The following is a 115,343-nucleotide window of genomic DNA, read 5'->3' on the forward strand; positions in this document are numbered from 1 at the left end:
TTGGGCGCGAGGGCGAGGCGGCCCGGCGGGCGCGGCCTCCTCGACGGCGGCGGGCTCGGCGGCGCTCTCGGCGGAGGCGGCCGGGGCCACGGTCTCGACGACTTCGACGGCCTCGGCGTCCTTGGGCGCACCGGCGGGCGCGGAGGCACGGCGGGTCGCGCGACGGCGCGTACGCCCGGCGGGCGCGGCCTCCTCGGCTGCGGGCGCCTCGACGGCGGCGGTCTCGGCCTCCGTCTCCTCGGCCTCGGTGCCCTGTGCGTCCTCACCGGTCACGTCGTCCTCGACGGTCTCGGTGGTCTCGTCCGTCTCGGTCGGCTCGATGGCCGCGAGGTCCTCGGACTCGGCGGCCGGCACGGCCGGCGCGGTGGTCTCCGCGGCCGCCTCGGAGGCGGCGGACGGCGGTCCCGCGGGGCGGGACGCGGCACGGCGGCGACGGCGCGGCGGCAGGGTGTCGCTCGGCGTGTTGTGGTCGGAGCCCTGGGCGGGCTCGGCGGGTTCGATCGATTCGGGCATGCGGGCGTTTCTCCCGTCAGGCTCCCGGGCGCCGCACCCGGTCCGGCGTGGCCGGTGACGTCCGCGGCTCGCGTCGTACGCGACTGCCGCCGTCCGGGGCGCGGGCGCCGCACGGGAGCTCTCTGTGTCCTGTCTCGCCGGTTCCGTACGCCATGTTGCGTACGGCCTGGCGAAAGTCTTGTGGTCGGTGCGCTGCCCGACCCAGGTGGCACCCGGATCAGAGGGCGGCGCTACGACGTCCGTCCCTACGCGGGGCCTACCGGCGCCGACGCCTTCGCGGCGGCAGCGGGTTCGGCCGTTGAGAGGGCCGGCGCTGCCTCGCGGTCGGGCGCGAGCGGGTCGGTCACCGTGCCGGTCTCTTCATCGAAAGGCCCCTGCGCCAGCCTGGTCACCGCTGCGGGGACCGGCGGCGCCAGGTCGGCCACGGCGCGGAGACCGGACAGGACGTCGTCGGGTCGTACGGCAGGCGTCACGTGCCGAACAACCAGCCGCAGTATCGCACAGGGCTGGTCCGTCGGCCCAGCAAGGGGCGCGGCGCCAGCCGCTCCAGTGGAGCCGACGCTTGCGGCGGGCTGTGGACCGGGCGTCTCAGAACCGTCGTGTCCGTCGCGGCTGTCGAGGTCGACGACGGCGGCACGGGCGTCGAAGGTCCGGATGCCGTTCTTGGTCCTGCGCTGGACCTCGACGAGGTCCGACGCCTTGAAGACCTCGACCGCGCGCGCGGCTTCCTCGGGGTCCACGCCGTCCAGGCGCAGTTCCCATTCGGAGGCCGTGAGCCGGTCGGCGAGCCCGGAGGTCCGGGCCTCGACGGCGTCGACGATGTCGAGGCCCGTGGGCAGCGACTCGTCGAGCAGGATCCTGAGCTTCTCCGGATCACGCGCCGCGGTGAGCGCGATCTCCAGATACTCCGCTTCACTGCCCGTGCCGGTGGGTGCGGCATTGGCGTACGACACCTTCGGATGCGGCGTGAACCCCGCCGAGTACGCCATCGGCACCTCGGCACGGCGCAGCGCACGCTCGAAGGCGCGCTGGAAGTCACGGTGGCTGGTGAACCGGAGGCGGCCGCGCTTGGTGTAACGCAGTCGGATGCGCTGCACCGCGGGTGCGGGCGGCGGGCCTTCGGGCTGTCGCTTGCCCAGTGTCGTTCAGTCCTTCGTGAGAGCGGTCGTACTGCTACCAAGAGTACGTGCCTCGGCGCCCGTCGGTTCCCGCCTGTGGACGGGCTTCGGTTCGGTGGGCCGTCCGAAGAGCGCCGCGCGCACACCGGCGCGGGCTTGGCGGACGGTCTCGCGGGCGGTGGACAGGGCCTGCCGGGTGGCACGGCCCACGGCGCGGCCGGCCGCCGCGAGCGGCTTCCCCACCACGTCGCGGACGAGGTGACCGGCGGGGGTGAGGACGGTCCGGTACACCCACCGCGTCGGCTCGACCAGGAGCAGGCGGAACAGGTTCGCCAGGAACCGTCCGACGGCGAGCGAGATCCGCCCGGCCACCCGCCACGCGTGCCCGAGGGCCGCCCCGATCTCCCGGCCGACGACGGCGAGCAACCGTCCGACGGGCGCGAGCACCCAGCGCCACAGGGCGAGCGCGGGCAGCACCAACAGCAGGCGCAGCGTCCAGTAAAGGCCGAGCCAGAGCCCGGTGAAAATCATCCGTACCAGCCACACCACCCCCAGGGCCACCCACCGGATCGCGTGCCCCACCGGCGTGAGCACGTACCGGTACAGCCACACCGCCGGGACGACCAGGAGGTGACGGACCAGCCAGGCGACGCTCCGCCCGACCGGCACCGCCGTCCACCGGTACAGCCACAGCAGCACGACCAGGAGACCCCGGGCGACCCAGCCGCACCCGGCCAGGACACCGGCGGCCGCCCACGCGATCGCGTGCCCCACGGGCGTCAGCACATACCGGTACGTCCATACCGCCGGGACGACCAGCAGCCGGTGCCCGAGCCACCCGAGCAGTTGGGCGAGCGGCACGACGACGTACCGCCACAGCGCCACGCACGGCCAGACCAGGACGGCCCGGCCGACCCACAGCAGCGCGCGGCCCGCCGGGCGCAACACGGTGTCCATGAGCACGCGTCCACCCACCACCAGCGCGTCCCACACCATGCGCACGGGCACGACCAGCACGAGCACCACGATCCGCACGGGTATCCGGATCGCGACGACAAGACACCCCTCGGGCGCCTGCTGCGCCTCGGCGGGCGTCCGGCGCGCCTCGGTCTCCTGCTGCCGGGCGGGCCTTTTCTCCAGGTCCATGACGTCGTAGACGCCTCAACGTGCCCGTTCGGATCCAGCGTGGCGGCGGCGATTTCGCACCGCGTCGGACCCGGTCCGCCCCGCCCGGCCACTCCCATTCCCGCTCCCGTCCCTCCCCCAGTCTCCGCGCGTACCTACCGCTTGCGTCCGGAGGACCTCGTGGACCTGGCCGCCTTGCCGGCCCGGGCGGCCTTGGGGCGGCGCACCACGGCGGACAGGTCCGTACGGTCGGCATGCGGCGCGGAGAACTCCCGGTTGATCTCGACCTGGCGGCGGATCCGCTCGGGCAGGTCCCGCATGGCCAGCAGCCGGTCGCAGGCCCGGAGCGCGGCGATGTGGTCACCGACCCAGTGGGCGGTGATGGAGAACTCGAACAGCAGGCCCCACCGGTAGACCCACGGCTTGGTGAAGAGCAGGTCGTCCGGCGCGGGCCGGTCGAGGACGTCGACGAGGAGGGCGTGCGCGGTGTGGTGGCGCCGCCGGAGCCGCAGCCGGGAGGCCAACTCGTAGCAGGCCTCGAGCCTGGTGGGACGCGCCTCCCAGGCACGGGAGAAGGCGTCCATGGCTCCCGGCCAGTCCTCTTCCTCCTCCGCTCGGAGGATGCCCGCCTCCAACAGCGAGCAGTAGACCTCCTCGCCCCAGCCGCCCATCGCCGCCCGTCGCTCGTAGAGGTCGATCGCCTCGCGCGCGTGGCCGAGGTCGCGTTCGGTGTTGGCCAGGTAGAAGACGGTGCGGGGGTTGGCGGGGTCGCGCTCCAGCTCACGTCTGAGCAGCTGGGCGTCGCGTTCGAACTTGTCGCCGCGGCAGCCGCCGTCCGCGTGGTCCTCGATCACGAGGGCGTCCAGGTTCTCCTGGACATCGGGCCCGTCGGTGCACGGGTACTCGTGCGTGACCCCTTCGTAGCGCCAGAGCAGGTCCCCCCGCATCAGGTGCTTGAAGCGGTGCTGGGTGCCGGGCGTGTCGTAGCGCAGCATGTACGAGGTCGCCGTGAGCCGGAGTAGTGGCGCGTCCTGGCGCAGTACGTGGTCGGCGTCGACGGTGAGCAGGAAGTCGGCTTTTCCCCGGGCCTGTTGGATGTTCCGCGTCCGGTTGTGGCCGAAGTCGACCCAGGGCTCCTCGCGCAGCTCGCCCGGGATGCCGGCCAGCGCCTCGCGGATCAGGTCCGGCGTGCCGTCCGTCGAGCCGGTGTCGGTGATGACCCAGGTGTCGATCAGCGGGCGGACGGAGGCGAGGCAGCGCTCGATCACCCGCGCCTCGTTCTTGACGATCATGCAGAGGCAGATGGTCTGCGGCTTCACGGTCTCACCGGTCCCGGGACGTTGAACGCTGCCCGAGCGGCCGCGTGACATACCCCCTCATATCGCACAAATACCTGTCTACGGCGTCGAATTAGCCCACCCGTGAGGACGGCTTAGGCCGATTTGATGATCTCCATCCCCGTCCGGTCCAGCTCGCTGGTCGAGCCGGTGGACAGGAGCGAGGCTCACGATCGAGTGCGGGGAAAAGCCCCAAACCGGTTGAAAAAAGGAGCAATAGATGAGTCCTGAGCGCAGGACGATCTCGCTGATAGGCCCGCTGGCACGCCACAGGATCACCAAGGTCAGTACGTATGCCTCGCTCGCACTGGCGGTGACCGCCGGACTGGCCGGCCCCGCCGCGGCGGCAGCGCGCAGCGTGTCCGAGCACTCCACCGTGGCGAGAGCCGGCAACGACGAGTGCCCGCCCGCCGAGGATCACGGTGCTCAGCACCAGACCGACAACGGACAACAGCACGACGAGTACGACGGATCGGCGCCCGACTGGTACGACGAGGACCAGAACCGCACGGCGGCACTCGGTGGCAACGACGACCACTGCGAGGAGGGCCCCAGCGGCCCGCCCGGGCCTCAGGGCCCCACCGGCCCGAGGGGTGACACCGGTCCCCAGGGCGACACGGGCCCCCAGGGCGACACCGGCCCCCAGGGTGAGGTCGGCCCGCAGGGCGACACCGGTGAGCAGGGCCCCGCCGGGCCTACCGGAGCCACGGGCGCCACGGGAGCCACTGGCGCCACCGGAGCGGACGGCCTGGTCGGACCCACGGGAGCCACGGGAGCCACGGGAGCCACCGGAGCGGACGGCCCCGCAGGACTCACCGGTGCCACGGGTGCCACCGGACCCGCAGGGCTCACCGGCGCCACCGGTGCCACAGGAGCGGACGGGCAGACGGGGGTCACGGGCGCCACCGGTGCCACGGGAGCCACCGGACCCGCCGGCCCCTGCTCCGACATCGACGCGGTGCAGGACTCCAAGAAGCGCGAGTTCCGGGTCGTCCTGACCGACGGGCGGGTCTTCGCGGGCATCCGCGACCTCCAGGGCGCGGCCGCCCACCCGTTCCTGTGGACCGACCTCAGCACCCACCCCAACTTCCCCAACGGCGGCCGTGATTCGCAGGACCGCTACGTCGGCGTCGCCTGCGGTGTCTCCGTCAACGCGCACGCCCACGGCGAGGGCTACGCACACGGACAGAAGGAAACCGGCAAGGAGCACGGCCAGAGCACCGGCCAGAGCCAGGGCCACAGCCAGCAGACCGGTCAGAGCCAAGGCCACAGCCAGCAGTCGGGCCAGAGCCAGGGCCACGCCCAGCAGACCGGCCAGAGCCAGGGCCACAGCCAGAGCACGGGGCAGAGCCAGAGCGAGGGCACGGGCACCGGTCACGCCCAGCAGACGGGTCAGACCCAGGGCCACAGCCAGGGCACGAGCAGCGGACACGCCCAGGACCACGGCGGGAGCGCCGGCACCGACCACGGCGAGGACAAGGGCCAGCCCCAGGGCGACCACGCGAGCGCCTCGAAGGGCCTCGTGAAGTTCAACGTCGTCACCACCGTCGGCCAGGTCTGGGAGACGACCTGCGTACCGGTGGACACCCAGCCCCACGCCACCTTGAACTGCGACGACGCCCAGGGCAACCCGCGCCCCTGGTACCGGGTCGAACTCCAGCCGTCGGACAACATCGTCAACGGCGGCTCGACCGTCACGCCACGCGTGAGCGGCCGGGAGTAGCCGGCAACAGCCGGTAGTACACGAGAAGGGGTGCCCGGAGCACGGCCGAACGGCCCTCCGGACACCCCTCGCCGACCTGTCGGCCGCGGCCGGGTCAGTGACTGTGCCCCGCACTCCCCACCGGCTGCTTCACCGACAACGGCAGCAGCTTCTTGCCCGTCGGACCGACCTGGATGTGGGTGTCCATCTGCGGGCACACGCCGCAGTCGAAGCACGGCGTCCAGCGGCAGTCCTCGACCTCGGTCTCGTCGAGGGCGTCCTGCCAGTCCTCCCAGAGCCAGTCCTTGTCGAGGCCGGAGTCCAGGTGGTCCCAGGGCAGGACCTCCTCGTAGGTGCGCTCGCGGGTGGTGTACCAGTCGACGTCGAGTCCGAAGTCGGCCAGGGCCTTGTCCGCGCAGCTCATCCAGCGGTCGTAGGAGAAGTGCTCGCGCCAGCCGTCGAAGCGGCCGCCGTCCTCGTAGACCGCGCGGATGACGGCGCCGATGCGGCGGTCGCCGCGCGACAGCAGGCCCTCGACGATGCCCGGCTTGCCGTCGTGGTAGCGGAAGCCGATGGAGCGGCCGTACTTCTTGTCGCCGCGGATCTTGTCGCGGAGCTTCTCGAGCCGGGCGTCCGTCTCCTCGGCGGAGAGCTGCGGCGCCCACTGGAACGGCGTGTGGGGCTTGGGGACGAATCCACCGATCGACACGGTGCAGCGGATGTCGTTCTGGCCGGAGACCTTGCGGCCCTCGGCGATCACCTTCATCGCCATGTCGGCGATCTGGAGGACGTCCTCGTCGGTCTCCGTCGGCAGGCCGCACATGAAGTACAGCTTCACCTGGCGCCAGCCGTTGCCGTACGCCGTGGAGACCGTCCGGATCAGGTCCTCCTCCGAGACCATCTTGTTGATGACCTTGCGCATGCGCTCGGAGCCGCCCTCGGGCGCGAAGGTCAGACCCGAGCGCCGGCCGTTGCGGGTCAGTTCGTTCGCGAGGTCGACGTTGAAGGCGTCCACCCGGGTCGAGGGGAGGGACAGGCCGATCTTGTCCTCCTCGTACCGGTCCGCCAGGCCCTTGGCGATGTCGCCGATCTCGCTGTGGTCGGCGGAGGAGAGGGAGAGGAGGCCGACCTCCTCGAAGCCCGTCGCCTTCAGACCCTTCTCGACCATCTCGCCGATGCCCGTGATGGAACGCTCGCGGACCGGGCGGGTGATCATGCCCGCCTGGCAGAAGCGGCAGCCGCGCGTGCAGCCGCGGAAGATCTCCACCGACATGCGCTCGTGGACCGTCTCGGCGAGCGGGACCAGGGGCTGCTTCGGGTAGGGCCACTCGTCCAGGTCCATGACGGTGTGCTTGGACACCCGCCACGGGACACCGGACCGGTTCGGCACGACACGGCCGATACGGCCGTCGGGCAGGTACTCCACGTCGTAGAAGGCCGGGATGTAGACCGAGCCCGTCCTCGCGAGGCGGAAGAGGACCTCCTCGCGGCCGCCCGGCCGGCCCTCGGCCTTCCAGGCGCGGATGATCTCGGTCATGTCCAGCACGGCCTGCTCGCCGTCGCCGATGATCGCCGCGTCGATGAAGTCGGCGATCGGCTCCGGGTTGAACGCCGCGTGGCCGCCGGCCAGCACGATCGGGTCGTCGAGCGTGCGGTCCTTGGACTCCAGGGGGATCCCGGCCAGGTCCAGGGCGGTCAGCATGTTGGTGTAGCCCAGCTCCGTGGAGAAGGACAGACCGAACACGTCGAAGGCCTTCACCGGGCGGTGGCTGTCCACGGTGAACTGCGGGACGCCGTGCTCCCGCATCAGCGCCTCCAGGTCCGGCCACACGCTGTACGTGCGCTCGGCGAGGACGCCCTCGCGCTCGTTCAGCACCTCGTAGAGGATCATGACGCCCTGGTTGGGCAGACCGACCTCGTACGCGTCGGGGTACATGAGCGCCCAGCGGACGTCCGCGGACTCCCAGGGCTTGACAGTGGAGTTGAGCTCACCGCCCACGTACTGGATCGGCTTCTGCACATGCGGGAGCAGGGCCTCTAGCTGTGGGAAGACCGACTCGACAGACATCGCGGGAGTTACCTTCGTGAGCTGGCTGGTGGCACCCCCGGCCGGAGGCTGGGGGGAGGGTGACCATCTAGCGTAACGCCCCGGGAGGCACCCCTCGCACGCCCGTTTACCGGTGGGCCGGTCAGAAGGGCATGTCCTTGCTGATCCTCGCCCATTCTCCCGGCAGGGCCTCCTCCGCCAGCTCGGCCCGCCGTTCCTCCCTGCCGTACAGCAGTCCGTACGTGAAGGCGCTCTCCCCCGGTGCCGCGTGGGCCTGGTGGGCGAGGTCACGCAGGGCCTCGCGGGCCATCACGCTGTCCTGGTGGTCGCCGAGGAGGCTCTGCAGGGACTTCATGTCCTTGACCAGGGCCTTGGCCGGCTTGCCCAGCAAGGGGTGTGCAGCCTCGGCCGCGTACCGGGTGCGCTTGGTCTTCTTGCGTGCCTCGTGCATGGCGAGGTCGCGGTCGGCGCCGGACGGCTGTGACAGGGCCTCCTCGACCAGGGCCGCCACCTTGGCGAAGTCCTTCCGGACCGCCTTGGTGATCACCTTCTCGGGGTCGCCGTGGGCGCCCTTCAACAGCGGCGGGTCCGCGATCACGGCGTCGAGGGACTCCAGCAGCTCCAGATACCGCGGTCCGTCCAGCGCCTCGATCAGTTCGCTCCGGGGGCCGGTACCGCCGTCCTTGCCCGACCAGGCGCGCAGCCGCGCGTGGACCGGGCCCGTCACCAGGCTCTCGGGGAGGCCGTCCAGTGCCTCGGTGAGCCGTTCCGTCAGAACCTCCTGGTCACGGTCGACACCCAGCTCCCCCGCGAGCCACTTCAGCTCCTCGCCGATCGGGTCCGTGACGGTCCGGTCCAGCACCTTGCCGAACGACTTGAAGGTGCTGCGCAGCCGGCGCGTGGCGACCCGCATGCTGTGGACGGAGTCGAAGACGTCCCGACGGACGGCGGGGTCCAGCTCGACGATCGCGTCCCGCTGGGCGCGGACATAGGCGAGAACATGATCACCGGGGGTCACGGGCTCACCCGGCACCCCAGCCCCGGCCTTCCGGTCCGTCTTGCGGTCCTTCTTCCCGCCTTTGTCGCCGCCCCTTTTGCCGCCCTTCTTCGGGGCCGTCTCCTGGAGGGCCCGGGCGAGCTTCGACGGTGACTCCGAGGGCCGTACGCCCGCCTTGCGCAGCTTCTTCTCGACCTTGTCGAGGAACGCGGGGTCACCCTCGTCGGCGAGTTCGACCTCGATCTCGGACCACTGCGCGGTCCGGCCGTCCTCGGTGAGCCGCTCGGCGACCACGGCGTCCACGCTGACCTCGGCCAGCAGCGCGCCGTCCGCGTCGAGCAGCTCCCTGACGTCGCGGGTGGAGAGAAGACGGACCAGCGGCACCAGCTCGGCCGACCGGACCCGGGAGCGCACCAGCCCGGCGAGTTCGTCGGGCAGCGTCTCGGACAGCGGGGCCCGGATCTCGTCCCGCACCCCCGAGGAGACGGGGAACTTCAGATGCCAGCCCGCGTCACTGCCGCCAGTGCGGCGGCGCAGGGTGAGGGAGGCGGCGGCGAGCCGTTCGTCGGCGGTGTCGTAGTAGACGGCGTCCAGCTCGGCCACGCCCTTGTCGATGACGGTCGCGACCCCGGCCACACCGGTGAGGTCCGGCAGGCCGCTCTCGTCGGACTCGTACTTCCGCTCGATCTCGCGCTTGATGTCCGCCATGAATTGAATCTAGTCGCATATTCGGCAAAGGGGCAGACCATCGCGCTCCCGGCGGGGAGCGGAGTCCTGCCCCGAGGGGGCGCGGAGCCCTACGCCGACATGGGGCGCTGCACTCTGATGGACTGGAGCAACCCCACCGCCACCCACACCGCGAACATCGACGAGCCGCCGTACGACACGAACGGCAGCGGCAGTCCCGCCACCGGCATGATGCCGAGGGTCATCCCGATGTTCTCGAAGGACTGGAAGGCGAACCAGGCGATGATGCCGCCGGCGACGATCGTGCCGTACAGCTCGGTGGTCTCGCGGGCGATCCGGCAGGCGCGCCACAGGACGACGCCGAGGAGCAGGATGATCAGCCCGGCGCCCACGAACCCGAGCTCCTCCCCCGCCACCGTGAAGACGAAGTCGGTCTGCTGCTCGGGCACGAACTGTCCCGTGGTCTGCGAGCCCTTGAAGAGCCCGGTGCCCAGCAGTCCGCCGGAGCCGATGGCGATCCGGGCCTGGTTGGTGTTGTAGCCCACGCCAGCGGGGTCGAGCTCGGGGTTGGCGAAGGCGGCGAAGCGGTTGATCTGGTACTCGTCGAGCACCCCGAGCTGCCAGACGGCGATCGCGCCCATGGCGCCGGTGCCGATGAGGCCGAGGACCCACCGGTTGGACGCGCCGGAGGTGAGCAGGACCCCGAGCACGATGACCACCATGACCATGACCGAGCCGAGGTCGGGCATGAGCAGCACGATCAGTATCGGGACGGCGGCCAGACCGAGGGCCTGGAGGACGGTGCGATGGTCGGGGTGGGGTTTGTCGCCCGCGTCCACCCGGGCCGCCAGCAGCATCGCCATGCCCAGGATGATCGTGACCTTCACGAACTCGGAGGGCTGGAGCGAGAAGCCGCCGCCGACGACGATCCAGGCGTGCGCGCCGTTGATGGTCGCGCCCAGCGGGGTGAGCACCATCAGGATCAGCAGCACCGAGATGCCGTAGAGGATGGGTACGGCCGTGCGCAGGGTGCGGTGGCCCAGCCAGACCGTGCCGATCATCAGGGCGAAGCCGATGCCGGTGTTGAGCAGGTGCCGGAGCAGGAAGTAGTACGGGTCGCCCTGGTTGAGCTCGGTGCGGTTGCGGGTCGCCGAGTAGACGAGGGCCGCGCCGATCAGGGAGAGCGCGATGGCCGAGAACAGTATCGGCCAGTCGAGCCGACGGGCGAGCGAGTCACGGGCGAACAGCCGGGTCCAGCCGGTGCGTTCGGGTCCGTACCCGGAGACGGAGAAGCTGTTGCCGGTCATCCGGACCTCCTCCGTCCCCTGCGGTTGCCGATGCTCGTGACCCTGCCCCTGTCGCAGCCACCGGCACCACCGCTGCCGCTGCCGCTGCCACCGCGGCGGCCTCCGCCGCCGCTGTTACGCCGTCGACCGCGGTCGTCGCGGCGGCGTGCGGCGCGGTTGGTGCCGCCGCCGCGGGTGCCGAGGATCGCCGCCAGGATGTCGAAGGAGACCGGTTGGGCGCCCGGCCCCGCGGCGATCGCCTGGGTGCCGTCCTCGGTGGCCTCGTTCTTCGGCTTCTTCGGCGGGTAGGACTCCACCTTCGGGGAGTCGATCGAGCCGTCGGACTCGATCTTCGGCAGGCCCTTCTGCGGGGTGGGCAGCAGCGCCTTCTTCTTGTCGATCTTCCCGTCCTCGGAGACGCCGTAGAGCGCGTTGTAGAGCTTGCGCACGGCGGGTGCCGAGGCGCCGGAGCCCGTACCACCCTGGGAGATCGTCATCACGATCGCGTAGTCCTTGGTGTACGTGGTGAACCATGAGGTCGTCTGCTTGCCGTAGACCTCGGCGGTACCGGTCTTGGCGTGCATCGGGATCTTGTCCTGCGGCCAGCCCTGGAAGCGCCAGGCCGCCGTGCCTCGGGTGGCGACTCCCTCGAGAGCTTCGTCTATCTCGTCGCGGGTCTGCTTCGTCATCGGCAGCTTGCCGTGCGACTTGGGCTCGATCTCCCGAACGTTCTTGCCGTCGGGGCTGATGACGGCCTTGCCGACCGTGGGGTCGTAGAGGGTGCCGCCGTTGGAGATGGCCGCGTAGATGGTGGCCATCTGAATGGGGGTGACGAGGGTGTCGCCCTGGCCGATGGAGTAGTTGACGGAGTCACCGGCGCGCAGGCGGTTGCCTTCGAGGCAGTTCTCGTAGGCGATCTGCTCGGCGTACGAGCCGCCCTTCTTGCCGTACTTGCACCAGGCGTCCTTGTTGGCCTTCCAGTAGTCCTGCTTCCACTTGCGGTCGGGGATGCGGCCGGTGACCTCGTTGGGCAGGTCGATGCCGGTCTCGGCGCCGAGACCGAACTGGTGGGCGGTCTTGTAGAACCAGTCCTTGGCGTTCTTCTTCGGCTTGGTGCCGCCGTCGCGCTTCCACTCCTCGTGGGAGAGGCGGTAGAAGACGGTGTCGCAGGAGACCTCGAGGGCGCGGCCGAGGCTGATCGCGCCGTGGCTCTGGGACTCGAAGTTCTTGAAGACCTGGCCACCGATCGAGTACGAACTGGAGCATGGGTAGGGGCCGTTGAAGGAGTAGCCCGCGTTCACCGCGGCGGCCGTCGGGATCACCTTGAAGACCGAGCCGGGGGCCGACTGGCCCTGGATCGCGCGATTCAGCAGCGGGTAGTTGGACTTCTTGCCGGTGAGCTTGGCGTAGTCCTTGGCGGAGATGCCGCCGACCCAGGCGTTCGGGTCGTAGTCCGGATTGGAGGCCATGGCGACGACGCGGCCGGTCTTGGCCTCCATCACGACGACGGCGCCGGAGTCGGCCTTGTAGTTGGTGCCCGTGTTGCGGTCGTTCTGCTTGCGGGCTTCCTTCATCGCCTCGTTGAGCTCGTACTCGGCGATGCGCTGCACGCGGGCGTCGATGCTGGTGACGAGGTTGGCGCCGGGCTGGGCGGGGTCGGCCTCGGCCTCGCCGATGACCCGACCGAGGTTGTCGACCTCGTACCGGGTGACGCCGGCCTTGCCGCGCAGCTCCTTGTCGTACTGGCGCTCCAGGCCGGAGCGGCCGACCTGGTCGGAGCGCAGATACGGCGAGTCGGTGTCCTGGGCCTTGGTGATCTCCTCGTCGGTGACCGGGGAGAGGTAGCCGAGGACCTGCGAGGTCTGGGAGCCGCCGGGGCCGGCGTACCGGCGGACGGCCTGGGGTTCGGCGGTGATGCCGGGGAAGTCCTCGGAGCGTTCGCGGATCTGCAGGGCCTGCTTGGCGGTTGCCTCGTCGGTGATGGGGATCGGCTGGTAGGGCGAGCCGTTCCAGCAGGGCTGGGGGGTCTCGGAGTCGCAGAGCCGGACCTTGTCCATGACGTCCTGCGGCTTCATGTCCAGGACGCCGGCGAGTTTGGTGAGGACGGCCTTGCCGTCGTCGTCCATCTTCAGCAGGTCGGTGCGGGAGGCGGAGACGACCAGACGGGTCTCGTTGTCCGCGATCGGCACTCCGCGGGCGTCCAGGATCGAGCCGCGCACGGCGGGCTGGACGACCTGCTGGACGTGGTTGCCGGAGGCCTCCTTGGCGTAGGCGTCGCCCTCGCGGATCTGGAGGTACCAGAGGCGGCCGCCGAGGGTGCCGAGGAGGGAGAAGACGAGGATCTGGATGATGACGAGCCGGATCTGGACCCTTGGGGTCCGCCCGGTCTCCGGGATGTTGGTCACTGCCTGTCTCCCCCTCTCAGAGTGTGTACGAGTGGTGCGTGTGGTGCTGGTACATGGGGTACACCGCCCGGCGGTGATCGGTTCCCACTTCCGGTCCCGCGTCCGCCCCGCGTGTCAGGTGCCGTGCCGTCACAGCCGCTTGACCCCCTTGATGCGGCCCGCCCTGGCCATCCGTGAGCGCGCGGCCTTGATGCGCAGGCCGCCGCGCTGGTTGCCGATGCGCAGGCCGGTGCCGGAGGAGAGCCAGCCGGAGGCGACGTCGGACGCCTTGGCGGCGCTGCCCGTCTCGGCGAGCGGGTCGTTGTCGGCGCGCCGGGCCAGCGCGATGACGCCGGGCACGACGAAGGGCGCGAGCAGCAGGTCGTACAGCGCGGCCGTGAACAGCAGGCTGGGCAGGCCGACATGGCGGGCCGCGTCGTCGCCGACGAGGGCGCCGACACCGGCGTACAGCAGGGTCGAGCCGAGCGCGGCGACGACGACCACGGCCATCGGTCCGGTCGCCGACTTCAGCCGGCCCGTCTCGGGCTTGGCCAGTCCCGCGAGGTAGCCGATGACGCAGAGGACCAGGGCGTACCGTCCGGCCGCGTGGTCGGCGGGTGGCGCGAGGTCGGAGAGCAGCCCGGCGCCGAAACCGATCAGGGCGCCGCCGACATGGCCGTAGACCAGGGCGAGGCCGAGCACGGTGAGGAGCACCAGGTCCGGGACGGCGCCCGGCAGATGGAGTCTGGCGAGGACGCTCACCTGGATCACCAGGGCGACGATCACCAGGGTGGTGGAGAGCAGCATCCGGTTGAAGCGCATCAGGGGGTCAGCTCCTACTGTCCTACGTCTACTGCTCTTGCGGCTGTCCGTCGGCGCCTTCGCCGGGTTCGTCCGCGCCGGGGGTGACGGTGACCGTCACGGTGGGCGTGGGGGTGGGCTTCGGCTTGGCCGGCAGGACGGTGTCGCGCGGGTCCTTGCGGGGCGGCTGGACGACGACGCCGACGATGTCCAACTGAGTGAAGGCCACGAACGGCTTGACGTAGATCGTGCGGGTGAGGTCGCCGCCGGAGGGGTCGACGCGGGCGACGACGCCGACCGGGACGCCCGGGACGAACGGCTTGTCGGCCTGGGAGCCGAAGGTGACGAGTCGGTCGCCCTCCTTCACCTTGGCCTTGCCGTTGAGCAGTTCGACGCGCAGCGGCCGGTCGCCCTGGCCGGAGGCGAAGCCGAGTTCGTCGGTGGCCTCCATACGGGTGCCGACGGTGAAGTCGGGGTCGTTGGCGAGGAGGACGGTCGCGGTGTTCGGTCCGACGGTGGTGACGCGGCCGACCAGGCCGTTGCCGTTGAGGACGGTCATGTCGCGGGTGATGCCGTCGTTCGTGCCGATGTCGATGGTGACGGTCCAGGAGAAGCCCTGGGCCGCTCCTATGGCGATGACCTCGGCGCCCTTGATGCCGTACCGGCCGTTCGCGGCGGTCTTCAGCATCTTGTCGAGCTGTTCGACCCGGCTGCCGTTGCGGTCGTCGCTGCCGAGGGCCGCCTTCAGTTCGGCGTTCTCCTTCTCCAGCGCGGCGAGGCGGTCATGGCGGGAGCCGGAGTCACGGACGGCGCTTATGGCGTTGCCGATGGGGTCGACGGCGGTCGACACGCCGTCCTCGATCGGGCCGAAGACGGTGGCGGCTCCACGTCGGGCACCGTCGACCGGTGAGTCCTCTCCGCCGCGGATGTCCACCGTGATCAGCGCGAACGCGACGGCGATCAGCAGCACCAGGAGCAGCCGGCTCTCTCGTGTGTCCCTCACGTGCGGCGGCCGTGCCTTCCTCATAGGAATTCGACAGGAATTGGGGAATTCGGGTAGCCCCTGGGAATCCCGATACGGGAACGACAGGGGCGCTTTGTGGGAGCTTATGTCTCTATACCAACGATCCGCCGCACGAGAGGAGAACGTCCCGTACGGCGGAATCGAAGGGTTACGTCATCTGCGGGGCTGGGCGTCGAGCACCTGCTGCAACGCCTCGAACTCCTCGACGCACTTGCCGGAGCCGAGCGCCACGCTGTCCAGCGGGTCCTCGGCGATATGGATCGGCATTCCGGTCTCCCGGCGCAGCCGTTCGTCGAGACCGCGCAGCAGGGCGCCACCGCCGGTGAGGACGATGCCCCGGTCCATGATGTCGCCGGAGAGTTCCGGGGGGCACTTGTCGAGGGTCGTCTTGACGGCATCGACGATGGCGTTGACGGGTTCCTCGATCGCCTTCCGCACTTCCCCCGCGGAGATGACGACGGTCTTGGGCAGGCCGGACACCAGGTCCCGGCCACGGATTTCGGTGTGCTCGTCAGCGTCGAGGTCGTACGCCGAACCGATCGTGATCTTGATCTGTTCGGCCGTCCGCTCACCCAGGAGGAGCGAGTACTCCTTCTTGATGTGCTGGATGATCGCATTGTCCAACTCGTCGCCCGCGACGCGGATGGACTGGGCGGTGACGATGCCGCCGAGGGAGATGACCGCGACCTCCGTGGTGCCGCCGCCGATGTCCACCACCATGTTGCCCGTGGCCTCGTGGACCGGCAGGCCGGAGCCGATGGCCGCGGCCATGGGCTCCTCGATGATGTGCACCTGACGCGCGCCTGCCTGGGAGGACGCCTCGATGACGGCGCGACGCTCGACACCGGTGATGCCGGACGGCACGCAGACGACGACCCGAGGACGGGCGAGATACCGCCGCTTGTGGATCTTCAGGATGAAGTAGCGGAGCATGCGCTCGGTGATCTCGAAGTCGGCGATGACACCGTCCTTCAGCGGACGTACGGCAACGATGTTGCCGGGGGTCCGCCCGATCATCTTCTTCGCTTCCGCGCCGACCGCGAGAATGCCACCGGTGTTGGTGTTGATCGCGACGACGGACGGCTCGTTCAGTACGATCCCGCGACCCCTGACGTACACCAGCGTGTTGGCGGTCCCGAGGTCGACAGCCATGTCACGGCCGATGAACGACATTGAGTTCCCCATCAGGATTCGTGTGGCCTTCCCAAGCGGAGCACTGACGGCTTTTGAGGGCTTTTCAGGGCTTTTTCGGGTCGGCGAAGTGGGTGCTGTGACGTGAAGGCTTACATCGTAGTCTCGCCCGCACGAACACTGCGCGAGGGTCTTCGCCATTGTGGGCATGCGATGCGCCGCCCCGCCTGTGGAGACGGTCCATCGGGGGTGCGCGTTCCCCCGATCGCCGCGCATATGCCGTTGTACGGCGGTATTTTCGGCGGGTTTGGCTGGTCAGCCGGGGTGTGGGCCGTGTGGGTGAGGGCCGGGTGTTCCGGAAGTGCCCCGGATGTCGCGGAGGTTGTTCCGGGTGTTCCACGCGTGTTCAGGCGGCGGGGGCGGGCGGACGCGCCGGCCCCCGCCGTCGCGAACGCTACTACGCGCGCCCGGGGAAGAAGATCTTGACCTCGCGCTCGGCCGACTCCTCGGAGTCCGACGCGTGGATCAGGTTCTCGCGCACGATCACGCCGTAGTCGCCCCGGATGGAGCCGGGCGCGGCGGCGATCGGGTCGGTCGGACCGGCCAGCGCCCGCACGCCCTCGATGACGCGCTCGCCCTCGACGATCAGCGCGACGACCGGACCGGAGGCCATGAACGCGACGAGCGGCTCGTAGAACGGCTTGCCCTTGTGCTCGCCGTAGTGCTGCTCCAGCGTGTCCTGGTCCAGCGTGCGCAGCTCCAGCGCGGTGATCTGCCAGCCGGCCTTCCGCTCGATACGGCTGATGATCTCGCCGGTCAGGCCCCGCCGGACGGCGTCGGGCTTGAGCAGGACGAGGGTGCGCTGGCTCACTGTGGTGACTCCTTTTTCACACGGGTGCGGAGCTCAGAGGCTACAGGGCCGGTCCGGCCGGGTGTTACGCAGCGTCAGGACGCACCGGCTCCGGTGGAGGCCTGCGCGGCGAACCGGGCCTTGGCCTCGTCGATCTTCCGCCCGAAGTGGACCGAGGCCCACCACAGGGCGGCGAAGACCGCGCCCATGAAGAACATCGTGGGGACGAAGAAACCGGAGAGGATCAGCGCGATCTGGAGCGCCCAGCCGAGCTGGATCCCGCCGGGCCGGGTGACCAGACCGCACAGCAGGACACAGAGGAACATGGCGATGCCGCTGACCGTCCAGACCGTGGTCATGGTCAGATCCGGGTCCTTCATGGCGACCAGCCCGGCGAAGCCGATCACGAAGAACTCGCCGATCAGCGTCGAAGCACAGAGAGTACGCATGTCGTGGAAATCAGCCCTTCCCCAGCAGCAGCCGGGCCTCGCCGACGGTGATGACGGAACCCGTGACGAGGACGCCACCGCCCGCGAACTCGCCCTCCTCCTCGGCGAGCGTGATCGCCGCCTCCAGGGCGTCGGGCAGCCGGGGCTCGACCTGCACCCGCTCCTCGCCGAACACCTCCACCGCGATACCGGCCAGCTCGTCGGCGTCCATCGCCCGGTGGCTGGTGTTCTGGGTGATCACGACTTCGGCGAAGATCGGCTCGAAGGCCTCCAGCAGCCCCCGTACGTTCTTGTCGCCGCTGGCCCCGACCACACCGATCAGCCGGCTGAAGTCGAACGCCTCACCGACGGCCTCGGCCGTGGCCCGGGCGCCCGCCGGATTGTGCGCGGCGTCCAGCACGACGGTCGGGGACCGCCGTACGACCTCCAGCCGGCCCGGCGAGGAGACGGCCGCGAACGCCTTGCGGACCGTGTCGATGTCGAGCGGCTCGGGCCGCTGCGAACCGACGCCGAAGAACGCCTCCACGGCGGCGAGCGCGACGGCCGCGTTGTGCGCCTGGTACGGGCCGTGCAGCGGGAGGTAGACCTCGGGGTACTCGCCGCCCAGGCCGCGCAGGGTGAGCATCTGTCCGCCGACGGCGACCTGCCGCGCGACGACACCGAACTCCAGGCCCTCGCGGGCCACGGTCGCGTCGACCTCCACGGCCTTCTTCAGCAGTACCTGCGCCGCGTCCACCGGCTGCTGCGCCAGGATCACGGTCGCGTCCTGCTTGACGATCCCGCCCTTCTCGACGGCGATCTCGGCGGGCGTCTCCCCGAGCCGGTCGGTGTGGTCGAGGTCGATGGGCGTGACGACGGCGACGTCCCCGTCGATGACGTTGGTGGCGTCCCAGGTGCCGCCCATGCCGACCTCGACGACCGCCACGTCCACGGGCGCGTCGGCGAAGGCGGCGTACGCCATCCCGGTGAGCACCTCGAAGAAGGAGAGCCGGTACTCCTGGGCCGCGTCCACCATCTCGATGTACGGCTTGATGTCCTCGTACGTCTCGATGAACCGCTCGGCGGAGACGGGGGCGCCGTCGAGGCTGATGCGCTCGGTGAGCGACTGGACGTGCGGAGAGGTGTACCGGCCGGTGCGCAGCTCGAAGGCGCCGAGGAGGGCCTCGATCATGCGGGCGGTGGAGGTCTTGCCGTTGGTGCCGGTGATGTGGATGGAGGGGTACGAGCGCTGCGGCTCGCCGAGGACGTCCATCAGCGCGGCGATCCTGGTGACCGAGGGCTCCAGCTTGGTCTCGCCCCAGCGGGTCGCGAGGTCGGTCTCGACCTCCCGCAGGGCCTTGTCGACGGCCGGGTCGGTGGGCCTGGCCGGTACGTCGGCCTGCGATGCGCCGCCCTGGGCGCGCAGGGTACGGCTGCCGGCCTCGATCACCGCGAGGTCCGGATCCCGGTCGGTCTCCGCGGCGATGATCTCCTCGAACGGGTCGCTCGGGTCGGGCTGCGTGTCACTGCGTTCGCTCACGGGGTCAGTCTACGAGTTTGGCTCTGCCGGGCTGAGGGCGCCTCATCGGGTGGGGGTACGGGTTGGGTGGCGGCTGCGGGTGGTGTGTGGCTGGTCGCGCAGTTCCCCGCGCCCCTGAAAGGGCTGCGCCCTTTCCCCGCCCGGCAGAGGGCCCCGGCGCCATGGAAGCACCGGGGCCTGCGCCTACCTACGAACGGCTACGCCTGCGGCAGCCGGTCCAGTTGCGCGGCGATGCGGGCGATGTCCTCGTCCGCCTTGGCGAGGCGGCCCCGGATCTTGTCGACGACCTGGTCCGGCGCCTTCGCGAGGAACGCCTCGTTGCCCAGCTTGGCCGTGGCCTGGGCCTTCTCCTTCTCCGCCGCCGCGAGGTCCTTCGCGAGGCGCTTGCGCTCGGCGGCGACGTCGATGACACCGGAGAGGTCGAGCGCGACCTCGGCGCCCGCGACCGGCAGGGTCGCCGTGGCCGCGAAGCCCTCGCCCTCCGGCTGGAGGCGCAGCAGCTGGCGGATCGCGGCCTCGTGCGGGGCCAGCGCCGTACCGTCGAGGGTCAGCCGGGCCGGGACGCGCTGGCCGGGCTGGAGGCCCTGGTCGGCGCGGAACCGGCGGACCTCGGTGACGACCTGCTGGACCAGCTCGATCTCGCGCTCGGCGGCGTCGTCACGGAACCCACTGTCCTTCGGCCAGTCGGCGATGACGAGGGACTCGCCGCCGGTCAGCGTCGTCCACAGGGTGTCCGTGACGAACGGGATGACCGGGTGGAGGAGGCGCAGGGTGACGTCCAGGACCTCGCCGAGAACGCGCTTGCTGACCTCGGCCGGCTCGCCGCCCGCCATGAACGTGGTCTTGGACAGCTCGACGTACCAGTCGAAGACCTCGTCCCACGCGAAGTGGTACAGCGCCTCGCTGAGCTTCGCGAACTGGAAGTCCTCGTAGTAGGTGTCGACCTGCTCGACCGTCTCGTTGAGGCGGGCGAGGATCCAGCGATCGGTCGCCGAGAGCTTCGAGGCCTCCGGCAGGGGGCCCTCGACCGTCGCGCCGTTCATCAGCGCGAAGCGGGTGGCGTTCCAGATCTTGTTGGCGAAGTTGCGGGAGGCCTGGACCCAGTCCTCGCCGATCGGGACGTCGGTGCCCGGGTTGGCGCCGCGCGCGAGGGTGAAGCGGAGCGCGTCGGAGCCGTACTTGTCCATCCAGTCGAGCGGGTCGACGACGTTGCCGAAGGACTTCGACATCTTCTTGCCGCGCTCGTCGCGGACCAGGCCGGTCAGCGCGATGGTCTTGAAGGGGACCTCGCCGTCCATGGCGTAGAGGCCGAACATCATCATCCGGGCGACCCAGAAGAAGATGATGTCGTGGCCGGTGAGCAGGACGTCGGTGGAGTAGAACTTCCGCAGGTCCTCGGTCTGTTCGGGCCAGCCGAGCGTGGAGAACGGCCACAGGCCGGAGGAGAACCAGGTGTCCAGGACATCGGTGTCCTGGGTCCAGCCCTCGGCCTCGGTGCCGGGCGGCTGCTCGTCGGGGCCGACGCAGACGGTCTCGCCGTTCGGGCCGTACCAGACGGGGATGCGATGGCCCCACCAGAGCTGGCGCGAGATGCACCAGTCGTACATGTTGTCGACCCAGTCGAAGTAGCGCTTCGACATGTCCTCGGGGTGGATCTTGACCCGGCCGTCGCGGACGGCGTCACCGGCCGCCTTGGCCAGGGGGCCGACCTTGACCCACCACTGCATGGACAGGCGCGGCTCGACGGTGGTCTTGCAGCGTGAGCAGTGGCCGACGGAGTGGACGTATGGACGCTTCTCGGCGACGATCCGGCCCTGCGAGCGCAGCGCGCCGACGACAGCGGAACGGGCCTCGAAGCGGTCCTGGCCGAGGAAGGGGCCGTGGACGGTGATGACGCCGTGCTCGTCCATGATCGTCATGGAGGGCAGGTCGTGGCGCTGGCCGATCGCGAAGTCGTTCGGGTCGTGGGCCGGCGTGACCTTGACCGCGCCGGTGCCGAACTCCGGGTCGACGTGGGTGTCGGCGACGACCGGGATGGAGCGGTCGGTGAGCGGGAGCTTGATGAGCTTGCCGATGAGGTGCCGGTAGCGCTCGTCGTCCGGGTGGACGGCGACGGCGGTGTCACCGAGCATCGTCTCGGCACGCGTGGTGGCGACGACGAGGCTGTCCTCCCCTTCGCCGTAACGGATGGAGACCAGCTCGCCGGCGTCCTCCTGGTGCTCGACCTCGATGTCGGAGATGGCCGTCAGACAGCGCGGGCACCAGTTGATGATGCGCTCGGCGCGATAGATCAACTCGTCGTCGTAGAGCCGCTTGAAGATGGTCTGGACGGCCTTGGACAGACCTTCGTCCATGGTGAACCGCTCACGGTCCCAGTCGACGCCGTCGCCCAGCCGTCGCATCTGGCCGAGGATCTTGCCGCCGTACTCCTCCTTCCACTGCCAGACGCGCTCGACGAACTCCTCGCGCCCCAAGTCGTGGCGGGACTTGCCCTCTTCGGCGAGCTGCTGCTCGACCTTGTTCTGGGTGGCGATGCCGGCGTGGTCCATGCCGGGGAGCCAGAGGGACTCGTACCCCTGCATGCGCTTGCGCCTGGTCAGGGCGTCCATGAGGGTGTGCTGGAAGGCGTGCCCGAGGTGCAGGCTGCCGGTGACGTTCGGCGGGGGGATGACGATGGTGTACGCGGGGTTGTCGCTCTTGGCGTCGGCCGCGAAGTAACCACGCTCTACCCAGCGCTCGTACAGCGTCCCCTCTACATCGGCCGGCGTGTACTGGGTCGGCAGATCGGTGGCGGGCGCTGAAGGCTGCTGCTGAGCGTTCTCGGTCACCCGCTCAGTTTAGGGGTGTCACGGGGTGGTCCCGAAACCGGATTCTTCCGTAACGGTGTGACCCCCGGTGCGTGGTGCCCATCGACTTTGCGCCAGGATGTCAGGAACACATAAGCATCTGGAGGGGAACCCAGAACATGAGTCACAACCAGCCGGGCCCGTACGGCGGGCAGCCCCAGCAGCCCGGACCGTACGGTCAGCCGGGCCCCTACGGCCAGCAGCCGCCGCAGGCCGCCCCCCAGCCCGGCTACGGCTACCCGCAGCAGGCGCCGCCGCAGCAGCCCGGTTACGGGTACCCCCAGCAGGCCCCCCAGGGTGTTCCGCCCCAGACCCCGCCGTACGGCCAGCAGCAGGCCCCGTACGGCCAGCAGCCCTACCCGACCGTGCCCCAGCCGCCGGTTCCCTCCGGGGGCGGCGGCAAGAAGGTCGGCATCATCCTGGGCGCGGTCGCGGTGGTGGCGGCGGTCGCGGTGGGCGCGTACTTCGTCCTCGGCAGCGGTGGCGGCGCGGACATCGCGGACGACGGTCCGCACAAGCTGACGACGCCGGCGACCGTCCTCGGCGAGTACAAGAAGAGCAGCGACAGCGGTGACGAGATGACCGACGAGGAGCTGAAGAAGGCCGAAGGCTTCGGCATCAAGAACCCGAAGGATGTCAGCGCCAACTACCAGTCTGGGGACGAAAACAATCCTCTGGCCGGAAAGATGATCACCTACGGCGGTGTCTACGGGGAGATCGAGGACCCGGAGAAGGCGGTCGACGGCTTCCTCGCCCTGCAGAAGGAAGAGGCCGAGAAGAACGACATCACCTTCATCGGCGAGGCCGAGGAGTACACACCGGACTCGCTGGACGGCGCCGTCCTGAAGTGCCAGAAGGCGAAGGGCAAGCTGGACGAGAGCGACACCCCGAGCGGCGGACCGACCGAGATGAACCTGGTCTACTGCGTCTGGGGTGACTACAGCACGCTCGGCTTCGTGATGCCCATGGAGTACTCGGACCTCGCGGCAGGCAAGTCGACGGACCCGAACGAGGCGGCCGAGACCGCCGCCAAGCTCCGCAAGGAAGTTCGCGTCGCGGCCTGATCGACAGCGCATCGGGGCACCCTGCCGGAACAGGCAGGGTGCCCCATTCTGTTGCGTCGTCAGTCACCCAATGCCCTGTTGCACGCGGCAGAGACATGCCCTGCGTTGCTGATCAACAAGGAGAGCTGGCCTATGCACTGCCAGTTGTTGGCGACCCGGTTGTAACTGCACGCTTTGGTCACCTTCGGTCCGGCCACATAACCCTTGGACTTGAGGTACTCCACGCAGTCGAACGGGTCGGCATGCGCCGTGCCGGCCGTGGCCACCGGTATCACCCCTGCCGCCGCAACCACGCTCAACGCTGCCAAGAAGCGCCTTACCTTCAACGCCAAGATCCTTCCGTCTCGAACCATCAGGGTGGTCTGCCCTGATGGGGACAGGAGATCATTGAGGCGGCCATGACATCGCTGTTTCTCGATCAACTGGCTTGAATCAGATGGAGATCGAGCGAGGAGAGGGCACCCGACGCATTCGTCGGGTGCCCTCTCCTCGTGAGTGTCTCTGCGGCTACGCCGTCTTCTGCTCCCCCGCCCCCCGGCCGCGGGCGTCCCGCGGGATCAGGGTCGGGTTCACGTTCGAGCGGACCACGTCGGCGTTGATGACGACTCGGGCCACGTCCTTGCGGGACGGGACCTCGTACATCACGGACATCAGGACTTCCTCCATGATGGCGCGCAGGCCGCGGGCGCCGGTCTGGCGGAGGATGGCCTGGTCGGCGATGGCCTCCAGGGCCTCGCGCTCGAAGTCCAGCTCCACACCGTCGAGTTCGAAGAGGCGCTGGTACTGCTTCACCAGCGCGTTGCGCGGCTCGACGAGGATCTGCAGGAGCGCCTCGCGGTCCAGGTTGTGGACCGAGGTGATGACCGGGAGACGGCCGATGAACTCCGGGATCATGCCGAACTTGACCAGGTCCTCCGGCATGACGTCCTCGAACTGGTCCTTCGACTCGAGTTCGCGCTTCGAGCGGATCGTGGCGCCGAAGCCGATGCCCTTGGCGCCGGCCCGGGACTCGATGATCTTCTCCAGGCCCGAGAAGGCACCGCCCACGATGAACAGGACGTTCGTCGTGTCGATCTGGATGAACTCCTGGTGCGGGTGCTTGCGGCCGCCCTGCGGCGGCACCGAGGCCGTCGTGCCTTCGAGGATCTTGAGGAGGGCCTGCTGCACGCCCTCACCCGACACGTCACGTGTGATCGACGGGTTTTCGCTCTTTCGGGCCACCTTGTCGATCTCGTCGATGTAGATGATCCCGGTCTCGGCCTTCTTGACGTCGTAGTCGGCCGCCTGGATGAGCTTCAGCAGAATGTTCTCGACGTCCTCGCCGACGTACCCCGCCTCCGTCAGCGCGGTCGCGTCCGCGATCGCGAACGGGACGTTCAGCATGCGCGCGAGGGTCTGCGCGAGGAGCGTCTTGCCGGAGCCCGTGGGGCCCAGCAGCAGGATGTTGGACTTCGCCAACTCGATGGCGTCCTCGCGGCTTTGACCGCCGCCGTTCTCGCCGGCCTGGACGCGCTTGTAGTGGTTGTAGACGGCTACGGAGAGCGCCTTCTTGGCCGCCTCCTGGCCGACTACGTACCCCTCCAGGAACTCGTAGATCTCGCGGGGCTTCGGGAGTTCCTCCCAGCGGACCTCGCTGGTCTCCGCGAGCTCTTCCTCGATGATCTCGTTGCAGAGGTCGATGCACTCGTCGCAGATGTACACACCGGGCCCTGCGATGAGCTTCTTGACCTGCTTCTGGCTCTTGCCGCAGAACGAGCACTTGAGCAGATCGCCGCCGTCACCGATGCGTGCCACGGTGTGCTTCCCCTTCGCCTGGGAGACGACTGGACGATTGGAATCCAGCGGCTCCTGGTGCTGCCTTATGTCGACGGTACCTTGCCGGGCCCCCCGTTCGGGCCCCCCTTGGCACGGTTCGCTTTGACGTGCACCTTGTCGTGCACTGGGTCAAACGGTGCCAACCATGCCAAGGGGCGGCAGACATTACAGCCTTTCCGCGGTCAGCGGACGCTGTTGTTGTTCATCTTCCGCGTGGAGATGATCTGGTCGATCAGGCCGTACGACAGCGCGTCCTCGGCCGTGAGGATCTTGTCGCGCTCGATGTCCTCGCGGATCTTCTCGATCGGCGTGGTCGAGTGCTTGGCCAGCATGTCCTCCAGCTGCGCGCGCATGCGGAGGATCTCGTTGGCGGCGATCTCCAGGTCGGAGACCTGACCGCGGCCCGTCTCGCTGTACGGCTGGTGGATCAGCACGCGGGCGTTCGGCAGCGCCATGCGCTTGCCCGGCGTACCGGCGGCCAGCAGGATCGCGGCGGCGGAGGCCGCCTGGCCCATGCAGACCGTCTGGATGTCGGGCTTCACGAACTGCATCGTGTCGTAGATCGCGGTGAGCGCCGTGAAGGAGCCGCCGGGGCTGTTGATGTAGACCGAGATGTCCCGGTCGGGGTCCATCGACTCCAGGCACAGCAGCTGCGCCATGACGTCGTTGGCGGAGGCGTCGTCGATCTGCACGCCGAGGAAGATCACCCGCTCCTCGAAGAGCTTCGCGTACGGGTCGTACTCGCGGATGCCCTGCGAGGTGCGCTCGACGAAGCGCGGGATGACGTAACGGGACTCGGCGGTCGGGCCCGCGTACTGGGAGCGTGCGCTTTCGTGGAGGCCGCTGCCGGGGAAGTCGTTCACTTGTGTCTCCTGGGAGCCTGAGAGGGGCTGAGGCGGTCGGCTGGGGGCTTTACGGGGGTCTGCGTGCCGGCGGGTGCCGTCACGCCTGCCCGGCCCCGGTGCCGCCGCCGCCCGGCATACCCGCCGCGGTGGCGATGACGTCGTCGATGAGGCCGTAGTCCTTGGCCTCGAAGGCGTCGAACCAGCGGTCGCGGTCCGAGTCGCGGGTGACCTGGTCGACGGTCTGACCCGTGTGCTGGGAGGTGAGCTCCGCCATGCGCTTCTTGGTGTGCAGCAGCCGCTCGGCGTGGATCTTGATGTCCGAGGCGGAGCCCGCCAGGCCCGCGGAGGGCTGGTGGATCAGGATCTCGGCGTTCGGCAGCGCGAAGCGCTTGCCCGGGGTGCCCGCGCTGAGCAGGAACTGCCCCATCGAGGCCGCGAGACCCATGGCGATGGTCACCACGTCGTTCTTGATGTACTGCATGGTGTCGTAGATCGCCATGCCGGCGGTGATCGAGCCGCCCGGGCTGTTGATGTAGAGGTAGATGTCCTTGTCCGGGTCGGCGGCAAGGAGCAGCAGCTGTGCGGTGATCTTGTTCGCGATGTCGTCGTCGACCGGCTGGCCGAGGAAGATGATCCGCTCGTTGAGCAGCCGGTTGTAGACATGGTCGCCGAGGCCACCGCCGATGGAAGGCTCGCCGGCGGCGGAGGGCATCAGATTCGTCACGTATCCACCTGCTCGTCTTACGACGGCGCCGGGCCGTCTTCACGTTTCCCTTCCGGGGGCCGAGCCGTTTTCCCGACGGCTCCGCCCTCGTATTCATGGACCCTAACGCGGTGGCTCCGCCGGTGAATCCCGCAGAGGGAACTGTTCGCTGTCAGCGCATGCGCTCCGCTGGCTGAGCGGGTGCGTTGTGGCCCCCGGCCCGGACAGGGGCGCGGGGAACTGCGCGGCCCGCCACGAACAAGCCGCACTCGCCGATGCACCTGGCGTGGCAGACGCGTCCGCGGCTCGTACGTGGCTGGTCGCGCAGTTCCCCGCGCCCCTCGGGTAGGCCGACGGGCCCCTGGGTCACAAGTGATCCAGGGGCCCGTCGTCAGGCGATCAGCGGAGCGATCAGGCCTCGGGGGCCTTCTCCTCGGCCTCGGCGGAGCCCTCGGTCTCCTCGGGGGCCTCGGCGGAGCCCTCGGTCTCCTCCTCGTCGTCGTCCAGGTCGACGATCTCGCCGTTGGTGTCCTTGACCGTGGAGGACTCGACGACCAGGGCCAGGGCCTTGCCGCGGGCGACCTCGCCGACCAGGAGCTGGACCTGGTTGTTCTGGACGACGGCCTGGGCGAACTGGTCCGGGGACATGCCGGAGGAGGCCGCGCGGCGCATGAGGTGCTCGGTGAGCTCCTCCTGGTTGACGTTCAGCTTCTCCTTGGAGACCAGCTCGTCGAGGACGAACTGGGTCTTGATGCCCTTGACGGCCGCTTCCTTGGTCTCGGCGTCGAACTCCTCGACCGTCTTGCCCTGGATCTCGAGGTACTTCTCGAGGTCGAGGCCCATCTGGCCGAGCTGGTGGTGCTCCAGGTTGTGCTTGCGGGTGTTGATCTCGTCCTCGAGGAGCTTCTCGGGGACGGGCACCTCGACGAGCTCCAGCAGCTTCTCCAGGACGCGCTCCTGGGCCTGCGTGGCCTGGTCGTACTGCTTCATGTTCTCCAGGCGCTTGCGGCTGTCTGCGCGCAGCTCCTCGAGGGTGTCGAACTCCGAGGCGAGCTGGGCGAACTCGTCGTCCAGGGCCGGGAGTTCACGGGCGGCGACCTGGGACACCTTGACGGTGACCTCGGCCTCCTTGCCGGCCGCCGAGCCGCCCTTGAGCTCGGAGGTGAAGGTGGTCTCGCCACCGGCCTCCAGGCCCTTCACGGCGTCGTCGATGCCGTCCAGGAGCTCGCCGGAGCCGATGGTGTACGAGACACCCTCGGCGACGCCGTCCTCCAGGATCTCGCCGTCGACCTTGGCCTCCAGGTCGAGCGTCACGACGTCGCCGTCCTCGGCGGCACGCTCGACCGGGGAGGTGGAGGCGAAGCGCTCGCGGAGCTGCTCGACCGCCTTCTCGACGTCCTCCTCGGTGACCTCGACGGCGTCGACCTCGACCTCGATGCCGGAGTAGTCCGGGATCTCGATGGTCGGACGGACGTCGACCTCGGCGGTGAAGTTCAGCGTCTCGCCGTCCTTCAGCTCCGTGATGTCGACCTCGGGCTGGCCCAGGACGTTGAGCTCGGCCTCGTTGACCGCATCGGTGTAGAACTTCGGGAGCGCGTCGTTGACCGCCTCCTCCAGGACCGCACCGCGGCCGAACCGCTGGTCGATGACGCGGGCCGGGATCTTGCCCTTGCGGAAGCCCTTCACCGTGACCTGCTGGTTGATCTTCTTGTACGCCGCGTCGAGGCTGTCCTTGAGCTCCTCGAAGGGCACCTCGATGCTGAGCCGAACCCGGGTCGGGTTCAGGGTCTCCACGGCGCTCTTCACGGTTCGGTCTCCTTGGGGGCTGACTTCTTGGGGTTCTGCCGGATGTCCCCCGCCGGTGCGGCGGGGCTTCAGCGGATTAGCGGCCCTTGAGAGACGTGAGAGTGCAGACACACGGGCGCGCAGCTTGCATAGTAACCGCAGGCGGTACACGCCCCAAAAGGTGACCTTGCCGGTGGCGGGCGCGCCCTACCGGCGCGGTGGTCGGGGTGGCGGGATTTGAACCCACGGCCTTCCGCTCCCAAAGCGGACGCGCTACCAAGCTGCGCCACACCCCGTCTGGTGCGACACGTAGGGTACATGCCCGCAGGCCATACGGTTGCCGGATTTACCGAGTGCGCGGGCGCGCGCGACGGCGGGCGCGGGAGCCGCAGGGGGGCGCGACCGGAAGGGGTGTGCGGCCGGGGCGCCCGACCCGCTACGATGCCTTCAGTGCCGCGGTCCTCCGACCTGCGGCGCGTGCTGTGCGGGCGTAGCTCAATGGTAGAGCCCTAGTCTTCCAAACTAGCTACGCGGGTTCGATTCCCGTCGCCCGCTCCAATGGCCTCCGGCCCGGTTTCGAGGGAGATCCTCGGATCGGGCCGGAGGTTTTTTGTCGCTTCTGGGTGGTGTCGCCCCCGGTTCGTGGCGGCGACCCTCACCCGATCACCGTGCGTGATCGGGCGGTCGCTAGAACTGGATCGAGTTGATCGTGTCCGCTATCGAGTTCAGGAAGCGTTGGATGTCGTCGGCCATGCCCGTCGAGGCGAGGAAGAAGCCGAAGAGGATGGCGACGACGGCCGGGCCGGCCTTGATCGTCCCTCCTCGCATCAGAACCACCAGGATGATCCCCAGCAAGAGGACCACTGACAGCGAAATGGCCACACAGATCACACCCTCGGTCGGTCCGCACTCCCGGCCCGGGGCGCCGACCCCACGCGCACCCCGCCAGAACCATCGTGCCACCAACCAGGCCGTCATATGCAGGGGCTGAGGCAACGTCGGCCACGGCACCGCACCCGCGTCACCCCCGCCCCCGGCCAACGGGTCGGCCTCGGAAGTGAATTCGGGGTGATCGTTTCCGTGCACACACAACCTGAGCGCAGGGAATTCGAATTGTTGCCACAGACACATCAACGGGCCTGCCCAGTACAGTAATTAACCGGACATTTCACCTGAATCGCCTGCGCTCGTTATGCACCATTTAGTCGGGATGAATGCGGACAGATCGTCGCATGCCATGTGCCTTGAGGTGTACGGACGGTGATGTTCTGCCTGAGGCACACTTCACCGAATCCTGGGTATCCGTGAGTGACACGTACCCCTCAATACAGGATTCACGTCGGTGGTTTTACGAAATCGCACAGACAACGCTAGGGTGCCTCAGATGTTCACCGCTGCCTCGTCCCCCGCTTGCGCAGCGAGTGCTCGGGCCGTCCCCCGGAGTCCCCGGCGGGAGGGTCTGTGACGAACTCGCTGCGACCGCACGACCGGTCCAGGGCGCCGCTCCCGCCGGCACAGTCACCACAGTCGCCGGCCGACGGAGTGCCGAGTCCGCGCTCGCTGAAGTCCTCGTCCCCGAACCCGACGCCGGGTGGTGCCTCCCCCGAGGCCAGACCGGCCAAACAACGTGACGCGTTCTTCGACAACGCCAAGTACCTCGCCATCGTGCTCGTCGCGATGGGGCACGCGTGGGAGCCGCTGACCGACCACAGCCGCGCCGCCGAGGCGCTGTACATGTTCGTGTACACGTTCCACATGCCGGCGTTCATCATCATCTCCGGCTACTTCTCGCGCAGTTTCGACATGCGCGCCGACCGGCTCCGCCGGCTGATCACCGGTATCGCCGTGCCGTACGTGCTCTTCGAGATCGCGTACTCCTTCTTCAAGCGATACGGCAACGACGATCCCTCGCACCCGATCAGCCTGCTCGACCCGTGGTACCTCACCTGGTTCCTGATCGCGCTGTTCGTGTGGCGGCTGACGACCCCGCTGTGGAAGGTGGTGCGCTGGCCGATCCCGGTGGCGCTCGGCATCGCGGCGCTCGCCTCCGTCTCGCCCGACATCGGCGACGACCTGGACCTGCAACGCGTCCTGCAGTTCCTGCCGTTCTTCGTCGTCGGCCTCTTCATGAAGCCCGCCCACTTCCAGTTCATGCGGCGTCGTGAGGTGCGGATGCTGTCCGTGCCGGTGGCGGCCACGGCGCTGGCGCTGGCCTACTGGGTCGGGCCGCACATGAACTCGGCGTGGTTCTACCACCGCGACAGCGCGCAGGAGCTGGGTGCGCCGTGGTGGGCCGGGGTCGTCATGACCTTCGCGCTGTTCGGCTGCTCCATGGTGCTGACCACCTGCTTCTTCGCCTGGGTGCCCCGGCGGAAGATGTGGTTCACCGTGCTGGGCGCGGGCACGCTGTACGGCTACCTGCTGCACGGGTTCCTCGCGAAGGGCTCGCGCTTCTGGGACTGGTACGACACCAACGCGTGGGTGTACCAGCCGCTCGGCGAACTGTTCGCCACCTTCTTCGCGGCGGCCGTCATCACCGTGCTGTGCACCCCTCCGGTGCAGCGGATGTTCCGGTTCGCCATGGAGCCCAAGATGGAGTGGGCGTTCAAGCGGGACGCCGCCGAACTGGCCCGGGAGCGCGGGAAGGTCGGCGCCAAGGGCTAGCCCCCCGGGGCAGCGTCACCCCACCTCCTCGGTCGCCGGTTCGTCCGGCAGGCCGAGGAGGTTTCGCATGTGGGCGTACTTCGCGGTCAGGCGGGTGCGGGTGGGGGCGTCGAGGGCGGCCAGGCGGGTGGGGTTCGCGTTGTGCGCGAGGTCGGACTGTTTGACCAGGAGGGCGCCGGGGGTCGCGAGGATGCGGGCGGCGTAGGCCTCCGGGGGTTCGCCGGGGTGTTTGGTGAGGGCCAGGACGATGGACTTCGTGCGGGGGCTGAGGGGGGCGTGCGTCAGCCATTCCTCGGTGAGGGCGTCGTCCTCGACGGCGTCGTGCAGCCAGGCTGCGGCGATCTGGTCCTCGTCGCCGCCTCTTGCTCTGACGCCGTTCGCCACGGCCTGGAGGTGTTCGGTGTAGGGGTGGCCGGCCTTGTCGGTCTGGGCGGCGTGGGCGGTTCTTGCGAGGGTCTCCACTTCGGGGAGGGAGAGGAGGGTTGGGGGCATGGGGGTGGCTCCTGTGCGTGGGTGGTTGAGCGCCTTGCGGGAGGGGAGGGATGGGTTCGTGGGCGAGTGCGGGTCGGTTGTGGATGCTCGCGCAGTTCCCCGCGCCCCTTCAGGGCGCGCAGGTCCCAGTAGCTTTCAGGGGAGGGAGTCACCTTGTTGTCGTGGGGGCTTCCCGGCAGATCAGCAGGAGGGCCCTGTCGTCGTTCACGTCCTTGGCGACCGCTTCGATGAGGTGCCAGGCGGCGCCGTGGAAGCCGCCGGCGACATAGCGGTCGGCCTCGCCCGTGAGGCGGTCGATGCCTTCGACGATGTCGCGGTCGGAGGTCTCGACGAGGCCGTCGGTGAAGAGCATCAGGACGTCGCCGGGGCGCAGGGAGCCCTTCACGGGGTCGAACTGGGCGCCGTCGTAGACACCGAGGAGAGGGCCCTCGGCGGCCTTCTCCTCCCAGCGGCCCGTGCCCGCGCTGAGCTGGAGGCCCGGGGGGTGGCCGGCGGAGAAGAGTTCGTAGTCGCCGGAGTCGAGGTCGAGGACGAGGTGGATGGAGGTCGCGAAGCCCTCGTCCCAGTCCTGGCGCAGGAGGTAGCCGTTGGCCGCCGGGAGGAACGCGTGCGGGGGGAGCGATCCGAGCAGGCCGCCGAACGCGCCGGAGAGGAGCAGGGCCCGGGAGCCCGCGTCCATGCCCTTGCCGGAGACGTCGGTGAGGACGACTTCGAGGGTGCGGCCGCCGTTCGTCCGGGCGGCCACGACGAAGTCGCCCGAGAACGACTGGCCGCCCGCCGGGCGCAGGGCCATCTCGCGGTGCCAGCCGGCCGGCAGCTGCGGCAGCTTGCTCTGCACCCGGATGCGTTCACGCAGGTCGAAGAGCATGGTGCCGCCACGTCGCCAGGGAACGCCGACGCGGCTGCGGAACTGGGCGATGAGAAGGCCGAAGAAGCCGCAGGCGGCGACCACCAGCACTATGCCGGGCGTCACCCGGGCCGGGCCCTCGGTGTAGGGGCCGAGCCGTACGGACTCCACGATCAGGGCCGTCGCGGCGGCGGCGTAGAGGCCGAGGAGGCTGGCGGGGCGCAGCAGCAGGCCGCCCGCGACGATGGGCAGGACGAGGACGGCCGGTGAGAACCAGACCTCGTTGATCATCGTGAAGCAGGCGATCAGCGGGATCATCAGCAGCAGACCGGCCAGGGCGATCCAGTCGGAGCCGTCACCGCGGAAGTAGTCGACGGCGGATTTGCGCACGCCGGTGCGGGCCCGGTGAACCAGCTTCTTCATCCGGGCCGTGAGCGTATCGGCCGCCGCGCGCCGCTCTCGTCCTGCTGCCATTGTTCGGGACCTTATCCATCGGACCAGCCCCTGTGCACAGGAGGTCCTACTTGTCCCCCTTCCGAGGGCCGGTTCACGACGAATCTCACACAGATCTCACACCGGAACGCGTGCTACGGCCCCCGTGCGCCCTCCGTGCGGCACCTGGGAAGGATCCCACGTCGAACGCCGACGCGCGGGGGAAATTCGTTCGCTCGTACCGGATTGCCCTGCTAGGCATGGCGTATGACGACTGAGCTGCGGGCGCTGCGCAAGGAAGACTGGAACGTCTGGTACGACAACCTCCTCCGCGCCTTCGGCGGTGACACCGAACCCGCCGAGGAACGGGAGTTGTGGCAGGCGCTGACTGCGTACGACCGCTCGATCGGTGTGTGGGACGGCGACCAATGCGTGGGTACGGCCGGGGCGTTCGACTTCCGGCTCACGGTGCCCGGGGGCGCCGTCGTCCCGGCGGCGGGCGTCACGATGGTCGGCGTCGCGGCCACGCACCGGCGGCGCGGGGTGCTGACGTCCATGATGCGGCGGCAGTTGGACGACATCCGCTCCTGGGGCGAGCCGCTGGCCGTGCTGACCGCGTCCGAGCCGGTGATCTACGGCCGGTTCGGTTACGGCCTGGCCACGCAGCGTGTCTCGGCCGACATCGACACCACCCGCGTCCGGCTGTCCGTGCCGCCCGGCACGGACGACGTACGGCTGCGGTACGCGGATCCCGCCGAGGTGCTCGACGTGTGCGAGGCGGTGTACGCGCGTCTCGTGCCCGAGCGGCCGGGGATGCTGGAGCGGCGGCCCGGCTGGGAGCGGGTGGAACTGCTCGACACGGACCACCACCGGAGCGGGGCCTCGCCACTTCAGTGCGTGGTGGCGGAACGGGCCGGGGACGGGGGCGGCTTCGAGGTCGTGGGGTACGCCCGCTTCCGGATCAAGTCCGACTGGGGGCAGGCCGGGCCGGAGGGGGTCGTCCGGTTGAGCTCGCTGGAGGCCGTGGATCCCGCGGCGCGGGCCGCGCTGTGGCGGTTCCTCTTCGACATCGATCTGACGGGGTGCGTGGCCGCCTCGCGGCTGGCGACGGACGAGCCGGTGCTGCACCTGGTGTCGGACGTCCGCCGGTGCGGGCTGCGGGTCAGGGACGATCTCCACCTGCGGCTGGTCGAGGTGGGTGCCGCGCTCCGGGTGCGGACCTATCAGGCGCCGCTGGACGTCGTGTTCGAGGTCGAGGACGCCTTCTGCCCCTGGAACGAGGGGCGTTGGCGGCTCACGGGCGACGCCAAGGGTGCGACCTGCGAGCGGACCGCCGACGCCGCCGATCTCTCCCTCTCCGTAAGGGAGTTGGGGTCGGCCTATCTGGGCGGGGTGAGTCTCGCGTCCCTGGCCGCGGCCGGGCGGGTGCGGGAACTGCGGGAGGGGGCACTGGCGGAGGCGTCCACGGCGTTCCTGTCGGCGGGGCTCGCGCCCTGGCTGCCGCACGGGTTCTGACGGGGGCCGGACCGGCTCACCGTTCTTGGCAGGACGGGCACCAGAAGAGGTTGCGGGCGGCGAGATCGGCGGTGCGGATCTCGCCGCCACAGATGTGACAGGGCAGGGTGGCCCTGCGGTACACGTACACCTCGCCGCCGTGGTCGTCGACGCGGGGCGGGCGGCCCATCGCCTCCGGGAGGTGTTCGGGGCGGACCGTGTCGATGCGGTTGTGGCGGACGCCCTCGCGCATCAGGGCGACGAGGTCGGCCCAGATCGCGTCCCACTCCGCCGGGGTGATGTCCCGGCCCGCGCGGTACGGGTCGATGCCGTGCCGGAAGAGGACCTCCGCGCGGTAGACGTTGCCGACGCCCGCGATCACCTTCTGGTCCAGGAGGAGCGCGGCGATCGTCGTACGGCTGCGGGAGATCCGGGCGTAGGCGCGTGCCGGGTCGGCGTCGGGGCGGAGCGGGTCGGGGCCGAGGCGGGCGTGCACGGCCTGCTTCTCGGCGTCCGTGATCAGGGCGCAGGTCGTGGGGCCCCTCAGGTCCATGTACGAGGTGTCGTTGCGCAGCCGGAGGCGGACGGTGTCCGTGGGCGGGGGCGCGGGGGCAGGGCCGAAGGTCACCTTGCCGAAGAGGCCGAGGTGGATGTGGACGCGTTCCTCGGCGGCCGGGTCGCCGAAGTGCAGGAAGAGGTGCTTGCCGTGGGCCTCGGCGGTGTGGAGGGGGGTGCCGGTGAGGAGGGCGGCCGCGTCGGCGAACTTGCCCTGGGGGCTGGTCACGTGGGTGGGCCGGTCACCGCCGCCGAAGTGGGTCAGGCAGTCCTCGGCGAGGCGGTGGATGGTGTGCCCCTCCGGCACGGGGTCCCTCCGGGGGTCGGCAGGGTGGGTGGGGGGTCGTGGGGGCGCGTTGTCGGGTGCGGGCGGGTGGGGCGGGTGGGGGTTCTCGCGCAGTTCCCCGCGCCCCTGAAAAGCCGGGGCTGCGCCCCGCGCTTTTCACCCCGCCCGACCGTCGCCCATCAAGCCGCACCCCCGAGTCACTGGGCGCCCGCGTCAGTCCTGCGGGTGGTGCGGCGGGATCGGGGGCAGGTCGCCCGTCGTCTCGTAGGACGCCAGCATGTCGATGCGGCGGATGTGGCGCTCGTCACCGGAGAACGGGGTGTTGAGGAAGGTCTCGACGAACTTCGTCGCGTCCTCCTGGGAGTGCATCCGGGCGCCGACGGCGACCACGTTCGCGTTGTTGTGCTCGCGTCCCAGCGCGGCGGTCTCGGCGCTCCACGCGAGGGCCGCGCGGACGCCGGCCACCTTGTTCGCGGCGATCTGCTCCCCGTTGCCGGAGCCGCCGATGACGATGCCGAGGGAGCCGGGGTCCGCGGCCGTACGCTCCGCCGCGCGGAGGCAGAACGGCGGGTAGTCGTCCTGGGCGTCGTAGATGTGGGGCCCGCAGTCGACGGGCTCGTGGCCGGCGGCCTTCAGCCACTCGACGAGGTGGTTCTTGAGTTCGTATCCGGCGTGATCCGAGCCGAGGTAGACGCGCATGGTCCGAGTGTGACACGCGCGTTTCGGCGCGGCACGACGGGGTGTGGAGCCGGGAAACAGTGAGCTGAACCACGGAACCTCAAGTAAACCTCAAGTAACGATCTGGATTCAAAGGTTCAGGATTCCTTTCACCTCCGATTCACTGGACCGATCTTTACCGCAGCCCCTCCGGACCCCGGCTGTGCGCTCTCGTCTCCCGCTCTGACGAGAGTCGATCGGGGAGTCCCTGGGCAGACGCACGGAAGTCCCCACAACGGCGCAAAGGAAACCTCCCCCCATGACCTCCCAGCCGACTCTGCCGAATCAGGCAGACACACAAGGCTCCTCCTCTCCCCCCTCCCCCGGTCTGCACGCAGGCCTCAAGAACCGTCATCTGTCGATGATCGCCATCGGTGGTGTGATCGGCGCCGGTCTCTTCGTCGGGTCCAGCTCCGGCATCGCCACGGCCGGCCCCGGCATCCTGCTGTCGTACGCGCTCGTCGGCACGATGGTGGTGCTGGTGATGCGGATGCTCGGTGAGATGTCCGCCGCCAACCCGACCTCGGGTTCGTTCTCCGCCCATGCCGACCGCGCGCTCGGCCGCTGGGCCGGCTTCTCCATCGGCTGGCTGTACTGGTTCTTCTGGGTCGTCGTGCTCGCGGTCGAGGCGACCGCGGGCGCGGTGATCCTGGAGGGCTGGATCCCCGCCGTGCCGCAGTGGGGCTGGGCCCTGATCGTGATGGTCGTGCTGACCGCCACGAACCTGGTGTCGGTCGGCTCCTACGGCGAGTTCGAGTTCTGGTTCGCCGGGATCAAGGTCGTCGCGATCGCCGCGTTCATCGTGGTGGGCGGGCTCGCGGTGTTCGGTGTGCTGCCCGGGGCCGAGACCGAGAAGGCCGGACTCGCCAACCTGACCGACCACGGCGGGTTCCTGCCCCACGGGGCCGGCGCGATCCTCATCGGCGTCCTGCTGGTCGTCTTCTCCTTCATGGGCAGCGAGATCGCCACGCTGGCCGCCGGCGAGACGGAGAACCCGCAGAAGGCCGTCACGAAGTCCACCAACAGCATCATCTGGCGGATCGGTGTCTTCTACCTCGGTTCGATCTTCGTCGTGGTGACGCTGCTGCCGTGGAACGACCCGTCGATCAAGGAGAAGGGCTCCTACGTGGCCGCCCTGGACTCCCTCGGGATCGCGCACGCCGGGCAGATCATGAACTTCATCGTGCTGACCTCGGTGCTGTCCTGTCTCAACTCCGGTCTCTACACCGCGTCGCGGATGGCGTTCTCGCTGGGTACGCGTGGGGACGCGCCGCGCGCCTTCGGTCGTACGAACGCACGGGGTGTGCCGATGGCGGCCATCCTGTCCTCGGTGGTCTTCGGGTTCGTCGCGGTCGTCTTCAACTACTTCTTCCCCGAGGGTGTCTTCCTCTTCCTGGTCAACTCCTCCGGCGCGGTCGCCCTGTTCGTGTGGCTCGTCATCTGCTTCTCCCAGCTGCGCATGCGGCGGATCATCGAGCGGGAGACACCGGAGAAGCTCGTCGTGAAGATGTGGCTGTACCCGTATCTGACGTGGGCCACCATCGGCTTGATCCTCTTCGTCCTCGGCTACATGCTCACCGACACCGAGCACGGCAACCGCGAGATCCTGCTGCTGTCGCTGCTGGTCGCGGCGGTCGTCGTCGGCATCGCGCTGGTGAAGGAGAAGGTCGGTGGCGGGAAGTCCGCCGCCGAGTCCGCCGAGTCCGCCGACACGGTGCACTGACCGACGCGCAGGTCCGGAAGAGGGGTCCGGTGGCGGTTCTTCCGCCGCCGGGCCCCCTTTGCATGCCCTGGAGGTCCACAGCGGGGTTGCCCGCTGTTCGCCGAGGAGCGTGCACGAGGGCGTTGTAGCTCGATCGTGTGATGGTCGGCTTGGGGGCTTGTGGCGTCATGGGCCGTTCGGGCCACGGTGAGCGTGCGATCTGGGACGCCGGGTGTGGTGTCGGCGTGCGGGGCCCCTGCTCCACCGGAGTGATGGTTCAGGGCCTCCCCGTCGCCTCTGGCCGCACTCGTACGGCCAGGTCGCGCAGGAAACTGGCCTCCCGGGACCGGACCACGTACAGGATGCGTGTCGCTGGCCCGGGGTCGAGTACGCCGGGGACCAGCTCGCCCAAGACCGTTCGGGGCGCGCGGCCGAGTGGGCTCATCCCTGCTCAGTCCACAGGAACGGTGAAGCTCTCCTCGACCTTCTCGTAGACCGGGAGGGCACGGTCCTCGATGTCGGGGTGGTACCAGGTGGTGAGCTGGTAGGACTTGCCGCCGGTGTTGAAGCCCAACGAGCGGACGTGCCAGGGCAGTTCCTGGGCCATGACGGTGTACTCCCACACCACTGCCGGCTCACCGCGGAACTCGGTCTCCTCCAGGCGGATCCGCTGGTATCCCGGCCCCTCGCTGGTGCTCTTCTCCTTCTTCCGCCACTGCTCCAGCAGGTCGCCGCGGGCGAGGGAGGCCTTGCCGACGATCTCCTGCCGGGCGTCCGGCGAGGTGTAGTGCACCTCCGCGCCCGCGTGCACCTCCCGAGAGAAGCCGTCTGGCGGAACCCAGGCGAAGACACCGGCCTCCGTACGCGCACCCGGCGGGAGCTTCGGCGGACGGGAGGTGCCGGCGACGGTGGGCGTGGGGGACGGGCCGGCGGGCGAGGACGGCGACGACGCCTTGTCGTCCTTGTGCTTGTCCTTGTCGCCGGGCGAGCCGTTCATCGCCGGTACGACGACCGCGGCCACGACGGCGGTCACGGCCACGGCGGCGGCCGCGACGAGGCCGATACGGCGGTTGCGGCGCCGGGGGGGCACGGGGCTCGTGGGGTCGTCGGGCTTCGTGCGCCCGGACGGCACGGGCGAGCCCGGGAGTTCGCCGGGCGGCACGGGGGTGGGGGTGGGTTCAGGGGTGGGGTCGGGGCTCGGGGGTGGTTCCGGAGTGGGGTGGGGCGGGGTGCGGCGGAGGACGGGGGTGGTGGCTCGGTCGGGTGGTGGGGTCGATCGGGCGGTGGGGGTGGGGGCTCGTACGGGCGAGGGGGGCCGTGCCTCGGGGTGGGGGGTGATGGCGGTCGGCGGATGCGCGGTCGTGGCCGGTGGCGTCGGCCGCTCGGCGGTGGGCCGCCCTTCCCCGGTGTCCGGCGGGGCCGGGGGTGCGGTGACGGCGCGCAGTGCCTCGGTGAGGCGGGGCAGGGTGGGGCGGGCCTCGGGGTCCTTGTCGAGCAGGGCGGCCAGCAGGTGCTGGAGGGGGCCCGCGGCCGCGGGGAGTTCGGGCGCCTCGTAGAGGACGGCGTGGAGGGTGGCGAGGGTGGTGGAGCGGGCGAAGGGCGAGCGGCCGCCGAGGGCCGCGCAGAGCGTGGCGCCCAGGGACCAGAGGTCGGAGGGCGGGCCCTGGGGGCGGCCGGTGACCCGCTCGGGGGCCATGTAGTCGGGGGAGCCGACGAGCATGCCGGCCATGGTGAGGGCCTCGGCGTTCTGGATGGCGGCGATGCCGAAGTCGGTGAGGACGGCCCGGTGGGTCCCCTTGCGCCTGATGAGGACGTTGGCGGGTTTGATGTCGCGGTGCAGGACGCCCTGGGCGTGCACCTGGCCCAGGGCGTCGACGAGTTCGAGGCCGATCCGCGCCGTGTCGTGCGCGTCGAGGGGGCCGTCCTCCGCCAACAGCCGTTCCAGGGAACGGCCGTCGACCAGTTCCATGACGATCCAGAGCCGTTCGCCCGCGTCGACGACGTCGTGGACGCGCACGACGCCGGGGTGGTCGATCCGGGCCGTGGCCCTGGCCTCGCGCAGGGTTCGCTCGCGTCGGGTGCGGCTGTCCTCCGGGTCGTGACCGTCGATACGCATTTCCTTGACGGCGATCTGCCGGTCGAGCATTTCGTCGGTGGCCCGCCAGACCCGCCCCATTCCGCCCTGGCCGATGCTTTCGACCAGCCGATAACGGTCGGCCACGACAAGACCCGGAACACCGCCCCGTGTTATTTCCGGCACCCCCATGCCCCCCTTCGGTAACCCTTCGACAGCCCTTCCACAACTGACCGCACGCGCCACACAAGAACCACATCGTCGCGCATTGGTCACACTTCGTGCCGCACCAGCATAGTGCGGAGAAATCTTGTGGTACCTCTTCATAGGCCGTGAATTCAGGCACGGTCAGGGGGACTTCGAGGGGGAGGGAACATGAGTTCTCATCGTAGGGCTGCCATCGCCGGATCGCTGCTCACCGCGTCGTTCACGTCGGTGATGATCCTCGGCTTCACGGCCTCGGCGGACGACGAGGGGGGATTGAGCAATCATGGCGGAAAGGCCGTGGACGCGGCACCGGCGGACGTAAAGCTCTCGACGCTGCTGTCCAAGGAGATCAAAGTCGACAACAAGTCCGGGGAAACGGATATCACCGGTGTCGTGAAGAACGAGGGAAGCAAGGCGAGTGGGGAAATCCGATTGCTCGTGGTCGGTTTCGACGGCCTGACGGTCAAGAACGTCGAGGGCTGTTCGGCGATTCCGAAGGGAGATCTTCCCGACGGCTCGAACAGCGGTTTCGCGTGTGCGATCGACGACCTGGCGGCCGGAAAGTCGAAGACCTTCGCGATCGACGCCACGTACGACCTGGGCGAGCAGGGCAAGATCTGTCTGCCGGTGCAGAACGCCGACGGTTCGAAGACGTACTGGCAGCAGGGTCCCGTCCCGTTCGGCACGACCAACCAGGCACCGAACGAGCCCGCGACCCCGCTGCTCCTCGGCACCGACAACAGCCCGGTCACCCCCGGCGGCGGTGACGGCGACGGCGGCGGCAGTGGTGGGGGCGGTAAGGACGGGAAGCCGGACGAGCTGCCGCAGACCGGTCCGGCCGACCGTGTCCTGCCGCTCGGGATGGCGGGCGCCGCGCTGATCTCCGCCGGCGCCGCGGGCCTGTGGTGGAACGAGCGGCGGGCCCGCCGGGAGTCCTGACCGGGACGGCCGAAGCCCGGCAGCCTGAACGCCTGAACGCCTGAACGCCTGAACGCCGAAGAGGCTCGCCCTGGTGCGGTCGGTGTACGACCCGGCGAACCTCTTCTGTGGCGTCGCGGTGCCATCGGCGGGCGGGGCCCGCTCAGCGGCGCCGCGTCGACGGCGTCACTTCTTCAGCAGCCTCCACGCCGTCGGCAGCAGCCCCATGGCCAGCACGACCTTGATGGCGTCGCCGATCAGGAAGGGGGTGAGGCCGAGCGCGACGGCGGAGGTGAGGCTGATGTCGGCGGTGGCCGCGAGGTACGGGACACCGACGGCGTAGATGATCGCCTCGCCGACGAGCATCGTGCCGGCCGTCCGCAGTGTGGAGCGGTCGCCGCCCCGACGGGCCAGGGCGCCCACGGCGGCGACCGCCAGGATCATGCCGAGGATGTAACCGAAGGAGACGCCGACGCCGGACGTGCCGTTGGCGAACCACGGCAGGCCGACCAGGCCGGCCAGCGCGTAGAGGGCGAGGGAGGCGACACCGCGGCCCGCGCCGAGGGTGGTGCCGACGAGCAGGGCCGCGAAGGTCTGGCCGGTGACCGGGACCGGCGAGCCCGGCACAGGCACCGCGATCTGGGCGGCGATTCCGGTGAGCACGGCACCGCCCACCACGAGCGCGATGTCGCGGGCGCGGACGCCGGAGAAGGGCAGACGGTCGGCGAGGACCTCGCCGGGACGGACTGACGTGGCGGCGGCGGTGCTCATGTTCGGGCTCACTCCGGCGGGTGACGGGGGCGGGGACACGGTGACGCTATCCCAGGCGACTTGTGCCGGACATCATCAGCGCTCGACAAACGGCGGAAGGACGGCATGGTGGGCTTCACACAAAGGATGCTGGTTACACCCGGTACGACGTGACTCCAGTCACTGAGGTGGAGCGGCTTGGGCCCTGACGGGGCGTCGCCTCGCTTCTGTAGGGTTTCACCAATCGGGTCGACGGGGTGGACAGGCGCCGTCTCGCCCGTCGGTCGCCGTCTGGGCAGCGGTGGGCCGTTTTGCTAGCTTCGAACGCATGGTTGCTCAGGCCCGGTACTTCTCGTCGCGTCGCTACGTCGACCTGCGACGCGTGGGCGCGGCCACCTGTCGCCGACCCGGGTGAGGCGGCTCCGGCCTGCCCCGCCCTCCGTGAGGCGCAGTGTCGGACCCGTTCCCGAGGATGAAACGCCATGCCGCGTGCCGCGACAGCACCCACCACCCTTCACGCTCCCCATCGCCCCGCTCCCCCGGCTTCCCCCGCTCTCCCGCATCCCCCGACTCCCGCTTCTCCGGCCGTCTTCCGGGCTGCTCCCCGGCCGGTCTCCGCTGCCACCGCTTCCACCGCCGGGTCTCCCGTTCCGCGTGCCGCCGACAGCGACCGGAGGCGGACCAGTGCCAGCGTGGTCCTGCGGTCCGTGCTGGAGCACGGGCCCGTGGCGCGCAGCGTCATCGCCCGTGTGACCGGGCTGTCGCCGGCCTCGGTGACCGACTACTGCGCCCGGTTCACCGGGCTCGGTCTCGTCCGTGAGGCCGAGCCTCCCCGGCGCTCCAAGGGCGCGGGTCGCCCTCATGTGCCCCTCGACCTGGACGACTCGCGTTTCGTGGTGGGCGGGGTGCACGTCGCCGTCCCCTACACGACGGTCGCCCTGCTCGACCTGCGCGGACGGGTGCTGGTGGAGCGCCGGTCGAAGCACACGTCCACCGAGCCCGGCCCGGTCCTGGCGCGGGCCGCCGACGAACTCCGGGCCCTGCTGGACGCGATGCCGGACCGCCGGGCCCTGTCCGTCGGCTTCGCGGCCGGCGGCTGGGTGGACCGGGAGACGGGGACCGTCGTCGAGCATCCGCTGCTGGGCTGGCGGGAGGTGCCGGTACGGGAGACGCTCGGCGCCCTGACCGGGCTGCCGGTCCAGGTGGACGGGCACGCACGGGCGCTGGTGGGTGCCGAGCAGTTGTTCGGGCGGGCGCGGGGCAGCCGGAGCGTGCTGCATCTGTTCGTCGGCAACATGGTCGACGCGGCGTTCGCGACCAACGACGAGGTGCACCACGGGCCGCGCTCGCAGGCTGGGTCCATCGCCCATCTGCCGTTGCCCGGCGGCACCGAGCCCTGCGACTGCGGGCGGGTCGGTTGCCTCCAGGTCGAGTTGAGCGAGCGGACCCTGTGCCGGCGGGCCCGGGACGCCGGGGTCGTCGAGGGGGCGAACCCGATGCGGGTGCTGGCCGCCGCGGCGGACGGCGACGCGATCGCCGTACGGCTGCTGGTGGAGCGGGCCCGGATGGTGGGGCGGGCGGCGGAGTTGCTGCTCGACGTGCTGAACCCGGAGACCGTGGTCGTCACCGAGATCGGGGTGATCGGCCGGGCGGACTGTCTCGCCGCGCTGCACGAGGCGGTCGGGGCGGGCCGGGCGGCGGCCGTCGGGCCGACGAGTTTCCCGGATTCCGTGCTCGCCACGGCGGGCGGGGCGGTGGCTCTGGACGTGCTGTTCCGGGATCCGCTGGGGGCACTGGAACGTCTGGAGCTCGCCTCGGCCGAAGCCGGTTAATTCAGAAACTCCGAATGTTGACAGGCCTTGCCGAAGACCGGGAACATCGTATCCATGCTGCTCACGAGTTGTCGCACCCTCTGTTGCTGACCCGTTGACGTCCCGGAGTGCCCACCGCACTCCGGCTACGCGGCACTTTCCTCTGCGTGAAATCCGCTTCCGCGGTTCCCTGCTGTCCCCGTCCGTTTCTTCCGCGGTTTCTCCGTGCGCCTCCGTGCGCGCAGTCACACCTTTCTCCTCTGGGGGTCCTCCCATGCCTTCTTCCGCCGCGCCCGGTTTCGACCGGCGACTCCTCCTCACCTCTCTGCTCGGCGTCACGGCCGCGGCGGCCGGGCTCAGCGGCTGCGCCGACAGCAGCGCGGCGACCGCCCGCACGGCGGCGGACGCGCCGCTGCCCACCAAGGTCCCCCGGGGTACGAGCCTGAAGATCTCCTCGTTCCAGAATCAGCAGGAGCTGCAACTCAAGCTCGCGAAACTCGACGATCTGCCTTTCCGGGTGAGCAGTTGGGCGAACATCGGCGCCGGCCCGGATGTCATCAACGCTTTCCGGTCGGGTTCGCTGGACGTCGCCAACAACGCGGGAATCCCGCCGATCCAGGCGCATTTCCAGGGATACGACGCGAAGATCGTCGCGATCAACATCACCCGGAAGCCGAACTATCTCTTCGCCACCAAGCCCGGCAGCGACATTCGCACGGTCAAGGATTTCCGGGGCAGGAAGCTCGCCTTCTCCCAGGGGCAGGCGCAGGGCGTCGTCCTCCTGCGGGCGCTGAAAGAGGCGGGGCTCGCCTACGACGACGCCGAGTTGGTCCCGCTGACCAGCAACCAGTTCCTGACCGCCCTCCAGTCGGGCCAGGTGGATGTGGCTCCGCTCGCCAACCAGCAGGCGCCCGCCTATCTCCAGCAGTACGCCTCCAAGGGCGCCCGCACGATCCCGACCGACGTGGTGGACCTGCTCAACCTGCTGTGGGCGCCGGCCTCCGTGCTGGGCGACTCCGCGAAGGCCGCCGCCGTCGCCGCGTACGTCCCGTACTGGGCCAAGGGCGCGGTCTGGCAGTACGAGAACCCGGACATCTGGAACGAGGAGTTCTACGTGAAGACCCAGAACCTGACGACCGCCCAGGCCGAGTCGATCAGTGACCTCGCCAACAAGCCACTGTTCCCGCCGAGTTGGGACGAGGCCATCAAGTGGGAGCAGGAGACCGCCGATCTGCTGGCGGAGGGCGGCTACGTGAAGAAGTTCGACGTCGGCACGCTCTTCGACCGACGGTTCGAGGAGATCGCCGCGAAGGCCGTGACCGCGGAGTACCGGAAGTGAGCGCCGTGACCACGGGCGCCGCCCCCGCGGGCGCGTCGACCGACACGACCGCGGCGAGCGGCGTGACCGATACGGCTGTCACCCGTGCGAACGGGACCGGTACGGCCGTCACCGAGACGCCCGGGACCGAGACGGCCGGCACCGAGACGGCCAGGGCCGAGACGACCCTCACCGATACGACCGGGACCGATGCTGCCGCTTCGGGCGCGTCCGGGTCCGGCGCCCCCGAGTCCGGTACCGGCGCGGTCGGTTCTCTCGCCGCCCTGGAGGAGAGCGGTCAGGTCCGCAGGCGTCGTCGGCTGTCCCCCGGCAAGCGGCTGCCCGCCTCCCGGCTGGTCGGGCCGGTGCTGTTCCTCGCCCTCTGGGCGGTCGCCTCCGCTGCCGGTCAGCTCGATCCGGCGGCGATCCCGGCGCCCTGGACCGTGCTGGAGACCGGGGTCCGGCTGTGGACCGACGGGACGTTGACGACGGACATCGTGACCTCGCTCCAGCGGGCCGGGTCCGGGTTCGCGATCGGGCTGACCGCCGGTGTCGCGCTCGCACTGGCCTCCGGGCTGAGCCGGACCGGCGAGGCGCTGATCGACGGGACCGTGCAGCTCAACCGGGCGATCCCGACGCTGGGTCTGATCCCGCTGTTCATCCTCTGGCTGGGCATCGGCGAGACCTTCAAGATCGCGATCATCGCCATCGTCGTCTACATCCCGATCTACCTCAACACCCATGCCGCGCTGGCCGGGATCGACAGCCGCTTCGTCGAACTCGCCGAGGTGCAGGGTCTGTCGAGGTTCCAGTTCGTACGGCAGATCGTCGTCCCCGGCGCCCTGCCCGGCTTCTTCGTGGGTCTGCGGCTCGGGGTGACCGGCTCCTGGCTGGGCCTGGTCGTCCTGGAGCAGATCAACGCCACCAACGGACTCGGCTACATGATGTTCCAGGCCACCAACTACGGCCAGAGCGACGTCATCCTCGTCGGCCTGGCCGTCTACGGGATCTTCGGCCTGGTCTCCGACAGCGCGGTCCGCCTCATCGAACGGAGGGTGCTGTCATGGCGACGCACACTGAGCAGCTGACGGCCACCGGACCCGAATCGCCGTCGGCCACCGCCACCGCCACCGCCACCGCCGATCGTCCCGCCGTACAACTGCGGGCGCTCACCCGGTCGTTCGACGGGCGCACGGTCCTCGACGGCATCGACCTCGACATCCCCGCCGGGCAGTTCGTCGCCCTGCTCGGGCACAGCGGCTCCGGCAAGAGCACGCTGCTGCGCGCGGTCGCCGGGCTCGACCACGAGGTGGCCGGCAGCGGCCGGCTCACCGCGCCGGGCCGGGTCTCCGTCGTCTTCCAGGACTCCCGGCTGCTGCCCTGGCGCCGCGTCCTCGACAACGTGCTGCTCGGCACCGAGGGCAAGGACGCCGCCGACAAGGGCCGTGCTGCCCTCGCCGAGGTGGGCCTCCAGGGCCGTGAGCGCGCCTGGCCGAACGAGCTGTCCGGTGGTGAGGCCCAGCGCGCGGCGCTGGCCCGCTCCCTCGTCCGTGAGCCCGAACTGCTGCTCGCCGACGAGCCGTTCGGCGCGCTGGACGCGCTCACCCGGATCAGGATGCACACCCTGCTCCGGCAGCTGTGGGAGCACCACCTGCCGTCCGTCCTGCTCGTCACCCATGACGTGGACGAGGCGATCGTGCTGGCCGACCGGGTCCTCGTGCTCGAAGAGGGCCGTATCGGCCTCGACCTGACCATCGACCGCCCGCACCCGCGCTCGTACCGGGATCCCCTGCTGGGCGAGTACCGGGAGCGGCTGCTGGCCGCGCTCGGTGTGACGGAGGACCACCATTGAATCCTCCCCCGGCTGGAGCAGGGGGATTCCTGGCTCACGCTGCCTGCGGGTCAGCGACCCAACAGGTCTTCCGCGATCAACACCAGCCGGGTTGAAACCAGCCCGGTTTGATACGGCAAAGCTTGGAGGTGCATGTGCTGTCTTGGCTCTCGATCAGCACGGTGTACGCGCTTGGTTCTCGCAACGCACGGCGTGCAGCTTACCGGGTCAGGTGGTCGGTGTTTCGCCCTGGAGGCGAAATCCCGCTCCCTGCTCTGCTCCGCAGGAGTCCGATTCCTCCCCGGCCTGAAGGCCGGGGCACCCTCGGAGGTATCAGGTGAACGCCGGCGCACCGCCCACGACCACGGACAACCCCCAGTGACCCGGGAGAACAGACACGTGCCACCGCGACAGCTCCATCTCAACGCCTTCCTGATGAACACCGGGCACCACGAGGCCTCGTGGCGGCTGCCCGAGTCCGACCCGTACGCGCACGTCGAGCTGGACCACTACGTGCGGCTGGCCCGGATCGCGGAGCGGGGCACGTTCGACTCGCTGTTCCTGGCCGACGGGCCGCAGCTGTGGGGCAGCGTGGGCCAGCGTCCGGCGGGCGCCCTGGAACCGCTCACCCTGCTGACCGCGCTGGCGACGGCCACCGAGCACATCGGTCTGATCGCCACCGCCTCCACCTCCTACAACTCCCCCTACAACCTGGCCCGCAAGTTCGCCTCGCTGGACATCCTGAGCGGCGGCCGGGCCGGCTGGAACATCGTCACCACCGCCGGCGCGGAGGCCGCCCGCAACTTCGGCCTGGACGCCGAGCCCGCGCACGCCCAGCGGTACGCGCGGGCCGCCGAGTTCCTCGACGTGGCGCTGAAGCTCTGGGACAGCTGGGAGGACGACGCGATCGTCGGCGACAAGGAGACCGGCGTCTGGGGCGACGACCGGAAGATCCATCCGCCCCGGCACAAGGGGACGTACTTCAGCGTCGAGGGCCCGCTCAACGTGCCGCGCTCGCCGCAGGGTTATCCGCTGCTGGTGCAGGCGGGGTCCAGCGAGGACGGCAAGGCGTTCGCCGCGCGGTACGCGGAGGCCGTGTTCACCGCGCAGCAGACCGTCGAGGACGCGCGGGCGTTCTACGCGGACCTGAAGTCCCGTACGGTCGCCGCCGGCCGGGACCCGGGGCACATCAAGGTGCTGCCCGGGATCGTCCCCGTCCTCGGGTCGACGGAGGCCGAGGCGCGGGCGGCCGAGCAGGTCCTGGAGGACCACATCGTGTACGCGCACGGGGTGGGCAATCTGGAACGGTTGCTGCAACTGCCCGCCGGTTCACTGGAGTTGGATGGACAGTTGCCGGCCGATCTGCCGCCGGAGAGTGCGATCGAGGGCGCCAAGAGCCGCTACACGCTCGTCGTCGAGCTGGCCCGGCGCGACCGGCTCACGGTGCGGGAGCTGATCGGGCGGCTGGGCGGCGGGCGCGGGCACCTGACCTTCGCCGGAACGCCCGAGCAGGTCGCCGACACGATCGAGACCTGGTTCACGGAGGGAGCGGCCGACGGCTTCAACATCATGCCCGCGGTCCTGCCGTCCGGCCTCGAAGCCTTCGTGGAGCACGTCGTCCCGATCCTGCGCGCCCGCGGTCTGCTGCGCACCGAGTACGGCCCGCGCCGCACCCTGCGGGACCGCTACGGCCTGCCGCGTCCCGCCAACCAGCACGTCGGCGCGGTCGCGCCCTCGCCCGCCCCGGCCTCCGCCTCCGCCCCCGCCCTCGTCTGAACCCCCCGAAGCCCGGCCTCGAAAGGATCCATCTCATGACCATCGACATCCGCAAGGTCACCGGGAACATCGGCGCCCGAGTCTCCGGCGTCGACATCTCCCGGCCCCTCGACGAGGAGACGGTCGCCGCTCTCCGTGAGGCCCTCAACGTCCACAAGGCGCTCGTCTTCGACGACGTGAACCTCGACGACGACAGTCATCAGGCGTTCGTGCGGCACTTCGGTGACGTCACCACCGCCCATCCGACGGTGGCCGCCGTCGAGGGCGCCGCGAACGTCCTGCCCGTGGACAGCGAGCGGGGGCGCGCCAACCACTGGCACACCGACGTCACGTTCGTCCTCAACCCGCCGCAGGCCACCACCCTGCGCAGCATCACGATCCCGCCGTACGGCGGCGAGACGCTGATCGCCGACGCGGCGGCGGCCTACCGTGACCTGCCCGAGCCGCTGCGGCGGCTGGCCGACGGCCTGTGGGCCGAGCACACCAACGACTACGACTACGCGGTGCCGGACGAGGAGATCGACGCGGAGAAGGCCGAACAGCGTGCCCGGTTCACCTCGATCACGTACCGCACGGCCCACCCGGTGGTCCGGGTCCACCCGCTGACCGGCGAACGCGGGCTGTTCATCGGCGGGTTCGCGCAGCGGATCGTGGGGCTGTCGCTCGGCGAGTCCCGCAAGGTCCTGGACCTGCTCCAGTCGTACGTGACCCGTCCGGAGAACGTGCTGCGCCACCGCTGGTCGGAGAACCAGCTCGTCGTCTTCGACAACCGGATCACCCAGCACTACGCCATCGACAACTACGACGGTCTGCCGCGGCGGCTGCACCGGGTGACCGTCGCCGGTGAGGTCCCGGTGGGCATCGAGGGCAAGGAGAGCTACTCGATCGAGGGGGACGCCTCGCACTACACGTCCGTGGCCGCCCGGGAGGAGGTCACACCCGTAGCCGCGTAGTCACCCTGCGTACCGGTCGCGTCCGGATAGCGGACAGCCCCTCCGTGCGCGTGGAGGGGCTGTTCAGACTGTCGGCGTTTTTGCCGATCTCACGCATTGGACGAACCGCGCCCATGCCCAGCACCTCCGTCAAGGCTCCACAAGAGCCCGACGCGTCCCTGTCCCATGGCCTCAAGCAGCGCCATCTGTCGATGATCGCCCTCGGTGGGGTGATCGGCGCGGGCCTGTTCGTCGGGTCCGGGGCGGGCATCGCCGCCGCCGGTCCGTCGATCGTCCTCGCGTACGCGCTCTCGGGGCTCCTCGTCATGCTGGTGATGCGGATGCTCGGCGAGATGTCCGCCGCGTATCCCTCCTCGGGTTCCTTCTCCGCGCACGCCGAGCGCGCCATCGGTCCGTGGGCGGGCTTCACGGCCGGCTGGTCGTTCTGGGTGCTGCTCTGCACGGCCGTGGGCCTGGAGGGCATCGGCGCCGCGAAGATCGTGACAGGGTGGCTGCCCGGGACGCCCGAGTGGGCCTGGGTGGCGCTGTTCATGCTGGTGTTCCTGGGCACCAACCTGGCCGCGGTGAAGAACTTCGGCGAGTTCGAGTTCTGGTTCGCCGCGCTGAAGGTGGGCGCGATCTCGCTGTTCCTGGTGCTGGGCGTGCTGGCCGTCGCCGGTGTCCTGCCCGGCACCGACGCTCCCGGTCTCGCCAACCTCACCGGTGAGGGCGGCCTGCTGCCGGGCGGCGCCGACGGCCTGGTCGTCGGCCTGCTGGCGTCGATCTTCGCGTACGGCGGTCTGGAGACCGTGACGATCGCGGCGGCCGAGTCCGAGGACCCGGTGAAGGGCGTGGCGTCGGCGGTCCGTACGGCGATGTGGCGCATCGCCCTCTTCTACATCGGCTCCATGGCGGTCATCGTCACCCTCGTCCCGTGGGACTCGAAGGAGGTCGTGGAGAAGGGCCCGTACGTCGCCGCCCTGGACCACCTGGGCATTCCCGGCGCCGGCCAGGTGATGAACGTGGTCGTGCTGGTGGCGCTGTTGAGCGCGATGAACGCCAACATCTACGGCTCCTCCCGGATCGCCTACTCCCTGGTGGCGCGCGGGCAGGGCCCGAAGGTGATCGGCCGGGTGTCGGGCGGGGTCCCCCGGATCGCGGTCCTGGCCTCCAGCGTCTTCGGCTTCCTGTGCGTCCTGCTCAGCTACTGGCGCCCCGACGACGTCTTCCCCTGGCTCCTCAACATGATCGGGGCGGTCGTCCTCGTCGTCTGGATCCTCATCGCCGTCTCCCAACTGCTGCTGCGCCGCCGGATCGAGCGCGAGGCCCCGGAGCGGCTGGTCGTGCGGATGTGGGCGTTCCCCTGGCTGACATGGGTGGCGCTCGCGGGGATGGCCGCGATCTTCGTCCTGATGGCCCGCGAGCCGGGGACGCGGACGCAGCTGTACTGGACGGGCGGGATGACGCTGATCCTGGCGGCGATCGGATACGCCCGGCAGCGGGCGCGCGCCACGCGCTGACATCGGCGCGCCGAACACCGGCATCGCACGCACACACTTCAGGGCCCTCGCGCGGAGGACGGACGGTCGGTTCGCGCGAGGGCCCTTTCGCGTGCCCGGGCACGCCCCCACAGTCTCTTGCTGATAGCGTGCACTTGCAAGTGCTTTGCAATAAGAGGTCGGAGGGGACCCCCATGCCCGTCTACACGCTCCCGGAGCTTCCGTACGACTACGCGGCGCTGGCGCCCGTGATCAGCCCCGAGATCATCGAGCTGCACCACGACAAGCACCACGCGGCGTACGTCAAGGGCGCCAACGACACCCTGGAGCAGCTGGCCGAGGCGCGGGACAAGGAGACCTGGGGGGCGATCAACGGGCTGGAGAAGAACCTGGCCTTCCACCTCTCCGGCCACATCCTGCACTCGATCTACTGGCAGAACATGACCGGTGACGGCGGTGGCGAGCCCCTGGAGAAGGACGGCGTCGGCGAGCTGGCGGACGCCATCGCCGAGTCGTTCGGCTCCTTCGCCGGCTTCAAGGCCCAGCTCACCAAGGCCTCCGCCACCACCCAGGGCTCGGGCTGGGGCGTGCTGGCGTACGAGCCGCTGAGCGGGCGGCTGATCGTCGAGCAGATCTACGACCACCAGGGCAACGTCGGCCAGGGCTCCACCCCGATCCTGGTCTTCGACGCCTGGGAGCACGCCTTCTACCTGCAGTACAGGAACCAGAAGGTCGACTTCATCGACGCCATGTGGGCCGTCGTCAACTGGCAGGACGTGGCCCGGCGTTACGCCGCCGCCAAGGAGCGCGCGGACGTGCTGCTGCTGGCCCCCTGAGCGCCGGTGACCGGAACGCCCTGCTCGTGATCGTCTTCTCAACCTTCACCGGGCAGGCGGAAAGAGGCGGAACCCCCGCGAGGACGTGACTCGCGGGGGTTCTCGCCGTCGAGGCCGGAAAAACGCCACGGCGGGACGCGTTCCGGTCTGACCGCTTCCTCGGCTTTCGCCCTATGCTCCCGTTTCCAGCCGGATTCCCGATCCGGCGGACCGGACCGGGAGGTCGCGTGGACGTGAGCTACAAGCACTGCCCTCCGTGCGGAGGCGGCAAGCCCCTGCCCTTCCACAAGGCGGACAAGGCGGTGCGGCTGTACCTGGAGGCCCTGGGCAAGAACCCGGCCGGCTGGTGGCGCTGCGCCAACCACGGCGAGAAGGGCCGCTGCCTGTTCGTCCAGCCGTACGGCAGACAGAGCGAGGGCCTGACCCTGCCCGAGTCCTTCCGGTGACCAAATCGCCGGGCGCCCTACGGCGAGTGAGCCGAAGGGGCGCGCCTGTGTCGAGAGCGCGAACGCGCGCAGCGCCCGACGAAGGAGGGCCGAGCACGATCGGGCTCTCGACACAGGCTTCTGCGCCCCGGAGGCGAACCGAGCCCTAAAAAAAGGGGCGTCAGATCAGGTTGCTGAAGTCCGGGCCCTGGGTGCGGGAGCGCTTGATCTCGTAGAAGCCGGGGACCGAGGCGACGAGGAGGGTGCCGTCCCAGAGCCTGGCGGCCTCCTCGCCCTGCGGGGCGGGGGTGACGACCGGGCCGAAGAAGGCGAGCTGCTCGCCGTCGGCGTCGGCGACGGCGATGACGGGCGTGCCGACGTCCTGGCCGACCTTGTCGATGCCCTCCTTGTGGGAGGCGCGCAGCTGCGGCTCGTACGGGGTGGAGTCCCAGTGGTCCATGAGGGAGTCGGGCAGGCCGACGTCCTTCAGGGCGGCGGCGACCGTCTCCTTCTCCGGGCCCTCGCCCTGGTTGTGGATACGGGTGCCGAGCGCGGTGTAGAGGTCACCGAGAACCTCGGCGCCGTGCTCCTCCTGGGCGGCTATGACGATCCGTACCGGACCCCACGCCTTCTTCTCCAGCAGCTCGCGGTACTCCTCGGGCAGCTCGTCGATCTTGGGCTCGTTCAGTACCGCGAGGCTCATCAGGTGCCAGCGGACCTCGATGTCCCGGACCTTCTCCACCTCCAGAACCCAGCGCGAGGTCATCCAGGCCCAGGGGCACAGCGGGTCGAACCAGAAGTCGACAGGGGCCTTGCCGGAGGTCTGCTCGGTCATGGTTCTCCTCGGAAGAGATCAGGAAGGCGAAGTCGTGCGGGCTCGGTCCACCGGGCGACAACCCGGCAACACCGGGGACCGCCCCGGCCATTCCCGCGGTGCATGGCAGGATCGGACTGTCCGCATACTGAACACCACCCCGAGGGAGTGCCGCCCGTGCCCGGTGAGAATCTGACCCGTGACGAGGCCCAGGAGCGGGCCGCGCTGTTGTCCGTCGACGGTTACGAGGTCTCGCTCGACCTGCGGTCCGCCGTCGGCGACGCCGGCGGCCCCGGCGGCGAGCCGCGCACCTTCCGGTCGGTGACGACGATCCGCTTCCGGTGCGCCGACCCGGGCGCGTCGAGCTTCGCCGACCTGGTCGCGCCACGCGTGACGGCGCTCGCCCTCAACGGCAAGGACCTCGACCCGAGCGAGGTCTTCGACGGCGTCCGGATCACCCTCGACGACCTGGCCGCCGAGAACGAGCTGGTGGTCGACGCCCAGTGCGCCTACTCACGCACCGGCGAGGGCATGCACCGCTTCGTCGACCCCGAGGACGGCGAGGTCTACCTCTACACGCAGTACGAGCCGGCCGACTCCCGCCGGGTCTTCGCGAACTTCGAGCAGCCGGACCTCAAGGCCCCCTACCGCTTCGAGGTGCGCGCCCCCGAGGGCTGGGTCGTGTGGAGCAACGGGGTCGGCGAGCAGACGGACGGCGTCTGGCGGTTCGCCGAGACGAAGCCGATCTCGACGTACATCACGGCGATCGTCGCGGGCCCGTACCACTACGTCACCGACACCTACGAGCGGACCTTCGAGGACGGCACCCGGCTGGAGATCCCCCTCGGCGCGATGTGCCGCAAGGGCCTCGCCCCCTACTTCGACTCCGCCGACGTCTTCGAGATCACCCGGCAGGGCCTGGACTTCTTCCACGACCACTTCGACTACCCGTACCCGTTCGGGAAGTACGACCAGGCGTTCGTGCCCGAGTACAACCTCGGCGCGATGGAGAACCCCGGACTGGTCACCTTCCGCGAGGAGTTCATCTTCCGCGGCAAGGTCACCGCGGCGTCGTACGAGCGGCGGGCCAACGTCATCCTGCACGAGATGGCGCACATGTGGTTCGGCGACCTGGTGACCATGGTGTGGTGGGACGACCTGTGGTTGAAGGAGTCCTTCGCGGACTTCATGGGCTCCTTCTCGATGGTCGAGGCGACCCGTTTCACGGGCGGCTGGATCACCTTCGCCAACAACCGCAAGTCCTGGGCGTACCGCGCCGACCAGCTGCCCTCCACCCACCCGGTCACGGCCGACATCCGTGACCTGGAGGACGCCAAGCTCAACTTCGACGGCATCACCTACGCCAAGGGCGCCTCGGTGCTGAAGCAGCTGGTGGCGTACGTGGGGCGCGAGGCGTTCCTGGAGGGCGCCCGGCGCTACTTCAAGCGGAACGCGTACGGCAACACGAAGCTGGGCGACCTGCTGTCGGTCCTGGAGGAGACCAGCGGGCGGGACATGGCGTCCTGGTCGCGGGCCTGGCTGCAGACGGCGGGCGTCAACTCCCTCACCCCGCAGGTGCTGCTCGACCCCGAGGGCCGCATCGACGAGCTGGCGGTGGTGCAGGAGGCGGCGGAGTCGCACCCCGAGCTGCGGCCGCACCGGGTGGCGATCGGCCTGTACCGGCGGGCGAACGGGGCGGACGGCTCGGGTCCGCTGGAGCGGTACGCGCGCGTCGAGGTGGACGTGGACGGGCCGCGTACGGTCGTGGCCGAGCTGGCGGGGGCCGAGGCGCCGGCGCTGGTGCTGGTCAACGACGACGACCTGACGTACTGCAAGATCCGGTTCGACGCGGCGTCGCTGGACACGCTGCGGGCCGGGCTCGGTGACATCGCCGACCCGCTGGCGCGGGCGCTGTGCTGGTCGGCGCTGTGGAACCTGACGCGGGACGCGCTGCTGCCGGCGCGGGACTTCGTCGACCTCGTGCTGCGGTTCGCGGGGCGGGAGTCCGACATCGGTGTGCTCCAGATGCTGCACGCGTGGGCGGGCTCGGCGCTCGCCCACTACGCGGCGCCCGCGTGGCGGGAGACCGGGGGCCGGCTGCTCGCGGAGGGGGCGCTGCGGGAGCTGCGGGCGGCCCAGGCGGGCAGCCAGCACCAGCTGACGTGGGCCCGGTTCTTCGCCTCGGTGGCGTCGGACGAGGCCGAACTCGCCGTGTTGCAGCGGCTGTTGACCGGATCGGAGAAGATCGACGGGCTGGAGGTCGACCAGGAGCTGCGGTGGGCGTTCCTGGAGCCGCTGACGACGCACGGGGTCGCCGACGAGGGGGTCCTCGCCGCCGAGCTGGCGCGGGACGACACGGCCTCCGGCAAGCGGCACCAGGTGCGGTGCCTGGCGGCGCGGCCGTCCGCGGCGGTCAAGGCGCAGGCCTGGGCGTCGGTGGTGGAGTCGGACACGCTGTCCAACGCGCTGGTCGAGGCGACGATCACCGGGTTCTCCCGGCCCTCCCAGCGGGAGCTGGTGGCGCCGTACGCGGAGAAGTACTTCGCGGTGATCGAGCGGGTGTGGGCCGAGCGGTCCATCCAGATCGGGATGGATGTGGTGCGGGGGCTGTTCCCGTCGCTCCAGGACTCGCCGGCGACGCTGGACGCGACGGACGCGTGGCTCGCCTCGCACGCCTCGGCGCCGCCGGCGCTGCGGAGGCTGGTGATCGAGGCCCGGGACGATCTGGCCCGGGGGCTGCGGGCGCAGGAGTGTGACACGGCGGCGGTGGGCAGGCCGTAACCGCCGCTGAACCTTTGGGAGTTGCGCACCCGGCGGCTGCGGTTGAGCGGGGCCGGGTGCGCTCTCCGGCGCTTGCCGGGTGCTGCCTCCGCCCGCCCGGGTTCAGGGTTACGAAATTCGGGTAATCGGAGCCGTAACCTTTTCCGATCCCCGCGCGGACCAGCGGGTATCGGCAGTCGAACGCACGTACTTTAGTGCGGTCTTGTCCGGATTTGTCGACGAGCGTGTAACAGAGGTTCCTGAGCGGGGCCGACGCGGGAACCTCCCGGTCATGACGCACAACACCCCGCTCTCCCCCCGCCCCCTCCGTCGCCTCTCGGACGTCACGCGCCGGGTGCTGACGGCCGCGCAGCTGCGCGCGCAGGGTGTCACCGCCGCCGAGACGAACGAACGGTGCCGGCCCGGTGGCTCCTGGCAGCAGATCCTGCCAGGTGTTTTCCTGCTGCACCCGGGCCCGCCCACCTCGGAGGAGCGCCTGCACGCGGTGCTCTCGTACGCGGCCCGCTCACCGTTCCGCGACACCTCCACCGGCGCCGCCGGCGTACCCGGTGTGCCCGCGCAGCCGAACGCCGACGAGCCCCGCCCGGCCGCCACGCCCCGCTACCCGGACGCGGTGATCACCGGGCTCGCCGCCCTGACGCTGCACGGCTTCTCGTCCGCTCCCCCGCTGCCGTCCCTCGACACGATCGACGTCCTGGTCCCCCGGCTGCGCCGGCTGCGAACCGTGGGATGCGCGCGGATCGTCCGCACCCCGGCCGTACCGACGCCCTCGTACGTGACCGGCCTGCCCGTCGCCCCCGTGCCGCGCGCCCTGGCGGACGCGGTCGGGGAGATCTCCGACGCGGCCACCGTGCGCCGGCTGCTGACGGAGGCGGTGCGCGGCGGTCACACCGAACCCGCCGCCGTGATCCGGGAGTTGACGGGGGCGCGGCTGCTGAGCCGTCCGCAGGTGGCCGACGCGGTGGAGTCGCTGCTCGCGGAGGGGCGGGCCGTCGCGGAGGACCAGCTGTACCGGATGGTCCGCGAACACGCCCTGCCCGACCCCGTCTGGAACGTCGACCTGCGTCTTCCCGGCGGCCCGCACCTCGGCGGCCTCGACGCGTACTGGCCGGAGCAGGCCGTCGCGCTCGAACTGGACACCCGGGCCCCGCGCCAGGAGGACGACGCGCTGTGGTCCGAGTACGCCCGCAAGCGGGAGCTGCTGGAGCGGCTCGGCATCACCGTCGTCCACGTCACGCCCCGGAAGCTGCGTGACTCCCTGGAGCAGCAGGCGGCCGTGGTCCGCACCGCGTTGATGGCGTCGTGCGACCGGGATCCGGCGGCCTATGTCGTGGTGCTACCCCGGTAATCGGGAACTCGGGCCGGCAGGAGGGGAGGGGAAGGGCCGCCGATCGCTTCGGCGGCCCTTCCTCATGTCATCCGGCGGGAGGCGCGGGCTGTTTGCCGCAGAACTCCGCCTCCATGATCGGCAGGCTGTCGCCCGCCCAGTCGCTGTTGAAGTTGTAGGTGAGGGTGTGGCGGCCGTCGGCGGTGGTGGCGGTCTCGGAGAGGGAGCCGTGGATGCCGCCGCTGTGGCCCCAGAGCTGGACGCCGCAGGAGAGCTTGTAGGTGAGGAGGCCGAGGCCGTAGCCGCCGCGGTCGCCGTCGACGGGGACGACGGTCTTCATCTCGGCGAGCTGCTTCTTCGGCAGCAGTTTGCCGCGCAGCAGGGCCGAGACGAAGCGGTTGAGGTCACCGGGGGTGGAGACCATCTCGCCCGCCGCGCCGGCGATCGAGGGGTTGAGCTTCGTGACGTCGTACGTCCTGCCCTCGGGGGTCTCGGCGAGCTTGGAGTAGGCGCGGCTGTGCGGGCCCGGGAGGGTGGGGTCGGAGCCGGGGACCTCCGTGCCGTGCAGGCCGAGGGGTTCGATGACACGTTCGCGGATCTCGTCGCCGTACGGGTTGCCGGTGGCCTTCTCGATCACCATGCCGGCGAGCACGTAGTTGGTGTTGGAGTAGCTCCAGTCGGTGCCCGGGGCGAAGGTGGGCTCGTGCTTCATGGCGATGCCGACCAGTCGGCGCGGGGTCCAGGTGCGGTAGCGGTTCTTGAGGAAGCCCTCGGCGAGGAAGACGTCCTTCACGAACTGCTCGTCCGAGGTGTACTCGGCGATTCCGCTGGTGTGGTTGAGGAGTTGGCGGAGCGTCACCCCGCGGCCGTCGTGGCCCTTGCCGCGCACCACGCCCGGGAGCCACTTCTCCACCGTGTCGTCCAGGGAGAGCCTGCCCTCGGCCGCCAGCTGGAGCAGCACGGTGGCGGTGAAGGTCTTGGTGATGCTGCCGACGCGGAAGTGGTCGTGGGCGGAGCGCGGCTTGCCCGACCTCAGGTCCCCGAGGCCCGAGGTGGCCTTCCAGACGCCGTGTTCGTCCTTCGCCTGGACCGCGATGCCGACGACGCCGGCCTCGACGTTGGCGTCCAGGGCCTGCTGGGTGGCGCTGTGGTCGCCGCTCGCCGTCGCGGAAGTGGGTGCCGCCGCGATCGCCGGGGCGGCCAGGGCCAGCGCCGCGACGACGGCGGTGGCCGCCACCAGGCCGGTGCGTGCTGTGCGGACCGTGCGAGCCGTATGTGCTGACATGCGGTTCTCCCCCTTCGGCCGACCTTCTCGGTGACTCCGAGAACGTCCGGTCGCGAAGGGGGACACGGCGCCGCGCGCCCGGGTTGAGCGGGCCGGGGCCGGTTGAGCGGTTTTCAGCCCTTGCGCAGGACCAGCTCGGTGTTGCGGTCGCCGGCCTTGCCGGTGAGGGTGTCGCGGCGGCCGGGGGCGTTGTAGGAGAGCTCGCGGTACAGGGCGGCGAGGCCGGTCTGCGAGAGGTCCGTGAAGTCGGTGGCGTGCGGGGCGGCCGATTCGATGAGGGTGGTGAAGACGGAGAGCGTGCCGTCCTTGTTGTCCACCAGCTCGATGACGCGGGCGAGTTGGGGGAAGTCGATGTGGGAGGCGGTGGAGATCTCCCAGAAGGAGCCGCCGCCCGGGGCCGGGTGCGGGGTGATGCGGTTGCGGTGGCTGTGGCCGTTCACCCAGGCCAGAACGTTGCGGTGGCGGCCGAGCAGGGCCAGCACCTCGTCGCCCCCGTGGCGGGCCTCGGTCGGGCGTGCCGGGTCCTTGCGCAGGTTCCGCATCGACGTGCTGGTGTGGTGGCTGAAGACGACGGCGTACGAACCGTCCTCGGCCGCCTCCTTCAACGTGCGGTCCAGCCACTTGAGTTGAGCTGTGCCGAGCGAGCCCTCGTAGTGCCCGCCGGGGTCGGTGGAGTCGAGGCTGACGCCGATGACGTCGTCGGCGACACGGAAGGCGTAGTACTGGGTGCGGGCGTCGAGGTTGGCCTGCGAGTAGCCGTGGCCGACCGGGCCGGGGCCGGTGTGGGCCGGGTCCAGGTGGGCCCTGAGGTACTCCTGCGGGGTGAAGGGGGCGCGGTTCTCGTCGGGGGTGACCGAACGCATCTTCTTCGCCTGTGACTTGAGCACGGCCTTCCAGTCGGCGCCCCGGGGGTCGCCACCGCTCCTGACGTTGTCCCAGAGGGCCTTGCCGACCTTCTCGTCCAGGGTCATCAGCTTCCTGCCGCCGACCGCGAAGTCCGCGAAGAAGGAGTCGCCGGGGGCGTAGCAGCCGCCGGGGAGGGAGTCGTGGTTGCCGACGGTGGAGTACCAGGGGACGTTCAGGCCGGGGCTGTTGACCTCGCGGATCGCGGCGGCGAGGAAGCCGTCCAGGCGGGGGAAGCCGAGCTGCTTGTCGGCGTCGCGGAGGGCCGCGTCCGGCTGCCAGTAGAGCTTGAGGCCGCTGCTCTGGACGCCCTCGTAGCGGCGCGGGTCACCGGAGTTGGGGGTGACCCGGCCGCCGCTCATCACCTTCAGGAACCAGTCGAGTTCGGTCCTGGAGTTGTTGTCGGTGTTGTCGCCGGTCGTCATCACGAAGTGCAGCGGGGAGCCGGTGACCGGGGCGCCGCGCAGCGCGTTCACCCGCTCGACGAGCGACACCGCGCCGGCCACGGACAGCGCCTCCTGCGGACGCCAGGCGCTCGCGGTCTGGGCGCGCAGGTACTCGTAGCGCAGCGGGTGCTGGACGTCCACCACGTGCAGGTCGGTGAACTGCACGAAGGACGCCAGGGCCGTACGGCGCTTCTCGCGACCGGACTTGGGGGTGGCGAGGTCGCCGCGCACGACCCGTGCCCAGGCCGGGCCGCTGCCGAGCCGGCGGTAGCCCGAGGAGGTGCGCGGGGCCGCGACCGATGCGAGGGTCGTGCCCCGGGTGTACGGGGCGAGCGGCGCGGCCGGGGCCTCTCTGTTGGAGAGGTTGGCCAAGGGGACCTCGGTGGCCGCGGCACGGTCGGCGGCGGAGGTGGCGGCGTGGGCGTCGGTCTCCGGCCGCAGGGCGAAGCCGACGCCCGCGGCGAGGCCGACCGCGCCGGTGGCGGCGAGGAAGGCCCGGCGGTCAGGGTTGGTGGCGGCGGCGGCGGCGACTGAGCGTATGCGCGACATGGCGCGGTCTCCCCGAGTGCGAACGCGTCGGAAGTGGTCGCGGGGGCCTCCGGCCTGGGTGCGGCCGACGGTGTTTCCCGCTCGTACTTGATGCTTGGCAGCCGGGGTGGCCTGGACGTGAACGACGTCGCAACGGGTGGCGCCGATCACCGTACGTCGATCTCCGGGGACGGTGCGCGTTCCCTGGGGGTTCCCGAATGTGAGGGGGAGGGAAGGGAGGGGGTCACTCCTTGTTCATCTGATGGGGTACAGCACGTATTCGCCGTGGGGGCTTCGGTGACGCCGGTGTCTGCGGGTGCGTCGTGGTTTCTCGCGCAGTTCCCCGCGCCCCTAGGGGGCCACCGGTGGTCTCAGGTGGCCGTTCTCCGGGCGCTCCCGCCACAGGCGCAGGCCCACGTCCACCAGGCCCACCCTGTCCAGGTCCGGGACCTCGTCCAGGGGGTGCCAGGCGGCCATGTCCGTGGAGCCGTTCGTCTCGTGGCGGAGTTCGCCGCCGGTGACGCGGGCCTCGTAGACGATGCGGAGCGCCTGGTGGTCGGCGACGGCGCCGAGGCGCAGGGGGTAGGTGCGTCGGTTGGTGTCGATGCCGAGGAGGGCGGTGGGCTCGACGGTGTAGCCGGTCTCCTCGGCGGCCTCGCGGACGACCGTGGCGTACGGGTCCTCGCCGTGGTCCATGCCCCCGCCGGGCAGGGTCCACTTCTTCTCGCCGCCGTCCCGGGAGACCCAGCGGGCCAGCAGCAGGTGTCCGTCGCGGACACAGACGGCGTAGGCCGCCACCCTCAACTCCGTGCGCATGCAAAGACGTTAGCCAAAATGTCCCCTCATGCACGGTCGTCCCGCCCCACACGCGTGGCGGGTTTACGCCATGACACAATCCCGCCTCGGTCAACCCTCCCCAAACATGTGTCACTTCGGTAAGGCTGAGCGACCATCCGGCACCGCATAACGGACCGGACCGATCCGAACCCGCCGCTCGGATCACACATGTTCGTTCTCACCTGAATTCCTTACCTACAGGGATGCTGATGACCCTCACCCCCCACCCCGGCTCTGGCCCGGGTGCGAGACGCGTGGCCCGCATAGCCGTGGCCGCGGGACTGGTCGCCGCGCTCTCCGCGGCCGGGCCGATACCCCTGGCCTTCTCGGCGGACGACCCGTCCGCCGCCGTCCCCTCGGACGGCGGCGTCAAGTCCGCGCACGACAAGCTCGGTTCGACCGACGCGGATCTGCTCGCCGAGGCCAAGGCCGACGGCGACAAGAACGTCACGATGATGATCGCCACCACGCCCGGCAAGACCGAACAGGTCGCCGAGCAGCTGGACGCGGTCAAGGGCGGCTCCGTGGGCCGTACCTACGACAAGCTCGGCTACGTCCGCGCCACGGTCCCGACCAAGAGCGCCGACTCGGCCATCTCGGCCGCCGCGAAGCTCTCCTCCGTCCAGGGCATCGACCTGCGGCAGGAGATCGTCCTCGACGACCCCTCGCCGGTCTCGGCCAAGGACGCGAAGTCGCAGGCCACGGCGGCGAAGACGTACCCGGCTCCGGGCAAGAACACCCCCGCCGAGAACCCCTACAACCCGTCCTTCGAGACGGGCGCCGTCGACTTCGTGAAGCAGAACCCGAAGGCGGACGGCCGGGGCATCACCATCGGCGTCCTGGACTCCGGTGTCGACCTCGCGCACCCCGCGCTGCAGAAGACCTCCACCGGCGAGCGCAAGATCGTCGACTGGGTGACGTCCACCGACCCGATCGTCGACGGCGACGGCAGCTGGCGTCCGATGACCAACTCGGTCGCCGGGCCCACCTTCACCTACGGCGGCCGGACCTGGACCGCGCCCGCGGGCTCGTACTCCGTCAACACCTTCCGCGAGTCCGTCACGGCGGCCGGTGACGCCGCTGGTGACGTGAACCGCGACGGCGACACCACCGACGCGTGGGGCGTGCTCTACGACGCGGCGGCCGGCACGGTCACCGTCGACGTCAACCAGAACTTCGACTTCACCGACGACAAGCCGATGAAGCCGTACAAGGACGGCTACCAGATCGGCTACTTCGGCACCGACGACCCGTCGACCGAGGTCGCCGAGCGCCAGCCGTTCGTCGTCGAGTACCGCAAGGACGTCCCGATGGACCCCTTCGGGGGCGACTGGGTCGGCAAGAAGGCCGACTTCGTCAACATCGGTCTGATCTCCAGCGAGCACGGCACCCACGTCGCCGGCATCACCGCCGCGAAGGGCCTGTTCGGCGGCCGGATGAACGGCGCCGCGCCCGGTGCGCAGATCGTCTCCTCCCGCGCCTGCGAGTTCGGCCCCGGCTGCACCAACATCGCGCTCACCGAGGGCATGATCGACCTCGTCGTCAACCGTGGCGTCGACATCGTCAACATGTCCATCGGCGGCCTCCCGGCGCTGAACGACGGCAACAACGCGCGCGCCGAGCTCTACACGCGCCTCATCGACACCTACGGCGTCCAGCTGGTCATCTCGGCCGGCAACTCCGGCCCCGGCGCCAACACGATCGGCGACCCCGGCCTCGCCGACAAGGTGATCTCGGTCGGCGCGTCCATCTCCAAGGAGACCTGGGCGTCCAACTACGGCTCGCAGGTCACCAAGGACTACCAGCTGTTCAACTTCTCCTCGCGCGGCCCGCGTGAGGACGGCGGCTTCACGCCGACCCTGGTGGCGCCGGGCGCCGCGGTGAACACCGCGCAGACCTGGCTGCCGGGCGTCATCGCCCCCGAGGCGGGCTACACGCTCCCGGCCGGCTACCAGATGCTCAACGGCACCTCGATGGCCTCCCCGCAGGCGACCGGCTCCGCCGCACTGCTGCTCAGCGCCGCGAAGCAGAAGGGCGTCGACCTGCCGCCCGCGAAGCTGCGCACCGCGCTGACCTCGACCGCCGACCACATCAGCGGTGTCCAGGCGTACGCCGAGGGCGCGGGCCTGATGAACATCGTCGACGCGTGGAAGTCGGTGAAGGCGGGTGCGACCGCGCACGAGTACGCGGTCAAGGCCCCCGTCGACACCGCGATCGACTTCGCGCTGAAGACGCCGGGCTTCGGCACCGGCGTCTACGACCGTGAGGGCGGCCTGAAGGTCGGGCAGAAGAAGACGTACGAGGTGACGATCACCCGCACGTCCGGCGCCGACAAGGCGATCCGTCACGAGCTGCACCTGGAGAACAACCGGGACGACACGTTCCGGATCGTCGGCGACGACGTGGTCTCCCTGCCGCTGAACAAGCCGGTCACCGTGAAGATCGCCGCCAAGCCGGAGAACTCCGGCATCAGCAGCGCGATCCTGGAGGTCGACGACCCGAAGACGGTCGGCATCGACCGGCAGGTCCTCAACACGGTGGTCGTCTCCACGCCGCTGAAGTACGCCCACTCGGCGTCCGGCACGGTCCAGCGCAACTCCTTCAAGTCGTACTTCATCACCGTCCCCGAGGGCGCCAAGACCCTCGAGGTCGCGATCAGCGGGCTGAAGGACAAGAGCCAGACCCGGTTCATCGCCAACCACCCGTACGGTCTGGCGGTCGAGAACACCAGCTCGCTGACCTGCTACAACAACTTCCAGGACGGCGGCGGCTGCAAGCCGGACGTGCGCTCGTACGCCAACCCGCAGCCCGGCGTCTGGGAGATCGAGGTCGAGTCGCGCCGGACCTCGCCGGTGCTCGACAACACCTACAAGCTGAACTTCGCGGTCTACGGCGCGAGCTTCGACCCGGAGGTCGTCACCGTCCCCGAGGCCAAGGTCGGCACCCCGACCGCCGCCTCCTGGAAGGTGACCAACGCCCTCGCCCCCGTCGACGGCAAGCTGGCGGGCGGCCCGCTGGGCTCGGCCAAGACCGACCGGCCGACCATCGCCACCGGTGTCACCCAGACGACCACGGTCGAGGTGCCCGCGGGCGCCGAGTCCCTGGACGTGGCCATCGGCAACACCGCCGACACGGGCGCGGACCTCGACCTGTACGTCCGCGACGCCGCGGGCACCGAGGTCGCCAGCTCCGCGGACGGCGACTCCGAGGAGGCCGTCTCCGTCCCGAAGCCGGCCGCCGGTACGTACACCATCGAGGTCGTCGGCTACGCGGTGCCCTCCGGGTCGACCGCGTACGACTACCGCGACGTGTTCTTCTCCTCCGCCCTCGGCGAGGTGAAGGTCGCGGACACCGCCGTCAAGCTCGGCACCGGCCAGTCGACCACCGTCTCCGGTGACGTCGTCGCGGCCGCCGCGGCGCCGGCCGGCCGGGAGTTCTTCGGCCAGGTGCAGCTGGTGAACGCGCGCGGCACGGCCGCGGGCACCGGCAGCGTGCGGATCGAGAAGGTCACGCCGTAGTGCGCCGGTAGTGCGTGAGCGGTACGCGCGTGCGTGAGTGACAGGCGCGTGTGAGTGACAGGGAGGGGCGGGTGTCCGGATGGACACCCGCCCCTTCGCCTTGCCGCTCCGGTTCAGCGGCTCAGTCGCACGTGATCTTCTTCGACTCCGGCAGGGCCTCCTCGATCCAGGCCCGTTCCCGGGCGATCTCCGCCTCCCCGGTGGTCCAGATGTCCGGCTGCGCGCTGTCCATGGGGAAGCCGAGGAGGACGTGGTCGCCCTTCTTCAGACGGGGGTCGACGTCGTGGCTCATGGGAAAGACGATCCGGTCCTCCCCCTTGTCGGGTTTGATCCAGCGGTCCACCTCCACCGTGATCCGGTCCTGCTCGACCCCCGGCACGGCCTCGACCTCGGTGACGGCGCCCTCCACGATGGTGCGGGAGCAGGCGACGTACCCCTCCCGGCTGAGCGAGGCCCCTTCCCGGCTCCCGGCGTCCCCGTCCGCCTGATCGGAGACAGCCGCGTCGGACGACTTCGAGCTGCTCGCCCCGCCGCCGGGCTGCAGCATCCCCCAGCCGATGACGAGGACGACGGAGGCGGCGGCCGCGGCGGCGAGGGTGCCGGTGGTGAGCCGCCGGGCGCGGGACGGCCGCGACGGCAGGGGGGTCACCGACGCGGAGGGGGCCGTCGCGGGCCCGGACACCTGCCCGGGTTCCGTCTCGGCACCGGCCGTGCCCCCCGGCCGCGCGGCCCCGGCTCGCCCCGGCGCGACCCCGTTCACGGCCTCCTCGCCCGGCGTCGCCAGCGCGTCGCCGATCAGCCCCAGCTGCTCCCGCAGCAGGGCGAGGTCGGCGACGGCCGCCTCGTGGGACGCCACGAACTCGGCGTCCCGCAGCGCGTCCTCGGGCAGCGGTTCGTCGAGCAGGGCCGCCATCAGCGCGTCCATACCGGCGTAGGCGGGGCCGTCGTACGGGGGCTCGTCGTGCGCGGGCTCGTCGTGCGCGGGGAGCGCCTCGGGCTCGCTGTCGCGCCGGCTGTGGTCTCGGGCGGTCATGTCACACCACCTCGTCCTCGTGCAGGCGGGTACGCAGGGCGCGGACCGCCGAGTGGAGCCTGCTCTTGACGGTGCCCTCGGGGATGCCGAGCTCGTCGGCGATCCCGCGTACCGGCAGGTCGGCGTAGAAGCGCAGGACGAGGACCTGGCGCAGGGCGTCGGGCAGCCCGTCCAGGCCTCGGGCGACGGCGAGCGAGAGCACGCTGGAATCCTCGCCCGAGGGGTGCTCGTGCTGGCGCAGCGAGGCCAGCCGCTCGCCGAGGCGCTCCTGGCGGCGTTTGGCGCGGTGCCAGTCCATCGCCAGGTTGGAGGCGACCACCGCCGCCCACGCGGACACGTCCCGCGGCGCCTCCCGGCCGCTCGCGGCCCGCTCCAGCAGCCGTAGCCGTACCTGCTGTACCCCGTCCAGCAGGTCCGACTGCGGCACACCGCCGAGCGCGAGCACGGCCCTCACCCGCCGCTCCTGGGCCGCGTCCAGCGGGTCCTCCGGCTCCCGGACCCCCTCGACGTGGCGCGCCTTTCTGCGCAGCACAGCCACCCCTCCCCTCCCGCGTTTCCCCTACGACGCCGCCGCGGGCCGAAACGTTCACGGGTTCGGCACGACATTCCCGGCGCGGCGCAGAGGCGTACGTCACACCTTCGCGTGCGTCCGGGTGACATGGGCAGGGTCGAGGCAGCACAGCTTGCGGCACGGGGCCGTCGTAGGGCGAATTTCTCCAGCTCAGCGGGGGTGCCGACCAAAGAAGCGGCTCCCGCGCCGGGGGTGGGTCCGTCCCGTCCTTCGAGCGTTCCGGTCAAAGGATTGGACAGGCGGACCCGGGCTGACCGCATGATGGAAAGGCCTCGGTCATGCCGCAGACACATACAAGCCACGTCAAAGGAGTCGCCGTGAGGGTCGGAATCGTCGGAGCCACCGGTCAGGTCGGCACGGTCATGCGCAAGATCCTCAAGGACCGCGACTTCCCGACGCGCGAGCTGCGCCTGTTCGCGTCCGCCCGTTCGGCCGGTTCGGTCCTCGACGGTGTGACGGTGGAGGACGCGGCGACCGCCGACTACTCCGGCCTCGACATCGTCCTGTTCTCCGCGGGCGGCGCGACCTCGAAGGCGCTGGCCGAGAAGGTGGCGTCGCAGGGCGCGGTCGTGATCGACAACTCCTCCGCGTGGCGCCGCGACCCCGAGGTGCCCCTCGTGGTCTCCGAGGTGAACCCGCACGCGATCGCCGACCGCCCCAAGGGCATCATCGCCAACCCGAACTGCACGACGATGGCCGCGATGCCGGTGCTGCGTCCGCTGCACGACGAGGCGGGCCTCGAAGCGCTGGTCGTCGCCACCTACCAGGCGGTCTCCGGCTCCGGTCTCGCGGGCGTCGCGGAGCTGCACGGCCAGGTGCAGAAGGTCGCGGCCGACGCGGACAAGCTGACGCACGACGGCTCGGCGGTCGACTTCCCCGAGCCCGGCGTCTACAAGCGGCCCATCGCCTTCAACGTGCTCCCGCTCGCGGGTTCGATCGTCGACGACGGTCTGCACGAGACGGACGAGGAGCAGAAGCTCCGCCACGAGTCCCGCAAGATCCTGGAGATCCCCGGTCTGAAGGTCTCCGGCACCTGCGTCCGCGTCCCGGTCTTCTCCGGGCACTCCCTCCAGATCAACGCCCGCTTCGCCCGTCCGATCAGCGTGGAGCGCGCGACGGAGCTGCTGGGCGGTGCGCCGGGCGTCGCCCTCTCCGACATCCCGACCCCGCTCCAGGCCGCCGGTCAGGACCCCTCCTTCGTGGGCCGCATCCGCGCCGACGAGACCGTGGACAACGGCCTCGCCCTGTTCGTCTCCAATGACAACCTCCGCAAGGGCGCCGCGCTGAACGCGGTCCAGATCGCGGAGCTGGTGGCGGCCGAGCTGAACGAGAAGCGGAACGGCTGAGCCGAACGGGAGGCAGAGCGGCCGAGCCGTACGGGAAGCAGCGGCGGACAGGCCGGCCGTACGCGGACGGGGCGCACCACCGGATGCCGGTGGGGCGCCCCGTCCCATGCCGCACCGACCCATGGAAGGATGGCGCAACCCACACATACCGAGGAGATGACCGCGTGCCTGGCACAAACCTGACCCGCGACGAGGCTCAGCAGCGGGCGGCGCTGCTCAGCGTCGACTCGTACGAGATCGATCTCGACCTCTCCGGCGCGCAGGAGGGCGGTACCTACCGGTCCGTCACCACGGTGCGCTTCGACGTCGCGGAGAACGGCGCGACGTCCTTCATCGACCTGGTGGCCCCGACCGTCCACGAGGTGACCCTCAACGGCGACGCGCTGGACCCGGCGGAGGTCTTCGCGGACTCCCGGATCGCGCTCCCCGGTCTGCTCCAGGGCCGCAACATCCTGCGGGTCGTGGCCGACTGCGCCTACACCAACACGGGTGAGGGCCTGCACCGGTTCGTCGACCCGGTCGACGAACAGGCTTACCTGTACACCCAGTTCGAGGTCCCGGACGCGCGCCGGGTCTTCGCGTCGTTCGAGCAGCCGGACCTGAAGGCCACCTTCCAGTTCACCGTGAAGGCCCCGACCGGCTGGACCGTCATCTCCAACTCGCCGACGCCGGAGCCCAAGGACGACGTCTGGGTCTTCGAGCCGACGCCCCGGATCTCGACGTACATCACGGCGCTCGTCGTGGGCCCGTACCACTCGGTGCACAGCGTGTACGAGAAGGACGGCCAGAGCGTGCCGCTCGGCATCTACTGCCGTCCCTCGCTCGCCGAGTACCTGGACTCCGACGCGATCTTCGAGGTCACCCGGCAGGGCTTCGACTGGTTCCAGGAGAAGTTCGACTACGCCTACCCGTTCGAGAAGTACGACCAGCTGTTCGTACCGGAGTTCAACGCGGGCGCGATGGAGAACGCGGGCGCGGTGACCATCCGCGACCAGTACGTCTTCCGCTCGAAGGTGACGGACGCCGCGTACGAGGTCCGCGCCGAGACCATCCTCCACGAGCTGGCCCACATGTGGTTCGGCGACCTGGTGACGATGGAGTGGTGGAACGACCTGTGGCTGAACGAGTCGTTCGCCACCTACACGTCGATCGCCTGCCAGGCGGACGCCCCCGGCTCGCGCTGGCCGCACTCCTGGACCACGTTCGCCAACTCCATGAAGACCTGGGCGTACCGGCAGGACCAGCTGCCGTCCACGCACCCGATCATGGCGGAGATCAACGACCTGGACGACGTCCTCGTCAACTTCGACGGCATCACCTACGCGAAGGGCGCTTCCGTCCTGAAGCAGCTCGTCGCGTACGTCGGCCAGGACGAGTTCTTCCGGGGCGTGCAGGCCTACTTCAAGGCGCACGCGTTCGGCAACACACGTCTGTCCGATCTGCTGGGCGCCCTGGAGGAGACCTCCGGCCGCGATCTGAAGGCCTGGTCGAAGGCATGGCTGGAGACGGCCGGCATCAACGTGCTGCGCCCGGAGATCGAGACGGACGAGCACGGCGTCATCACCTCCTTCGCGATCCGTCAGGAGGCCCCGGCGCTGCCGACGGGCGCGAAGGGCGAGCCGACGCTGCGCCCGCACCGCATCGCGGTCGGCCTGTACGAACTGGACGACACGAGCGGCAAGCTGGTCCGCGACGAGCGGGTCGAGCTGGACGTCGACGGTGAACTGACCGCCGTCGCACAACTGGTGGGCAGGCGCCGCCCGGCCGTGGTCCTCCTCAACGACGACGACCTGTCGTACGCCAAGGTCCGCCTGGACGAGCAGTCGCTGGCCTTCGTCACCGAGCACCTCGGGGACTTCGAGTCCTCCCTGCCCCGCGCGCTGTGCTGGGCCTCGGCCTGGGACATGACCCGCGACGCCGAGCTCGCGACCCGCGACTACCTGTCCCTGGTGCTCTCCGGCATCGGCAAGGAGTCCGACATCGGTGTCGTGCAGTCCCTGCACCGCCAGGTGAAGCTGGCGATCGAGCTGTACGCCGACCCGACGACCCGCGAGGCGCTGCTGACCCGCTGGACGGACGCCACGCTCGCGCACCTGCGCGCGGCCGAGGCGGCCTCCGACCACCAGCTGGCGTGGGCCCGCGCGTTCGCCGCGACCGCCCGCACGCCCGAGCAGCTGGACCTGCTGGAGGCCCTGCTGGAGGGGACGCAGACGATCGAGGGCCTGGCCGTCGACACCGAGCTGCGCTGGTCGTTCGTGCAGCGGCTCGCGGCGGTGGGCCGCTACGACGAGGCGGAGATCGCCGGCGAGTACGAGCGTGACAGGACGGCCGCCGGTGAGCGTCACGCGGCGACCGCCCGTGCCTCCCGGCCGACGCCCGAGGCGAAGGCGGAGGCCTGGTCCCAGGTCGTCGAGTCGGGCAAGCTGCCCAACGCCCTCCAGGAGGCGGTCATCGGCGGCTTCGTCCAGACCGACCAGCGCGACCTCCTCGCCCCGTACACCGACAAGTACTTCGAGGTCGTCAAGTCCGTCTGGGACTCCCGCTCGCACGAGATCGCCCAGCAGATCGCGGTCGGCCTCTACCCGACCGTCCAGGTCTCGACGGACACGCTGCACAAGACCGACACCTGGCTGAGCGCCGCCGAGCCCAACGCGGCCCTGCGCCGCCTGGTCTCGGAGTCCCGCTCGGGCGTCGAGCGCGCCCTGCGGGCCCAGGAGGCGGACGCGGCGGCGCCCTCGGACTGACGAGGGGCTCTGCCACGGCGGTCCATGACCGTCCATGACCGTCCATGACCGTCCATGACCGTCCATGACCGTCCATGACCGTCCATGACGGCGGGGGCGCCCGGTGATTTCACCGGGCGCCCCCGCCGTCTGCGTCACTGCCTTCGTCACTGCCTTCGTCAGTGGCTTCGTCAGTGCCGGACCGGGTCCTTGGCGGCTCGGCCGACGAGCGGCGCTGCCGGCCGGGGGCGGACCGCCGGGGACGCCTTGGGGGTCGGGGTCGGCGTCGTCAGGAGGCCGGTGGGGCGGGGACGGAGCTGGCCCAGGACGGTGGCGCCGAAGGCGATGGCCATGCCGAGGAGCTGGAGGGGCGTGAGGGCCTGGCCGAGGGCCGCCCAGCCGACCACGGCCGCCGTCAGCGGGGAGAGGGGGCCCAGGAAGGTCACCTGGGTGGCGGAGAGGCGGCCGATGCCCCGGAACCAGAGCCAGTAGGAGACGGCCGTGTTGGCGAGGGCGAGGTAGAGGTAGCCGCCGATCGCACGGCCGTCCAGGGCCGGGGGCGCGCCCTCGACGAGCAGGGCGAGCGGGGCGATCAGCAGGCCGCCCGCGGTCAGCTGCCAGCCGGTGAGGGCGAGGGGGCCGACTCCGGCGGGGCGGCCCCAGCGCTTGGTGAGGACCGTGCCGGTGGACATGGAGGCGGTGGAGGCGAGGGCGGCGACCAGGCCGACCGGGTCCAGCGCGCCGGCCGCCCTCAGCACGACCAGGCTGACGCCGAGCGCCGCCGCGATCCCGGTGAGCAGGGTGCGTACGGTCGGGCGCTCCCCCAGCAGCACGGTCGCCAGGCCCGCGACGAACAGCGGGCCGACCGAGCCGACGACCGCGGCCATGCCGCCCGGCAGCCGGTACGCGGAGAGGAAGAGCAGCGGGAAGAAGGCGCCGATGTTGAGCGCGCCCAGCACCGCGGCCTTCCCCCACCAGACGCCGCGCGGCAGGGTGCGCGAGATCGCCAGGAGCAGCAGGCCCGCCGGGAGCGCCCGCACCAGGCCCGTGAACAGCGGGCGGTCGGCGGGCAGGAACTCCGTCGTCACGGCGTAGGTGGTGCCCCAGGAGACGGGGGCGAGCGCGGTGAGGGCGATGAGGGAGAGACGGCTCCCGGTGTGCGGGGCGTTCACGGCGTTCGCGGTGTGCGCGGTCATGGGACGCGTCCTTCGCGGAGGAGGGGGCCTGCTTCTTCAGGTCGATAGCTTGCTTGCAATTAGCTTAGCGCTAAGCAACTTTCCGTCAAGCCACTTTCTTGCGGCCGACCCAACGGCGCCCGATACTCACCCCATGAACCCGCGTTCCGAGCCCGACAGGCCCCTCCGCGACCCCGTCGACGCGATCATCGACCAGTGGGCGGCGGCGCGGCCCGACCTCGACACCACCGCGATGGCGGTGTTCGGCCGCGTCAACCGGCTCTCCCGGACCCTCGGCGACCGGATGGAGAAGACCTACGCGCGGTTCGGGATCTCGCGCGGCGAGTTCGACGTGCTCGCGACCCTGCGGCGGTCCGGCGAGCCGTTCACCCTCTCGCCGCGCCAGCTCTCCGCCACCCTGATGCTCACCACCGGCGGTATGACCGGCCGCCTCGACAAGCTCGAACGCGCGGGCCTCCTCCGCCGCTCCCCCGACCCGCACGACCGCCGCGCCCTCCAGGTCACCCTCACCGAGGAGGGTCTGCGCCTGATCGACGAGGCCGTCCAGGTGGGCCTCGCCGTCCAGAGCGAGGCCCTCGCCCACCTGAACGTCGAACAGGCCGGCCAACTGGCCGACCTGTTGCGACTGCTGGTGGTGGGCACGGGGGCGTGAGCCCGGATCGGGCCACCGCCCGGGAGTGATGCGGGGAGCTCGTGGGGAGCCGCGCCCAGCCGTCCCGGCTGCCCGTCACCCGATGGGCAGCCGCCGGCCCGCCGTGCCCAGCCACTCCCCCAGTGCCGCCTCGACCGCCGCGCCGTCCGCGCCCTCGGCCGCCCAGGCCACGTAGCCGTCGGGGCGGACCAGGACGGTGGTGCGGCGGTCGCTCGTCCAGGCCGCGACGGCGAGGCGGTTCTCGCGGGCGCCGACGAGGGCGGGCCGGTCCGTGCCGCGCGGGGTGATGAGGACGAAGCGGCCGCCGCGCAGGGACTCGTAGAGTCGGCCGGCGGTGAGGGCGACGTCCGGCACCCGCGTGCCGACCAGGCGGTGGGCGCCGCGCGGGGCCGGATACGTGTAGCCGATGCCGGTGATCTGGCCGATCGCCCGGGTGCGGGCCGGGGGCACGTGGTTGACGAAGGTGGTCAGGGCGGCACGCAGGGCCAGGGCCCAGGGCGACTTCGCCATCGCGAGACGGACGATGCCGCCGCTGCTGCGGAGCACGGCCCGGCCGACGGGGTGGCGCTCGGCCTGGTAGCTGTCGAGCAGAGCCGGGTCCGCGTGGCCGTGCAGGACGGCGGCGAGCTTCCAGCCGAGGTTCGCGGCGTCCTGGAGGCCGGTGTTCATGCCCTGCCCGCCGGCCGGGGTGTGCACATGGGCGGCGTCTCCGGCGAGGAAGACCCGGCCGACCCGGTACGCGGGGGCCTGGCGTTCGTCGCAGTGGAAACGGGACATCCAGCGGGCGTCCCGCATGCCGTAGTCGCGGCCGAGCGCGAGCCGGGTGATCTCCCTGACCTCGTCGAGTCCGAGCGGCTCGCTGTCGGGGACGTCGTGGCCCCGGTGCCAGCCGATGACCCGGTGGTAGCCGTCGCCGAAGGGCGCGATGAAGGCGAAGGCGTCGCCGACCGCGTTCGCGGTCAGCACCTCCTCCGGCTGCTCGTCGAGCCGTACGTCCGCGAGGACCACGGAACGGATGACGGACTTCCCCGGGAACGGCAGCCCGACCGCTCGGCGCACCGCGCTGTGGTGCCCGTCCGTCCCGACGACGTACGCGGCGGTCAGCCGGTCCGTCGCACCGTCCGCCGTCCGTACGTCGACCGTGACGGCGTACGGGTCCCCGGCCCCGCCCGCGCTCCCGCCCTGCTGGACGGCGGTCACCTCCGTCTCGTAGCGGAACCGCACGCCGGTCTCCACCGCTCGCCGCTCCAGGATCTTCTCGACCTCGTACTGCGGGATCACCAGGAGGTGGTTGAAGCGGGAGGGCAGGGTGTCGAGGCGGACGGAGAGACGTCCGAAGAGGGCGATGCGGTCGAGGGGACGGCCCTTGGCCTCCAGCGCGTCGGCGATGCCGCGGGCGTCGAGCTGCTCCAGGGTGCGGGCGTGCGCGACGAAGGCCCTGGAGAGGTTGCTGATCCGGTGCTCGCGCTTCTCGACGAGGGTGACGGGGACACCGGCGGCGGCGAGGTCGCCGGCCAGCAGCAGTCCGGTGGGCCCTGCGCCGACCACGATGATGTCGCGCGGGGTGCTGTCGTCGTGCTTGCCGTTCATGGCGGCCTCCTGCCGACGCGTGTTGGTCAACAGTTGTTGGCCAACGCCTGTTGACAACGTAAGGAGGCAGCTCTGGACTGTCAACAGGTGTTGGCCTACGTTTGTTGACATGACCGATACGGAACCCGCGCCCCCCGCTTCCGCGCGAGCGCCCCGCCGCTCCGACGCCACCCGTCACGCGATCCTCCAGGCGGCGCGCGAACGGTTCGCGGCCGACGGATACGACCGGGCCACGATCCGGGCGATCGCCAAGGACGCGCGGATCGATCCGTCGATGGTCATGCGGTACTACGGCTCGAAGGAGGGGCTGTACGCCGCCGCGCTCGACGTCGATCTGCGGCTGCCGGACCCGGACGCGTTCGACGCGCGGGACGTGGGCCGGGTGCTGGTGAGCCACTTCCTCGACCTCTGGGAGGAGAACGAGATGCTCACGGCGATGCTCCGGGTCGGCACCACGAACGAGGCGGGCGCGGAACGGATGCAGGGGGTCTTCCGGGACCAGCTGCTGCCGCTCGCCCGGCGGGTGTGCCCGCACCCCGAGCAGGCGGCGACCCGGGCGGCGCTCTGCGCGTCACAGGTGCTGGGGCTGGCCCTGACGCGTTACGTCCTGCGGTTCGGGCCGACCGTGGCACTGAGCCGGGAGGAGATCGTCGAGTGGATGGGGCCGACGGTGCAGCGGTATCTCACGGCGCACCGGGCGTAGCCCGTGCTCCCCTCCGGAGGGGGCCGACACGCGGCCGAGGGCACCCTCGGCGCACGGGTGTGCGGAGGGTGCCCTCGCGGAAGACGTGTCGAGAAGGGCGGGGCGGAGGCGTCAGGCCTTCGCCCGGAGGTCAGGCCTTCGCCTTGACCTTCGGCTGACGGTCCGTGGACCCGTCCAGGACCATGACCAGGCCGGCGATAACCGCGAACAGGGCGAGCGGCGCCACGACGAAGAGGCCGAGCGTCTCGATCACGCTGAGGCCCGGGCCCGGGTCGTCGCCGTCGTCGGGCGTCAGCGCGAGGGCGGGGGACGACATGAGCAGCATCATCAGCGTCGTACCGGCAGCCAGGGCGCCGGCGCGCAGGGCGTTCTTCTTGTCCACGCGCTAACGGTAACGAACGCGGGGGAGCTCCGCTCGGGCGGGGGCGCCTAATAGCTCGGGGGTGCCTGGTTCGTGGGCGGGTGCGGGTGAGTGGTGGCTGGTCGCGCAGTTCCCCGCGCCCCTGAAAAGCAGGGGCCGCGCCCCGTGCTTTTCAGGCCCGCAGGGCCTGGTCTTTCAGGGGCGCGGGGAACTGCGCGAGAAGCCCCACGCACCCGCACCCGACAACGCGCCCGCAAACGCACCCGCACCCCCGAGCTACCGCGCACCCCGCAGCACATCCACCAGCGCGTGCAACCGGCGCGACGCCGCCAGCTCCTCCAGCGTCACCGGCCTCCCCGCCGCGTCGGCGATCGGCAGGCGCCAGTTCGGATACTGGTCCCACGTCCCCGGCAGATTCTGCGGGCGGCGGTCCCCCAGCGTGTCCGGCAGCCAGAGGCCGACCATCCGGGCGGGGGTGCGCAGCAGGAACCGGTGGAGGGCCTGGATCTGCGCCTCCTCGGAGGTCGCCGAGATTCCCCCGCCGGCCCCGTCCAGCAGCCCCAGCCGGGCGAGCAGCGCCAGCCACTCCCCCGCGTCGGCGGCCGCCTCCGCCCGCTCCTCGTCCAGGGACCGCGTGAGCAGGCCGAGGCCGTGGCGGAGGTCGACGTGGTCGCAGGTGAGCCGGGAGGCGGTGGGCGGCAGGTCGTGCGTCGTGGCGGTGGCGAGACAGTTCGCGCGCCAGCGTTCGGGCGGGAGCGGCCGGCCCGTGCCCTCCCAGTCACGTTCGAACCACAGGACGGACGTGCCCAGCACCCCGCGGGCGTCGAGCGCCTCGCGTACACCGGGCTCGACCGTGCCCAGGTCCTCGCCGATCACCAGGGCACCGGCCCGCGCGGCCTCCAGGACCAGGATCGCGAGCATGGCGTCGGCGTCGTAGCGGACGTACGTGCCCTCGGTCGGGGCCTCGCCCTGCGGGACCCACCAGAGGCGGAACAGGCCCATGACGTGGTCGATGCGGAGGGCGCCCGCGTGGCGCAGCAGGGCGCGCAGGAGGCGCCGGTAGGGGGCGTATCCGGACTCGGCGAGGCGGTCGGGGCGCCAGGGCGGCAGGCCCCAGTCCTGGCCCCGGGAGTTGAAGGCGTCGGGGGGCGCGCCGACGGACATGCCGGCCGCGAAGTACTCCTGCTGGGCCCAGGCGTCGGCGCCGCCGGGGTGGACCCCGACCGCCAGGTCGTGCACCAGGCCGATGGGCATGCCGGCGTCGCGCGCGGAGCGCTGCGCGGTGCCGAGCTGGGCGTCGGTGAGCCAGGCCAGGCGGGTGTGGAAGTCGACGCGGTCCATCAACTCGCCGCGGGCGCGGGCGGTCTCGGCGGAGCGCGGGTCACGCAGGCCGGGGGGCCAGCGCGACCAGTCGGAGCCGTGGACCTCGGCGAGCGCGCACCAGGTGGCGTGGTCCTCCAGCGCCTGGCCCTCCTCGGCGAGGAAGTCCCAGTACGCGGCGCGCCGCCCGGGGCCGAGCGGTACGGCGCGCACCAGTTCCAGCGCCTGCCGTTTGAGGTCCCACACCGCGTCCCGGTCGATCAGCTCGCCCTTGTCCAGCACGGACTCCCGCAGACGGGCGGCCCGCTCCGACAGCGCGGCGAGGCGTTCGCGGCCGTCGGCGGGCGAGTCGGGGGCGGACGAGTCGGGGGCGGCTTCCGCGAAGGCGTACGGGTACTCCGGTACGTCCTCCACGCGCAGGTGGACGGGGTCCGGGTAGCGGCGGGAGGAGGGGCGGTACGGGGAGGGATCGGTGGGGGCGCCGGGCACGGCCGCGTGCAGCGGGTTGACCTGGACGAATCCGGCGCCGAGGGCACGGCCGGCCCAGGCGGACAGCTCGGCGAGGTCACCGAGGTCGCCCATGCCCCAACTGCGCTGCGAGAGCAGGGAGTAGAGCTGGACGAGGAGACCGTAGGTGCGGCCGGGCGGGGCGGGCAGCCGGGCCGGGGCCACGACCAGGTGGGCTTCGGCGGTGCGGCCGTCGGGGGCGGTGGCGCGCAGGGTGTGCACGCCGGGAGGCAGCTCCCGTGTGGTGGAGCGCGCCTCGCCCTGCTCGGTCTCGACGCTCAGCAGGGTGCCGTCGGGGAGGGAGGTGAGCGCTGCCGGGGGTTCGCCGTCGGCCCACTGGACCAGGGTGGGCGGCAACAGCCGTGCGGCCAGCTGCCGTTCGCGCGCGACGAGGGCGGCGCGCACGGCCTCGGGGGTGCTCGCGTCGACGTCCAGCACGGCGAGGACGGCCACGACCGCGGCGTCCGAGGCCGCGACCGTACGGTCCGGGGAGGGGCTGTAGGAGGTGGCGACGCCGTGCAGGGCGGCGAGCCGGGCCAGCGGGGTGTCGGGCGTCGGGCCCGAACCCCCTGGAGCTTCTGTCATCTAGACCCCCGATGCGGCGCCGTGGGACGTGGGTTCACTGGTGAGGGGGGCCGCGTCGGCGAGAGGCGGCTCGCTGGTGAGCGGGGCCGCGTCGGGGAGCGGCGGCTCGCTGGTGAGCGGGACGTCGGCACAGGGCCCTTCGGCGCTGAAGACGCAGACGTGCGGCTCGTGGAGCTCGTAGGGCTCCGCCTCGCGTTTGGAGCGGGCCTGGGTCGGGAGGGGGGTGGTCATGGCCACGGGGGCCTCCTGGTCGTCGTACGGCGATGGGTGCGGGATCCGGGGGTACTCCAGCCCTACCCAGCGGACGCCGCCGCAGACGTGGAGCGGCGGACATCGTGGTGATGCTCACTCCCGCGCGACGTCCCGACCCACGTCCGCGCCACGTCCCGCGCCACGCCCCGACCCCCGCTCCGAACTTTCCTCCCCCCTCTATTCACTCAGTACATATACTCAGTGCATACTGAGGCCATGAGCACTCGTCACATCCTGTTGGGGCTGCTCGCAGGGGGGCCGAGCCATGGCTACGACCTCAAACGACGGCACGACGAACGCTTCCCGCAGGCGCGCCCGCTGGCCTACGGGCAGGTCTACACGACCCTCCAGCGGCTGGTCCGCGACGGGCTGGCCGAGGTCGACGGCACGGAGGCGGACAGCGGCCCCGAGCGGACGATGTACCGCTCGACGGACAAGGGGGCGAGCGAGCTGGCCGAGTGGGCCGGGCAGATCAGCGCGCCCGCGCCGTTCGTGACGAACGAGATCTTCACCAAGCTCGTCGTCTCGATCCTCGCCGGCGGCGACCCGGCGGCCTACCTACGGGCGCAGCGCGCGGCGCACATGGCGCGCATGCGGGAGCTGACCGCCGTGAAGACCGCGCCGGGCGCCGTCCTCTCGTCCGTGCTCGCGGCGGACTACGCCCTCAACCATCTCGACGCCGACCTCCGCTGGATGAACACCACCGCGGCCCGGCTGACCACCCTGACCGCGGAGGTAGACGCATGAACGACAAGGACACCGGCTCCGCGCCGTTGCTCACGGCTCGCGGGCTGGTCAAGGAGCACGGCAGGACCCGGGCGCTGCGGGGCGCCTCGGTGGAACTGCGGGAGGGCGAGATCCTCGCCGTCACGGGCGCCAGCGGCAGCGGGAAGTCCACGTTGCTGCACTGCCTGGCGGGCATCGTCCGGCCGGACGAGGGCTCGGTGGCGTACGCCGGGAAGCGGCTCGACCAGCTCCCCGAGAAGGAGCTCAGCGAGCTGCGCCGGACGGACTTCGGGGTGGTCTTCCAGTTCGGGCAGCTGATACCCGAGCTGACGGCCGTCGACAACGTCGCGCTGCCGCTGCTGCTGGCCGGCACGGACCGCGCGACCGCGCGGGAGCGGGCCGCCGAGTGGCTGGAGCGGTTCGGCGTACGGGGGCAGGAGGAGCAGCGGCCCGGCGAGATGAGCGGCGGCCAGGCGCAGAGGGTCTCGCTGGCGCGGGCGCTGGTGACCACGCCGAAGCTGATCTTCGCCGACGAGCCGACCGGGGCGCTGGACTCCCTGGCGAGCGAGCAGGTGATGGCGGCGCTGACGCACGCGGCCCGGGAGTCCGGCACGGCGGTGCTGCTGATCACGCACGACGCGCAGACCGCGGCGTACGCGGACCGGGAGGTCGTGCTGAAGGACGGCGTCGTGGTGTCGGCGGCCGACGTGACGCTGGAGGCGTCCCGGTGAAGGAGCTGATGAGCGATCTGCGCCTGGCGCTTCTGCTGACGCGGGGCTCGGACCGGCGTGAGTGGTGGCGGGTGTCGCTGACGGCGCTGGGGGCCGCCCTGGCGACGGCGTTCGGCCTGGCGGCGGGCGTGCTGGCCTCCCTGACGGGCCGCTATCGGGTGGACATGGCCGCCGGGCTGCTGGACAACCCCGGGGAACGCTCCGGGGTGATCGTGACCCTGCTGTTCCTGCTGGTGCCGGTCCTCGGCTTCCTCGGCCAGTGCACCCGGGTCGGCGCCGTCCACCGGGACCGGCGGCTGGCCGGACTTCGGCTGGCCGGTGCCTCGGCGAACCAGGTGCGCCGGATCGCGGCGCTGGAGACGGGCGTGGCCTGTCTCGGGGGTTCGCTGGTCACGACGGCCGTCTTCGTGGTGTTCCTGCTGAGCCGCTGGCACAGCCCGGCCCCGGCGGCCTGGATCGCGGTCGCGCTGGTGGCGCTGGGGGTGCCGGTGCTGGGTGCGGCCGTGAGCGTGCTGGCGCTGCGCCGGGTGGTGGCCTCGCCGCTGGGCTGGGTGCGCCGGACCACCTCGGGCACCGGCCGGGGGCCCGGGTGGGTGTTCCTGGGGGCGGTGGCTCTGCTGATCGTCGTGGCGCTCGTCGCCGTCGCCGTCACCAACGTGGACGCGCCCGGCTACACGACCAGCCTCGCCCCGCTGACCTTCTGCGGCGCGCTGCTGGCGGTGGGCGCGGGTGCGGTGCTGCTGTCCGGCGCGGTCTCCCGGCTCCTCGGGCGGCTGCTGGCGCGGCGCACCGGGAGCCCGGCGGTGCTGATCGCCGCCGAGCGGCTGCGGGCGGACCCGTGGGCGGCGGCCCGTACCCACGCGGCCGTGCTGATGGGGGCCGTGGTCGGCAGCGGATACATCGGCGTACGGCAGGCGCTGGTCGCGCAGATCTCCCGGTACGACAACCTGGCGGAGGAGGACGCCTTCTACATGACGGGCCTGAACTTCACGGCCGCCGCCATCCTCATCGGCTTCGCGGTCACGCTGTTCGGGCTCGCCGTCGGCACCGCCGAGTCGCTCGCCACCCGCCGCCGGGGCCTGGCCGCGCAGGTCGCCGCCGGGGTGCCGTACGAGGTGCTGGGCCGTGCGCTGCTGCTGGAGACCGCTCTGCCGCTGGCGCCCGCGGTGCTGGTGGGCGGGGCCGGGGGCACGGCGATCGCCTTCTTCTACGCGATGGCCATGAGCGACCTGACGGTGGTGCCGTTCGGGGCACTGCTGGTACCGGTCGCGGTCTACGCCGCCTGCCTCCTCGCGGCGGCCACGTCCCTGCCGCTGCTGCGCCGCACGATCCGCCCGTCGGAACTGCGGTACGCGTGACACGGGACCCATGAGACCCGGCGTCCCGGGAGGCCACGGGGGGCTTCCTGGGACGCCGCCGCCTACTTCGCCGCCGGTGCGATCGGTGTCGCCCGTTCCGACTGGGGTGAGGCCGTGTTGGCGTAGACCGACGGGGCGGCGACCGCGGCGCTCGGGTCGTCCGTGTCGTCGGTCGTGGTGGCCGGGGCCCCGCCCACGATGCGGATGTCGGCCGCGTCGAACGCCTTCTTGATGCGCCAGCGCAGCTCCCGCTCGACCGTGAGGGCCTTGCCGGGCATGGTCTTGGCGGAGACGCGGACGACCATCGAGTCCAGGAGGACGTCGTCGAGGCCGAGGACCTCGATGGGGCCCCACAAGAGCTCGTTCCAGGGCTCCTCCTTGCTCATCGCCTCGCCGACCTCCATCAGGGTGCGGCGGACCTTGTCGAGGTCCTCGTCGTGGCGGACGGTGACGTCGACGCCGGCCGTGGCCCAGCCCTGGGAGAGGTTGCCGATGCGCTTGACCTCGCCGTTGCGGACGTACCAGATCTCGCCGTTGTCGCCGCGCAGCTTGGTGACGCGCAGGCCGACCTCGATGACCTCGCCGGAGGCGACGCCCGCGTCGACGGTGTCGCCGACGCCGTACTGGTCCTCCAGGATCATGAAGACCCCGGAGAGGAAGTCCGTGACCAGGTTCCGGGCGCCGAAACCGATGGCGACGCCCGCGACACCGGCGGAGGCCAGCAGCGGGGCGAGGTTGATCTCGAAGGTGGCGAGCACCATCAGGGCGGCCGTGCCCAGGATCAGGAAGGACGCGACCGAGCGCAGCACCGAGCCGATGGCCTGGGAGCGCTGGCGGCGGCGCTCGACGTTGACGAGCAGGCCGCCGAGGGTGCCGCCCTCGACGCCGGGGACGGAGCGGTTCATCCGGTCTATGAGCTTGGTGATGGCACGCCGGACGAACACTCTCAGCACCGCCGCTATCACCACGATCAGCAGGACGCGGAGACCGATGGCCAGCCATGTGGACCAGTTCTCCTCCACCCAGCTGGCGGCATTGGTCGCGCTCTCCTGGGCGTCCTCCAGCGACGGCACGGCCGGTGTCGTCGCCGTCTCCGAGGGGGACGGCGACGGCGTGGCGGCGGCCAGTAGGAGGGGCAGGGAAGAAACGGGCGACACGGCGGATACCTCCAGGTGCGATATCTGCCCTCCGGTACGGCGGTCAAGATCCGTCGGGTCACGGAAAGGTCACCGGACGGGCAGGCCCACCACACTAACGGGGCATTGTGTGGAGGTCGCCGCCATGTTCGAGGGAGACAAGGCGCTCACCAGGGAGTGAAGGGCGCACGCGGCGGGGGATGAATGAGGTGTGGTCGAAAACACTCCCAGCCCGTTACCGGGACATGGTGGCGCTTCCACCAGGCCTGAGGGGAGACTGACTACGGATCGTCCACGGCGCGAGCCACGCGCCGCCGGCGTACAAGGAGGCATCCGTGCCGCACGTCCTGGTCCTCAACGCGTCGTACGAGCCGCTCGGCGTCGTACCGCTCCGCCGCGCGCTCGTCCTCGTCCTGGAGAACAAGGCCGTCTCCCTGGAAGAATCCGGCGCCTATCTGCACAGCGCGACCGTCACAGTCCCCGCACCCAGCGTGGTCCGGCTCAAGCGATTCGTCCGGGTTCCCTATCGGGGGCCCGTTCCTCTGACCCGTAGGGCGCTGTTCGCCCGTGACGGGGGCCGGTGCATGTACTGCGGTGGCGTCGCAACCAGCGTCGACCACGTCATCCCGCGCAGTCGCGGGGGCAAGCACGTCTGGGACAACGTCGTCGCGTCGTGCCGCCGCTGCAACCATGTCAAAGCCGACCGCCATCTCGTCGAGATCGGCTGGCGGCTCCGTCACAAACCCGCTCCGCCCACCGGGCTGGCCTGGCGCATCATCGGCACGGGCCATAGGGACCCGCGCTGGCTGCCCTACCTGCAGCCGTACGGCGCGGACGACGCGTTGGCCCGGATCGACGGCATCTCCGCCTGACGGTCCGGGTTTTTGCATGGCCGGGTGCCCTCGCGCAGGGGCACCCGGTACGCACCACGGGGAGCCGTCCGGAACGCTCAGATCCACTTGACCTGCGCCTTCGTCACCGCCTTCACAGGTACCCCGCATTCCCTCCGCACCCATGATCGCCTAGTGTCACTCCGACAGCGGGCCCTTGTTCTGGAGCGCAACGCCCAGGGGTCCGCCTCGAATGTGGGGACTCATGCGCAAGCTCGCCATCAGCGCCGCCGTGTCCGGCGCCCTGGCTCTCACCGGCCTGGCCGCGCCCGCCGCGCTGGCCGACTCGCCGGACCTGACCTTCGGCGCCGTCACGGTCAACAACGGCAAGCCGATCGCGGTCGGCACCAAGGCCTCGGTGACCGTGCCGGTCACGTACAGCTTCACCCGGCCGGACGACCTCGTGATCGACTACGAGAAGAACTTCCTGATGATCGCCCTCTACCGGGGTCCGCTGGCGGAGACCGACAACGCGATCGAGGCCGGCTCGAAGCCCGTCTGCACCACCGTCGCGACGACCGACACCACGGCGACCGAGTCGTGCTCGGCGAAGCTCACCGTCGACCCGGAGGACAACCTCTACACGACCGCGGACGCCACCACCTGGAAGGCCGCCGCCCTCTACAGCGAGACGGCGATCGACCTCGACGAGTCCGACGGCCACATCAGCGTCCACACCGGCCTCGACCTGTGGGGCAACCTCGGCACCGCCAAGCTCCAGCGGATATCCAAGGTCACCGTCAACGCCACCCCGGAGCCGGCGGTCAAGGGCCGCACCCTGACCGTCAAGGGCGCGCTCACCCGCGCCGACTGGGGCAAGGGTGTCTACACCGGCTACCGGAACCAGCAGGTCACCCTCCAGTTCAAGGCCAAGGGCGCCACCGCGTACACCGACGTGAAGACGGTGACCTCCGGCACGGGCGGGGCCCTGTCCACCACCGTGAAGGCGTCGAAGGACGGCTCGTACCGCTACAAGTTCGCCGGTACGTCCACCACCGCGGCGAAGACGTCCGCGGCGGACTACGTCGACGTGAAGTAGCACCACCGCCCGCGCGGCGGGCACCGGCCCCCGGTCGACGAATCCGTCGACCGGGGGCTTTTTCGTGGCCGGATATTGACGCTCGCCTGGTCTAGTCCTATCGTCCTGGCATCAGATAGGAAAGTTTCCTAACAGTTGGGCAGGTGGCGGACCCATGGCAGGAACCCCTCGCGTACTGCGCGCCATGAACGACCGCGCCGCACTCGATCTGCTGCTGGAGCACGGCCCGCTCTCCCGGACCCGCCTCGGCAGGCTGACGGGGCTGTCCAAGCCGACCGCCTCCCAGCTCCTGGCCCGCCTCGAAGCCGCCGGACTCGTGGTGGCCACCGGCACCGGCGCGGACGGACCCCGCGACGGCGACCCCGGCGCCACCGGATCCGGCACGGGCCGACCCGGCCCCAACGCCCAGCTCTACGCGGTCGACCCGACCGCCGCGTACGCCGCCGGAGTCGACGTCACCCCCGAACGCGTCCTGGCCGCCGTCGCCGACATCACCGGCCGCACGGTCGGCGAACACGCCGTCCCCACCCCCGGACGCCGCCCCGCCGCACCCGTCGTACGGCAGGTCACCACCGCCCTCGACGGAGCGGTCAAGGCCGCCGGACTCACCCGGTCCGACGTGCACCGGCTGGTCATCGGCACACCGGGCGCCTTCGACCCCACCACCGGGCGGCTGCGGTACGCCTCGCACCTGCCCGGCTGGCACTCCCCCGCCCTCCTCGACGAAATCGCCGCCGCGCTGCCCATGCCGGTGGAGTACGAGAACGACGTGAACCTCGCCGCGCTGGCCGAACAACGGCTGGGCGCGGCCAAGGGCCACGACGACTTCGTGCTGCTGTGGAACGAGGGCGGTCTCGGCGCCGCGGTCGTCCTCGGCGGACGGCTGCACCGGGGGTTCACCGGCGGCGCCGGCGAGGTCGGCTTCCTGCCGGTCCCGGGTGTGCCGCTGGTCCGCCATGTCACCAAGGCGAACAGCGGGGGCTTCCAGGAGCTCGCCGGTTCGCAGATCATCCCCCGGCTCGCCCGCGAGCTGGGGATCACCCCGATCCCGGACGGGCCCTACGCCGAGGTCGCGACGGCGCTCGTGGCCCGCGCCGCCGCCGACATCGACTCCGGGTCCCACCGTCGACTTCTGGCCACGTACGCCACGGGCGTCGCGACCGGTCTGGCCGCACTCGTGACCGTGCTCGATCCCGAGCTGATCGTTCTCAGCGGTTCGGCGCTGATCTCCGGCGGGGAGCCGTTGCGGGCTCTCGTGGAGGCCGAACTGGGGGAACTGGCCGCGTCCCGACCGCGGCTGGTTCTCGGTGCCGTACTCGAACACCCCGTACTGCGGGGGGCGTTGGAGAGTGCGCTCGCGGCGACCCGTGACGAAGTCTTCGACACCTCGCGCTGATTGATCGTTCAGAAGCTGCGGGCCGTCAGTGGCCGGTCGCGCAGTTCCCCGCGCCCCTTGGGTTTCCCGAGCGCGCCCCCTTCCTTCCAGATCACCCCTCCCCTCCCTCAGGAGACTCCGTCATGTCCGGAATATCCAAGAAAGCGGCGATCGCTCTCGCCGCCACCGCCTCCCTCTCCCTGCTCGCCACCGCCTGTACGGGGCAGTCCGGGTCCACCGCCTCCGACGACCCGAACGCCAGGACGACGATCACCTTCTGGCACGGGTGGAGCGCACCCGGAGAGGTGAAGGCGATCCAGGCGAACGTGGACCGGTTCGAGAAGGAGCACCCGAACATCACGGTGAAGGTCGTCGGGAACATCAACGACGACAAGCTCAACCAGGCGCTGCGGGCAGGCGGTTCGAACGGGCCGGACGTGGTGTCCTCGTTCACCACGTCCAACATCGGCAAGTTCTGCTCCTCCGGGGCCTTCGCCGATCTGGGGCCCTTCATCGAGAAGTCGAAGCTGGACCTCGACAAGATCATCCCGAAGCCGATGCTGGACTACACCCAGTTCGAGGGCACCCGGTGCGCGCTGCCGCTGCTGGGGGACGCGTACGGGCTGTACTACAACAAGGACGCGTTCGAAAAGGCCGGCATCAAGGCGCCGCCGAAGACCTGGTCGGAGTTCGCGAAGGTCGCGGAGAAACTGACCGTCACCAAGGGCGACAGCTACTCCCAGCTGGGCTTCATGCCGAACTACCACGGCTACGAGACGGTCGTGGACCACTACATGTCGCAGTGGGACCACGCCTACTTCGACGCCGACGGCAAGTCGAACATCGCCAAGGACCCGGCGTTCGCGGAGATGTTCACGTACCAGAGGAAGCTGGTCGACTCGCTCGGCGGCTTCGCGAAGCTGGAGAAGTACCGGAACACCTTCGGCGACGAGTGGGGCGCCAAGCACCCCTTCCAGACGGGCCAGGTGGCCATGCAGCTGGACGGTGAATGGCGGCTCGGGATGGCCGAGGCCGCCGGCACCGACTTCGAGATCGGCACCGCTCCGATGCCCGTGGCCGACGACGAGGTGGACGAGTACGGCAAGGGCTTCCTCTCCGGCACGATCATCGGCATCGCCCCGCAGAGCAAGAAGCAGAACGCGGCCTGGGAGCTGGTGAAGTACCTGACGACCGACACCGAGGCCGTCGTCTCCTTCGCCAACGCGATCCACAACGTGCCGTCCACGTTCGCGGCGCTGAAGTCGCCCGACCTGAAGGTGGACGAGGGCTTCGAGACCTTCCTGGACATCGCCCAGAACGAGCACTCGAACACGCCGCCGGCCTCCGTCAACGGCTCCACGTACCAGACGACGCTCCAGGACTTCGGCTACCAGTACGAGTCCGGCAAGGTGACGGACCTCCACAAGGGCCTGGAGAAGACCGCGAAGCAGATCGACACCGATATCGCGCAGGCGAAGTAGCGCCGATGTCCACGTTCACTCTCCGCGCGAAGCGCCGCAGGTCGGCGCTTCGGACGGTGGCCTTCCTGTCCCCCTGGCTGATCGGGTTCGGCGTCTTCTTCGCCTATCCGCTGGTGTCCACCGTGTACTTCTCACTGATGAAGTACGACGGATTCGGCACCCCGGTCTTCCGCGGCCTGGGCAACTGGTCCTACGTCTTCAACGACTATCCGATGTTCTGGCCGGCCCTGCGCAACACGCTCTGGCTGGTGCTGGTCATGGTCACCTGCCGCGTGGTCTTCGGCCTCGGCGTCGGTCTGCTGATCACCAAGATCAGGACCGGGACGGGTGTCTTCCGCACCCTGTTCTATCTGCCCTATCTCGCCCCGCCGGTCGCCGCGACGCTGGCCTTCGTCTTCCTCCTCAACCCCGGCACCGGGCCGGTCAACTCCGTCCTCGACGGGCTGGGCCTGCCGACGCCCGGCTGGTTCACCGACCCGGCCTGGTCCAAACCGGCGCTCACCGCGCTCGCGCTGTGGGGCGTGGGCGACCTGATGGTGATCTTCATGGCCGCGCTGCTCGACGTCCCCAAGGAGCAGTACGAGGCCGCCGAGCTGGACGGGGCGTCGGCCTGGCAGCGGTTCCGGTTCGTGACCCTGCCGAGCATCTCGCCGATCGTGATGTTCGCCGTGGTCACGGGCGTGATCCAGACCATGCAGTACTACACGCAGCCCCTGGTGGCCGGGAAGGTCGCCTCCGGCGTCATCGGCGGCTCCGGGCAGCAGTTCGAGCCGGGCTACCCGGACAAGTCGACCCTGACTCTGCCCCAGCTCGTCTACAACCTGGGCTTCCAGCGCTTCGACTACGGCTCCGCCTGTGTGGTCGCCCTCGTGCTGTTCGCCCTGTCGATGGTGTTCACCGCGCTGCTGATGCGGCGCCGGGGCGGACTGATCGGAGCGGGTGACCGATGACCCAGGTACTGGACGTGCGCGACGAGCCCGTCATGGCCGCGGCCGCCCCGGACAGCGCGCGGACCGCCCGCCGCCGGGCCCTGCTGGAGTGGATCGCCGTCCACTCCCTGGGCGTGGCCGCCGCGCTCTTCTTCACCCTGCCCTTCGTCTTCGTCGTGCTGACCTCGCTGATGAGCGACCAGCAGGCACTCACCCGCGATCTGCTCCCGCACACCTGGGAGTGGGGCAACTACCGCCAGGTCCTGGACACCCCCGGCTTCCTGACCTGGTGGAAGAACACCCTTCTCTACGCCGGCCTCGGCACGGTCCTCACCGTCGTGTCGTCCGTCCCCGTGGCGTACGCGCTCGCCAAGTTCCGCTTCCGAGGCAGGCAGGTGGCGCTGATGCTGGTCATCTCGATGATGATGCTGCCGCCGCAGGTGGTGGTGATCCCGATGTACCTGTTCTGGGCCAAGCAGATGGACCTGTCCGGTTCGCTGTGGCCGCTGATCATCCCGATGGCGTTCGGGGACGCGTTCTCCATCTTCCTGCTGCGGCAGTTCCTGACGACCATCCCGGACGAGTACCTGGACGCGGCCCGCGTCGACGGCTGCGGCGAACTGCGCACCCTGCTGCGGGTCGTCCTGCCGATGGCGAAGCCGGGCATCGCGGCCGTCGCCCTGTTCCAGTTCTTCTACGCCTGGAACGACTACTTCGGACCGCAGATCTACGCCTCCGAGAACCCGGCCGCCTGGACGCTCAGTTACGGCCTGGAGTCCTTCAAGGGCGCGCACCACACCGACTGGAATCTGACCATGGCCGCGACCGTGCTGGTCATGGCCCCCGTGATCCTCGTGTTCTTCTTCGCCCAGAAGGCGTTCGTCGAAGGCGTCACCCTGACCGGAGTTAAGGGTTGATACAGCTATGAAGCTCACCGTGGTCGGCGGAGGGTCGACCTACACCCCCGAACTCGTGGACGGGTTCGCCCGGCTCAGGGACACACTGCCGATCGAGGAGCTGGTGCTCGTCGATCCGGCCGCCGACCGGCTGGAGCTGGTCGGCGGCCTGGCCCGCCGGATCTTCGCCCGGCAGGGGCACCCGGGCCGGATCGTCACCACGGGCGACCTGGACCGGGGCGTCGAGGGCGCCGACGCCGTCCTCCTCCAGCTGCGCGTCGGCGGCCAGGCAGCCAGGGAGCGCGACGAGACCTGGCCGCTGGAGTGCGGCTGTGTCGGCCAGGAGACCACCGGCGCGGGCGGCCTGGCGAAGGCGCTGCGCACGGTGCCGGTCGTCCTGGACATCGCCGAGCGCGTGCGCCGGACCAATCCCGACGCCTGGATCATCGACTTCACCAACCCGGTGGGGATCGTGACCCGCGCCCTGCTGCGGGCCGGCCACAAGGCGGTCGGCCTGTGCAACGTGGCGATCGGCCTGCAACGGAAGTTCGCCGCGCATCTCGGGGTGGCCCCGGCCGAGGTCCATCTGGACCACGTGGGCCTCAACCACCTCACCTGGGAGACCGGGGTCCGCCTCGGTGGCCCGGCGGGCGCGGACGTCCTGCCGAAACTGCTGGCCGACCACGGCGGGACGATCGCCGCCGATCTGCGCCTGCCCCGCCCGGTCCTGGACCGCCTCGGGGTGGTCCCGTCCTACTACCTGCGCTACTACTACGCCCACGACGAGGTCGTGCGGGAGCTGGGAACCAAGCCCTCCCGGGCCGCCGAAGTGGCGGCGATGGAACGGGAGTTGCTGGAGATGTACGCCGACCCTGCGCTCGACGAGAAACCCGCGCTGCTGGCCCGCCGGGGCGGGGCCTTCTACTCGGAGGCGGCCGTGGACCTGGCCGCGTCGCTGCTGGGCGACGGGGGCAGCCCGTACCAGGTGGTGAACACCCGCAACGGCGGCACCCTGCCGTTCCTGCCCGCCGACGCGGTGATCGAGGTGCAGGCCGCCGTGGGACCGGACGGCGCGGCCCCGCTGCCGGTCCCGACCGTGGATCCGCTGTACGCGGGTCTGATGGCGAACGTGACCGCGTACGAGGATCTGGCCCTGGACGCGGCCCTGCGCGGCGGCCGGGACCGGGTGTTCCGGGCCCTGCTCTCCCATCCCCTGATCGGCCAGTACGAGTACGCCGAGGCCCTCACCGACCGACTGCTCGCACACAACCGGGAGCACCTCGCGTGGGCATGAGCGAGCACGCGCGCGGGCGTGACGGCGCGCACGGCCGTGAAGGCGCGCGCGGGCCTGACCGGCGGGACGGCGTGCGCGGGCTTGAGGGGCGTGACGCCGTGCGCGGGAGCGTGCTCGCCGTCGACGCGGGCAACAGCAAGACCGACGTGGCCGTGGTCGCGCCCGACGGGGAGGTGCTGGGCGCGGCGCGCGGCGGCGGGTTCCAGCCCCCGGCCGTCGGGGTGACGGCGGCGGTCGACGGCCTCGCGGAGGTCGTACGGCGGGCCCTCGCCGAGGCCGGGTTCCGCTCGGTCGACCATGTCTCGGCGTGTCTGGCGAACGCCGACTTCCCCGTGGAGGAGGAGCGCCTCGCGGCGGCGCTGCGCACGCGCGCGTGGGGCACGACCGTCGAGGTCCGCAACGACACCTTCGCGATCCTGCGGGCCGGGGTGGCCGAGCCCCGGGGCGTGGCGGTGGTGTGCGGTGCCGGCGTGAACTGTGTCGGCATGCGCCCCGACGGCCGCACCGCGCGCTTCCCCGCGCTGGGGCGCATCTCCGGGGACTGGGGCGGTGGTTGGGGCCTGGCCGAGGAGGCGATGTGGCACGCGGCCCGCGCCGAGGACGGCCGGGGCGGTCCCACGGCACTGGCCGAGACGCTGCCCGCGCACTTCGGCCTGGACTCCGTGTACGCCCTGGTCGAGGCGCTGCACCTCGGGGACATCCCGGCCGTCCGCCGCCATGAGCTGACCCCGGTCCTGTTCACCACGGCGACCGGCGGCGACCCGGTGGCCCGCTCGCTGGTGGACCGTATGGCCGAGGAGGTGGTGGCCATGGCGACGGTGGCCCTGACCCGCCTGGACCTCCTCGGCGAGGAGACCCCCGTCCTCCTCGGCGGCGGTGTCCTCGCCGCCCGGCACCCCCTCCTCGACGCCCGGATCCGCGAGGCGCTGGCCGCCGCCGCGCCCAAGGCGGTGCCCCGGGTGGTCACGGCAGCCCCGGTGCTGGGCGCGGCACTGCTCGGGCTCGACCACGTGGGCGCGCCGCGCGGCGTGCACGCGCGTGTGCGGGCGCACTACGAACGAGGCTGACCCCGCCCCGCGCCACCCTCCTGGATCTCCCTCGAACGCGTTCGAACCCCCAGGGAACCGAACCCGATCGGAGCGCGTATTCATGGGCAGGGGGTGGTGCGGGAAGCCTTGTGCTGCGCCGGATCCGACAAGGACAGTGCCTACGGACACGATCGGGGAACAAGATCGAGTCAAGGTCTGTGCGTTGTCAGTCCCGACGGCGATACTTGCGGCCGTGCACCTCTGTCCGTGCGAGCGGACGGAAGCGATGGACGGATGACCAGGGGGAGGTCAGGTGACATTCACGCCGGAGGGCAGCGCGGCACCGACGGCACCACCCACGGGCCCGGGCCCCGCCGTGCCGCCCCGGGCCGCACCGTCGAGGACCCCCGTGCCGCCCCCGGCCCCGGACGGCGGGCCGCCCCGCCGCACGGCGTTCGCCGAGGGCGTCGACCAGTTGCGCGCCGCTGCGACGACCGAGCCAGGCCGGCTGCGCATCATCGGCGCCGTCCTCGCCCTCCTGGTCGTCACGTTCGGCGCCGTCACGGCCTGGCAGATGAACGACCGCGCGGCCGCCGCCGACGACGTGCTCCACGGCAGCCAGCCGCTCAGCTCGGCCGCCGCCGAGATCTACAGCTCGCTGGCCGCCGCCAACACGGCGGCCTCCAGCGGGTTCCTCGCGGGCGGGCAGGAGACCCGGGAGTCGCGTGAGGACTACGAGCGGGAGATGGGGGAGGCCGCGAGACAGCTGGCCCTCGCCGCGACCGCGTCGAAGTCCGGCTCCGACTCCGAGGAACGCATCGCCAAGCTGAACGCCCTGCTGCCCGAGTACAAGGGCCTGGTCGAGCGGGCCCGCGCCAACAACCGGCTGGGCTACCCCCTGGGCGGCGCCTATCTGCGCTACGCCAACGACAAGATGCAGGGCATGCTCGACGAGGCGCAGAGCATCTACGACAACGAGAACGAGCGGCTCCGTGACGACTACGCGGAGGCCACGGCGTACCCCTGGGCCGCGCTCGGCCTCGGGGTCCTCGCCATCGGCGGCCTCGTCTGGGCCCAGCGGCGCAACTACCGGCGCACCAACCGGGTGTTGAACCACGGCATGGTCGCGGCGACGGCCGCCTCCACCGTGGTCCTGCTGTGGCTGGCCGGCGGCCACACCGTCGCCCGAGCGGGGCTGAACGACTCCTACGACCACGGCGTCCGGTCCATGACCGTCCTCAACGACGCGCGCATCGCCTCCCTCACGGCCCGGGGCAACGAGAACCTGACCCTCATCAGCCGCGGGGCGCAGTCGATCGAGATCGAGGACGACGGCCAGAAGAAGAACGTGGACGAGTTCGACCACAACTTCGGGATCGAGATGCGCAATCTCGAGGTCAAGCTGGCGGCCGCCGAGAAGCTGGCCGACGACAGCAGCGGCGCGAAGCCGGTGAAGGCCGCCGGCCTCGGTATGGACGAGTGGCTGAAACGGCACGAGAGGGCCCGCGCCGCCGACGACAAGGGCGACTACCAGTGCGCTCTGGACCAGGTGATCGGCGGCAGGTCCACGACCGACTGCCCGGACGGCGACAAGCCGACCGGCGAGTGCTTCGACGAGGTCGACACGAACCTCGGCATCGCGAGCGACTACGAGAAGCGGGAGTTCACCACGGCGGCCCGGGGCGGCCGTGACGCGATGCTCGGACTTCCCGTGGGCGCCGCCGTCCTGGCGGTGCTGGGCGCGGCCGGCGCGGTGCTGGGCATCGGGCGCAGGCTGTCGGAGTACCGGTGACGGCGACGGGAGGAGACTCGGTGGAAGGAGGAGCGATGAATGCGATGCGACGCCTGCGAGCCGGCCTCAGGGGCTGGGGCGGCGTGGGCGCCATGGCGGTCCTCTGCGCCCTGACCCTGGTCTTCGCCCTGGTGCTGCCGGTGAAGGGCACCCGCGGCGACGGCGCGACAGGCACCGGCGGCCCGGGCGTGGTCCGGGGCACGCAGGCGCGGGCGGACGACTGCGAGGAGAAGGGCGATCCGGAGAAGCGGAGCCTGCGGCCCTCGTCGAGCGCCTCCGGCGACGCGATCGAGCGGATCCGGAAGAACGACGTCATCACGGTCGGCGTCGACCAGAACAGCTACCGCTGGGGCTACCGCGACCCGAACAGCACGAAGGACGAAGCCGTGCTGGAGGGCTTCGACATCGACATAGTGCACCGCATCGCCGAGGAGATACTCGGCGACCCGAACAAGGTGCGCTTCCGGGCGATCCCCACCAGCCAGCGCATCCCCCTGTTGCAGAAGAAGGAGATCGACATGGTGGTCCGCACCATGACGATCAGCTGCGACCGTCTGAAGGACGTCGCCTTCTCCCAGCCCTACTTCAGGACGGGTCAGCAGGTCCTGGCCCCCAAGTCCTCGACGATCAAGGGCTATGACAAGACGCTGGCGGGCAAGAAGATCTGTACGGCCGCCACTTCCACCGCCCTGTCCACCCTGGAGGCCGGCCGGACCTCGGGCAAGCTGCCCGCCACCGCCGACATCTCCCTGACCGTCCCCAACCAACTCGACTGCCTGGTCAGGCTCCAGCTCGGCGAGGTCGACGCCGTGGTCACCGACGGAGCCCTCGCCGCCAGCCAGGCCGCGCAGGACCCGACGGTCGACCTCAAGGGCGCGCCGTTCACGACCGAGTACTACGGAGTGGCGATGAACCGGGACGCGGATGATCTGGTACGCCGGGTCAACCAGGTGCTGGTGGACTATCTCAAGGACGGCTGGCAGAACTCCTACGACAAGTGGCTGTCCGGGACTCTCGGCGACAACTCGGGGCAGTCCCGGCCGCCTTCCCCCCAGTACAGCGACTGACGTACCGGGACCGACGTAAGAGGACCGGGTTCAACTGACGGACACCGACAGCAGCGAGAGGTGATCGATGGGCGTCGCGGGATCCACCGGGCCGGTGATGGACCGGGACGAGGTGGACCGTGCGCTCGCGCGGCTCGGCGCGGAGCACGAGGCCATCGAGACCTCGCTGCTCGCCCTGCAGGACCACGCGGGCCGCAGGCTGCTCGAAGGCGCCGCGCTGACCGGCGTCACCAAGGAGCGCTGGACCGCCGCGGACGCGTCGATCACGCTGCTGTGGGCCTACTTCGACGCGTACACGGACGCGTTGCACAGCGCCCGGGAGATCCGTTCGCGACGCCGCTGGTCCAGCCGTGAGGACCTGGTGGAGCTGACGGAACTGCTGCGCGGCGAGGCGGTCACGGTCGCCGGCTCCGCGACGGCCATGGCGAACGCGCCGACGCTCCAGGGCACGACCCGGCTCAGCGAACAGTTCTCGCTGGTCACACTCGTGGACCGGATGAACGACCTGTACGCGTCCTCGCTGGACATGGTCGTGGCCGCCGACGCGGTGTGGTCCGCGCTGCCCGCCAGAATCGATCTCCTGGCCGCCGAGCTCCAGCGCACCCGTGGGCTCGCGCACTCCGTGGGCGTACGCCCCGGCGAGCACCCGGCCGGCGACGACCTGGAGCGGATCACCCGCACCCTGACCCGCCTCCGTGAGCGGGTCGTCTCGGACCCGCTGGCCTTCTGGGTGCCCACGCCCGGCAGTTCGGCGCCCGGTGGCGGCCGCCCGGACACCTCGACGTACGACCGTGAGGCACGGGCCCTGGAGGACGTGCGGCGGGAGATCGACGCCGTGCTGACGGTCCGGCAGGACGCGGAGGCGCGACTGCTGAAGCTGCGGGACGTGCTCAGCCGCGCGGACCGCACGCTCGCCGAGGCGCGCAGCGCGCGCGGTGAGGTGCTGGCGAAGATCGCCGCGACGGAGGTGCCCGTGGTGAGCGGTCCGCCGACGGTGCTTCAGGAGCAGTTGGCGATGGCGGCGGAGTACCGCAGACACGCGCAGTGGCACCGGCTCTCCCCGCTCCTGGAGTCCCTGGAGCAGAAGGCGGACGACGAACTGCTGCGGGCCCGCGAGTCGTTGACGGCCGTGACCGCGCCGCTGGCGGTCCGCGCGGAGCTGCGCGGCCGGCTCGACGCGTACAAGGCGAAGGTCGCCCGGCACGGCTTCGCGGAGGACTCGCTGCTGGTCGAGCGGTACGACGCTGCGCGGCGCATGCTGTGGAGCGCCCCGTGTGATCTGCGCGTCGCCGAGATGGCGGTGCTGCGCTACCAGCAGGCGGCCACCGAGCTGCTGGGCCAGTCGGTACCGGCCCAGCCCGCGCCCCAGGACCGGAGGGAGGAACAGCAGTGAGTCAGACGGAGGAGAGCCCGGCGGGCGAGGAGACGGCGCGGCAGTCGTGCCAGCGGCCCGGTTGCTCGGGTGCGTACGAGGACGTGGGCGGCGGCGAGCTGTACTGCGACGAGTGCGGTCTGGCGCCGGTCGTCTCGGCGAGCGGCATGGTCAACTCCCCGCCCACCGGCATCACCGGGGGCGGCAGGGGCTCGCGCGGCTCCGGTTCCGGCAGTTCGCGCTCCTCGCGCACGTCGGCCCGGTCCTCGCAGTCGCGCCGCTCGGTCTCGGGCCGGCTCTCGCGTGCCCTGTCGGGCCGGTCGACGGGCCGCTCGGTGTCGGTGCGCAGCTCCGGCAAGACCGCCGGCACCTCGGGGCGGGCGCGGCTCGGTGTGGGTCTGGTCCAGGTGCCGGACGTGCCGCGTCCCGACCCGCGCTCGATGGTGCTGGAGACCGCCGAGGTGCCCGAGCGGAAGCGGTTCTGCTCGCGCTCGGACTGCGGGGCGCCGGTCGGCCGGGCGCGCGGTGACCGGCCGGGGCGCACGGAGGGCTTCTGCACCAAGTGCGGCCACCCGTACTCCTTCGTGCCGAAGCTGCACTCGGGCGACATCGTGCGCGGCCAGTACGAGGTCGTGGGCTGTCTGGCGCACGGCGGTCTGGGCTGGATCTACCTGGCCATAGACCGGGCGGTGTCGGACCGCTGGGTCGTGCTGAAGGGCCTGCTGGACACCGGCGACCAGGACGCGATGGCGGCGGCGATCTCCGAGCGCCGCTTCCTCGCCGAGATCGAGCACTCCAACATCGTCCGCATCTACAACTTCGTCGAGCACCTCGACCAGCGCACCGGTTCGCTGGACGGGTACATCGTCATGGAGTACGTCGGCGGCAAGTCGCTGAAGGAGATCGCCAACGGCCGCCGCACGCCGGACGGGCGCCGCGATCCGCTGCCGGTGGAGCAGGCGTGCGCGTACGGCATCGAGGCTCTGGAGGCGCTCGGTCACCTCCACAGCCGCAACGTCCTGTACTGCGACTTCAAGGTCGACAACGCGATCCAGACCGAGGACCAGCTCAAGCTGATCGACATGGGCGCGGTGCGCAGGATGGACGACGACGAGTCGGCCATCTACGGCACCGTCGGCTACCAGGCCCCGGAGGTCGCCGACGTGGGCCCGTCGGTCGCCTCCGACCTGTACACGGTCGCCCGCACGCTCGCGGTCCTCACCTTCGACTTCCAGGGCTACACGAACGTCTTCGTGGACTCCCTGCCCGACCCGGACAACATCGAGGTCTTCCGCCAGTACGAGTCGTTCTACCGGCTGCTGGTCCGGGCCACCGACCCCGATCCGGCCCGCCGGTTCGCCTCCGCGCAGGAGATGTCGGAGCAGCTGACGGGTGTGCTGCGGGAGGTCGTCTCCCTCCAGACGGGCCGGGCCCGGCCCGCCCTGTCGACGATCTTCGGCCCCGAGGTGAAGGTCACGGACACGGAGCTGTTCGCCAAGCTGGACGGGGACGTGTCCCGGCTGGGCACGCGCCGCGACAAGCCGACCACCAGGAACGGTGGTTCGTCTTCCGGTTCGCCTTCCGGTTCGCCTTCCGCCACGCCCGCCCTGCTGACCGCCGGCGCGGCCGTCCCCGCCCGGCTCACCCGGCAGCTCGACACCGCCGCCGCGGCCCTCGCGCTGCCCGTCCCGCGCGTGGACCCGGGCGACCCGAACGCCGGGTTCCTCGCGGGACTGATCACCTCCGCGCCCACCGAGCTGATCACAGCGCTGCACGCGGCCCCCAGCGGCTCCCTGGAGCTGCGGCTGCGCGAGCTGCGGGCCCGCCTGGAGATGGCCGAGTTCACCATCGCCCTGGCCACCCTGGACGCCCTGGAGCGGGACCACCCCGACGACTGGCGGGTGGTCTGGTACCGGGGCGTGGCCGCGCTCGCCACCGGCGACCACGAGAACGCCGCGCTGTCCTTCGACGCGATCTACGACGCCTTCCCGGGCGAGCCGGCCCCCAAGCTGGCCCTCGGCCTGTGCGCCGAGGTGCTGGGGCAGCTGGACAACGCCGCCGAGTACTACCGCCTGGTGTGGACGACCGACCCCAGCTTCGTCAGCGCCGCGTTCGGGCTCGCCCGGGTGCGACTGACCGCCGGGGACCGGCAGAACGCCGTCCGGACCCTGGAGTCCGTGCCGGAGGCGTCGATCCACTACACCGCCGCCCGGGTCGCCGCCGTACGGGCCCGGCTCAGACACCGCGCGGACGCGACGCTCGGAGCCGAACCGGCGCCGCCCCCGGCCGGGACCGACGAAACAGCGCAGGGCGCCCCGTTCCTGGACGATCTGACCGCGGCCGCCGGGCAGGTCGAGGCGCTCGGCGGGTACGGTCTGGACGCGGTGCGCCGCGAGCAGTTGTCCACAGAGGTCCTTGGCTGCGCCCTGGACTGGGTACTCTCCGGAAGCCGGGGTGCCGCGCCCCCGACCGGCGAGCGGGTCCTGCTCGGCAGCACGCTGGACGAGCGCGGCCTCCGCTTCGGACTGGAGCGGTCGTACCGCACACTGGCCCGGCTCGCCCAAGGCGGCGAGGAGAGGATCGACCTGGTGGAACGTGCCAACCGTTACCGCCCCCGGACGTGGGTGTAGTTGATGTCGCAGATGCCCCAGCCGACCGCGCTGACGAAGTGCCCGATCTGCGAGTGGCCCCTCGCCTCGGACGACCGCTTCTGCGGTGCGTGCGGCCATGACCTGTCGGCGGTCCCCGCACCGCCGGCGGACCATCCGACCCTCACCATGAACGGGACGGCGGCCGCCGCGCCCGACGAGGCCGGCTCCGTGGACTGGCCCGTCGCCTCCGAACCGAGCACCGACACGCCCCCGCCGGTGGTCCGTCCCACCGACATCCCGGGCACCGACTCCGGCGGCGGCGAACTGCCGGGACCGGGCCGGGGCGTACGGTTCGACCGGCCCCGCGAGCCCGACGAGTACCCGCTGGCCGCGCCCCAGCCGCCGGACCCGCGCACCACCGACCTCGCCACCCCCGCGGCCGGTACGAAGGTGTGCGTGGCCTGCCGCGCGGGCCGCGTCGACCGGGACGGCTACTGCGAGAACTGCGGACACGCCCAGCCCCGTGAACGCGACCACATGGAACTGGAGTTGGGCGCGGTCGCCGCGGTCAGCGACCGGGGCCTGCGCCACCACCGCAACGAGGACGCGTTCGCGATCTCCTCGACCGCGCTGCCCGACGGCTCCCCCGCGGTCGTCGCGATCGTCTGCGACGGCGTGTCCTCCGCGACCCGCCCCGACGACGCCTCGCTCGCCGCCGCCCGCGTCGCCAACGAGACGGTGCTGGGCGCGCTGCCGCGCGGCACCCATCCGCAGCAGGCCATGCACGACGCGATCGTCGCCGCCGCGAGCGCCGTCAACGCCCTCGCGGAGGAGCCGGAGACGGCCCAGGAGCACGCCCCGCACCAGAACGCGCCGGCCTGCACCATCGTCGGCTCGATCGTCACCGCGAGCCTGCTCGTCGTCGGCTGGGTCGGCGACAGCCGCGCCTACTGGGTGCCGGTGGACCGCAGCGCGCCCCCGGCCCGGCTCACCGAGGACGACTCGTGGGCGGCACAGATGGTGTCCGCGGGACTGATGAGCGAGGCCGAGGCGTACGCCGACGAGCGTGCCCACGCGATCACCGGCTGGCTCGGCGCCGACGCGTACGAACTGGAGCCGCACACCGCTTCCTTCAAGCCGGACCGGCCGGGTGTAGTGGTGGTGTGCACCGACGGACTGTGGAACTACGCGGAGGCCGCCGAGGAGATGGCCGAGGCCGTGCCCCTGGACGCGGCCGAGCGGCCGTTGCACTGCGCGCAGGTCCTGGTCGGCCGCGCGCTCGACGGAGGTGGCCACGACAACGTAACAGTGGCGATCCTGCCGTTCCCGGCCCCTCCTCAGGGGGCAGGATCGGCCTGAGGGTGCGCGCGGGCCGGATGTTCGCGTGCGCCCCGGCGGCCGGACGGGAAGGGCCGACGGACCGGAGGGGACCGGTCCGGGTACGGGCACGCACAGTCATCACCCCACGCGCTGTGGGGCCGCTAGGGGGATCAGAGTAGGCATGGCCAATTTCTCGAAGTCGAACGTGCCGCAGTTCTCGGTCGAGGTGTACCAGAACGAGTACCTGCCCGAGGGCGGCCGTGAGGTGAACGCCATCGTGACGGTCAGCGCGACCGGCGGGGGGACCATCGGCAGCGCGGTCGCCGCGCCGCACCTGTACTCGCCCGGGCAGGGCCCGTCCGCCGCCGTGGCGCTGATGGTCGACTGCTCGGGGTCGATGGACTACCCGCCGACCAAGATGCGCAACGCCCGGGACGCCACGGCCGCCGCGATCGACACCCTGCGCGACGGCGTCCACTTCGCCGTGATCGACGGCACCCACGTGGCCCGCGAGGTCTACCCCGGCGGCGGCCGGCTCGCGGTCGCCGACTCCGCCACCCGGGACCAGGCCAAGCAGGCGCTGCGCAGGCTCAGCGCGGGCGGCGGCACCGCCATCGGCACCTGGCTGAAGCTCGCCGACCGGCTGCTCGCCTCGGCGGACGTCGCCATCCGCCACGGCATCCTGCTCACCGACGGCCGCAACGAGCACGAGTCCCCGGAGGACCTGAAGGCCGCGCTGGACGCCTGTGCTGGACGGTTCACCTGTGACGCGCGTGGAGTGGGTACCGACTGGGAGGTCAAGGAGGTCACCGGCATCGCCTCCGCGCTGCTCGGCACCGCCGACATCGTCGCCGACCCGGCCGCTCTGTCCGCCGACTTCACGCAGATGATGGAGACGGCCATGGGCAAGGAGGTCGCGGACGTCGCCCTCCGGCTGTGGACCCCGGTCGGCACACGGATCAAGTTCGTGAAGCAAGTGGCGCCGACGGTCGAGGAGTTGACCGACCGTCGTACCGAGGCCGGACCGCGCGCCGGGGACTACCCGACCGGCTCGTGGGGGGACGAGTCCCGCGACTACCACGTGTGCGTCGAGGTCCCGTCCGCCAACCTCGGCCAGGAGATGCTGGCCGCCCGTGTCTCCCTCGTCATCCCGCAGCCCGAGGGCACCGCGCAGAACCTCGGCGCCCAGGGTCTGGTGAAGGCCGTGTGGACCGACGACATGGTCGCGTCGACGTCGATCAACCCCCAGGTCGCGCACTACACGGGTCAGGCCGAATTGGCACAAGTCATCCAGCAAGGTTTGGATGCCCGTAAATCCGGAGATTTCGACGGAGCAACGGCCAAGCTGGGGCGGGCCGTTCAGCTCGCCAGCGCCTCGGGGAACGCGGATACTGCGAAACTGCTTGCGAAGGTGGTGGACGTGGTCGACGCGGCGACAGGTACTGTGCGACTGAAGGCGAAGGTCACGGAGGCCGACGAGATGACTCTCGAGACACGGTCGACAAAGACTGTTCGTGTAAAGAAGTAGCCGGAAACAGAGCAAGAAACACCCGGAAACACCGCTGCACTCGAGCCTGGCTCCCCCACCGGGGATCCGGCCGGTAGGCGGCCACACCGGCCCGTCGCGGCCACAGGAACCGGCCGTGAGGCCGGAAAGGAGAGGGGGAAGCGCCGACATGCCGACCTGCCCGAACGGACACCAGTCGGGTTCCGACGACTGGTGCGAGGTCTGCGGTCACCGTATGGCCGGTGCCGTACCCCCGCCGCCACCACCGCCGCCCCCGGGCGCCGGTTACGGATACCCGCCGCCCGGCTCCCCTCCCCCGCCTCCGGGCGGCCCCGGAGGGCCTGGGGGGCCTGGGGGCCCCGGAGGCCCTGGCGGTCCCGGTGGACGACCGCACCTCGCCGCCGAGCCGGAACTATGCCCGCAGTGCCGCACGCCCCGCGAGGGCGGCGCGCCCTTCTGCGAGGAGTGCCGGTGGAACTTCCTGACCAACACGGCGACCACGTACACCCCGGCCGCGCCGCGGCCTCCGGCGCCCGGACCGGGTCCGGGCGGCCCTGGTCCCGGCGGTCCCGGCCCTGGCGCCGGTCCGGGCGGCCCCGGCCCCGGCCCCGGCGGGAACCCTGCGCTCCGCTTCCAGCAGCCGCCTCCGCCGTCGTACGGCGGCGGTGACGGGTACGACTACCAGAGCTCCCGCCCCTCGCAGGTGAACCGTCCCGCCGAGCCGATCCCGTCGGGCCCGCCGTTCGGCGGCGAGCCGGGTCCGGGCGGGCCCGGAGGACCGGGCGCGAACGGCGGCTTCGGCGGTCCCGGGGGCCACGGCGGCCACGGCGGTGGTCAGGGTCCTGGCGGCCCCGGCGGCCCTGGACGCCCGGGTGGTCCCGGCGGCCCGTCGGGGCAGCCGGGTCCGGGACAGTCCGGTCCGTCCGCGTTCGGCGGGGATCCGTCGCGCCCCGGCCCCTCGGGCTTCGGCGGTGACCCCTCACGCCCCGGCCCCTCGGGCTTCGGCGGCGATCCCTCACGCCCCGGCCCTTCCGGCTTCGGCGGCGACCCCTCACGACCTGTCCCGCCGCCCCCCGGGCCTACGCCGGGCGGGCACGGCGGACCGGGTGGACCGGGTGGACCTGGCGGGTCCGGCTTCCCCGGCGGCCCCGGACCCGGTGGGCCGGGCGGTCCCAGTGGTCAGGGTCCTGGTGGTCAGGGTCCCGGCGGCGGTCCGGGTGGCGGTGGAGCACCGCAGGCGTTCCAGCAGGCGGGCGCTCCCGCTCCGCCCGGCTTCCCGCAGGAGACCCGGCGACCGCAGCCCGGAGGTCCCGGCGGCCCCGGTGGTCCCGGTTCCGGGGGCGGCCCCTCGTTCGGCGGTGACGACGACTGGGTGATCTCCCCGCCGTCGACCGGCCCGGGCGGACCCGGTGGCCCCGGCGGTCCCGGCGGCGCGGGTGCTCGTCCGGGTGGCTACGGCTACCCGCAGCCCGGTGCCACCCAGGCCCCGCCCGGCCCCGCGTACCCGCAGGCGCCGACGACCTGGAGCGCGACCATCGGCCCCGACCGCGACTACTTCATGGCGATGATGCAGCGCTCGGGCCCCGAGGCCGCCGGCCTGAACCTGCCCGCGTACTCCCCGGAGCAGCGGCGCGCCCTCACCGGCAACCAGATCACCATCGGACGGCGCCGCCACTCCACCGGCGACACCCCCGACATCGATCTCTCGGTCCCGCCGGAGGACCCGGGCGTCTCCCACCAGCACGCGGTCCTGGTGCAGCAGCCCGACGGCAACTGGGCGGTCGTCGACCAGAACTCCACGAACGGCACCACGGTCAACGGTTCCGAGGACCCCATCCAGCCCTTCGTGCCGATCCCCCTCCAGGACGGGGACCGGGTCCACGTGGGCGCGTGGACGACGATCACGATCCGCCGGGGCTGACCCGCCCCGCGGCAGTACACCGACTCAGGGCCGACCGAGCACATCGGTCGGCCCTGAGCCGTGGGCGCCCGCCCCGGGCCCGGCCCCGGTCACGGCAGCGGCCAGGCGTACGCCCCCTCCGGGTCGTCCAGCCAGGCCCAGGCACGGTCGCCGCGGACCGTGATGCCGTAGCGCTCGCGGGACGGCATCCCCTCACGCTGCCACAGGGCGAGCGCCTCGTGCGGGTCGAGACTGGCCGCCGTGAGGGCCAGCAGGAACCGGAAGAGCTCGTGGTCCCTGGCCCGGTGGGGCAGCCCGCCCAGATGCGGATGGACCGCTTCCGGCTCGCTGCCCCCGCGCAGGGGCACGAAGTACGCGGAGGTGTGCAGGAAGCGCCCCTCCGCGTGCTCGGCGTCCTCCACCCGCAGCCGTACCAGTCCCGTGGCCAGCGGCGTCAGGATGCGCGCGCCGGGGGTGCACTGGGCGAGCCAGGCGCGCGGGATCGAGTGCAGCGTGCAGGTCGCGATGATCCGGTCGTACGGCGCCCGCTCGGGCACCCCGCGCGCCCCGTCCCCGGTGACGACGGTCGGGTGGTATCCGGCGGCGGCCAGATGCCTGCGTGCCGCCTCCGTGATGTCGGCGTCCAGATCGACGGTCGTGACCAGGTCGTCCCCCAGCCGGTGCGCGAGCAGAGCGGCGTTGTACCCGGTGCCGGCACCGATCTCCAGCACCCGGTCACCGTCCTCCACCTCCAGCTCGGCCAGCATCTTCGCCATCAGCGACGGCTGACTGCTGGAGGAGATCAGCTCGCCGTCCCGCACCCGCGTGGCGAGCGGCGTGTCCGCGTAGGCGCCCCGCACCCAGCGTGCCCGCCGCCTGGGGTCGCGTTCCTCGCCCCACAGCCGCTCGAAGCCGCCCATGACGCCCACGTAGTAGTACGGGACGAAGAGATGCCGAGGGACGCTCTCGAAGGCCTTCCGCCACTGCGGATCGGCGTCCCACGCCCCGCTCGCCTCGATCTCACGCACGAGCGCCGACCGAACCTCGGCAGCGAGACGTTCCAAGTCGTGGTCCACAGAGTGCGCGCCCATACCTCCACTGTGCGGCCGGACGCCCTGAGAGGCGAGCACCCCGGCCCGCGGGTCCGGAATCGCCCGGTCCACCCGTTTCGCGATGGTCCTACGCCTCAAGACCTCCGTCGCCGCGTCTGAGACCATGGGGAACGTGAATGAGATTCGGCGCGGCACGCTTCAGGAGCAGACCTTCTACGAGCAGGTCGGTGGCGAGGAGACCTTCCGGCGTCTCGTGCGCCGTTTCTACGAGGGCGTCGCCGAGGATCCGATCCTGCGGCCGATGTACCCCGAGGAGGACCTGGGCCCGGCCGAGGACCGCCTCACCCTGTTCCTGATCCAGTACTGGGGTGGGCCCACCACCTACAGCGAGAACCGGGGCCACCCCCGCCTCCGGATGCGCCACGCCCCGTTCACCGTCGACCGCGCCGCCCACGACGCCTGGCTGAAGCACATGCGCGACGCCGTCGACGACCTCGGCCTCTCCGAGGAGCACGAGCACACCCTGTGGAACTACCTCACCTACGCGGCCGCCTCGATGGTCAACGCCCCGGGCTAGGCACAGCCACGGCCGCCGCCGTCCTCAGCGGACGCTGACGCCCAGGGTCCCCAGTCCCGCCCTGCGGACGGCGATCGACCCGTACGGTGTGCGCAGCCGGAGCCACGCGCCGGACGAGAACAGTCCCGGCGTCGCCGTCCCGGGCGGGCCGGACGCGCGCGGGGCGCGGAGGAAGCCGAGCGACTGGGCCGCGTGCACGGCGCGCACCGGCAGCGGTGTGTCCCCGACCGTACGGGACCAGATCTCCCGTCCGATCCGGTCCAGTTCGGCCCGTGTCCGGTGTTCGGGCGGCAACTCCTCGGTGCGGGACCGGAATTCACGCACCGCGGCGGAGACCATCGCCCGGAGCGCGTCCGGCGCGGGCAACCCCTCCTCCGGGCGCCAGCCGCCGCGCGGGGGAAGCACCCCGGCCCACGGCGGTCCGGTCACCGCCGCCGGGACGGCGGCCGTGGCGCCGGCCTCGTCGATGGACTCCAGCAGCTCACCGGCCGACACGGTCACGTCGAGCGTGGCGTCGAGGCCGTTCTCGTAGGGCTTGGCGAGGCGTACGGCCCGGATCGCCAGGACCTCGAAGGACGGCGGCCGGCCGAAGACGGCGAGCGCGGTGCCGGCCGCCTGGAGGCGCACCGCGGCTCCACGGTCGTAGTGGAGCAGCCGGGAGAGGAAGGCCGCGAGATCCGCGGCCTCCCCCTCGTCGGCGAGGTGGAGCACCGTCATGCGGCGACGGCCTCTTCCTCGTCATCCCTGTACTCCTCCAGGAACTCGCGTTCCTCGGAGGTGATCCGGCGGGGCCGCTGGGTCGCGAAGTCGAACGGCACGATCACCGTCGAGGCCCGGACGTAGACCTGGTCCGGGTCCTTGACCTCGTAGGTGATCGTGAACGACGCCGCTCTTATCTCCGTGACCCACAGCTCGACGTCCACCGGCTGGTGCCGGTGGACCAGCTGCCGCTTGTAGTCGATCTCATGGCGTGCCACCACGGACCCCTGCTTGAAGTCCTTCTCCGGGCGGAACAGGAAGTCGATACGGGCTTCCTCCAGGTAGCGGAGGAAGACCACGTTGTTGACGTGGCCGTACGCGTCCATGTCCGCCCAGCGCAGTGGGCAGCGGTAGATGTGCCGCAAGATCGATCAGCCCCGGGTCAGCTTCTTGTAGGTGGCGCGGTGCGGACGGGTGGCGTCGGCGCCGAGTCGCTCGATCTTGTTCTTCTCGTACGACTCGAAGTTGCCCTCGAACCAGAACCACTTGGACTCGCCCTCGTAGGCGAGGATGTGCGTGGCCACCCGGTCCAGGAACCACCGGTCGTGGGAGACGACCACGGCGCAGCCGGGGAACTCCAGCAGCGCGTTCTCCAGCGACGACAGGGTCTCGACGTCGAGGTCGTTCGTCGGCTCGTCGAGGAGCAGCAGGTTGCCGCCGAGCTTGAGGGTGAGCGCCAGGTTGAGGCGGTTGCGCTCACCACCGGAGAGCACCCCGGCCGGCTTCTGCTGGTCCGGGCCCTTGAAGCCGAACGCGGACACGTACGCACGGGAGGGCATCTCGACCTGGCCGACGTTGATGTAGTCCAGTTCGTCGGAGACGACGGCCCACAGCGTCTTCTTGGGGTCGATGTTCTCGCGGCTCTGGTCGACGTAGGAGATCTTGACGGTCTCGCCGACCTTGATCGAACCGGAGTCGGGCGCCTCCAGACCCTGGATCATCTTGAACAGGGTCGTCTTGCCGGCGCCGTTCGGGCCGATGATGCCCACGATGCCGTTGCGCGGCAGCGTGAAGGAGAGGTCGTCGATGAGGACCTTCTCGCCGAAGGCCTTGCTGAGGTTGTTGACCTCGACGACCACGCTGCCCAGACGCGGGCCCGGCGGGATCTGGATCTCCTCGAAGTCCAGCTTCCGCATCTTGTCGGCCTCGGCGGCCATCTCCTCGTAGCGGGCCAGACGCGCCTTGGACTTGGCCTGACGGCCCTTGGCGTTGGAGCGGACCCACTCCAGCTCTTCCTTGAGCCGCTTGGCGCGCTTGGCGTCCTTCTGGCCCTCGACCTTGAGACGGGTCTGCTTGGTCTCCAGGTAGGTGGAGTAGTTGCCCTCGTAGCCGATGGCGCGGCCACGGTCGAGCTCCAGGATCCAGCCCGCGACGTTGTCGAGGAAGTACCGGTCGTGGGTGACGGCGACGACGGTGCCGGGGTACTTCGCGAGGTGCTGCTCCAGCCACTGCACGGACTCGGCGTCCAGGTGGTTGGTGGGCTCGTCGAGCAGGAGCAGGTCGGGGGCCTCGAGCAGCAGCTTGCACAGGGCGACGCGGCGACGCTCACCACCGGACAGGTTGGTGACGGGCCAGTCGCCGGGCGGGCAGCCGAGGGCGTCCATGGCCTGCTCCAGCTGGGTGTCCAGGTCCCAGGCGTTGGCGTGGTCCAGGTCCTCCTGGAGCTTGCCCATCTCGTCGAGGAGCGCGTCCGAGTAGTCGGTCGCCATGAGCTCCGCGACCTCGTTGAAGCGGTGGAGCTTGCCCATGATCTCGGCGGCGCCGTCCTGCACGTTCTGCAGGACCGTCTTGGACTCGTCCAGCGGCGGCTCCTGGAGGAGCATGCCGACGGTGTAGCCGGGCGACAGGAACGCGTCGCCGTTGGACGGCTGCTCCAGACCCGCCATGATCTTGAGGACGGTGGACTTACCGGCACCGTTCGGGCCGACCACACCGATCTTCGCGCCGGGCAGGAAGCTCAGCGTGACGTCGTCAAGGATGACCTTGTCGCCGTGCGCCTTGCGCGTCTTGCGCATCGTGTAGATGTACTCAGCCAAGAGAAACCGTCCGGCAACTTGAGATCTGGCAGTGGGCAGTACCACCCATCTTGCCGCACGGCCAGCCCTCGACGGAAACCGGATGGTGAGCCCCCCGGACGAGCGACGCGGCCCCGGGGCCGGGGCCGGGGCCGGGGCCGGGGCCGGGGCCGGGGCCGGGGCCGGTGCCGGTGCCGGTGCCGGTGGAGCATAGCGGGGCCGCGTCGGGCGCACGCGTCACTGCGCGGTCACTCACTGTTGAGTTACCAAGGAGCTCCACCTCTGACGTTCCTGGCCGTCCTCGTAAGGTGCTCGCCCGGCGCGCGCGTCCGGCTCTCTCCTCAGGGGTTGCGCTTGCGGATGACGACCATCACCGCGCCACCGATCACGACCAGTCCGATGGCGATGCCGCCGATCACCGGGGTCGCGCCGGAGCTGCCGGTCTCGGCGAGGTCGGTGCCGGTGTCGGTCACCGTGCCGCCCGCGACCGTCGCCGGGCTCGGCTCGCTCAGCGTCTGGACCGAGTCACCCCCCGCACCGGCCTCGGTCTCGGTGCGGCAGTCGAGCACGCCCCGGAACTGCTTCGCGTAGCCGCCCGGCCCCTCGATCGTGAAGTCGTACGCCTGGTCCTCCTGCAGCGGGATCGTCACCGTCCGGGTCTCCCCGGCCTCGATGGTGTACGTGATCCCCATCAGCTCGAAGGTGAAGGGCTTGTCGCCCTCGTTGGCGGCCGTGATGTCCAGGCCGCCCTCGGCGCAGTTCTTCTCGGCGGACAGTGCGGGTATGGCGCCCTTCTCGGCCCAGTGCGCGGTCGCCGTCGCGGAGACCGTGGACTCGCTGGAGCCCGCGAGGATCTGGGTCTGGCTCCGGGTCTCGGAGGCGAAGGCACGGCCGACGGGCACGGTGGTCGAGGCCTGCACGGTCAGTTCGGCCGTGCCGTCCGCGGCGTCCTCGGGCAGCTCGAAGTACAGCTCGCTGCCGTCACCCGCCGAGGTCACGGCCTCACCGTCGGCGTCGACGACCTGGACGCCGTCCGCCGTCACGTCCGAGGGCGGGGTCACGGTCACACCGTCGGCGTTGGTGTGCACCGTGACCGGGCCGAGCCGCTCACCGGCCCGTCCGGAGACCGCCGGTGGATCGAGGGTGAGGGAGGCGGCCGGCTCCGCCAGGTTCCGCGCACTCTTCTCCAGGTAGTCGGCGAGCTTCTCGGCCTCCGGGTCCAGGGCCGTCACGTCGGCCCCGTCGGAGTACCGCCAGATCGCCACCTGCGTGCCGGTCGCCGCGTCCTGCTCGGTGAGACCCTGGGCTCCGGCCTTGCCGGCGAGCGCCGCGAGGTCGTTCACCTGCGGGTAGGAGTTCTGCAGGATCCAGCGGATCCTGCCCGCGTCCTTGTTGGCTCCCAGCGAGGTGCCGCTCCAGGGGGTCTCCTGGTACGTGGCGTCCTTCTGCGTCGGGTTCTGGACGTCGACACAGTAGGTCCGCAGGGTGCCGCCTCCGTCGACGAACATCTCGAACAGCCCTGCGGGCAGCTGCTGTTCCTGGCCCTCGTCGGTACGGAGCACGGCCGTCCCGTACGTCTTGAGGCCGCCCATGGTGGCGGTCGCACCGCCGGAGCTCTGCGGTGCCTCGTCGGCGACGGCCGGGCTCGCGGTGGCGATCGCACCCGCGACGACGAGACCGGACGCGAGCGAGACGGCGGCGGTACGGCCGGCCTTTCGCCTGCGTGCGGCCCACCCGGACCGACCGGAGATCGACACCGAGAACCAAGAAACCACAGAATTTCCCTTCGAGCAGGACCCGTTGATGTGGGGGGTGTGGTCCCACCAGCAGAATCAGAAGCCCCGTGAGCTATGCCCGGCATCCTAGGGATGCGGCGCACCGCTCTTCCCAGTCGTATCGTCGGACAACCGATCCGAATCGGAATCGTTATCGGGTGCACAGCTCACGAACAGCACTTATCGACAAATCAATGAGGGGCACACACAGGCCTTTCACAGAGCGTTCGCCGATGAACCACGACCGGAACCCGCACTGCGAGGTCGGGGTCTGAGGTCACGTCACACCGACCGGTTCCGGGCGGAGTTCGGTACCCGTGTGGTCGAGCCGGCTGCCGGGCGGCGGGGTCTCCCAGGCCGGCTCCGGCTGCGACGGGGACGGGGCGGTGATCGACGCATCGCCCCTGGGCGTCCGACGGAACGCCGACGTCCCCCGCGACAGATCATGGCCGACGGCGACCGCGTCGACGTCGGCCGAGACCCGACTCTGCCCGTCGCGCTGTTCGGTGCGCACCTTCAACCGCCCGTGTACCACGACCGGATCGCCGAGCGCGACGGACGACGCCACGTTCGCGGCGAGCGTGCGCCTGGTCCACACCGTGAAGAAGTTGGTGTGCCCGTCGGTCCACTCGTTCTTCTCCCGGTCCCAGTACCGCGAGGTCACCGCCAGCCGGAAACGGGCCGAGGATCCCGTCGCCAGCTCCTTGCAGACCGGTTGGGTCGCCACGTTCCCCACCACGCACACCATCGTCTCGTTCATCTCGCGAACCCCTCCTTCACGCCGGCGGCGTCGGACGCCGGCGGCATCGGACACGCGCACGGGCCCGTCCCGTACGGCTGCTGCGTCCGTCGTGCGGCGGTGCTGTGATCGCCGCGTGTTCAGACTGCCGCCGTCGGGCCGAGCCCGCTGAGCCCTGTGCGCTACTCGCCGGTTGTGGAAAACCCCGTCACCCGAGGGGGTGAACCGCCCCTGCGGAAGCCGCCGATCACCCCACCGGCAGAGCAGCGCCACCGCGCCTCACCGCACGGGCGCCGCCCCCAGCACCCGTCCGTACTGCTCCCGCACCTCCCGGTACCGCAGCAGCTCGGCGGCCACCGGCTCCAGCACCCGCGCCCGTCCGCACCCGGCGGCGGCCTCCCGCAGCCGCCGTTCCGCCTCATCGCCGTACCGTCGCGCCGGACCGCGTGCCGCCAGCCGGCAGCCCCACTCGACGGCCGGACCGCCGACGATGCCGATCACCATCAGCAGCACCGGCACCCCGAGATTCGGTGCCATGAAGCCGATGATCTGCCCCAACAGCCACAGCCCACCCACGACTTGCACCAGCGTCATGGAAGCCTGCGCGAGCACCGCCGCCGGCCACCAGCCCGGCCGCGGCGGTCGCCCCGTCGGAGCCCCGGCCCGCACCGCCAGCTCGTCCAGCGCCTCGGGCAGCCCCTGCGCCCCCCGTACGGCCGCCTCGCGCACCGCCTGGGCCCAGGGCTGGGGCAGCCCTCTCGCCGCGCGCTCCGACAACGTACGCACGGCCTGCTCGACGCGCTGCCGTGCCGTGGCCTCCTCGTCCACGGGCGCAGACAGGGCGAGCCGCCCCGTCGGGGGCTCGCTCCGGCCCTGGTACCAGCGCCACAGCCGCAGCCAGGGCGTCCCGCACGCCCGGTTGGCGTTGCGCAGCCAGGCTCGCTCGGCGGCCTCGCCCGCAGCGGTGGCACCGACGGCGTCCGCGAGGCGCGCGGCGAACTCGTCGCGCGCCCGCTCACTGAGCCCCGCGCGCCGCTGATTGGCGTACAACGGCCACAGCCGCGCGGCCGCCGCGTCCAGATCGGCGCGGACCCGACGGGCGGGCGCGCCCCGCTCGGCCACGAACTGTTCCAGCGCGTCCCGCAGTTCGCCCACGCCGTCCCCCGTCAGCGCGGACAGCGCGAGCACGGCCGCACCGGGTTCACCGTGCTCCCCGAGCGCGACGCCGTCCTCGTCGAGCAGGCGCCGCAGATCGTCGAGCACCTGGTGGGCGGCCTCTCCGGGGAGCCGGTCCACCTGGTTGAGGACGACGAACATGACCTCCGCGTGACCGGCGAGGGGCCGCAGATAGCGCTCGTGCAGGATCGCGTCGGCGTACTTCTCCGGGTCCACGACCCAGATGACCGCGTCCACCAGCGCCAGGATCCGGTCGACCTGTTCCCGGTGCTGCACCGCCGCCGAGTCGTGGTCGGGCAGATCCACCAGGACGAGGCCGCGCAACTGCGCCTCCGCCTCCGCGCTCTGCAACGGCCGCCTCCGCAGCCGTCCCGGAATGCCCAGGCGGTCGATGAGGCTCGCCGCGCCGTCGCTCCAACTGCACGCGATGGGCGCGGCCGTGGTGGGCCGGCGTACGCCCGTCTCCGAGATCGCCACACCCGCGAGCGCGTTGAACAGCGTCGACTTGCCGCTGCCGGTGGCGCCCGCGATGGCCACGACCGTGTGCTGCCCGGAGAGCCTGCGCCGCGCCGCGGCCTCGTCCAGCACCCGCCCGGCCTCCGCGAGAGTGGTGCTGTCCAGCCGGGTACGGGACAGTCCCACCAGTTCCCGCAGCGCGTCGAGCCGCGACCGCAGTTGCCCGTCGTAGGCGAGCGGGACGACCGTCTGCGCGGCCGGGGCCCTGGTCTCCACCGCCGGCACGCGCTCGGCGGGCCCGGCCTCGGCGGCACGCCGGGCGATGAGCCCGTCGTCCCAGGGCTCACCGGACTCCGTCCCCGCGGCACCCGGTTCGGTGCGCGCGGACATGCCCGGCCCGTGTTCCGTACGGGCGGACATGCCCGGCCCCGGTTCCGTACGCGCGGCCACGTCCGCCTGCGTACGCGCGAACGCGTCCCCGGCGGCCATTCGGGACTCACGGCTGGACACGCCGCCGCCGGAACGGCCGTCCACGCGCGCGTGGCCGTCGTTCTCGCCGCTCCGCGGGCGCGCCTCACGGCTCGACGAGGCCGGCGGACCCGCGACGGTCCTGCCCCGCCCTCCGGCCGCACTCACTCCCTCGGCCCTCTCCGCCCGTCCCCCTGCCCTCTCCGCCCGCTGCTCGGCCCCGGTGACGAGGCCGTCGGCCCGGCCCCCGCCCTTCTCATCGACCATCTCGCCGACCTTCTTGCCGAACTCCCTGCCGGACCCCTGACGGGCCGGCCTGTCGTCGCCCTTCTCGGGGACGTCGTCCCCGGTCTGATCCGTGTGGTCAGTGACGGCGGTCACGGCGGTCACCTCTCCTTCTGCAGTACGGACAGGGCGGCGATGAGTCGGGCCTGTGGTTCGGGCTGGACGTCGAGGGCGTCGAGCGGGGCGAGCCGGCGGTCGCGCTCGGCGTCGAGAGCCCGTTCGAGATAGTCGGTGAGCAGCCGTCCGCCGCGGTCGCGCAGCCGTAGCGCGCCGTGCGCGCCGATCCGTTGCGCGAGCCCCTCCCCGGCGGACCGGGCCCGGCGGCCGCCGAGCAGGGCCGTGGCGCCCAGGGCGGCCACCACCTCCGTGTCCGGAGCGGTGCTCCGGTCGAGGTCGCGCACCTCCTCCTCGGCGTACTCCTCCAGGACACGCCGCCACCGCCGTACGGTCATCCCGATCCGGTGCTCGACGCTCTCCCCGCTCGTGTCACGCTCCGTCAGCCCGGCTGCCACGGCGGCCGGTTCGCGGCTCCAGGCCTCGCCGACGCGCTCGTCGGCGGCGGTGATCGCGCACACCAGCAGACTGCCGAGGCTCTCGACGAGGGCGTCGAGCAGTTCACCTGCGGTGCAGTCGAGGGGGTAACTGCGCCACCGCTTCAGGGCGTCACCCGCGAGCACGGCCCCCGCCTGCAGACGCCCCTTCACGCGCGCGTGCTCGCTGTCGTACGCCGAGTCGACGGCGGCGGTGAGCCGGAGGGCGGCGGAGTACTGCCGGGCCGCCGCGCTCGCCAGCTCGGGCATCCGGGACCGCAGCGAGTCGAGGACGCCGTGCGCGGTACGGGCCATGGCCTGGTGCCGGGCTCCGGGATCGGTCGCCTGCTGGATGAGCCAGGTGCGCAGCGGCGCGACGGCGGTGCCCGGCAGCAGCCCGCCGCCCCAGGCGGACTCGGGGAGTTCGGGGACGGTGAACCGGGGCACGTCGCCGAGTCCGGCCTTGGTCAGCAGCGCCCCGTACTGCCGGGAGACCTCGGAGACCACCTGGTGGGGCACCCGGTCGAGCACGGTGACCAGGGTCGCCCGGTGTTCCTTCGCGGACCGCAGCAGATGCCACGGCACGGCGTCGGCGTAGCGGGACGCCGTGGTGACCATCACCCAGATGTCCGCGGCGCAGATGAGTTCGGCGGCGAGTACGCGGTTGGCGGCGTCCAGAGAGTCGATGTCGGGCGCGTCGAGGAGGGCGAGACCGGGTGGGAGGCTGTCGGCGGTCTCGATGCGCAGGAAGCGCTCGCCGTTCCTGCCGCCGCCGTCGCCGTCGCCGTCCGGCGGGAACGCGTCGTCGCCCGGGTCCTGTCCGGGCTCCCGCGGTGGCGTCCACGCGCGCGTGAGGTTGGGCAGGATCCGCATGCCGCTGAACCAGTGGTGGTCCTCGGGATGGCAGATCAGGACGGGCGTGCGGGTCGTCGGCCGCAGCACGCCGGCCTCGCTGACCTTCCGTCCGACCAGGGAGTTGACGAGAGTGGACTTGCCGGCTCCGGTGGATCCGCCGACCACCGCGAGCAGCGGTGCTTCGGGTTGTCGCAACCGGGGCACCAAGTAGTCGTCGAGTTGCGCGAGCAGTTCGTCGCGGTTGGCACGCGCGCGCGGGGCCCCTGCCAGGGGCAGCGGGAAGCGCGCGGCGGCGACACGGTCGCGCAGGGCGGAGAGCGCGTCGAGCAGCTGAGGCCGTACGTCCAAGGTCACCACATGCGAAGAATGCCCAATTTTGTGGACTTTCTGAAGCATATAAGCACGTCTGCGCGCCGACAGGACACACGGGACGGAGGGGACGAGAGGGGCGCAGGCATAACGAGTGCACAACACCCGGGGTCCGAGGCGGCAAAAGAGGTGCACGATTCGTACCTGCCTGCGATTATCAGGACCGCTTCACCGAACCTCCACATTGAGCCACGGAGGCGAAGCAACAGGGACAAGGACCCGGGAGCTCTATCCTTGTCCCCGGCAACGTCACGGATCAGCCCACACCCGGGCACCAAGACAGAGGCCACCACACCCGGCCCCCGTAGCTCAGTGGATAGAGCAGGCGCCTTCTAAGCGCTTGGCCGCAGGTTCGAGTCCTGCCGGGGGCGCCCACACCCCGCCCTCCCTCCGGGAGGGCATTTCGCTGTCCGGGACCGCTTCACCACGCTCCGGAGTCACACCAGCCGATCAGCCGATGACCCGGCGTGCCGCGATCCGGAATGCGCACCAAGCCAGATGCCCTACGCATTCAAGCCGTGATCACACTTGATGGTGAACCCATCAAGATCACGCAACCGGCAGCATCGAGGCACGGTTGTCCCCGGCGCCATATGTCATCGACTGGGGAGTCCGGTGGCCTAGCTGCCGCTCCGTCAGGTTGTCAGGGGCGGTGGGTGAGGGTGGTCTGCGGGACCCGGTAGAAGCCGTGCCGGCGGCGGAGGTGGCCCAGGTCCACCAGGTAGCGGCGGAGGGTCACATGGTCCACCGGGGCGTCCTCGCACCACGCGCGCAGCTTCTCGTTCACGGTGCGTTCGGGGTACTCGATGCCCGGTTCGAAGGTCCGTTCCGCCACGTACCGCAGGACGACCAGCTTCCGCTGCCACCGGGCCGGCAGCCGGACGAGGCGCCCGTCGCGCACGAAGGTCCGCAGGACGGGGTCGGTTCGGTCCGTCGTCTCGGTCGCCGCAGCCGTCCCGGCGCTCGAGTCCTCCGCTGACGCCTGCTTCTCCACGCCGTTCACTCCTCTGTCCGCTCGTCGGCCGCCGCCCCCGTCGCGTCGGACGCTAACCGCCCGGCTCTCCTCGACGCACCCCATTTCCCTTCGGCCCCCGGCGTCCGAAGGCGCCGCTCCCACACTCTCGTTCGGTGAGGGTGATCCCCCGACGAACGCCGTGACCCCCGGTGCGCGGGCGCGTTGAAGGGGCGTGCGGCCACGAAGAAGCGGCCGTGCTCACCGATCAAGAAGGAGAACGTGATGTCTCGCATCGCGAAGGCAGCCGTCGTCACGCTCGGCACCTCCGCCGTCGTGCTCAGCGGCGCCGGCCTCGCCTCGGCGGACGCGGGCGCCGAGGCCAAGGCCGTCGGCTCCCCGGGTGTCCTGTCCGGCAACGTCGTCCAGGTCCCCGTCAACGTGCCGATCAACCTGTGCGGGAACACGATCGACGTCATCGGCCTGCTCAACCCCGCCTTCGGCAACGTCTGCGTCAACAAGAGCGACGACCACCACAAGGGCAACCCGGGCAGCCCCGGCAAGTCCGCCGGCTACGGCCACTGACGGGGCCCACACCCCTGGCGACAAGGCAGTACCAGGAAGCCCCCGGCGGGATCACCGCCGGGGGCTTCCTGCTTCCCGCCGCCCCGGAGCCGTCGGCAGAACACTGCAAGTAGAGACTTACGCGTACCGGTACACGCTTCCGATCTCCTCCATCTGCCCCGGCGTCACGTTCCACGGCGGCATCCGCTCGTCGCGTGCGAGGATCCGTCCCCTCTGGGAATCGCCCCGGGCCGGCGGCTTGGCCGGGAGGTAGCGCGCCCCTTTGTGGCGCCGCTGCCAGCGCGTCCACTGGAGGTCGATGAAGGCGTGGTGCAGCCAGAAGACGGGGTCGTTGACGGAGGCGCCGCCGACCATGTGCCCGCCCACCCACCGGTGCACCCGGTTGTGGTTGAGCCATGAGCCGTTGCCGGTCCCCTGCCCCCACCCTTCGAGGCGGTTGCGGAACCCTCCGCGGGTGACCGAGTTCCAGGGGGCCTTGTCGTAGACCGGCTCGGCGAGGGCCGCCTCCAGGTCACGGGCGGTGGGCAGCCCTACGGGGTTGCGGGGATAGCCCAAGTCCCGGGTGAGGTACTCGATGTCCGTGAGCCCCTCCGTGATGGTCCACCTGCCCGTCCCGTACGCGAAGGGACCGGTCATCACCCGCTTGTCGGAGCGCCGGCCGTTGCCGCCGAGCAGATCGGCCGTCCAGGGCACCGAGGCGGTCGTCCGGTCGCGCGTCCAGTCCCAGTAGGGCACGGACACCGTGTCGTCGATCCGGCGCAGCGCCTTCTCCAGCTCCAGCACGAACCGGCGGTGCCAGGGCAGGAAGGAGGGCGCCATGTGGGCCGTACGCAGACCGCCGTCGCCGTCGGAGACGTAGTGGTCGATGTGCATCCGCACGAACTCGTCGTACTCACCGCGCTGTTTGAGCTGCAGCAGCGCTCCGACGAACCGCCGCCGCTCGCTGCGGGTGAGCGTACTGACGTCCTTACGCGTGTAGGCCATGGCCGACCGCCCCCTCCACCATGGCCGCAACCCGCAGGCGCTGGGCCGCGCCCAACTCGTCGACGGCGGCGCGAGTCGCGTCCAGGGCCGTCGGGTACGAGCGGTAGTGGTCGATCATGCTCAGATACGTGCCGTCGGCTCGCCGCATCAGATGCAGCGGGCGTCCGTCGACGGTGATGTCCCAGATGTCGGCTCCGGGCGTCCGGGCGCCCAGATAGGCGGCCTGGCCCGTGTCGGCCTTGGCGCCGCGGATACGGCGACCCCGGTACGTCTCGTCGAAGTCGGCCTCCTCGGGGCGCGCCGACCCGCGTGGCCACGCGGCGGCGACGACGGGGGCCACGGCCAGGGCGAGGGCCGACACCCCCAGGGCGCGCAGCGCGTTGCGGCGTGTTCTTCTCCGGCCGGCGGCGGGGTCCACCGTCACTCTGCTCGTCGCTCGGCTCGTCATTCTGCCGACGAACA

Annotated in this window: 91 protein-coding genes, 3 tRNA genes and 2 pseudogenes; 44 read left to right on the forward strand and 52 right to left on the reverse strand. The window is 71.0% G+C overall.

Annotated elements, in window-relative coordinates:
* From HW837_RS40395 to HW837_RS49785, 4 genes and pseudogenes are all read right to left on the reverse strand, one after another.
* Positions 1-513: pseudogene (locus tag HW837_RS40395) on the reverse strand (Rne/Rng family ribonuclease); the annotation flags it as partial.
* 245 nt (positions 514-758) lie between these two features.
* Positions 759-1,610, reverse strand: a complete 852-nt coding sequence (locus HW837_RS40400; protein WP_045557529.1) for a TIGR03936 family radical SAM-associated protein — start codon at positions 1,608-1,610, stop codon at positions 759-761.
* Positions 1,611-1,658: 48 nt separating this feature from the next.
* Positions 1,659-2,777 carry a hypothetical protein gene (locus tag HW837_RS40405; RefSeq protein ID WP_193381111.1) on the reverse strand — a complete coding sequence of 373 codons (1,119 nt, stop codon included), beginning with the start codon at positions 2,775-2,777 and terminating at the stop codon, positions 1,659-1,661.
* Between the two features lie 134 nt (positions 2,778-2,911).
* Positions 2,912-4,075: a glycosyltransferase gene (locus tag HW837_RS49785; RefSeq protein WP_305729294.1), complete on the reverse strand. Its 1,164-nt coding sequence runs from the start codon at positions 4,073-4,075 to the stop codon at positions 2,912-2,914.
* A gap of 238 nt (positions 4,076-4,313) precedes the next feature.
* On the opposite strand from HW837_RS49785, the gene HW837_RS49790 reads away from it, so the two are divergent.
* Positions 4,314-5,816: a collagen-like domain-containing protein gene (locus HW837_RS49790; protein ID WP_193381110.1), complete on the forward strand. Its 1,503-nt coding sequence runs from the start codon at positions 4,314-4,316 to the stop codon at positions 5,814-5,816.
* A 94-nt stretch (positions 5,817-5,910) separates the two neighbouring features.
* Here the strand turns inward: HW837_RS49790 and HW837_RS40420 are convergent, their stop codons facing one another.
* From HW837_RS40420 to HW837_RS40470, 11 genes are all read right to left on the reverse strand, one after another.
* A complete protein-coding gene (locus HW837_RS40420; protein ID WP_045557531.1) occupies positions 5,911-7,863 on the reverse strand; it encodes a TIGR03960 family B12-binding radical SAM protein in 1,953 nt (650 codons plus the stop codon).
* A 121-nt stretch (positions 7,864-7,984) separates the two neighbouring features.
* Complete coding sequence (locus tag HW837_RS40425) at positions 7,985-9,547, reverse strand: CYTH and CHAD domain-containing protein (RefSeq protein WP_045557532.1); 1,563 nt, start codon at positions 9,545-9,547, stop codon at positions 7,985-7,987.
* An 89-nt stretch (positions 9,548-9,636) separates the two neighbouring features.
* On the reverse strand, positions 9,637-10,833 hold the full coding sequence (rodA, locus tag HW837_RS40430; protein ID WP_045557533.1) for a rod shape-determining protein RodA: 1,197 nt from the start codon (positions 10,831-10,833) through the stop codon (positions 9,637-9,639).
* A complete protein-coding gene (mrdA, locus tag HW837_RS40435; RefSeq protein ID WP_234442507.1) occupies positions 10,830-13,217 on the reverse strand; it encodes a penicillin-binding protein 2 in 2,388 nt (795 codons plus the stop codon). The genes rodA and mrdA overlap by 4 nt, the downstream gene beginning before the upstream one ends.
* A 129-nt stretch (positions 13,218-13,346) precedes the next feature.
* Positions 13,347-14,018 (reverse strand): rod shape-determining protein MreD, encoded by a 672-nt coding sequence (gene mreD, locus HW837_RS40440; protein WP_045557534.1) that lies wholly within the window; start codon positions 14,016-14,018, stop codon positions 13,347-13,349.
* Positions 14,019-14,046: 28 nt separating this feature from the next.
* Positions 14,047-15,000, reverse strand: a complete 954-nt coding sequence (mreC, locus tag HW837_RS40445) for a rod shape-determining protein MreC (RefSeq protein ID WP_045557535.1) — start codon at positions 14,998-15,000, stop codon at positions 14,047-14,049.
* 174 nt (positions 15,001-15,174) lie between these two features.
* Positions 15,175-16,194: a rod shape-determining protein gene (locus HW837_RS40450; RefSeq protein WP_005479350.1), complete on the reverse strand. Its 1,020-nt coding sequence runs from the start codon at positions 16,192-16,194 to the stop codon at positions 15,175-15,177.
* 415 nt (positions 16,195-16,609) lie between these two features.
* Positions 16,610-17,023 (reverse strand): nucleoside-diphosphate kinase, encoded by a 414-nt coding sequence (ndk, locus tag HW837_RS40455; RefSeq protein ID WP_045557536.1) that lies wholly within the window; start codon positions 17,021-17,023, stop codon positions 16,610-16,612.
* A 74-nt stretch (positions 17,024-17,097) separates the two neighbouring features.
* Positions 17,098-17,451 (reverse strand): DUF4233 domain-containing protein, encoded by a 354-nt coding sequence (locus HW837_RS40460; RefSeq protein ID WP_045557537.1) that lies wholly within the window; start codon positions 17,449-17,451, stop codon positions 17,098-17,100.
* A 10-nt stretch (positions 17,452-17,461) separates the two neighbouring features.
* Complete coding sequence (gene folC, locus HW837_RS40465; protein ID WP_193381109.1) at positions 17,462-18,970, reverse strand: bifunctional tetrahydrofolate synthase/dihydrofolate synthase; 1,509 nt, start codon at positions 18,968-18,970, stop codon at positions 17,462-17,464.
* 197 nt (positions 18,971-19,167) lie between these two features.
* The gene (locus HW837_RS40470) at positions 19,168-21,798 is read right to left on the reverse strand and encodes a valine--tRNA ligase (protein WP_193381108.1); all 2,631 of its coding nucleotides are present in this window, start codon (positions 21,796-21,798) and stop codon (positions 19,168-19,170) included.
* A gap of 137 nt (positions 21,799-21,935) precedes the next feature.
* Here HW837_RS40470 and HW837_RS40475 point away from each other — a divergent pair, with 137 nt between their 5' ends.
* On the forward strand, positions 21,936-22,880 hold the full coding sequence (locus tag HW837_RS40475; protein WP_193381107.1) for a hypothetical protein: 945 nt from the start codon (positions 21,936-21,938) through the stop codon (positions 22,878-22,880).
* A gap of 59 nt (positions 22,881-22,939) precedes the next feature.
* Here the strand turns inward: HW837_RS40475 and HW837_RS40480 are convergent, their stop codons facing one another.
* From HW837_RS40480 to HW837_RS40505, 6 genes are all read right to left on the reverse strand, one after another.
* Entirely contained in the window at positions 22,940-23,302 is a 363-nt protein-coding gene (locus HW837_RS40480; RefSeq protein ID WP_193381106.1) for a hypothetical protein, read from the reverse strand.
* An 85-nt stretch (positions 23,303-23,387) separates the two neighbouring features.
* On the reverse strand, positions 23,388-24,674 hold the full coding sequence (clpX, locus tag HW837_RS40485) for an ATP-dependent Clp protease ATP-binding subunit ClpX (RefSeq protein ID WP_045557541.1): 1,287 nt from the start codon (positions 24,672-24,674) through the stop codon (positions 23,388-23,390).
* 203 nt (positions 24,675-24,877) lie between these two features.
* Positions 24,878-25,558, reverse strand: coding sequence for an ATP-dependent Clp protease proteolytic subunit (locus HW837_RS40490; RefSeq protein WP_045557542.1), 681 nt, complete (start codon positions 25,556-25,558; stop codon positions 24,878-24,880).
* Between the two features lie 79 nt (positions 25,559-25,637).
* Entirely contained in the window at positions 25,638-26,252 is a 615-nt protein-coding gene (locus HW837_RS40495; protein WP_045557764.1) for an ATP-dependent Clp protease proteolytic subunit, read from the reverse strand.
* A gap of 402 nt (positions 26,253-26,654) precedes the next feature.
* Positions 26,655-28,049, reverse strand: a complete 1,395-nt coding sequence (gene tig, locus HW837_RS40500) for a trigger factor (protein WP_193381105.1) — start codon at positions 28,047-28,049, stop codon at positions 26,655-26,657.
* Between the two features lie 198 nt (positions 28,050-28,247).
* A tRNA-Pro gene (locus tag HW837_RS40505) sits at positions 28,248-28,324 on the reverse strand.
* Between the two features lie 188 nt (positions 28,325-28,512).
* Between HW837_RS40505 and HW837_RS40510 the strand changes: the two genes are divergently transcribed.
* Positions 28,513-28,586, forward strand: a tRNA-Gly gene (locus HW837_RS40510).
* A gap of 129 nt (positions 28,587-28,715) precedes the next feature.
* Here the strand turns inward: HW837_RS40510 and HW837_RS40515 are convergent.
* Positions 28,716-28,910, reverse strand: coding sequence for a hypothetical protein (locus HW837_RS40515; RefSeq protein ID WP_033526477.1), 195 nt, complete (start codon positions 28,908-28,910; stop codon positions 28,716-28,718).
* 579 nt (positions 28,911-29,489) lie between these two features.
* Here HW837_RS40515 and HW837_RS40520 point away from each other — a divergent pair.
* Entirely contained in the window at positions 29,490-30,692 is a 1,203-nt protein-coding gene (locus HW837_RS40520) for an acyltransferase family protein (RefSeq protein ID WP_193381104.1), read from the forward strand.
* A 15-nt stretch (positions 30,693-30,707) separates the two neighbouring features.
* On the opposite strand, the gene HW837_RS40525 is transcribed toward HW837_RS40520, so the two are convergent.
* Complete coding sequence (locus HW837_RS40525) at positions 30,708-31,184, reverse strand: HD domain-containing protein (protein ID WP_193381103.1); 477 nt, start codon at positions 31,182-31,184, stop codon at positions 30,708-30,710.
* Positions 31,185-31,332: 148 nt separating this feature from the next.
* Positions 31,333-32,505, reverse strand: a complete 1,173-nt coding sequence (locus tag HW837_RS40530; protein WP_045557546.1) for a PP2C family protein-serine/threonine phosphatase — start codon at positions 32,503-32,505, stop codon at positions 31,333-31,335.
* A gap of 225 nt (positions 32,506-32,730) precedes the next feature.
* Between HW837_RS40530 and HW837_RS40535 the strand changes: the two genes are divergently transcribed.
* The gene (locus HW837_RS40535) at positions 32,731-33,978 is read left to right on the forward strand and encodes a GNAT family N-acetyltransferase (RefSeq protein WP_045557547.1); all 1,248 of its coding nucleotides are present in this window, start codon (positions 32,731-32,733) and stop codon (positions 33,976-33,978) included.
* A 16-nt stretch (positions 33,979-33,994) separates the two neighbouring features.
* Here HW837_RS40535 and HW837_RS40540 read toward each other — a convergent pair whose 3' ends face one another.
* Together HW837_RS40540 and HW837_RS40545 are read right to left on the reverse strand one after the other, a co-directional pair.
* Positions 33,995-34,819, reverse strand: coding sequence for an Fpg/Nei family DNA glycosylase (locus HW837_RS40540; protein WP_045557548.1), 825 nt, complete (start codon positions 34,817-34,819; stop codon positions 33,995-33,997).
* Positions 34,820-35,011: 192 nt separating this feature from the next.
* Complete coding sequence (locus HW837_RS40545) at positions 35,012-35,497, reverse strand: ribose-5-phosphate isomerase (RefSeq protein ID WP_045557549.1); 486 nt, start codon at positions 35,495-35,497, stop codon at positions 35,012-35,014.
* Between the two features lie 277 nt (positions 35,498-35,774).
* On the opposite strand from HW837_RS40545, the gene HW837_RS40550 reads away from it, so the two are divergent.
* Positions 35,775-37,238: an amino acid permease gene (locus tag HW837_RS40550; RefSeq protein WP_193381102.1), complete on the forward strand. Its 1,464-nt coding sequence runs from the start codon at positions 35,775-35,777 to the stop codon at positions 37,236-37,238.
* A 430-nt stretch (positions 37,239-37,668) separates the two neighbouring features.
* On the opposite strand, the gene HW837_RS40555 is transcribed toward HW837_RS40550, so the two are convergent.
* Positions 37,669-39,438 carry a serine/threonine-protein kinase gene (locus HW837_RS40555; protein ID WP_390623597.1) on the reverse strand — a complete coding sequence of 590 codons (1,770 nt, stop codon included), beginning with the start codon at positions 39,436-39,438 and terminating at the stop codon, positions 37,669-37,671.
* 228 nt (positions 39,439-39,666) lie between these two features.
* On the opposite strand from HW837_RS40555, the gene HW837_RS40560 reads away from it, so the two are divergent.
* Positions 39,667-40,437 (forward strand): hypothetical protein, encoded by a 771-nt coding sequence (locus tag HW837_RS40560; RefSeq protein ID WP_045557553.1) that lies wholly within the window; start codon positions 39,667-39,669, stop codon positions 40,435-40,437.
* A gap of 165 nt (positions 40,438-40,602) precedes the next feature.
* Here HW837_RS40560 and HW837_RS40565 read toward each other — a convergent pair whose 3' ends face one another.
* Positions 40,603-41,187: a biotin transporter BioY gene (locus HW837_RS40565; RefSeq protein WP_045557554.1), complete on the reverse strand. Its 585-nt coding sequence runs from the start codon at positions 41,185-41,187 to the stop codon at positions 40,603-40,605.
* A 671-nt stretch (positions 41,188-41,858) separates the two neighbouring features.
* Here HW837_RS40565 and HW837_RS40570 point away from each other — a divergent pair.
* The 9 genes from HW837_RS40570 to HW837_RS40610 all read left to right on the forward strand — a co-directional run bounded on the left by HW837_RS40570 (position 41,859) and on the right by HW837_RS40610 (position 51,615).
* Positions 41,859-42,998, forward strand: coding sequence for an ROK family protein (locus HW837_RS40570; protein WP_256255118.1), 1,140 nt, complete (start codon positions 41,859-41,861; stop codon positions 42,996-42,998).
* Positions 42,999-43,251: 253 nt separating this feature from the next.
* The gene (locus HW837_RS40575) at positions 43,252-44,316 is read left to right on the forward strand and encodes an ABC transporter substrate-binding protein (protein ID WP_045557556.1); all 1,065 of its coding nucleotides are present in this window, start codon (positions 43,252-43,254) and stop codon (positions 44,314-44,316) included.
* Positions 44,317-44,579: 263 nt separating this feature from the next.
* Positions 44,580-45,383: an ABC transporter permease gene (locus HW837_RS40580; protein ID WP_045557765.1), complete on the forward strand. Its 804-nt coding sequence runs from the start codon at positions 44,580-44,582 to the stop codon at positions 45,381-45,383.
* Positions 45,359-46,147 carry an ABC transporter ATP-binding protein gene (locus tag HW837_RS40585; protein WP_193381101.1) on the forward strand — a complete coding sequence of 263 codons (789 nt, stop codon included), beginning with the start codon at positions 45,359-45,361 and terminating at the stop codon, positions 46,145-46,147. Before HW837_RS40580 ends, HW837_RS40585 begins: the two co-directional genes overlap by 25 nt.
* A 378-nt stretch (positions 46,148-46,525) precedes the next feature.
* A complete protein-coding gene (locus tag HW837_RS40590) occupies positions 46,526-47,902 on the forward strand; it encodes an LLM class flavin-dependent oxidoreductase (RefSeq protein ID WP_193381100.1) in 1,377 nt (458 codons plus the stop codon).
* 35 nt (positions 47,903-47,937) lie between these two features.
* Positions 47,938-48,855: a TauD/TfdA dioxygenase family protein gene (locus HW837_RS40595; protein WP_045557558.1), complete on the forward strand. Its 918-nt coding sequence runs from the start codon at positions 47,938-47,940 to the stop codon at positions 48,853-48,855.
* Positions 48,856-48,968: 113 nt separating this feature from the next.
* Positions 48,969-50,354, forward strand: a complete 1,386-nt coding sequence (locus HW837_RS40600; protein ID WP_045557559.1) for an amino acid permease — start codon at positions 48,969-48,971, stop codon at positions 50,352-50,354.
* Between the two features lie 173 nt (positions 50,355-50,527).
* Positions 50,528-51,169, forward strand: coding sequence for a superoxide dismutase (locus HW837_RS40605; protein ID WP_086802052.1), 642 nt, complete (start codon positions 50,528-50,530; stop codon positions 51,167-51,169).
* Positions 51,170-51,402: 233 nt separating this feature from the next.
* Positions 51,403-51,615, forward strand: coding sequence for an SH3 domain-containing protein (locus tag HW837_RS40610; RefSeq protein ID WP_143110746.1), 213 nt, complete (start codon positions 51,403-51,405; stop codon positions 51,613-51,615).
* A 160-nt stretch (positions 51,616-51,775) separates the two neighbouring features.
* Here the strand turns inward: HW837_RS40610 and HW837_RS40615 are convergent, their stop codons facing one another.
* A complete protein-coding gene (locus tag HW837_RS40615) occupies positions 51,776-52,429 on the reverse strand; it encodes a mycothiol-dependent nitroreductase Rv2466c family protein (RefSeq protein WP_193381099.1) in 654 nt (217 codons plus the stop codon).
* Between the two features lie 156 nt (positions 52,430-52,585).
* On the opposite strand from HW837_RS40615, the gene pepN (HW837_RS40620) reads away from it, so the two are divergent.
* The gene (pepN, locus tag HW837_RS40620; protein WP_045557563.1) at positions 52,586-55,189 is read left to right on the forward strand and encodes an aminopeptidase N; all 2,604 of its coding nucleotides are present in this window, start codon (positions 52,586-52,588) and stop codon (positions 55,187-55,189) included.
* Positions 55,190-55,460: 271 nt separating this feature from the next.
* Complete coding sequence (locus HW837_RS40625) at positions 55,461-56,537, forward strand: hypothetical protein (protein ID WP_193381098.1); 1,077 nt, start codon at positions 55,461-55,463, stop codon at positions 56,535-56,537.
* Positions 56,538-56,604: 67 nt separating this feature from the next.
* Here the strand turns inward: HW837_RS40625 and HW837_RS40630 are convergent, their stop codons facing one another.
* The 3 genes from HW837_RS40630 to HW837_RS40640 all read right to left on the reverse strand — a co-directional run bounded on the left by HW837_RS40630 (position 56,605) and on the right by HW837_RS40640 (position 60,494).
* A complete protein-coding gene (locus HW837_RS40630; protein WP_177262009.1) occupies positions 56,605-57,801 on the reverse strand; it encodes a serine hydrolase domain-containing protein in 1,197 nt (398 codons plus the stop codon).
* Positions 57,802-57,914: 113 nt separating this feature from the next.
* A complete protein-coding gene (locus tag HW837_RS40635) occupies positions 57,915-59,699 on the reverse strand; it encodes a TIGR03767 family metallophosphoesterase (RefSeq protein ID WP_193381097.1) in 1,785 nt (594 codons plus the stop codon).
* A gap of 330 nt (positions 59,700-60,029) precedes the next feature.
* A complete protein-coding gene (locus tag HW837_RS40640; protein WP_045557567.1) occupies positions 60,030-60,494 on the reverse strand; it encodes an NUDIX hydrolase in 465 nt (154 codons plus the stop codon).
* Positions 60,495-60,718: 224 nt separating this feature from the next.
* Here HW837_RS40640 and HW837_RS40645 point away from each other — a divergent pair, with 224 nt between their 5' ends.
* Positions 60,719-64,033 (forward strand): S8 family serine peptidase, encoded by a 3,315-nt coding sequence (locus tag HW837_RS40645; RefSeq protein ID WP_093790860.1) that lies wholly within the window; start codon positions 60,719-60,721, stop codon positions 64,031-64,033.
* Positions 64,034-64,154: 121 nt separating this feature from the next.
* Here HW837_RS40645 and HW837_RS40650 read toward each other — a convergent pair whose 3' ends face one another.
* Positions 64,155-65,066: a hypothetical protein gene (locus HW837_RS40650; RefSeq protein ID WP_193381096.1), complete on the reverse strand. Its 912-nt coding sequence runs from the start codon at positions 65,064-65,066 to the stop codon at positions 64,155-64,157.
* Between the two features lies 1 nt (position 65,067).
* Positions 65,068-65,598 (reverse strand): RNA polymerase sigma factor, encoded by a 531-nt coding sequence (locus tag HW837_RS40655; RefSeq protein WP_045557570.1) that lies wholly within the window; start codon positions 65,596-65,598, stop codon positions 65,068-65,070.
* A 356-nt stretch (positions 65,599-65,954) separates the two neighbouring features.
* Between HW837_RS40655 and HW837_RS40660 the strand changes: the two genes are divergently transcribed.
* Both HW837_RS40660 and pepN (HW837_RS40665) read left to right on the forward strand, forming a co-directional pair.
* A complete protein-coding gene (locus HW837_RS40660) occupies positions 65,955-66,983 on the forward strand; it encodes an aspartate-semialdehyde dehydrogenase (protein ID WP_045557571.1) in 1,029 nt (342 codons plus the stop codon).
* A gap of 164 nt (positions 66,984-67,147) precedes the next feature.
* On the forward strand, positions 67,148-69,727 hold the full coding sequence (pepN, locus tag HW837_RS40665; RefSeq protein WP_093790858.1) for an aminopeptidase N: 2,580 nt from the start codon (positions 67,148-67,150) through the stop codon (positions 69,725-69,727).
* Positions 69,728-69,897: 170 nt separating this feature from the next.
* Here pepN (HW837_RS40665) and HW837_RS40670 read toward each other — a convergent pair whose 3' ends face one another.
* On the reverse strand, positions 69,898-70,902 hold the full coding sequence (locus HW837_RS40670; RefSeq protein WP_045557573.1) for an EamA family transporter: 1,005 nt from the start codon (positions 70,900-70,902) through the stop codon (positions 69,898-69,900).
* A 133-nt stretch (positions 70,903-71,035) separates the two neighbouring features.
* On the opposite strand from HW837_RS40670, the gene HW837_RS40675 reads away from it, so the two are divergent.
* A complete protein-coding gene (locus HW837_RS40675; RefSeq protein WP_045557574.1) occupies positions 71,036-71,554 on the forward strand; it encodes a MarR family winged helix-turn-helix transcriptional regulator in 519 nt (172 codons plus the stop codon).
* Between the two features lie 75 nt (positions 71,555-71,629).
* Here the strand turns inward: HW837_RS40675 and HW837_RS40680 are convergent, their stop codons facing one another.
* Positions 71,630-73,144, reverse strand: a complete 1,515-nt coding sequence (locus tag HW837_RS40680) for an FAD-dependent monooxygenase (RefSeq protein WP_045557575.1) — start codon at positions 73,142-73,144, stop codon at positions 71,630-71,632.
* Positions 73,145-73,253: 109 nt separating this feature from the next.
* Here HW837_RS40680 and HW837_RS40685 point away from each other — a divergent pair, with 109 nt between their 5' ends.
* Complete coding sequence (locus HW837_RS40685) at positions 73,254-73,847, forward strand: TetR/AcrR family transcriptional regulator (RefSeq protein ID WP_045557576.1); 594 nt, start codon at positions 73,254-73,256, stop codon at positions 73,845-73,847.
* 130 nt (positions 73,848-73,977) lie between these two features.
* On the opposite strand, the gene HW837_RS40690 is transcribed toward HW837_RS40685, so the two are convergent.
* From HW837_RS40690 to HW837_RS40700, 3 genes are all read right to left on the reverse strand, one after another.
* Entirely contained in the window at positions 73,978-74,229 is a 252-nt protein-coding gene (locus HW837_RS40690; protein ID WP_093790857.1) for a hypothetical protein, read from the reverse strand.
* Between the two features lie 255 nt (positions 74,230-74,484).
* Entirely contained in the window at positions 74,485-76,620 is a 2,136-nt protein-coding gene (malQ, locus tag HW837_RS40695; protein WP_193381095.1) for a 4-alpha-glucanotransferase, read from the reverse strand.
* Entirely contained in the window at positions 76,621-76,851 is a 231-nt protein-coding gene (locus HW837_RS40700) for a hypothetical protein (RefSeq protein WP_045557767.1), read from the reverse strand.
* Positions 76,852-77,088: 237 nt separating this feature from the next.
* Here HW837_RS40700 and HW837_RS40705 point away from each other — a divergent pair, with 237 nt between their 5' ends.
* The 3 genes from HW837_RS40705 to HW837_RS40715 are packed head-to-tail and all read left to right on the forward strand — an operon-like array spanning position 77,089 to position 79,687.
* Positions 77,089-77,619 (forward strand): PadR family transcriptional regulator, encoded by a 531-nt coding sequence (locus HW837_RS40705; protein ID WP_045557579.1) that lies wholly within the window; start codon positions 77,089-77,091, stop codon positions 77,617-77,619.
* The gene (locus HW837_RS40710) at positions 77,616-78,329 is read left to right on the forward strand and encodes an ABC transporter ATP-binding protein (protein WP_045557580.1); all 714 of its coding nucleotides are present in this window, start codon (positions 77,616-77,618) and stop codon (positions 78,327-78,329) included. The genes HW837_RS40705 and HW837_RS40710 overlap by 4 nt, the downstream gene beginning before the upstream one ends.
* A gap of 8 nt (positions 78,330-78,337) precedes the next feature.
* Positions 78,338-79,687, forward strand: a complete 1,350-nt coding sequence (locus tag HW837_RS40715) for a hypothetical protein (RefSeq protein ID WP_045557768.1) — start codon at positions 78,338-78,340, stop codon at positions 79,685-79,687.
* Positions 79,688-79,749: 62 nt separating this feature from the next.
* Here the strand turns inward: HW837_RS40715 and HW837_RS40720 are convergent, their stop codons facing one another.
* Complete coding sequence (locus HW837_RS40720; protein ID WP_093790854.1) at positions 79,750-80,844, reverse strand: mechanosensitive ion channel family protein; 1,095 nt, start codon at positions 80,842-80,844, stop codon at positions 79,750-79,752.
* A 314-nt stretch (positions 80,845-81,158) separates the two neighbouring features.
* On the opposite strand from HW837_RS40720, the gene HW837_RS40725 reads away from it, so the two are divergent.
* The 11 genes from HW837_RS40725 to HW837_RS40775 all read left to right on the forward strand — a co-directional run bounded on the left by HW837_RS40725 (position 81,159) and on the right by HW837_RS40775 (position 94,007).
* Positions 81,159-81,695, forward strand: a complete 537-nt coding sequence (locus HW837_RS40725; RefSeq protein ID WP_033526416.1) for an HNH endonuclease — start codon at positions 81,159-81,161, stop codon at positions 81,693-81,695.
* Positions 81,696-81,918: 223 nt separating this feature from the next.
* Positions 81,919-82,752: a hypothetical protein gene (locus HW837_RS40730; RefSeq protein ID WP_093790894.1), complete on the forward strand. Its 834-nt coding sequence runs from the start codon at positions 81,919-81,921 to the stop codon at positions 82,750-82,752.
* A 154-nt stretch (positions 82,753-82,906) separates the two neighbouring features.
* Positions 82,907-84,148 (forward strand): ROK family transcriptional regulator, encoded by a 1,242-nt coding sequence (locus HW837_RS40735; protein WP_093790853.1) that lies wholly within the window; start codon positions 82,907-82,909, stop codon positions 84,146-84,148.
* Positions 84,149-84,270: 122 nt separating this feature from the next.
* Positions 84,271-85,608, forward strand: coding sequence for an ABC transporter substrate-binding protein (locus tag HW837_RS40740; RefSeq protein WP_045557583.1), 1,338 nt, complete (start codon positions 84,271-84,273; stop codon positions 85,606-85,608).
* A 5-nt stretch (positions 85,609-85,613) separates the two neighbouring features.
* The gene (locus HW837_RS40745; protein WP_045557584.1) at positions 85,614-86,558 is read left to right on the forward strand and encodes a carbohydrate ABC transporter permease; all 945 of its coding nucleotides are present in this window, start codon (positions 85,614-85,616) and stop codon (positions 86,556-86,558) included.
* Entirely contained in the window at positions 86,555-87,454 is a 900-nt protein-coding gene (locus tag HW837_RS40750) for a carbohydrate ABC transporter permease (RefSeq protein ID WP_193381094.1), read from the forward strand. The genes HW837_RS40745 and HW837_RS40750 overlap by 4 nt, the downstream gene beginning before the upstream one ends.
* A gap of 7 nt (positions 87,455-87,461) precedes the next feature.
* The gene (locus HW837_RS40755; protein WP_045557586.1) at positions 87,462-88,727 is read left to right on the forward strand and encodes a 6-phospho-beta-glucosidase; all 1,266 of its coding nucleotides are present in this window, start codon (positions 87,462-87,464) and stop codon (positions 88,725-88,727) included.
* A 110-nt stretch (positions 88,728-88,837) separates the two neighbouring features.
* Complete coding sequence (locus HW837_RS40760; protein ID WP_045557770.1) at positions 88,838-89,794, forward strand: N-acetylglucosamine kinase; 957 nt, start codon at positions 88,838-88,840, stop codon at positions 89,792-89,794.
* Between the two features lie 274 nt (positions 89,795-90,068).
* On the forward strand, positions 90,069-91,547 hold the full coding sequence (locus HW837_RS40765) for a hypothetical protein (protein WP_177262008.1): 1,479 nt from the start codon (positions 90,069-90,071) through the stop codon (positions 91,545-91,547).
* A 35-nt stretch (positions 91,548-91,582) separates the two neighbouring features.
* Positions 91,583-92,614 (forward strand): glutamate ABC transporter substrate-binding protein, encoded by a 1,032-nt coding sequence (locus HW837_RS40770; protein ID WP_193381093.1) that lies wholly within the window; start codon positions 91,583-91,585, stop codon positions 92,612-92,614.
* Positions 92,615-92,681: 67 nt separating this feature from the next.
* A complete protein-coding gene (locus HW837_RS40775) occupies positions 92,682-94,007 on the forward strand; it encodes a hypothetical protein (protein WP_093790851.1) in 1,326 nt (441 codons plus the stop codon).
* 1 nt (position 94,008) lies between these two features.
* Here HW837_RS40775 and HW837_RS50510 read toward each other — a convergent pair whose 3' ends face one another.
* Positions 94,009-94,344 (reverse strand): hypothetical protein, encoded by a 336-nt coding sequence (locus tag HW837_RS50510; protein ID WP_419583496.1) that lies wholly within the window; start codon positions 94,342-94,344, stop codon positions 94,009-94,011.
* Between HW837_RS50510 and HW837_RS40780 the strand changes: the two genes are divergently transcribed.
* From HW837_RS40780 to HW837_RS40795, 4 genes are all read left to right on the forward strand, one after another.
* Positions 94,322-96,616: a serine/threonine-protein kinase gene (locus HW837_RS40780; RefSeq protein ID WP_419583495.1), complete on the forward strand. Its 2,295-nt coding sequence runs from the start codon at positions 94,322-94,324 to the stop codon at positions 96,614-96,616. The two genes, HW837_RS50510 and HW837_RS40780, sit on opposite strands and share 23 nt — an antisense overlap.
* Positions 96,617-97,936, forward strand: coding sequence for a PP2C family protein-serine/threonine phosphatase (locus HW837_RS40785; protein WP_045557591.1), 1,320 nt, complete (start codon positions 96,617-96,619; stop codon positions 97,934-97,936).
* Positions 97,937-98,078: 142 nt separating this feature from the next.
* On the forward strand, positions 98,079-99,425 hold the full coding sequence (locus HW837_RS40790) for a vWA domain-containing protein (RefSeq protein ID WP_045557592.1): 1,347 nt from the start codon (positions 98,079-98,081) through the stop codon (positions 99,423-99,425).
* A 148-nt stretch (positions 99,426-99,573) separates the two neighbouring features.
* Positions 99,574-101,325: an FHA domain-containing protein gene (locus HW837_RS40795; RefSeq protein WP_193381092.1), complete on the forward strand. Its 1,752-nt coding sequence runs from the start codon at positions 99,574-99,576 to the stop codon at positions 101,323-101,325.
* Between the two features lie 89 nt (positions 101,326-101,414).
* Here the strand turns inward: HW837_RS40795 and HW837_RS40800 are convergent, their stop codons facing one another.
* Positions 101,415-102,395, reverse strand: a complete 981-nt coding sequence (locus HW837_RS40800; RefSeq protein ID WP_045557594.1) for a methyltransferase domain-containing protein — start codon at positions 102,393-102,395, stop codon at positions 101,415-101,417.
* Positions 102,396-102,519: 124 nt separating this feature from the next.
* On the opposite strand from HW837_RS40800, the gene HW837_RS40805 reads away from it, so the two are divergent.
* A complete protein-coding gene (locus tag HW837_RS40805) occupies positions 102,520-102,933 on the forward strand; it encodes a globin (RefSeq protein WP_033526430.1) in 414 nt (137 codons plus the stop codon).
* A 24-nt stretch (positions 102,934-102,957) separates the two neighbouring features.
* Here HW837_RS40805 and HW837_RS40810 read toward each other — a convergent pair whose 3' ends face one another.
* From HW837_RS40810 to HW837_RS40840, 7 genes are all read right to left on the reverse strand, one after another.
* Positions 102,958-103,650 carry a DUF8185 domain-containing protein gene (locus HW837_RS40810; RefSeq protein WP_045557595.1) on the reverse strand — a complete coding sequence of 231 codons (693 nt, stop codon included), beginning with the start codon at positions 103,648-103,650 and terminating at the stop codon, positions 102,958-102,960.
* The gene (locus tag HW837_RS40815) at positions 103,647-104,057 is read right to left on the reverse strand and encodes an acyl-CoA thioesterase (protein ID WP_045557596.1); all 411 of its coding nucleotides are present in this window, start codon (positions 104,055-104,057) and stop codon (positions 103,647-103,649) included. The genes HW837_RS40810 and HW837_RS40815 overlap by 4 nt, the downstream gene beginning before the upstream one ends.
* Positions 104,058-104,063: 6 nt before the next feature.
* Complete coding sequence (gene ettA / locus HW837_RS40820; RefSeq protein ID WP_045557597.1) at positions 104,064-105,728, reverse strand: energy-dependent translational throttle protein EttA; 1,665 nt, start codon at positions 105,726-105,728, stop codon at positions 104,064-104,066.
* A gap of 320 nt (positions 105,729-106,048) precedes the next feature.
* Positions 106,049-107,482, reverse strand: coding sequence for a Cys-Gln thioester bond-forming surface protein (locus tag HW837_RS40825; protein WP_078853421.1), 1,434 nt, complete (start codon positions 107,480-107,482; stop codon positions 106,049-106,051).
* A 277-nt stretch (positions 107,483-107,759) separates the two neighbouring features.
* A complete protein-coding gene (locus tag HW837_RS40830) occupies positions 107,760-108,242 on the reverse strand; it encodes a single-stranded DNA-binding protein (protein ID WP_045557598.1) in 483 nt (160 codons plus the stop codon).
* Positions 108,243-108,500: 258 nt separating this feature from the next.
* On the reverse strand, positions 108,501-110,711 hold the full coding sequence (locus tag HW837_RS40835) for a GTPase (RefSeq protein WP_193381091.1): 2,211 nt from the start codon (positions 110,709-110,711) through the stop codon (positions 108,501-108,503).
* Positions 110,708-112,387, reverse strand: a complete 1,680-nt coding sequence (locus tag HW837_RS40840; protein WP_193381090.1) for a dynamin family protein — start codon at positions 112,385-112,387, stop codon at positions 110,708-110,710. Before HW837_RS40840 ends, HW837_RS40835 begins: the two co-directional genes overlap by 4 nt.
* 271 nt (positions 112,388-112,658) lie before the next feature.
* On the opposite strand from HW837_RS40840, the gene HW837_RS40845 reads away from it, so the two are divergent.
* Positions 112,659-112,731 (forward strand) — tRNA-Arg (locus tag HW837_RS40845).
* Between the two features lie 272 nt (positions 112,732-113,003).
* On the opposite strand, the pseudogene HW837_RS40850 reads toward HW837_RS40845, so the two are convergent.
* Positions 113,004-113,282, reverse strand: a pseudogene (locus HW837_RS40850) (DUF2087 domain-containing protein); the annotation flags it as partial.
* Positions 113,283-113,597: 315 nt separating this feature from the next.
* On the opposite strand from HW837_RS40850, the gene HW837_RS40855 reads away from it, so the two are divergent.
* Positions 113,598-113,897 (forward strand): chaplin, encoded by a 300-nt coding sequence (locus HW837_RS40855; RefSeq protein ID WP_177262005.1) that lies wholly within the window; start codon positions 113,598-113,600, stop codon positions 113,895-113,897.
* Between the two features lie 117 nt (positions 113,898-114,014).
* On the opposite strand, the gene HW837_RS40860 is transcribed toward HW837_RS40855, so the two are convergent.
* Complete coding sequence (locus tag HW837_RS40860; RefSeq protein ID WP_045557601.1) at positions 114,015-114,881, reverse strand: tyrosinase family protein; 867 nt, start codon at positions 114,879-114,881, stop codon at positions 114,015-114,017.
* On the reverse strand, positions 114,865-115,305 hold the full coding sequence (locus HW837_RS40865) for a tyrosinase family oxidase copper chaperone (RefSeq protein WP_313895610.1): 441 nt from the start codon (positions 115,303-115,305) through the stop codon (positions 114,865-114,867). Before HW837_RS40865 ends, HW837_RS40860 begins: the two co-directional genes overlap by 17 nt.
* Positions 115,306-115,343 lie beyond the last annotated feature (38 nt).

This window comes from Streptomyces caniscabiei (assembly GCF_014930365.1).
Classification (GTDB): Bacteria; Actinomycetota; Actinomycetes; order Streptomycetales; family Streptomycetaceae; genus Streptomyces; species Streptomyces caniscabiei.

Coding starts and splice junctions, on each gene's coding strand:
- HW837_RS40625 (WP_193381098.1), top strand. CDS start 55,461: ATGACGCACAACACCCCGCTCTCCCCCCGCCCCCTCCGTCGCCTCTCG.
- HW837_RS40745 (WP_045557584.1), top strand. CDS start 85,614: ATGTCCACGTTCACTCTCCGCGCGAAGCGCCGCAGGTCGGCGCTTCGG.
- HW837_RS40740 (WP_045557583.1), top strand. CDS start 84,271: ATGTCCGGAATATCCAAGAAAGCGGCGATCGCTCTCGCCGCCACCGCC.
- HW837_RS40535 (WP_045557547.1), top strand. CDS start 32,731: ATGACGACTGAGCTGCGGGCGCTGCGCAAGGAAGACTGGAACGTCTGG.
- HW837_RS40795 (WP_193381092.1), top strand. CDS start 99,574: ATGCCGACCTGCCCGAACGGACACCAGTCGGGTTCCGACGACTGGTGC.
- HW837_RS40460 (WP_045557537.1), bottom strand. CDS start 17,451: ATGCGTACTCTCTGTGCTTCGACGCTGATCGGCGAGTTCTTCGTGATC.
- HW837_RS40675 (WP_045557574.1), top strand. CDS start 71,036: ATGAACCCGCGTTCCGAGCCCGACAGGCCCCTCCGCGACCCCGTCGAC.
- malQ (WP_193381095.1), bottom strand. CDS start 76,620: ATGACAGAAGCTCCAGGGGGTTCGGGCCCGACGCCCGACACCCCGCTG.
- HW837_RS40450 (WP_005479350.1), bottom strand. CDS start 16,194: ATGTCGTTCATCGGCCGTGACATGGCTGTCGACCTCGGGACCGCCAAC.
- HW837_RS40775 (WP_093790851.1), top strand. CDS start 92,682: ATGGGCGTCGCGGGATCCACCGGGCCGGTGATGGACCGGGACGAGGTG.
- HW837_RS40805 (WP_033526430.1), top strand. CDS start 102,520: ATGGGGAACGTGAATGAGATTCGGCGCGGCACGCTTCAGGAGCAGACC.
- HW837_RS40705 (WP_045557579.1), top strand. CDS start 77,089: ATGAGCACTCGTCACATCCTGTTGGGGCTGCTCGCAGGGGGGCCGAGC.
- HW837_RS40600 (WP_045557559.1), top strand. CDS start 48,969: ATGCCCAGCACCTCCGTCAAGGCTCCACAAGAGCCCGACGCGTCCCTG.
- HW837_RS40475 (WP_193381107.1), top strand. CDS start 21,936: ATGAGTCACAACCAGCCGGGCCCGTACGGCGGGCAGCCCCAGCAGCCC.
- HW837_RS40405 (WP_193381111.1), bottom strand. CDS start 2,777: ATGGACCTGGAGAAAAGGCCCGCCCGGCAGCAGGAGACCGAGGCGCGC.
- HW837_RS40645 (WP_093790860.1), top strand. CDS start 60,719: ATGCTGATGACCCTCACCCCCCACCCCGGCTCTGGCCCGGGTGCGAGA.
- HW837_RS40685 (WP_045557576.1), top strand. CDS start 73,254: ATGACCGATACGGAACCCGCGCCCCCCGCTTCCGCGCGAGCGCCCCGC.
- HW837_RS40640 (WP_045557567.1), bottom strand. CDS start 60,494: ATGCGCACGGAGTTGAGGGTGGCGGCCTACGCCGTCTGTGTCCGCGAC.
- HW837_RS40860 (WP_045557601.1), bottom strand. CDS start 114,881: ATGGCCTACACGCGTAAGGACGTCAGTACGCTCACCCGCAGCGAGCGG.
- HW837_RS40630 (WP_177262009.1), bottom strand. CDS start 57,801: ATGTCAGCACATACGGCTCGCACGGTCCGCACAGCACGCACCGGCCTG.
- HW837_RS40790 (WP_045557592.1), top strand. CDS start 98,079: ATGGCCAATTTCTCGAAGTCGAACGTGCCGCAGTTCTCGGTCGAGGTG.
- HW837_RS40560 (WP_045557553.1), top strand. CDS start 39,667: ATGAGTTCTCATCGTAGGGCTGCCATCGCCGGATCGCTGCTCACCGCG.
- HW837_RS40735 (WP_093790853.1), top strand. CDS start 82,907: ATGGCAGGAACCCCTCGCGTACTGCGCGCCATGAACGACCGCGCCGCA.
- HW837_RS40840 (WP_193381090.1), bottom strand. CDS start 112,387: ATGCTTCAGAAAGTCCACAAAATTGGGCATTCTTCGCATGTGGTGACC.
- HW837_RS40635 (WP_193381097.1), bottom strand. CDS start 59,699: ATGTCGCGCATACGCTCAGTCGCCGCCGCCGCCGCCACCAACCCTGAC.
- HW837_RS40575 (WP_045557556.1), top strand. CDS start 43,252: ATGCCTTCTTCCGCCGCGCCCGGTTTCGACCGGCGACTCCTCCTCACC.
- HW837_RS40420 (WP_045557531.1), bottom strand. CDS start 7,863: ATGTCTGTCGAGTCGGTCTTCCCACAGCTAGAGGCCCTGCTCCCGCAT.
- HW837_RS40810 (WP_045557595.1), bottom strand. CDS start 103,650: ATGACGGTGCTCCACCTCGCCGACGAGGGGGAGGCCGCGGATCTCGCG.
- HW837_RS40650 (WP_193381096.1), bottom strand. CDS start 65,066: ATGACCGCCCGAGACCACAGCCGGCGCGACAGCGAGCCCGAGGCGCTC.
- HW837_RS40425 (WP_045557532.1), bottom strand. CDS start 9,547: ATGGCGGACATCAAGCGCGAGATCGAGCGGAAGTACGAGTCCGACGAG.
- HW837_RS40525 (WP_193381103.1), bottom strand. CDS start 31,184: ATGCCCCCAACCCTCCTCTCCCTCCCCGAAGTGGAGACCCTCGCAAGA.
- HW837_RS40670 (WP_045557573.1), bottom strand. CDS start 70,902: ATGACCGCGCACACCGCGAACGCCGTGAACGCCCCGCACACCGGGAGC.
- HW837_RS40530 (WP_045557546.1), bottom strand. CDS start 32,505: ATGGCAGCAGGACGAGAGCGGCGCGCGGCGGCCGATACGCTCACGGCC.
- HW837_RS49790 (WP_193381110.1), top strand. CDS start 4,314: ATGAGTCCTGAGCGCAGGACGATCTCGCTGATAGGCCCGCTGGCACGC.
- HW837_RS40545 (WP_045557549.1), bottom strand. CDS start 35,497: ATGCGCGTCTACCTCGGCTCGGATCACGCCGGATACGAACTCAAGAAC.
- HW837_RS40605 (WP_086802052.1), top strand. CDS start 50,528: ATGCCCGTCTACACGCTCCCGGAGCTTCCGTACGACTACGCGGCGCTG.
- rodA (WP_045557533.1), bottom strand. CDS start 10,833: ATGACCGGCAACAGCTTCTCCGTCTCCGGGTACGGACCCGAACGCACC.
- HW837_RS40770 (WP_193381093.1), top strand. CDS start 91,583: ATGAATGCGATGCGACGCCTGCGAGCCGGCCTCAGGGGCTGGGGCGGC.
- HW837_RS40565 (WP_045557554.1), bottom strand. CDS start 41,187: ATGAGCACCGCCGCCGCCACGTCAGTCCGTCCCGGCGAGGTCCTCGCC.
- HW837_RS40715 (WP_045557768.1), top strand. CDS start 78,338: ATGAGCGATCTGCGCCTGGCGCTTCTGCTGACGCGGGGCTCGGACCGG.
- HW837_RS40615 (WP_193381099.1), bottom strand. CDS start 52,429: ATGACCGAGCAGACCTCCGGCAAGGCCCCTGTCGACTTCTGGTTCGAC.
- HW837_RS40680 (WP_045557575.1), bottom strand. CDS start 73,144: ATGAACGGCAAGCACGACGACAGCACCCCGCGCGACATCATCGTGGTC.
- HW837_RS40855 (WP_177262005.1), top strand. CDS start 113,598: ATGTCTCGCATCGCGAAGGCAGCCGTCGTCACGCTCGGCACCTCCGCC.
- HW837_RS40550 (WP_193381102.1), top strand. CDS start 35,775: ATGACCTCCCAGCCGACTCTGCCGAATCAGGCAGACACACAAGGCTCC.
- HW837_RS40830 (WP_045557598.1), bottom strand. CDS start 108,242: ATGAACGAGACGATGGTGTGCGTGGTGGGGAACGTGGCGACCCAACCG.
- HW837_RS40800 (WP_045557594.1), bottom strand. CDS start 102,395: ATGGGCGCGCACTCTGTGGACCACGACTTGGAACGTCTCGCTGCCGAG.
- HW837_RS40730 (WP_093790894.1), top strand. CDS start 81,919: ATGCGCAAGCTCGCCATCAGCGCCGCCGTGTCCGGCGCCCTGGCTCTC.
- HW837_RS40755 (WP_045557586.1), top strand. CDS start 87,462: ATGAAGCTCACCGTGGTCGGCGGAGGGTCGACCTACACCCCCGAACTC.
- HW837_RS40595 (WP_045557558.1), top strand. CDS start 47,938: ATGACCATCGACATCCGCAAGGTCACCGGGAACATCGGCGCCCGAGTC.
- HW837_RS40750 (WP_193381094.1), top strand. CDS start 86,555: ATGACCCAGGTACTGGACGTGCGCGACGAGCCCGTCATGGCCGCGGCC.
- HW837_RS40585 (WP_193381101.1), top strand. CDS start 45,359: ATGGCGACGCACACTGAGCAGCTGACGGCCACCGGACCCGAATCGCCG.
- HW837_RS40495 (WP_045557764.1), bottom strand. CDS start 26,252: ATGCCCTCCGCCGCCGGCGAGCCTTCCATCGGCGGTGGCCTCGGCGAC.
- HW837_RS40710 (WP_045557580.1), top strand. CDS start 77,616: ATGAACGACAAGGACACCGGCTCCGCGCCGTTGCTCACGGCTCGCGGG.
- mreD (WP_045557534.1), bottom strand. CDS start 14,018: ATGCGCTTCAACCGGATGCTGCTCTCCACCACCCTGGTGATCGTCGCC.
- HW837_RS40700 (WP_045557767.1), bottom strand. CDS start 76,851: ATGACCACCCCCCTCCCGACCCAGGCCCGCTCCAAACGCGAGGCGGAG.